This is a genomic window from Streptomyces sp. NPDC058751 (genome assembly GCF_042746485.1).
In the GTDB taxonomy this organism is placed as follows: domain Bacteria; phylum Actinomycetota; class Actinomycetes; order Streptomycetales; family Streptomycetaceae; genus Streptomyces.
The window spans coordinates 1-106731 of sequence record NZ_JBHYPZ010000027.1; the positions used below are offsets into that span (position 1 = coordinate 1).

The window sequence follows — 106731 nt, forward strand, 5'->3', positions numbered from 1 at the left end:
GTGCTTGTCCCCCGGCGAGCGGCCGGGGGACAAGCACCGCCCCACCACGCCGTCGCACCGGTCTCCGGGCGGTGGATCCGGCGGCCGTGTCACGCGACGTGGTGTCATGCGGCCTTCCCGGGGCATCCGGATCCCATCGCCCGACGACCGGATCTTCACGAGGAGTCCTCATGCTCGGCATCGCCGCCGCCGTACTGCTGTTCATCGCGTTCCTGATCAACGCCGGTGACGTCTCGACCAATCACGTGTTCACGTCCACCAACGTCATGCTCATCGGGCTCGCGCTGCTCGCCCTCCACCTCTCGGGTGTCGGCGGGGGCTGGGCGACGCGCAGCCGCCGTCGCTGACGCGGTCCTTTTCGTGTCACTTCGCCCGGGTGACTTGCCGTGACGCCGTCCGCCACGAGATGGTTGCCGGACGGAAACAGTCTGTCGTCCGGAAAGGTGGTGGGCCCGCGGAGCGGGCCCTTGCTCGTGGACACTTCCCAGCAACCCCCCGCCCGCCCGCGCGGCGCCGGTACGGCCGCCACGTGGGGCTTCGCCCCCTACCCCGTGGTGGTCGCCGACCGGTCGGGGGGCGTGGTCGGCACGAACGCCGCCGCCGCCACGCTCTTCCCCCGGGCGATCGCCGGGGCATGGCTGCGCGACGTGGTCCCGGCGTGGATCGCCGACGCCCACACACGGCTGCGGGGCGGCTTTCCCGGTCCCCGGAACCCCGGTCCCGGAGCGTTCGCGCACGGCCCGGTCGGCGACCGGACCTTCGAGGCGCACCCCACCGGAACGGACGACGGCGACATCGTCTGGTGGCTGGTCGACGACACCGACCGGCGCCTGGCCGAGGACGCCCTCAGGACCGAACGGGAGCGCGCCGCCTTCCTGGCCGGAGCCTCCAGCGCGCTGCTGTCCTCGCTGAACGTCGAACGGTGCATGGAGGTGACGGCGGAGCTCGCCGCCGAGCACCTCGCCGACGCCGCCGTGATCGTCGCCCCTCCACGCGGACGCAAGGTCCAGCTCACGTTCTGCGGGGCCGACGGCGCCGTGGTGCACCGGACGGTGCGCGACGACGTACAGGAGCTGCCCGGGCTCGGCGAGGCCCTGCGCGGATTCCCGCCCGTACCGTCCCGCTGGATCGACCCGGCCGCCGTTCCCGCGTGGGCCGTACCGGAGGGGTTCACCGGACCGGTCGGCTCGGCGGCCGTGACACCGCTGCCCGGCCACGGCGTGCCCGCGGGCGCCCTGATCCTGCTCCGGTCGAGTCACCACGCCGCCTTCACGGAGAGCGAGGAGATCTTCGCCCGGCTCTTCGCCGCACGTGCCGGAGCCGCCATGTCCGCGGCCCGCATGTACGCCGAACAGGCCGCCATCACGGCGACGTTGATGCGCGAGCTGCTGCCGCCCCGGTTGCACGCGGTGCGCGGGATCGAGTTCGCCGGCCGGTACCGCCCCGCGGACCACGCCGAACGCGTCGGCGGCGACTTCTACGACGTCCACCCCGCGTCGGACGAGGGACAGGAATCCCTCGTCGTCCTCGGGGACGTCTGCGGCAAGGGGCTCGAGGCCGCCGTCCTGACCGGCAAGATCCGCAACACGGTGCAGGCGCTCCTGCCGCTCGCCGACGACCACCAGCGGCTGCTGGGACTGCTCAACGGCGCCCTGATGAACTCCCACCACACCCGCTTCGCCACGCTCGCGATGGCCTCCGTGGTACGCCGCGCGGGCATCGTCCACCTGCGGATCACCAGCGCGGGACACCCCCCTCCGCTGATCGTGCGGGCCGACGGCGCGGTCGAGCAGGCCAGGACGCGCGGGACCCTCATCGGCGCGTTCCGGGACGTCAGCTCCACCACGGTCCGGGTCGAACTGGCGCCGGGCGAGACCTGCCTCCTCTTCACGGACGGCATCACCGAGGCCAGGGGAGGACCGCTGGGGGACGAGTTCTTCGGCCTCCGACGGCTGGAGACGGCATTCGCGCAGTGCGCCGGCATGCCCGCCGAGGCCGTGGTGGAACACGTCCAGATGCTCGCCGCGCAATGGGTCGGACGCGGCGGCCACGACGACATGGCGACGGTCGCCGTCACCGCACCCCACCACGCGCATCTGAGCGCGGTGAACGGCCACACCCGGGGCAGGTACACAGGATGACACCGTCCCGACCGCACCACCCCGGAGCCGTGCCGCTCGACGACGCGCGTGACCTGCTGTGGTCGGCGGTCCACCAGGGCGACGAACACCGGGCCGCGGCCGTCGTCCTCGACGCGCTGGAGTCGTCCGGCGACGCCGAGACCGTCCTGCTCGACCTGATCGCCCCGGTGCAGGCGAGGGTCGGCACGGAATGGGCGGCGAACCGGCTCACCGTGGCCCAGGAACACACCGCCACCGCCATCCACGAGCGGGTCATCGCCGTCCTCGCCCACCGCCCCGACCGCCGGGACGGGACCCCGAACGGCCCCCGGATCACCGTGGCCTGCGTCGACGGGGAGTGGCACGCCCTGCCGGCCAGGCTCCTCGCGGAGGTGCTGCGGCTGCGCGGATGGCGGGTGGACTTCCTCGGCGCGCACGTGCCCACCCCCCATCTCATCGCGCACCTGCACCGGACGGGACCCCGGGCGGTGGCGCTCTCCTCCTCCGTCCCCACCCATCTGCCCACCGCGCACATGGCCGTCACGGCATGTCAGGCGGCGGGCGTGCCCGTCATCGCGGGCGGCGCCGCCTTCGGACCCGACGGCCGCCACGCCCGTGCCCTGGGGGCCGACGGATGGGCCCCCGACGCCCGTGGCGCGGCGGCGGTCCTCGAACGGGGCCTCGACCGCCCCGGCCCCCCTGCCGTCCACCAGACCGTGGACGACCTGCCGCACCTGGCCGACCAGGAGTACACGATCGTCGCCGCGACGACGCACCAGCTCGTCAAGCAGACGCTGGCGGACCTGGAGGACCGGTTCGAGCCGCTGCGCGGCTACACCGAACGGCAGCGGCGGCACACCGCCGAGGACCTCGCGCACATCGTCGAGTACCTGGCCACGTCCCTGTACGTCGCCGACGTCGAGCTGTTCACGGGATTCGTCCTCTGGACCGCGGACATCCTCACCGCCCGCGGTGTCCCCGCGCGGAGCCTGGACCCCGCGCTGGACCTGCTGGCCCTGCAACTCAAGGACTTCCCACGCGCCTGCCGCACGCTGGCCGACGCGCGGGAGGCGCTCGGAAACCGAACGCCGCCACCCGAGACCCCCGGCCCCGGAAAGCCCGTATGACCACTTCGCATCCCCCCGCATTCACGCTGACCGTCGACGTCCAGCCCGCCGCACTCGTGATCCACGTCGCCGGAGACCTCGACCACGAGACGTGCGACGAGCTGACGAGGGCCGTCGACCGGTACCTCGTCGCCCCCGGGGACCCCGGGGGACGGTTCCCGGACCTGCACGTCGACTTCGCCGGTCTCGGCAGCATCGACTCCATGGGCCTGGCCGCCCTGCTGATGATCCGTCGCCGCACCGACGCCGCTGGGGTGCGCCTGCATCTCGACCAGCGGCCCCGCGGCCTGGACCGGCTCCTGGAGATCACGGGAACGCTGGAGCACCTCACCGCGCCCCGCGACGAGAGCGGCGGGGAGCGAAGTCCCGGGGCCGGCTGACCCGGCGCACTCCTGCGTCACGCCGGGGTGAACGGCGCCGGGCCCGCGGTGCGCCGCGAGATCGCGTCGAATGTCCGCCGGACGGCAATGTCCGCCGGACAGCGGGGTATTGGCAGCCCTGAGCGACCCCGCGAGCTGACGGAGGAAGACATGACGATCGACGGAATCTGGTCGTACGCACCGGAGTTCGACCACCCCGAGGCGCACGAACTGGCCGGCTACAGCGTCGAGGCGACGGACGGGACCATAGGCCACGTCGACCGGCAGTCCGACGACTCGGGGATGCGGCACCTGGTCGTCGACACCGGCGTCTGGGTGTTCGGCAAGAGCGTGCTGGTGCCCGTGGGCGTCGTCGCCGGCATAGACACGGAGTCCCGGAAGGTCACCGTCGCCTGCACCCGCGAGGAGATCAAGTCGGCGCCCGTGTTCAGGACCGACCGCGAGACCTCGGACCCCGCGTACCTGTCCAGCGTCGGGACCTACTACCGGAGCCTCCCGCCGAGGCGGCCCGCGTGAACCGTCGCGCGCCCGCGGACGGCGGCGCACGCGCGGCGGCCGGCCGCCGCGCCCCGAAGACCTCGCTCCCCCACGGGAGCGGACGAGAAAGAGTGTGCACATGTCCGACGGGGCGGAAGCCACCGTGACGCACGGAGCGGCCCAGGACGCCTTCGTCGTGCGTGTCGGCGGCGACATCGACCACGAGAGCGCGTTCCGGCTGGAGGAGGCCCTGAGCCTGGCGCACCGGGCGGGCCCGGAACGCACGGTGGTCGACCTGTCGGGGACGGGATTCGCCGACTCCTCGATCCTGCACGTCCTCCTGGAGGCGCAGCGCGCGCACCGGGCCCGCGGCACGCTCATGGTGGTCTGCGGGCCCTTCGGCGACATCGTCCGGAGGCTGTTCGACGTGACGGGGACCGGGGGCTTCTTCGTCCTCGCGGACAGTGTCGGGGCGGCACTGGAACTCCCGGACCCGGCGACCGGGCGGTGAACCCGGTCAACCGCCCCCCGAAGGCCGGTACGGGGCCGGGAGCGGGCGTCGCGGTCACGAGCGCCGCGGGCGCGCGCGACCACGTCCGGGCGCTGCTGCGCGAGCACGGCCGGACGGGCGGGGCGAACCCGGACGCGGTCGTCGACCTGCTGCTGGTGGTCTCGGAACTGGTCACCAACGCGATCCGGCACGGCGGCGGGCTCGCCGGCTTCGACGCGGCGCTGACCGGCGGGGGCGTACGGCTCGCCGTGCGCGACAACAGCGACGTCGTCCCCGCCCAGGCCCGTGGCACCGGCGAGATCCCGCGGACGCACCGGACGAACGGATACGGCTGGCCCCTGATCATCCGCCTGTCCGCCGCCGTCACCGTCGAGCCGTGCCCCGGAAGCGGCAAGACGATCCGCGTGTTCGTCCCGCTGGCCCCGGAGAGGTGAGGGATGAACGGTGCCGGTGAGACGGTCCGCCCGGCACGGCTCCGGCGGTACGGGCCCCGGCCGCCCGCCCACTGGTGGCCGGCCCTGCGCCGCACCCCGGTCTCGATGTGGAACGACGACGTGTCCGACTGGGCCGCCGCGCTGACGTACTACGCGATCCTCACGGTGCTCCCGGCCCTGCTGGTCATGGTCATCGCCTTCGGTCTGATCGGCCCGGACACCGCCGAGCAGTTCATCGCGCACGTCACGGCGTACGCTCCCGCCCAGTCCGGGACCGAACTGCACCGGGCGCTGGGGGAGATGCTGCGGCAGCGGTCCGCCGCCTGGACGCTGCTGGTCACCGGCGCGGCGAGCGCGCTGTGGTCGGCGTCGAGCTACCTCGCGGTGTTCCGGCGGGCCCTGCACCGCATGCACGACGCGGCGGACCACCGTTCGGTCTGGCGCACCGCGCACCGGCTGGTGCTGACCGCGCTGGCGCTTCTCGGGCTGCTCGTCGTGAGCGCGCTCGTCCTGCTGCTGACCGGCCCCGTGGCCGAGGCCGCCGGCCGGGCCGTCGGGGTCGACGGCCCGGTGGCCCTGGCCTGGAACCTGCTCCGCTGGCCCCTGTTGACCTGCCTGGCCGCCCTGTTGGTCCTCGTCGTGTTCCACACCGGGCCGCCGCCCGCCCGCCGTCGCGGGCACAGCCTTCCCGGCGGTGTCCTGGCCGCCGTCCTGTGGCTCGCGGTCTCGGCCGGATTCGCCCTGTACGCCTCCGTCCTCGGCGCCTACAGCAGGCTCTACGGATCCCTCGCGGGCCTGGTCGTCTTCCTCGTGTGGCTGTGGCTGTCCAACCTCGCGCTGCTGGCCGGCGCGCAGTTCACGGCCGAACTGGACAAGGCCGCGGCGGCGGGGAACCGTACGACGGGGTGAGACTCGCAGGTTTGTTCCGGCCAGGACGGCGCACACGGAGTGAGGAAGTCACATCCAGTGAGTCACATCCAGTACGGACGGACGGTGGAGGAACTGTGGGCATCATCGCTTGGATTCTGATCGGGTTGCTTGCCGGTGCCATCGCCAAGCTGCTCCTGCCGGGCAAGGACCCGGGCGGGATCATCATCACCATGCTGATCGGGGTGGCGGGCGGCCTGCTGGGCGGCTGGCTGGGCAAGGTCCTCTTCGACGTCGACTCGATCGACGGGTTCTTCGACCTGTCGACCTGGATCGCCGCCATCGTGGGATCGCTGATCCTCCTGGTCCTGTACCGGCTGCTGACGGGCAACAGCCGGTCGCACCGCCACGCGTGAACGGGCCCCGGCCCGTTCGGCGCGTCACACCGCACGGCCCGGGGCCGGCACCGGAGTTCACGGTCGCCGGCCCCGGGCCGTGCGGCGTGTCCCCGGACGCGCCCGGGCTCCGCGCCGCCTTCCCGGCCCGGCGGACCTCCTGCCATGATCACCGGAGAACGCGCGGTGCCGCCCGGCACGGGCCGCGACGCAGCCAGTGAGGAGCCCGAGTGACGTACGACGTAGGCGCGCTGCGTGCCGAGATCCCCTCCCTGCTCTCCGGTGTCGCGCACTTCGACGGACCGGGCGGCACACAGACCCCGGCCCGGGTGGCCCGGGCGATCGCGGACGCGCTCACCGGACCGCTGTCCATCCGGGGGAACCTGACGCCGGGAGAGGCGAACGCCGAGAACGCCGTCCGGGAGTTCCGGCGGGCGGTGGCCGACCTGGTGGGCGGTCATCCGTCCGGAGTCGTCTTCGGCCGCAGCGCCACCCAGCTCACGTACGACGTCGCCCGGACGCTCGCGAAGGACTGGGCGCCCGGCGACGAGGTCGTCGTCAGCCGGCTCGACCACGACGCGAACATCCGGCCCTGGATCCAGGCGGCCGAACGGGCCGGTGCCCAGGTGCGCTGGGCGGACTTCGACCCGGTGACGGGTGAACTCCCGCCCCGCGCGGTGGAGGCCCTGCTGACCGGGCGCACCCGGCTGGTCGCGGTCACCGCCGCCTCGAACCTGACGGGTACCGTGCCCGACGTCGCGGAGATCTCCCGCCTGGTCCACCGGCACCCGCGGGCGCTGCTCCACGTGGACGGGGTGCACTACGCGGCGCACGCCTTCGTGGACCTCGCACGGCTCGGCGCCGACTTCTTCGTGTGCTCGCCCTACAAGTTCCTCGGCCCGCACCACGGTGTCCTGGCCGCCTCCCCGGAGCTGCTGGAGCGGCTGCGCCCGGACAAACTGCTGCCGTCCACCGACACGGTGCCCGAGCGGTTCGAACTGGGAACGCTGCCTTACGAGTTGCTGGTCGGCACCACCGCCGCGATCGACGTCCTCGCCGGACTCTCGGGCAAGGCGGCGGGCGGCCGCAGGGACCGGCTGCGTACGGCCTTCGCGGCGATCGGGCGACACGAGGGAGCGCTGCGCGGGCGGCTGGAGGCGGGCCTGGCCGGACTCCCGGGCGTCACCGTCCGTTCCAGGGCGGCCGAGCGCACGCCCACCCTGCTGCTGACGTTCGACGGCCGGGCGGCGGCCGACGCCTCCGTGTTCCTGGCGGGCCGCGGTGTGCACGCGCCCGCCGGATCGTTCTACGCGCTGGAGGCGTCCCGGCACCTCGGCCTCGGGGACACCGGGGGCCTGCGTGTCGGGCTCTCGCCGTACAACGACGAGGACGACGTCGACCGGCTGCTGGAGGGTCTGGCGGCGTTCCTGCGGTCGTAGGGGCGGGGCGGTTTCCGGCGTGCCGCGGGGCCGGGCCGGGGGACCTGTCCGCCGGCCGGTGCGGTGTCACCCGGTCAGGAGCCCGCCGGCGCCGCCGGGTCCGGGTCCGGGCCGTCCGGGGCGGTGATCAGCCGGAGTGCCTCGGCGAGGTGACGTGGACGCAGGAGTCCGGGTCCGGGACGGGTGCCCCAGCCGGGACCGCCCAGCAGGACGCGGCCGCGGGTCCGTCCTCCCCCTGCCTCCCCGCATGTGGTGGCGATGTGCCGGGCGAGCGGCAGGTTCGCCGTGGGCCACGACTGGGACCACAGGACGACCGACCGGGGACCGACGCGCCGCACCGCGGCCGTGAGCGCCTCGGACGGGACGGCGCCGCCGAGGCTCACGGCGGGCACGTGCCGTTCCGCGAGGGCCGCGTTGAGCGCCTCCAGGGGGAGGGCGTGCTGTTCGCCCGGGACGCAGGCCAGCAGGACGGGCGACACCGCGGCGGGCGGCGCGTGCCCGGCCGCGGACACGTAGGCGTGCCGCAGGGTGGCGGAGACGTGCCAGGTCAGCAGGTGCTCGACCTCGACGTAACGGTCCCCCGAGGACTCCCACCTGCGGCCCACCGCCCGCAGGGCGGGCACCATCACGTCCTCCCAGGCCCCGGCCGGACCGTGCGTACGGACCGCCGCCGCCAGCCGCTCCTGGACGGCGGGGGCGTCCAGCCGGACGGCGGCACGCGCGAGGTCCCGGGCCTCCCGGGCCGCGTCTTTCGACGGCGGTCCCGGTGCCCCCGTCTCCTCGTGGGTGCTCAGTTCCACGGCGCGGCTCCCGGGAGAACGGTGGACGGCGTTCCGGCGGGAGTGCCCCGCCCGGTGACGGAGGGGCCCGTCGTGCGGTGGCGGCAGGTCATGACGGGCCTCGCCTCGATTCCGGAGCCGTCCGGGGACCCGGCCGGTCCGCCGGGTTCACCCCTGCTTCGGCGCGGGGCGGCCCTCCGGATGCGGCGAACCGGCCCGCCGTACCGCCCGGGGCGTCCCGGAGATCCCCGCGGAGTCCGCCGCGTCCTCCCTCACGCGACTCCCCGTACCGTTCGCGCGCGCTGCGGTGCCATCGCCCAGCGCACGGCCGAGGTGAAAGCGCTGCCGAGCGGACGTACGCAGACGCTGTCCACCAACGGCAGCCTGAGCAGCCGGAGTTCGGCGGCGGCCCAGGCGGGCAGCAGGGACACCGCGTTCGCGGCGAGCACCCCGTAGGGCAGCCGGGCCACCAGGGGCACCGGCGGGTTCAGCAGGAGGAAGCGGGCGGCGTCCCGCGCCTGCGGTGTCGCCCGTACCTCGCCGCGGTAGGCGGCCAGCCGGTCCGCGAGCCCGGCGACGGTCGTGGGCGGGTCCAGGACGCCCAGCGCGGCGGCGACGCGGGCGGTGTCCGCCACGTAGCCGTCGCAGCCGGCCCGGGACAGCGGCCGCGAGCCGTACCGCTGGTGCGCGCGCAGGAAGCTGTCGACCTCGGCGACGTGGACCCAGGCGAGGAGGTGGGGATCGGCCGCGTGGTACGGCGTTCCGTCCGGGGTCGTACCGCGCACCCGCTCATGGACCGCCCGTACCCGGTCGCAGGCGTCCTGGGCACTCTCGGCCGTCCCGTACGTCGTCACGGCGAGGAAGGTGCTGGTGCGCTGGAGCCTTCCCCACGGGTCCCCGCGGAAGCCCGAGTGCGCGGAGACGGCGGCCATGGCGAGCGGGTGCAGCGACTGGAGCAGCAGCGCGGAGAGGCCGCCGATGAACATCGACGCGTCCCCGTGCACCGTGCGGATGGGGCGGTCGGGGCCGAACCAGCGGGGTCCGGGCGTGCCGTGGATGCGAGCGCGGTTCTCCGGTCCCTCCGGGCCCGCGACGCGGGCGAACAGAGCGCTGCCCAGCCGCTCCCGTACGCCGCCGTCCGCTCCGGTCAGTCTCATGGGCACCGGCCTCCTCCGCGTCGTGCTCCGTCGGGCCCGCGTCCTGTCCCGGCCCGGGCCGTCCGGGACCGCGCGGACCGGCGGGAACGCCCTCCAGACCCCTCAGCATGGCCGAACCGGGGGAGGAAAGTCCACGGGCCCGCGGCGGTCACCGGGCCGTGCCGACGCGTCCCGGCGGGACCGGCGCCGGCGGCCGGGACCCACGGGTTCCCGCCTCACAGGGCGACGCGGGTGCCCCGTGCCTCCGCGCGGGCGACGGCGTGGGCGACGTGGGCGGCCGCGACGTCCAGCGCGGCGTGGCCGGTCGACTTGAACACGGTGAGTTCGCCGTCCTCGCGCCGGCCGGGGTGGTCGCCGCCGAGGACCGCGCCGAGGAGCGTCACGTGCCGCTCGGGCGGGAGGTCCTGCAGTTCGTGGGCGCCGGAGGGGGGCCGGGTCGTGGCGGCGCCGTGCCACTCGGCGAAGAGGGTGGCGTTCCGGACGGTGTCGGCGTCCAGCTCCGGTCCGTGGGAGCCGCCCACCGAGCTGACGTGCGTGCCGGGGGCGAGCCAGGCGCGACGGATCACCGGGCGGACGGCACCGGTGCAGCAGAACACCGTGCCGGCCCCTCGTACCGCCTCCTCGATGCTCTCCGCGGCCCGGGCCGCGGGGTGGAGCGCGGCGGCGCTCCCGGCACGCCCGGGATCGCGGCCCGCCACGGAGACGGGGGTCCCGGGGTCCACGGCCGCGAGCAGCGCGATCTGGGCGCGCGCCTGGGCGCCCGTTCCGATGACGGCGACCCGGGCGGCGTCCCGGCGGGCCAGCGCGCAGGCGCTCAGGGTGGCGGCCGCCGCGGTGCGGATCCCGGTGAGCGGCTCCGCGTCCATCAGGGCCAGCGGGCGGCCGTCGGTCTCGTCGAAGAGCGCGACGATCCCCCGGTGACTGCTGCGGCCGGGGCGCCCCGGGTCGGCGAACACGGAGACCAGCTTGGCCGCGAGCCCGAGACCGGGAACGTGGCCGGGCATCGCGCCGAGCAGGCCGTGCGGGGTGTGCGCGGCGATCCGCGGCGGGACGGAGACCTCGTCACGGGCGACGGCGACGAGGGCCGTGGCCACGGCGTCCAGGACGCGGTGGGGGTCGAGCGCGGCGCGCGTCTGCGCCCCGTCGAGGAAGAGGATCTCGCTCATGCCGGGCCTTCGGTGGACGGGGAGGGGGCGGAGCCGGAGAGGATCCGTGCCAGTTCGCCGGTCGCCTCGCGCAGCCGCTCCCGCAGGGCGGGCAGAAGGGCCTCGCCGAAGTCCGGGCCCAGTCCGACCACGGTGAGGGCGCAGACCGGCTCGCCGGGACGGGTGACCACGGCGCGGGCGAGCGAGGCGACCGGCTGTTCGTTGCGCCCGTACTCGACGGCGAATCCGGTGCGTTCGGCCTCCTCGATGTCGGCCAGCAGCCCGTCGGGTCCGTCCAGCGGGTGGCCGGCCTCCTCCGCGGCGCGCAGATAGGGGGCCCGGTCGTCCGGGGCGAGGGCCGCGACGAGGGCGAGCGGTCCGGCGAACCGGTGCACGGGCAGGGCCTGGCCGTTCAGGCTGCTGATCATCGCCAGCCGGTCGGGGCGTACGACGTCGATCACGCGGGACCGGTCGGCCTCGGGCACCTGGAGGTTGACCATCAGGCCGGTGTGCCCGGACAGCGCCGCGAGAACCGGCCGGGCGAGGGCGCCGAGCGAGTTGCGGGCCGCCGAGGACGACAGCCGCAGCACCGCCGTGCCCGGCAGGTAGCGGTCGCCCGCGCGCAGCACCCAGCCACGTCTGACCAGGTCGAGGAGCACGCGGTAGGCGGTCGCGCGGTGCAGTCCGACCTCCTCGGCGAGGTCGGTGAGACGCGGGGGCCGGGACGCACGGGCCACGGCCTCGACCAGGTCCAGGGCCTTGTCCACCGCGCCGCGGGGTGCCTCGGGCAATTCGGGCCCCTCCTTGTGACGTCGTGAGATGCGAGCGTACGGTAACGCGTGTTGCGAGAGACGATACGTCTGTTACGTAGAGCGTAACAAGATCCATCAAGCGGCCAACCGGTCCGGACGGCGGTGACCACCGGCGGCCGGACAGAGCGACTACCGAGGTGAAGATGACGGACGAGACTCCGGGCGCACCGGTCCCGCACGCGCCCGCGGCGGAGGGAACCGTCGTGGTGTACCGCGGCGCGACGCTGTTCGACGGAACCGGCGCCCCGGCCCGCGGTTCGACCTCGATCGTGATCGACGGCCCGGTCATCCGCGCCGTCGGCGACGACGCCGTGATCGCCGGGACCCTGCCCGCCGGCGCCCGGGTCTTCGACCTCGACGGACGTTTCGTCGTCCCCGGCCTCATCGACGCCCACCAGCACATCGCGACGCCGCCCGACCGGCCCGTCGCCGAGGCGGTGCTGAGCCGGCTCGTCCACAGCGGTGTCACGGCCATCCGTGACATGGCCGACGACCTGCGCCAGGTGGGAGACCTCGCGCGGGCGACGCTCGTCGGCGAGATCCCCGGTCCCGACATCCGCTACGCCGCGCTGATGGCGGGCCCCGGCTTCTTCGACGACCCGCGCACCCACCAGGTGTCCCGGGGCGGGACGCCCGGCGCCGTTCCGTGGATGCAGGCGATCACGAAGGACACCGACCTGCGGACCGCCGTCGCCCTGGCCCGCGGGACCCACGCCTCCGCGATCAAGGTGTACGCGGATCTCGACCGCGACACCGTCGCCGCCGTCATCGCGGAGGCGCACCGCCAGGGCATCCCGGTCTGGGCCCACGCCACCGTCTTCCCGGCCTCGCCCGGGGAGGTCGTCGAAGCCGGCGCGGACAGCGTCTCGCACGTCACCCTGCTCGCCTTCGAGGGCACGGACGAGCCGCTGACCAGCTACAAGACCAAGCCGAAGGTCGACCACGAGCGGTTCGCCGCCGGGGACGACCCCCGCATCGAGGAACTCTTCGCCCTGATGCGGCGGCGGGGCACGGTCCTCGACGCGACCGCGGGCATGTGGGCGAGCGGGGCACTCGCGGGCGAGGGTCCCGAGGACGCGGCGCGGGCGGCGGCCGACACCGGACTCGCCGCCGTGCTCACCGCCCAGGCCCACCGCGCCGGTGTGGAGATCGCGACTGGCACGGACTACGAGACCGGCCCCGAGGACCCGTTCCCGGCCCTCCACGAGGAACTGGCGTTCCTCGTACGGCGCTGCGGGATGTCGCCCGCGCAGGCGCTGCGCTCGGCCACGCTCATCGGCGCCCGGAGCGCCGGGGCCGAGGACGTCATGGGCACCGTCGAGCCGGGCAAGCTCGCCAACTTCGTCGTCCTGGAGGACGACCCGCTGCGGGACATCGGGCACCTGCGCAGCGTCACGCTGACCGTCAAGCGCGGCCGGCGCTTCGAGCGCCGGGACTACGACCGCACCCTCCGCCCCGCCGAAGTGCCTCACCCCGTCGAAGCGGCCCGCTCCGCCGAGGAGACCCACCCCGCCGAGGAGACCCGATGACCGGCCTTCCCATGATCATCAACGCGCTCGGGCAGCTCGACAACCCGAACGCCCCGCGGTCGGCCGAGGCCGCCGCGCAGCTCAACCCCTCCAGCGAGCAGATGACCGTCGACGCCCGCACGCTGGCCGACGCCCACGCTTCCGGCCTCACCGCCGTCAACATCACCCTCGGCTACACGATGGGCGACCTGCCGCCCTACGAGCACACGCTGCACGAGATCGCCGTCTGGGACGGGATCGTCCGGGACAACGCGGCCGACCTCCTCAAGGTCCGCACGGTCGCGGACATCCACCGGGCCAGGGAGGAACGCCGGATCGGCGTCGTCTACGGCTTCCAGAACGCCGTCGCGGTCGGCGACGACGTCGGGCGCGTCGCCACCTTCGCCGATCTCGGCGTCCGGGTCGTCCAGCTCACGTACAACCAGGCCAACCACATCGGCGACGGCTCCATGGCGCCGGAGAACCGGGGACTGACCGACTTCGGCCGCACCGTCGTCGAGGCGCTCGACGAGCACCGCCTCATGGTCGACCTCTCCCACAGCGGCGAGCGCACCTGCCTGGAGGCCGCCAAGGCCGCGCGGCGCCCCGTGTCGATCAACCACACCGGCTGCCGCGCCCTCGCCGACCTGCCCCGCAACAAGACGGACGAGGAGCTGCGCCTGGTCGCCTCGCGCGGCGGCTTCGTGGGCATCTACTTCATGCCCTTCCTGAACGTGTCGGGTCACGCGACCGCCGCCGACGTCGTGGAGCACATCGCGCACGCGGTCGACGTGTGCGGCGAGGACCACGTCGGCATCGGCACCGACGGGACCGTGACGTCCATCGACGACCTCGACACCTACCGGGCGCACCTGGCCGAGCACGTGGCCCTGCGGCGCCGGGCCGGTGTCGGCGCGGCGGGGGAGCGCGACGACACGTTCCCCTTCGTGCTCGACCTGCGCGGGGTGGACCAGTTCCGGGAACTCGTCCGCCTCCTGGAGCGGCGCGGCTACACCTCGGAGCGGATCGAGAAGATCCTCGGCAGGAACTTCCTGGACTACGCCGACCGGGTGTGGGCCCCGGAGGTCTCCGGGTAGCCGGTTCCGGCACCGGGGCCGGGCCGTCCGCGTCGGTCGGTGCCGGGCGTCGCGGACGGGTGGACGCCGCCTGCCGCGGTACTACCGCGCCCCGCTCCGCGCGGGCTTCCTGCCGGGCGTGGAGATCCGCACCCCCAGCGGGCGGGCCAGGCCGATCACCCCTTCGTCCAGCCGCTGCAGATGCCGCAGGACCCGGCCCGTGACGCGGTCGTGGCGGGGCGAGTCCGGCGTCTGCGGCTCCAGCATGGCGGCGAGGCTCGCCCCGGTCTCCGCGACACCGTCCCTGGCGTCTGCCGCCACCCTGGCCACGAGCACGTCGATGTTCTGGCCGATCCGGCGGCCCGCCAGTTTCAGCCGGGGATCCGCGGCGACCGACCTGCTGTAGGGGAGGAGTTCGGCCGTCGCCGCGAGGGAGCGCGCGTGGTACGCGCACGTCTCCAGCAGCGCGACGATGTAGCGGGCGGTCTGACGGCGGGCCCGCCACGGGGTGATCGGGTGCGTCAGCGGTTTGGTGGAGGCCCGCAGACCGTCCAGCGCCGTGTCCAGGTCACGCGCCTTGTCCAGCAGGTCGAGTGCGACACCGCCGCTGAGCTGCTCCACCGCCGCACCGCTGACGTCCCCGAGCCGGACGAGCACGGCGGCGAGCAGTTCGTCCGTACGGCGGTCGGTGCGCACCGGAAGGACCACGACGGCCGCGAACACCCCGCAGACGGCGCCGAGCGCCGTCTCCTCGATCCGCAGGACGAGCACCGCCGGACTGTAGGTGTTGAGCACCGTGTACAGCATGCCCAGCATCGCCGTCACGAAGAACGACATCAGGACGTACGACACCGGGGCGGTGAAGTACATGGCGAAGACAAACAGCAGAACCAGCGCGAACGCGGTCCAGGTGTGACCGCCCACCACACCCGCCAGGAAGACACCCGCGATCACGCCGAGGAACGTCCCCAGCAGCCGGCGGTAGCCCTTGACCAGGATCTCCCCGGTCGAGGAGGTGTTCAGGAAGACCACCCAGCAGGTCAGCACCGCCCAGTACCAGCGTTGCGGGGCGATCAGTTCCCCGCCGATGATGGCCAGGGTCGACCCCACCGAGACCTGTACCGCCGCCCGGGTCGTGGGCCGGTCCAGCCCCCTGGGGTGCGGCTCCTCCTGTGCCTCCTCCTCGGCGGCGATGGAGGCGTCCTCGGCGTCCAGCTCCTCGCGGGACCGTTGCGTCTCGGGGGAGTCGTCGGTCTCGTCCTGGGGGCCGTCGAGCGCCAGCCGCAGTCCGAGGGCCGCGCGGGCCGCCTCGCCGATGCCGCGGAACACGTCCTGCACGTCCGCCGGGGCGTGCGGCAGGTTCTCCTCGTCCCGGTAGCCGAGCAGCCGGTTGCGCAGCTGGGCCACCCCGACGCCGCCGTCGTCCGAGACCGGGCCCGTGACCAGTACCTGCAGCGCCTCGAGGTCTCGGTGCAGCGTCGCCACGGTCTCGTCGTGCCTGTGCAGCTCGTCTCCCGCCGCCGGCAGCGGCGCGTGCGGCAGGTGCAGGGCGAGCGTGTCGGCCTGTTCGGCGCTGCGCGCCGTGAGGATGAGGATGCCGAGCCGTTCGGCGGCGATCTCGGCTTCGGCGACCCGCCGCTGGAGCAGCGAGGCGCTCGTGCCGTCGGCGGTCCTCTCGTCCAGGCGGTCCTGGATCATCATCGCGCTCTCGTGCAGGCGCGCGGTGTGCAGCCGTACGTCGTCCAGGGCCTGCTCGACGTCGTCGGGACCGGCGTCGAGCAGGCCGATCTGGACGGAGACCAGCCGGTCCACGCGGGCCCGGAACGCCTTGCGCAGCCGTTTCAGGATCCGTTCGGTCGACTCGGCGATCAGGGCGAAGCGCACCACGGCGCTGCAGGCGAAGGCGATGGCCAGCGTCGTCCACAGCTCGGGAAGGGAGGAGGAGGCGGCTCCGCCGAACAGGGACAGGAAGTAGATCTGGAAGGCGATCAGCCCCAGCGCCGTACTGCGGTCGCCGTAGCGGCGGCAGTAGACCGCGGCGAAGATCAGCGCGATGAAGCACACGTCGCTCGCGATCGTGTACGGGCCGAGCAGCGCGCCCAGCGACATCGCCACGATCGCCACGAGCAGACCGAGCGCCAGGGTGACTGCCTGCTCGCCGCGGTGCTTCTCCTTGATGGAGAAGGTGGCGACCATGGCGGACATGGCGCCGTTCACCATGTCGTTCGAACCGGCTCCGAGCAGGCCGAGGACGACGAGGGTGAGGGCGATCGCGCCGACGGTCCGCAGTCCGGCCATGAGCCGCAGCAGGCCCGGGTCGGACGCCACGAACCGGTTCCAGAGCGTCGCTCGGTTCGGCCGAGTCACTGTCCTCACGCTGCCGTCGTTCCCTGCTCACAGCCCATGATCCGGTACTTCAGCATGGCACCATGCGGCGCCGCGTGCCGGACGGCGCCCGGCCGTCCTGGTGCGGCGGGCGCTCCCCGACCCCTTGTGGGAGCGCTCCCAAGGAGACAGGATGCGGCACATGAACCCAGTGCCGACACCGGTCATCCGCCCCTACCGGCCCGCCGACCGCGCCGCCGTCGCCGACGTGTGCGTCAGCACCGCGGACCTCGGAGGGGACTCGCGCGCCCTGTATCCCGACGAGGAGCTGATGCCTACGCTCTTCGCCGCGCCCTACTGCCACCTGGAGCCCGGGCTGGCCTTCGTCCTCGACGACGGGAGCGGCCGGGCCGTCGGCTACGTGGTCGGCACCGGGGACACCGCGGAGTTCGTCGAGCGGTTCCGCGAGACGTGGATCCCGCGCGTCGCGCACCGCTATCCGGCCCCCACGACACCGCCTCGTACGCCCAGCGAGGAGATGGTCGACCTGTTGCACGCCCCCGAGCGGATGATCCTGCCCGAGCTCGACGGCTATCCGGCCCACCTGCACATCGACCTGCTGCCGGGCTTCCAGCGGCGCGGCCACGGGAGGGCGCTGATGAACACCTTCCTGGCCGCCCTGCACGACCGCGGGGTGCGGGCGGTCCACCTGGGCATGGTCACCGCGAACACGCCCGCCCGGGCGTTCTACGACCGTCTCGGCTTCCACGAGATCCCCGTCGAGGACCCGGGACCGCTCACCTACCTGGGCAGGCCGACGACGCCGAGCGACGCCGGACGGCCGTCGACGGCTTCGGTGAAGTAGCCGTTTCCCCGTACGCCGTACCGGTCCGCTGGGGTGATCTTGTTGCAACTTCCGGGGTGGAAGCTGCCGGGCGGTCGACCAGGGGACGGAAAACCCGTGAATTCACGAACCGTGAGTGTGGTCGCGTCCGCGGTGGGCGCTCTTGCGCTCACCGCCGCGCCTGCCAGTGCCTGTCCGGTCGATCATGGTGGAGGATCCCGACGGTGCTTGACGGGTGCCTGGGGCCGACCTTCCGCATCGGCAACGAGTCGATTCTCGTGGCCGCGGCGCGACTGAGGCTCAACGGAGTGGATGACCTGTACGGCGACACCACGTTCTACGTTCCGTAGAAGGCCGCGCGAGCCCGAATCCCGAGTCGGCCCCGGCCTGCACCGCAGGACGGGGCCGTCGGAACCGGCGCGGGTGGATCTCAGCGCGTGGCCGTGGCCGTCTCCGGTGCGGCCGTGGGGCCGGTCCGGTCGTCTCCTGCGGTGGCGCGGACGGCCGGGATCACGGCGGCGACGGCCGCGGCCACCAGGGCGACGCAGCCGCCGACGACGAGGCCGGTGCGGAAGCCGCTCTCGGAGGTGAAGGTGTAGCCCGCCACGCTGGTCGTCATCTGGGCGAGGACGACGCCGATGACGGCGGCGCCGACCGAGGTGCCCAGCGAGCGCATGAGCGTGTTGAAGCCGTTCGCGGCGGCGGTCTCGGCGAGCGGGACCGAGCTCATGACCAGGGCCGGCATCGAACCGTAGGCGAGGCCGACGCCGCTGTTGATGACCATGCCGGTCAGCATGAGGCCCCAGGCCGAGCCCATGAGGACCAGCGACAGGCCGTAGCCGAGGGCGATGACGAGGACACCGCAGATCAGCGTGAACTTCGGGCCCCGGGCGTCCGTCAGCTTCCCGCCGAGCGGGGAGACGACCATCATCATGATGCCGCCGGGCGCCATCCACAGACCCGCCGCGAGCATCGACTGGCCCAGACCGTAGCCGGTGGCCTCCGGGAACTGGAGGAGCTGCGGGATGATCAGCATGCTGGCGTACATGCCGAAGCCGACGAAGATCGAGGCGACGTTGGTGAGCAGGACCCGGGGGCGGACGGTGGTGCGCAGGTCGACCAGCGGGTCCTGGGTGCGCATCTCCCAGGCGCTCCAGGCGATCAGGACCACGACGGCGGCGGCGAACAGCCCGAGCGTCGTCGCGGAACCCCAGCCCCAGTCGGCTCCCTTGGAGACGCCGAGGAGCAGACAGACCAGTCCGGCGCCGAGTCCGAGCGCGCCGAGGACGTCGAAGCGCTGACCCTTGGCGCCGGCCGGCACGTCCGGGACGAGGAACCAGATCAGGGTTCCGATCGCCGCGGCCAGCACGGCGGAGCCCCAGAAGAGGACGCGCCAGTCCGCGTACTGGGCGACCGCGGCGGAGATGGGCAGCCCGAGGCCGCCGCCGATGCCCATCGAGGCGCTGACCAGCGCGATGGAGGAGCTCAGCTTCTCCGCCGGCACCACGTCACGCAGCAGGGCGATGCCCAGCGGCACCATGCCCATGCCCATTCCCTGTAGTCCGCGTCCGACGATCATCGGGACGACGGACGAGGAGAGCGCGCACACGACCGAGCCCACCACGAGCGGGACGGAGCAGGCGAGCAGCATCCGCCGCTTGCCCAGCAGGTCGCCCAGCCTGCCGGAGACCGGGACGCAGACGGCCGCGACCAGCAGGGTGACGGTGATGACCCAGGCGGAGTTCGCGGGGGTGGTGTGCAGGATCCGGGGCAGCTCCGCGATGAGCGGAGTGACCAGGGTCTGCATGATCGCCGCCACGGTGCCGGCGAAGGCGAGGGTGGCGACCACGCCACCCGCTCGGGCGGAGGGCTGGGGGGCGTCCATGAGGGACTCCTCGGGTTCTGTCTGAGGGGGAGGGCGAATGGATGTGCATCGTACATGTCCTGTGTATCGCGCATGCGATATGGGCCATGCATGCAATGTGGTACATGCATGGAATGTGGCTCGTGCATGGGGGTGTGGGAGCATGGAGCCGGGCCGCACCGATGTGCGCGGGACGCGCGGCCCGGGTGACAGCGGGAGGCGGCAGGCGGATGGTCAGGCCCACACACGAGGTCGAGTACGAGCAGATGCTCCTCAGCCGCCACGGATGGATGAACCACCGGGGCGGCCGCACCAAGGACGGGGTCCTGGAGCGCAGCGCCTACATCCTGCTCAGTCGCATCCGGATCCAGGGGCCCATGTCGATCGGTGAGCTGAGCGACGCCTTCGGGCTCGACGCCTCCACCCTCAACCGGCAGACCGCCGCGGCGATGCGCGCCGGGCTCGTCGAGCGCATCCCCGACCCCGACGGCGGTATGGCCCGCAAGTTCCGCATCACCGACGAAGGGGCGCGCCTCCTCGACCAGGAGCGGCAGGGGCTCGTCGACTCCCTGGACCTCGTCATGGCCGACTGGCCGGAGGAGGACATCGCCGCGTTCGCCTCCTACCTGCGGCGTTTCAACACGGACATCGAGCGCATCGGCGGCCGTCCCTGGCCGCGCCCGTGACCGTGGCCCGAGGCCGACCGCCGCTCCGAGCCGTGTGACGGGCCGGTGGGGCGGGCCGGTGGGGCGGGGCGGTGGGGCGGGCCGGTGGGGCGGGGCGGAAAACCCGGTGACGTGGTGGTGTGCCGCCTTCTACGCTCGCCCGCATGAACGGTACCGGGGGACTGCTGAACGTCGTCGATGTCGAGGCGACCTGCTGGGAGGGGCGGCCTCCGTCCGGGGCGGTGAGCGAGATCATCGAGATCGGTCTGACGGTCGTCGACCTGGACCGGGGCGTCCGGGTGGAGAAGCACCGCCTTCTGGTCAGGCCGGCGCGGTCGGCCGTCAGCGCCTTCTGCACCGAACTCACCGGTCTGACACAGGACGAGGTCGAGCGGGGGCTCCCCTTCGCCGACGCCTGCCGCGAGTTGGCCGCGTCGCACCGTGCGGGGGAGCGGCCGTGGGCGAGCTGGGGGGACTACGACCGTCATCAGTTCACCCGTCAGTGTGCCGACACGGCGACCCCGTACCCCTTCGGTCGTCGGCACACCAACGCCAAGGCCGTCTTCACCACGGCCCGCGGGCTGCGGAAACGGCCCGGAATGGCGCAGGCCCTGCGCCTCGCCGAACTGCCCCTGGAGGGCAGGCACCACCGGGGCGAGGACGACGCGTGGAACATCGCGGCACTCGTCCTCGACCTGGCGGGGCGCGGGGCCTGGCCGGGCGCCTGAGGACCCCGCCGTCCTGAAAGCCGCCCTGAGGGTCGCCCCGGAAGCAGGCCCGCGGATCGGGCCGAGGGGATTCGGCGGTCGCGTGGCCCGGCGGCCGTCCCGGCGGATCCGGCCCGGCGTCAGCCGTCCTTGGAGGCGTCCCGGGCCGCCTGCTCCAACCGTGCCCGGTAGTCCTCCCACCACGACGAGTCGCCCGGCATCATGCTGTCGTTGTTCTCGTTCATCCCGACGGCGCCGTCCATGAGTTCACGGATGATGTCGGCGTGCCCGGCGTGCCGGTGCGTATCGGCGATCACGCGGACGACCGCGTGGTGCAGCGTCAGTTCGTCCTTCCCGGCGGGCCACCACGGCACCCTGCCGGTCGTGTCCAGCGGCAGCGCGTCGATGGTCGCGTCCGCGTGTGCCCATGCCCGGTGGTAGAGCCCCACGACGAACTCGCGTGTCTCGTCGGCGGTGGCCCACATGTCACCGTTCGTCTCGGAGACGTGCTCCAGCCAGGGCAGCGGTTCGTCGGAGGGCCGTCCGAAGGTGTCGCCGAGGTAGCCGAGTTCCACGGTGGCCACGTGTTTGACGAGACCGAGGAGGTTGGTCCCGGTCGGGGTGAACGGGCGGCGGACGTCGTACTCCGAGAGACCGTCGAGCTTCCAGAGCAGGGCGTCGCGGGCCGACTGCAGGTAGTGGTGGAGGTCGGCCTTGGGATCCGGTGAGGTCATGGCGTTCAGTCTGCCGTTCCCGGCGGCGCTGTCGTCGGCGGTCGGATCAAGCGCCGTCACCGGTGTGAACACCGGACCGGCGCGAGCCGGAGTGCGACCGGTTCACCCCGATGGGTTGTTTTGTGGCGGGTTGCGGTGAACGGGGCGTGGGTGTCGGGTTCCTGGGGAGAAACCGGACGTACGCGAAACGCCGTCATCGAGGAGTGCCGCGTGTCCGATGTCGTCTTCACTGCGGATTTCGCCTCGACTCGTCAATGGGTCGCGGGCCGTTCCTGGGCTTATCCCGACGGTGGTCCGGTCAACCCGGACGACGGCAAACTCGACCATCTCGTGACCGACCCCGCCTACTCCCGGACGGGCCGCTTCCGGGCCACCCGGCGCCCGGACGGCGACTGGGACGCGGGCCTCCTCACCACCGAGGACAGCGCGGAAGGGTTCATGGTCCGCACGGGGGACGTGCTGGAGACGCGGGTCAGGCTGCCGACGGTCGTCGGGGCCTGGCCGGCCGTCTGGACGTGGCGGGACGGCGGCCAGGAGATCGACGTCTTCGAGTACCACCCCGACAACCCGGACCTGCTGGAACTGTCCAATCACGTGCGCAACACCCATCGCTACTACCGGAACAGCGCCGTTCGGCCGGGTGCCTGGGTCGATCTCACGGTCGAGTTCGGTGCCCAGCGGGTCGTGTGGTGGGTCAACGGGATCCGGGCCTTCGACGACCGGCGCGGAGTGGGCCGGTCCTGGCACGCCTATCTCATCGTCAACCTGTCCGTGTGCGCCGGCCGTTACCACCCGCCTCCTCCTCCCGAGGCTCGCGAGATGGACTTCGAGGTGGCCCGGCTGACGGTCCGCAGGCCCCGGATCGGCAGGCCCCTCCCCGCCGTGGAGGAGTACGAGACCGGTCTCCTCGACTGACACCGGAGCGGGTTCCCGGCGGGTCGCCGAAGGCCGGCGTCGCGGCGGACGGCACCCGCGCGCCGCGGTCGGGATCCGGGCCGCGGCAGGTGCATCCGCCGAACCCCTCGGCGCGGAAGTACGGCACGAGAAGCGACGCCGCGCCGGGGCGCGTCGCGCCGACGGGTGCCGAGGACCATGCCGAATCCGCAACCGGGGCGGGACGCCCCCGAGACCGCCTACGTCAGTCACGTCGGCGACTGCCGTACGTGCCGACGGGAGTCGGGACGCTGCCCGCAGGCGGCACGCCTCTGGCGTCTGTACCAGGAGTGGCGCAACGGCTACCGTGAGCGGCCCGAGAACGCGGACTGACGGAGCGGACGGAGCACATGGCGTTGTCCAAGGCGACAGGTGCCCTCGTCGCGCTGCGGCCAGGTCGCGTCGTCCGTCCCGCAGCAGGTCCGGCGCGTGCCGCCGTGCTGGTCCTGCACGGTGGCACCGCCGACAGCAGGGCCCCGTTGCGGCCGTGGAACATGGCACGCGCCCGGATGCTGCCGTTCGTGCGCTCCGTGGCGCGAGCCCTGCCGGAGGGGGGCACGTTCGTCGGGCAGGTGCGTTACCGCTACCGGGGGTGGAACGGCGTGGACGCCGACCCCGTCGCCGACGTCCTGCGGGCGCTGGACGAACTCGCCGCGCTGGTGGGGGAGGTGCCGGTCGTGCTCGTGGGCCACTCGATGGGCGGCCGTGCGGCCCTGCGCGCCGCGGCCGCGCCTCAGGTCAGGGCCGTGGTGGCGCTGGCGCCCTGGTGCCCGGAGGGCGAGCCGGTGGCCCACCTCCGGGACAAACGCGTGATCGTGCTGCACGGCGACCGGGACCGGATCACCGACCCCGCGGAGTCGTTCGCCCTCGTCCGCCGGGCCCTGGAGGCGGGTGCCTCCGCGAGCGCCGTGCGGGTCGAGGGCGGTGACCACGCGATGCTCCGCCGCGCGCGGACCTGGCACCGGGTCACCGGCGCCACGGTCGCGGATCTGGTGACCCGGATCGGCGACGGGCTCGACCCGCTCCCCGCCGGCCGGCCGGGCGGCGAACCGGACGTTCTCTAGCGCCTGGTGCGGCGAGTGGGGGTCCCCCCTGCTCGAAGAGCTCGGGGGAGCGTGCATGGCGTCGCGGGACAGACGGGAATTTGACGACAGGCCCTAGGACCCGTCCGGCAGGCGGGAAGGGACGGACAGGTCCTGGCGGCCGGACGGCAGGGGGGTGGGTGCGTCGAGCCGGTCGTCCGGGTCGGGGGCCGCGGACAGGGGGCGGCGGGCGCCGGACGCCGGCCGTGCGGCGGACGAGGGGAGCGGGGCGCCGGTCGACGGATCCCAGCTCAGGATCCACTCGAAGTCGCGTTGCAGCCGCCGGGCCTCGCTTCGTACGAGCCTCGGTATGTCGCCGCGTTCGGAGATCAGTTGGGCATAGATCGGCGCATCGTGCACGTGGGGTCCTCGGCTCGCTCTCGTGGTCTGACGTGCCACGACGGTACGGGCGGCACGCGGCGACAGCGGTGATCCGGCCGGTTCGGCCAGAACCGGTCAAGGTGTGACCGGCAGGCGCCGTCGATGTCGAACGAGGTGCCGGGGAAAGTCGGTTCTCTGCACACTTTCGACACGTCCGAGGCGGCCGGGTGCGCGACCGGCGGGCCGGGGCGGGGTGTGCCCGTCCGTCCGGGAAGGAACCGGTACGCAACGGGGCGGGCCGGACGGGCGGGAATCGGGGCCGGGGCCGGGTCGGGAAGCGGGTCCGGTCGCCTCAACGGCCGTGCTCAGCGGCCGTTTCGAGCACGGCCCGTGTCCTCTCCGTCGCACTGCGGTGCGATGCGATGAAGGTCACGAAAACGTATCGGACATCTGGGGCGTGGATCTTCACATCGGGTGCACAACATGGCTAAGTTGGCCACCTGGCCGCCCGATTCCCTCCGGCGGAGCTCGCCGGGCGGCGCGGCCTCCGCCGAGTCCTGCCTGTCCTCGTGGCAGCGGGAGCCGGGGACCCACCGAACTTGGGGTGAATCGGCCAACTGCCTTTCGGGGCAGGGGTCGTAGGGCATACCTTCCGGAATCGTCCGCCCGAACCCGACAGCTAACCCGGTAGGCGGACGACGGAAGGAGCACCACTCCATGGCGCCGGAAAGCACCCCGCCCAGCAGCGAAGAAGTCGCCCGACGGCTCTCGTCCCTCTACGACCAGGCGGAGTTCGCCACCGGCAAGTTCAACGGGACCCGCGCCTCGTCGAACTCCGCCCGCAGGCCGGGCCGAGGGGGCGCCGGTCAAGGGAGCGGGGTCTCCGACGCGGACCGGGACAACCTGATGCAGCAGTGGTTCGACGGGGCGCGCTCCCGGGTCGGACCCGTGGCGCCGGCCACGCTCCCGGCCGACAGGCAGCCGGGGCGTGGCGGTGGCGGTGGCGGTGCCCGTCCCAAGGGAGGCGGGAAGGGGTCCAAGGGGTCCTCGTCCGACCTTCCGACGGTGTACGAGCTGGAACAGATCATGCGGCCCGCCGCCGAGTTGACGGCCGCTCCGATGCTGGAGCTGACCGCCGGTCCGGCTTCGGAACCGGCCGGGCGCCCCGCGCTGGAACTGACCGCGGGTCCGGCGGCCGGGTCCCCCGCGGTACCGGGACCCGGAACGGGGTTCCGTGCGGCGCTTCCCGCGGTGCCCGCTCAGGCCGCCGCGCCGCAGAAGCCCTCCCCGCAGGTCAAGAAGCAGAATGCCCGGCGCAAGCTCGCCGCCGCCCAGGAGTTGATGTCGCGGCACGTGTCACGGCAGAACATGCCCGTCGCGCAGGCGCCGGCGATCGAGTACCGGCCGACGGAGCAGCCCCGCCTCCCGTCGGCCCCGCAGACCGGTACGTTCCCGTCGGTCGGTCAGACCGGTACGTTCCCCTCGGTCCCGCAGGGTGTGGGGCTCCCGTCCGCCGCTCAGACCGGTACGTTCCCGTCGGTCGGTCAGACCGGTACGTTCCCCTCGGTCCCGCAGGGTGTGGCGTTCCCGTCGGCCCCGCAGACCGGTACGTTTCCGTCGGTCGGTCAGACCGGTACGTTCCCCTCGGTCCCGCAGTCGCCCGCCTTCCAACCGGCGCCCCAGCCCGCCGCGTTCCAGGCGGCGCCCCCGCCCCAGGTCTTCGAGACGGGCTCCGTACCCCGGGCGTACGAGCCGGCGCCGGCGACCGCCGAGGTGAAGTCGGTGCTCCTGCCCCTCGGGTACGAGCCGCCGCCCCCGGCCTCCGAGGTGAAGTCGGTGCTCCTGCCTCTCTCGTACGAGACTCCGGCCCGTCCCAGTGGGTACCAGCCCCCTCCGGCACCTCCGGTGAGCGAGCCGGTGCCCCAGCCGCCGGTGCCCCAGTCGCCGGTGTACGAGTCCACGCCGCCTCCGGCCGCGTACCCGTCGGCGCCCATGCCTCCGGTGGCCCCGTCGGCCCCCATGCCCCCGGCGGCCCCCTCGGCGCCGATGCCTCCCGCCGCCCCGCCGGTCGACGACGCCTGGCGGCAGTCGCTGCGGACGAGCGGCGGCGGGCAGGCGTGGCCCGCCGCTCCCGGGGCCACCGACGCGAACCCGGGGTTCGACATCGACAGGCTCGTCGCCGGTGCGGCCGCACCGCCGGCCACCGGCCAGGACAGCAGGGCCGCCGAGGCGGTCGCCTTCGCCCGGGCCCAGATCGGCAGCCCGTGCGTGTGGGGAGCGTCCGGACCCGGTTCGTACGACCCCTCCGGTCTCACCCAGGCGGCCTGGAAGAGCGCCGGGGTCATGCTCCCCCGCACGACGCAGGACCAGGCACAGGCCGGCCCGACGGTCGACCTCGGCGCCGTGCAGCCGGGCGACCTGGTCTTCTTCCACGCCAACGTGAGCCACGTGGGTCTCTACGTGGGTGACGGCATGATGGTCCACGCGCCGAGTCCCGGAGCGCGGATCAGCGAGGAGCCGGTCGAATACGTCGGCCGGGAGGCCATCCACAGCGTCGTACGTCCGGTCTGAACCCCGTCACGGCCGCCGACGGCGCACGGCGGTGCGGAACGTACCGCCGTCCGGGGCGTCCCGGACGGCCCTGGCGTGCCGTCGTCCGCGAGGGCGGCGCGGCGGCCCGGCGTCAGAATTCGCTGTCGATCCCCGTGACGGCGGCGGGTCCCAGCGGGGCGTCGTCCGCGGACAGGCCGCTGTCCAGGATCGCGCCGGAGACGAGCCGTACGGCCTCGGCCTCGGCGCTCCTGCGGTCCGGCGCCTCGACCTCCAGCCGGACGGAGAACCTGTTGTCCTCGTCGACGGTCAGCAGGCTCAGCTCCTCGCTCTCGCCCAGGTCCGTGTTCTGCGGGTCCTGGGGGCGAAGTCTGCGTTCCACCTCGGCGCGGGAGGCGTCCGGGAGGCCGTGGACGAACGTCCCGGGAACGGTGATGACGTAGGTGGTCACAGGAACTCCTAGTGCGGCCGGCGCGGGGGCCTGAAGTGCGGTCGGTCGTGTGATCGCCCGTATACCCCGCATTGTGCCGGGCACCCGGATCTTCTTCGCGTCGGGCGGGGCCCGCCGTGCCCGGCGGCACCTGCCGCCGGGTGATCGCGTGCCGGTACGGTCGCCCCATGGCTGACGCCAGGTTGACCACCGCCTCGTACCGCGTCCTCGGCATCATCGACAAGCTGGGCGAGGCCAGCGCGTACGACGTGAAGGTGGAGGCGGCGCGGACGGTCGCCCCCTTCTGGTCGGTGCCGCACGCGCAGGTGTACGCGCAGTGCGACCGTCTGCTCGACGCCGGGCTCCTGTCCCAGGTACGGCAGGAGAGCGGCCGCAACCGCAGGGTGCTGACGCTGACGGACGAGGGCAGGGCGGCCCTGCGGGGCTGGCTGACGGCCCTACCGTCTCGATAGTCCAAGCGAGACTATCGGTGGCCGGGTCGCGGCCACGGGCAGGGAGTCGTCGTGCGTCGTCCGACCGGCACCACCTGGCGCCGTCTTGCCGTCATCGCCGTGTCGGCCGTGTGCGTGGGCTACGCGCCGATCGCGATGACCGAGCTGTGGCCGTACGCGCCCCCGCGTTCGGTGAGTGGATCCTGGCCCCCGTGGTCTCACCGCGGTACGTGGCCGACGCGCTGGCCACCCGGATCGGGCCGTACCGCCACAGCCTCGTCCCGATGGTGGCGCCTGCACCGGGCGGCCCTGTGCCTGGCGCCGGTGCTGTCGGCCGGGGCCGCACCGCTCTTCGAACGGTCGCCGGGGCTCGACGGGCTCACGGCGTCGGCCGCGGGGGCAACGCCCGCCCCCGGTCGTCCGGCCGCCCACCTCGCGGAACCGGTCTCGTGACCCCCGCTCGGCGCGCCGCAGCCGTCGACCGGTCCTCGGGTGCCGCCCTCTGCCTCGTCCTCAAGGTGGCCGGGCTTCGCTGCCGACCCCCGGAAACGTCGTCCACGTCATCGGTTCCGGACGGAGGCAGGGCCGCGGGCCACGCCCGGACGGCAGGATGCGGGGAGTCGACCGACGAGGAACGTTGCCGGGGGTGATACGGGTATGCGCCGGTGGAGTCGTCCTTCGCCCGTACAGGAACAGGACCTGACGGCGTACCTGCGGAGCGCGGTGTGGGGGCCCGCCGAGTTCATCGGACGGCCGCCGCCCCGCCTGGTGGGGGAGGGGATCCTCGTCGGGGCGCTCGGGGCCGGATCGATCGTCGGCGCCGGGGCCGCGGGAGACCGGACCGGCCTGTCCGTACTGGTCAGTGGTGAGGCGGGGCTCGTGTGTGCCGGGATCCTCGTCCTGTACCTGGTCCTCCTGCGGGCGGGGCGGGCGCTGGTCGGCATCGTCGCGGTCCTCGGCGTCTGTCTCGCCCTCCAGGCCCCGCAGGTTGTGGCGGACGTGGTGTCGGCGGGCGGGGAACGAGTGGTGCCCAGGGCCGTCACGTCCGGCGAGGGCGAGGGGAAAGAGGGCGCGGGCGGTGTCCGCCGCCCCTGCCCGGCGGTCGCGCGGGGCGGCGCGCCGATCGAGGTCCGCGTCCGGCGGGACTGCGGGCGGACCACCCGGCCGGGGGACGCGCTCGCCGTGGTCCACGGTCCCGAGGGGCGGATGCCGCCACGCGCCCCGGCCGGGGGGCCGCTGCGGGCCCTGGCGGCCCTGGCCGCGGCCCTCCTCGCCGGATGCGTGCTCGCCGTGGTCCGCTCCCACCGCCTCGCCCCGGCGGACGCCACCGTGTGACACCGTCCGGCGGCCGGCTCACAGCGGGAGGATCACCAGCGCCGTGTCGTCGGTGACGCCGTCGGGCGGGAGCAGGTCCGAGAGCAGCGCGTCGGCGAGGTCCTCGGGCCCGGCCCCACGGTGGCCGGTCAGCGCGGCGGCCAGGCGGCCGAGGCCCACGTCGATGTCCTCGGTGCGGCGCTCGACCAGACCGTCGGTGTACAGGACCAGGGTGTCGCCCGCGGTGAAGCCCGTCGCTGCCTCGGGGCGCTCCACGTGCTCCGGCCGGGCCCCGAGCGGCGGGTCGGTCGCCCCGTCCAGGAACTCGATGTCCCCGTCGCCGCGCAGGAGGGCCGGCGGAGGATGTCCGGCGCTGCTGTAGGTGATGGTGTGGGTCCCCCAGTCGATCCAGGCCGTCACCGCCGTGGTGGACTCGGCGCCCTCGACGGATCGGGCGTACAGCCCGAGGACCTCGAGGGCCCGCGCGGGACCGTCGGAGGCGCGGGACGCGGCGCTGAGGGCACTGCGCAACTGGCCCATGACACAGGCGGCGGACAGTCCGTGGCCCACGACGTCTCCCACCGCGACCGCCATCCGCCCGCCGCTCAGCGCCACCAGGTCGTACCAGTCCCCGCACACGTTCAGCGAACTCGTGGCCGGCCGGTAGCGCACGGCGGCATGGTGCGGCCCCGCCTCGTCCGGTGAGGGCAGCAGGGCGTCCTGGAGGGCGACGGCGATCTCCCGTTCGCGGGCGTGGGCGTGCCGCAGACGCTCGTTGAGCTCCTGGAGTTCGCGGGCCCGCGTGAACAACTCGGCCTGCAGCACCGGGCTCCGGCCGCTCTCCTCGAGCCCGCCGCGCGCACGGATGAACTCGGTGACCTCCTCCACCCGGTGGACCACCAGCGCCACGGTGCCGTCCTCCCGGAGGACAGGGGCGTTGACCGGGCTCCAGTAGCGCTCCTCCCAGACACCCGGCCGCTCCAGGGACTCCACGTCGTAACGCTGCAGGGCCATGGAGTCGCGCCTCCCGGCCTGCACCACCCGGCGCAAGGACGCCTCCAGGTCCCGCGTCCCGGTGGCGGCGAGGTCGCCCGGCCGGTCGGGGAAGACGTCGAAGAGGTACCGGCCGACCAGTTGTTCCCGGGTGTGTCCGGAGGTGGTGAGGTAGTCGTCGTTGGCGTCCACGAAGACCAACTCGGGGGTGAGCAGGGCGACCATGCCGGGCAGGGCGTGGAAGACAGCGCGGAAGTCGATCTCCGCTCCCGTCATCGGTTCACCCGCCTCACGCCGCCGTCCTCGCCGTGCCCACGGCGGAAGCGGCGAGCGCCCTGCCCCGTCCGACCGCCCGGGGCGTGACCGGGGCCACGCCCAGGGCGTACCCATGGTGCAGTTCCCATCAGGCCACCGGTCCGCGCCCGGCGCAACAGCACTGCTCCGTACGGGATCGCTGTGAATTTCTGAGACTGCTGAACACAATGCGACGCGTGTGCGTATAGGGCCGGGGGGATTTCCATGTCGAGCCGACCACGACGCGTAGGAGCACCACCTTGGGACGCAACAAGCGCAGACGCCCAACGGGCGCACGCCGCGCGACCTCTGCAGCTTTCGCACTGATACTGGGCGGAGGCGGACTCGTAGGAGTCAACGTCTACGCATCGGCGAGCGAGACCGGCGCGACGGACGCGCAGGTCCTGGCCGCCGGCTCCGCCACCATCGACTGCCCTGACGTAGGGGAGCAGTTGAAGACGGTTCCCGACGCCGCGAAGGAGGGCGTCGACAAAGAACTCGCGGCTCTGGACCAGCAGGTCGCCGAGGCCTACCGGCAACTCCAGGCCCAGGCCGACCAGATGCAGCAGAACGGCGACAGCGGCGCCGACGCTGTCATGAATCCGCTGAAGGAGAAGCGGGCCGGGTCGATCGGCCGCATCGTGGCCGCCATCGACGCCGCGGGCGACCCGCCGAGCGGACTCGACGGTTTCGAGGCCTGCACGCTGCGGCCCTCCGGCAACCAGCCCGGCACCGGGGCGGACACCGGTCAGAGTGCCGCGCCGCAGGACCAGGGCGGCGCGTCGCAGAGCGCGAGCGCTCCGCCGCAGGACCAGGGCGGTCAGCAGAACGGCCAGCAGGGCGGTGCCGCCCCGGCCGGCAACGGCCCCGTGGCGGCCGACTACGCGGACATCAAGTCCGTCCAGCCCAACGTGCAGAACCCGCAGCCCCAGGCGGACGCCTCCCGGGGCGAGTTCGCCTCCAGCTGCGGGGTGAACGCCAACGGCCTGTTCAACTCGGACAACGTGATCGTGGCTCCCGGTGTCACCAACGGCGCCCACCACTTCCACGACTACGTCGGCAACCAGTCCAACTCCGCGTTCGCCACCGACGAGGACCTGTCCAAGGCCGACACCTCCTGCCAGGACAAGGGCGACAAGTCCTCGTACTTCTGGCCCGTGGTGCGCCTGCAGGACGGAACCCAGGAACGCGACGCCGGTGCCCCCGGCGGCGGGACCGAGGGCAACTCCGGAAAGATCGTCACGCCCAAGCAGGTCACGCTGAACTTCGTCGGCAACCCGCGCAGCAAGGTCACGGCCATGCCCCGGCTGCTGCGCATCATCACCGGCGACGCCAAGGCGTTCGTCAACGGCCCCGCGAACGCCAACGCCTCCTGGAGCTGCACCGGTTTCGAGGACCGGCAGCTGAAGGACAAGTACCCGCTCTGCCCGCAGGGCAGCGACGTCGTGCGCACCTTCAAGTTCCAGAGCTGCTGGGACGGCGCGAACATCGACAGCGCCAACCACCGTACCCACGTGGCCTTCGCGGACGCCCAGGGCAACTGCCCGGGCAACTTCAAGGCCATTCCGCAGCTGGTGCAGCGCATCGTCTACGACATCGACGCGCCGAGCCTCCAGGACGGCGGCCGCACGTCGCCGCTGTTCGCGGTGGACTCCTTCCCCGAGAACCTCCACAAGCCGATCACGGACCACGGTGACTTCATCAACGTCTTCGACGACGGCCTGATGAAGGACGTGGTCGACTGCATCAACGGCGGCAAGAAGTGCGGCGTGGGCGCCGGCGGCGGTGACAACGGCGGTAACGACGGCGGCGACAACGGCGGCGACAACGGCGACGGCGGCGGTCAGCAGGAGGACCCGCCGGCCACCGACGAGCCGTCGCAGACCGCCGAGCCGGACCCGAACCCCTCCGAGGCCGACCCGAACCCCTCCGAGAACCCTTCCGAGGAACCGGCCCCCACCGCGGACGACCCGTCCGACGGCAAGGGCGGGGACGACTCCGGTGACAACGGCGGCGGCCAGACCGCCGAGCCCTCGGAGGAGGCGCCGGGCACCGGACCGGCGGGAGACGACACGCCTCCCGCCACCGTGGAGCCCAAGTCCGACGTGACGGCGTCGGCCGGAGCGCAGGAGACCCCGGGCGGCGACCAGGGCGGCGAGGTGGGGACACCCGCGCAGCCGTCCGCGGCCGGGTCCTACCCGCCGGCCACCTCGGGCATCGAGCCGCAGGCGGTCGGGAACGCCGGGCTCGCCGAGACCGGCGCGAACCTGTGGCCGGGCGTGATCGGCGGGATCTGCGTGCTCGCCGGCGCCTTCGTGCTCTACCGGATCCGGCGCACCTACGCGTGACACGGACCACCCGGTGCGGGCGACCCCCGACGGATGAGCGCTGACGGGCGAAACCCGCCGGACCAATCCTGACGGACGAGTCCCGGACGACGATTTCGAGGGGGCTCCCGGCCTGTTCCCACAGGCCGGGAGCCCCCTCGGCCGTGCTCCGGACGGCCCTCTCGACCGGCGGCGCGCGCCGATTCCCAGCATGCTGGTGTGAGACGCGATCATGTCGTCCACATTGGGGAAGGCGAAGCTCCATGGACGCATCAGAGCAGGCACCGGATGACCGGCCCCTCGACCTGTACCTCGAAATGCTCCGCCTGCGCATGGCTCCGGCGGACTACGCGCTCTTGCTGCGCATGGTCGAGCCCGTACTCGAAGCGATCAGGGAGGAGAGGGTGGGAGCGATCGAACTGTGTCTCGACGGCGCGGAACCGGAGAGCGTCCCGCAGGAGGTCCGTGACGAGGCGTCGCTCGTGGTCGCCGTGGCCGTCACGGGACGCCTGGACAACCGGATCGTCGAGCTGGAGACCGAGGAGATCGGTGTCGTCCGGGTCGTCACGGACTCGGGCACGGCGGACGATCCCGAGCGGTGCAAGGAGATCGCCGACTTCATCGGAGAGCGGCACCGCCAGGACGAGGAACTGCGGGGCATCGCCGAAGTGAGCGGTCTGCCCACCGACGTGTGACCCTCGCGGTCCGCCCACCGGCGCGTGACTCTCGGCGGGGCGCCCCCGGCCGTCCGGAATCGTGGGTCGTCGGAACATATGAGTGTGCGCATTCGGCCCGGGCGGAGCGTTCCGTGCCGACACAATCGCCTCATGACAAAGATCCAGACAGTCGCGGAGCGCGTCGTGGCCGCCGCCCGCGCCCGCGCCGGCCGAGGACCGGTGCTGATCGCGGTCGACGGCATGGGCGGGTCGGGCAAGTCGACCCTGGCGTCGGCCGCGGCCCGGCTCGGTGACGGCGTGGTCGTGCACGGGGACGACTTCTACCGTCCGATGGAACCGGACGAACGCGCCGCACTGACCCCCGCCCAGGGCTACGACCGCTACTTCGACTGGGAGCGGCTGCGCGACGAGGTCCTCACCCCGCTCGCCACCGGCCACGACGCGCACTACCGGCGTTACGACTGGCCGACCGGCTCCCTGACGACGGACCGGGCGTGCTCGGTCCCCTGTGACGGCATCGTCCTCGTCGAGGGCGTCTACACCGCCCGGCCCGAACTCGCCGACCACTACGACCTCGTCGTCTACGTCGACACCCCGCCCGAGGAGTCCATGCGGCGGCTGCGGGCCCGCGGTGACGACCACGGCCCCCTCGACTGGGAGGCCCGCTGGCGCCTGGCCGAGGAGCACTACCTGAACACGACCCGCCCCCGGGAGAGGGCGGATCTCGTGGTCCCCGGACACTGAACACCCGCTGCGGGAACACGAAGGAAACCGCCTCCGGCCGCAGGACCGGAGGCGGTGCGCGGGACGGTCACACCGCGTACAGGCCGTGCGAGGCGAAGACGGAGCGGGCCTCGGCGATCTGGGCGGCGGTCGGGACGGGGGTGGAGGCGAGGGTGAACTCCATGCCCAGTCCCGCCCATTTGTCGGAGCCGAGCTTGTGGAAGGGCAGGATGTCGACACGGGTGACGTTGCCCAGGGACGCCGTGAAGGAGGCGACTCCCGCCACGTTCTCCGGGGGGTCGGTCAGCCCCGGGATCAGGACGAAGCGGACCCAGACCTCCTTGCCGAGCTCGGCCAGACGCCGGGCGAAGACCAGGGTCGGCTCCAGCTGACGGCTGGTGAGGCGTACGTAGAGCTCGCGGTCCCAGGACTTGATGTCCAGGAGCACCAGGTCGACGCTCTCCAGGAAGGCGTCGGTGGCGCGGGCGCCGAGGAAGCCGGAGGTGTCCAGGGCGGTGTGCAGGCCCAGGTCGTCGTGGCAGCGGCGGAGGATCTCGCCGACGAAGTCCGGCTGGAGCATCGGTTCGCCCCCGCTGACGGTGAAGCCGCCGCCCGCGGCGCGGATGAACGGGACGTACTTGGTCACCTCCGCGACGACCTCGTCGGTCGTGGCCCGCTTGCCGTTGCTCATCCGCAGGGTGTCGGGGTTGTGGCAGTACAGGCAGGCCAGCGGGCAGCCGGCGACGAAGACGACGAAACGGGTGCCGGGCCCGTCGACACCGGTGGACAGGTCCCAGGAGTGCACCGACCCGGTGACCGGCCCGGTGCCACGCTGCGGGAGGGCCTCCTCGACCGGCCTGTCGGGGCCGCCGGAGAGGATGGGCGGGAGAGCGGGCCCCGGCTGGATCAGGCTCATGAGGAAACCTCCTGACGGCGTGGCGGCTCCCGGGGAGTGCGGTCCACGCTCCCCGGGAGACCGGCGGCTACAGCGACCCGTGGAAGGTGCGGCCCAGCACGTCGAGCTGCTGCTCGCGCGTCAGCCGTACGAAGTTGACCGCGTAACCGCTGACTCGGACGGTGAGCTGCGGGTACTTCTCCGGATGCTCCATCGCGTCCATCAGCGTGTCCCGGTTGAGCACGTTGACGTTCATGTGGAAGCCCTGGGAGGTGACGAAGCCGTCCAGGACTCCCGCGAGGTTGCGGATCCGGTCCTCGGGGGTGCGGCCCAGCGCGTCGGGGGTGATCGTGTTCGTGAGCGATACCCCGTCCTCCGCCTGCTCGTACGGCAGCTTGGCCACCGACAGCGCGCTGGCGACGTAACCGTGGGTGTCACGGCCGTTCATCGGGTTGGCGCCCGGTGAGAACGGCTCGCCCGCCCGGCGGCCGTCGGGGGTGTTGCCGGTCTTCTTCCCGTACACCACGTTCGAGGTGATGGTGAGCACCGACTGGGTGTGCTCGGCGCCCCGGTAGGTGGGGTGCTTGCGCACCTTGCGCATGAACTCCTCGACCAGCCACACCGCGATCGCGTCCGGCCGCTCGTCGTTGTTGCCGTACGCCGGGTACTCGCCCTCGATCCGGAAGTCCACGGCCAGACCCGTCTTGTCCCGCACCGGGGTGACCTTGGCGTACTTGATCGCCGACAGGGAGTCCGCGGCGACCGAGAGCCCGGCGATGCCGCACGCCATGGTGCGCCGGATGGAACGGTCGTGGAGTGCCATCTCCAGCCGCTCATAGGCGTACTTGTCGTGCATGTAGTGGATGACGTTGAGCGCGTGGACGTACGTCTCGGCCAGCCACTCCATCTGCAGGTCGAGCCGGCCCAGCACCTCGTCGTAGTCCAGCGTCTCGCCGGTGACCGCCCCGGTGGCCGGGCCGACCTGGGCGCCGGACAGCTCGTCCCGGCCGCCGTTGATGGCGTACAGCAGTGTCTTGGCGAGGTTGACCCGGGCGCCGAAGAACTGCATCTGCTTGCCGACCTCCATCGCCGAGACACAGCAGGCGATGGCGGTGTCGTCGCCGAAGCGCGGGCGCATCAGTTCGTCCGACTCGTACTGCAGGCTGGAGGTGTCGATCGAGACCTGCGCGCAGAACTCCTTGAAGCCCTGCGGGAGCGCCGGTGACCAGAACACCGTCATGTTCGGCTCGGGCGCGGGACCCAGGTTGTACAGGGTCTGCAGGTAACGGAAGGAGGTCCGGGTGACCAGGGTGCGGCCGTCCGAACCGATCCCGCCGATGGACTCCGTGACCCAGGTCGGGTCGCCGGAGAACAGCTCGTCGTACTCCGGGGTGCGCAGGAACCGCACGATCCGCAGCTTGATGATGAAGTCGTCGACGAGCTCCTGCGCGGCGCTCTCGTCGAGGATCCCGGCCTCGACGTCCCGCTGGAGGAAGGCGTCGATGAACGTGGAGGTGCGGCCGAGCGACATCGCCGCGCCGTTCTGCTCCTTCACCGCCGCGAGGTAGGCGAAGTACAGCCACTGCAGGGCCTCGCGGCCGCTGCTCGCCGGACCCGAGACGTCGTACCCGTAGGAGGCGGCCATCTCCTTCAGCTCGCCGAGCGACCTGATCTGCTCGGAGATCTCCTCGCGCTCGCGGATCACCTCCTCCAGGCGCGAGGCGTCGCGGGGCATGGCGTCCAGGCCGGCCTTCTCCTCCTGTTTGGCCTGGATCAGCCGGTCCACGCCGTACAGCGGGACCCGGCGGTAGTCGCCGATGATGCGGCCCCGGCCGTAGGCGTCGGGCAGACCGGTGACGATGCCGGCCTTCCGCGCGGCCCGGATGTCCGGGGTGTAGGCGTCGAACACCCCGGCGTTGTGGGTCTTGCGGTACTGGCTGAACACCTTCTCCAGCTCGGGCGAGACCGGGTAGCCGTAGGTCTCCAGCGCCCCGGCCACCATCCGCCAGCCGCCGTAGGGCATGATCGCCCGCTTGAGCGGGGCGTCGGTCTGGAGGCCGACGATCAGCTCCCGGTCCTGGTCGATGTAGCCCGGCGGGTGGGCTGTGATGGTGGACGGGACGTCGTACGACACGTCCAGGACGCCCTTGGCGCGCTCCTCGGGGAACAGATCGGTGATCTTCTTCCACACGGCCGTGGTGCGCTCGGTGGGACCGGCCAGGAAGGAGCTGTCACCTTCGTACGGGGTGTAGTTCTGCTGGATGAAGTCCCGTACGTTGATCTCGTCCCGCCACAGACCTCCCCGGAAGCCCTCCCAGGCGCTGCGGACGGGGCGCTGCTGCTGCGTGGTCATCGGTGTACGACTCCTTCTCGGTCGATCGGGGTCTCGTCGTTCCCGCGGGAACTCATACGGGGTTGCCGTAGTAGGCGCGGCGCATCAGTTCCTGCATGTCCTCCAGCATCGGCAGCCTCGGGTTGGCGGGCGCGCACTGGTCCTCGTAGGCGTTCATCGCCTGCTCGGGCAGGGCCTCCAGGAACGCCGCCTCGTCGACCCCGACGTCCTTGAAGGACCGCGGGATGCCGACCTTCTCGCGCAGTTCCTCCAGCGCCTGGGCGAGGGACTCCACACCCTCCTCGGGAGTGCCGGCCGGCAGGCCGAGCATCCGGGCGATCTCCTGGTAGCGCTCGGGGGCGATGTAGTTGTGGTACTTCGGCCAGCTCGTGACCTTCGTGGGCGCCGACCCGTTGTAGCGGACCACGTGCGGCAGCAGCAGCGCGTTGGTGCGGCCGTGGGCCACGTGGAAGGTCGCGCCCAGGGTGTGCGCCATGGCGTGCACCACGCCGAGGAACGCCGAGCCGAAGGCCATGCCGGCGATCGTGCCGGCGTTGTGCATGCGTTCCCGGGCCACGGGGTCGTTCGGCCCGTTCACCACGGCCTTCTCGAGGTTGTCGAAGATCAGCCGGATGCCCTGCAGGGCCAGCCCGTCGGTGAAGTCGTTGGCGTACACCGAGACGTAGGTCTCCAGACAGTGCGTGAGCGCGTCGAAGCCGGAGTCCGCGGTGACGGCCTTGGGCAGGTTGAGCGTGAGTGCCGGGTCGCAGATGGCGACGCTCGGGGTCAGCGCGTAGTCGGCCAGCGGGTACTTCTGCCCGGTGGCGGTGTCGGTGATGACGGCGAACGGGGTGACCTCGCTGCCGGTGCCCGAGGTGGTCGGGATGCACACCAGCTTGGCCTTCTCCCCCAGGTCGGGGAAGGTGAAGGCGCGCTTGCGGATGTCGAAGAACTTCTCCTTCAGATCGGCGAACTCCAGCTCCGGGTGCTCGTACATCAGCCACATCACCTTGGCGGCGTCCATCGGCGAGCCGCCGCCGAGCGCGATGATGGTGTCCGGCTCGAAGTGGCGCATCATCTCGGCGCCCTTCTGCACGGTGTCCAGGCTCGGGTTGGGCTCGACGTTGTCGATCACCCGGATCTCGGGGATCTCGTCGCGGCGGCTCAGGATGTTGCGGATCCGCTCCAGGTGCCCGATCTCCACCATCGTCTTGTCGGTGACGACGACGAACTTGCGGGAGCCGCGCACGTCGGCCAGGTACTTGATGGAATCACGCTCGAAGTAGATCTTCGGCGGTATCTTGAACCACTGCATGTTGTTGTTCCGCCGCCCGATCCGCTTGATGTTGATCAGATTGAGCGCGGTGACGTTGCCGGAGACCGAGTTGCCGCCGTACGAGCCGCAGCCCAGCGTCAGGGACGGCATGAACGCGTTGTAGACGTCACCGATCCCGCCCTGCGAGGTGGGCGCGTTCCAGATCACCCGGCAGGCCTTGACGGCGTGCCCGAACTCCTCGGCGAAGGCCGGGTCCTCGGTGTGCACGGCGGCGGAGTGGCCCAGACCGTTGAACTCCACCATCTGCGTGGCCAGCCGCACGCCCTCTGTCCTGCCGTCCACCGTCAGCACGGCCAGCACGGGGCACAGCTTCTCGCGGGTCAGCGGCTCCTCGACCCCGACCTCGCCGGCCTCGACCAGGATCACCGAGGTCTCCTTGGGCACCTCGAAGCCGGCGCCCTTGGCGATGGCCACGGCGGTCTGCCCGACGATGTCGGCGTTCAACTGGGCGCCCGCGCAGTTGCGCCCGCCCTGCTGTTCGGCGCCGACACCGAACAGGTACGACTCCAGCAGGGCCTTCTCGTGCTCGTTGACCATGTACGCCTTGAGCTTGCGGAACTCCGCGATCGCCTCGTCACGGATCTCCCGGTCGAGGATCACGGCCTGTTCCGAGGCGCACACCATGCCGCAGTCGAACGTCTTGGACAGGACCACGTCGTTGACCGCACGCCGTATCTGGGCGCTCTTCTCGATGTAGGCGGGCACGTTGCCGGCCCCGACGCCCAGCGCGGGCTTGCCGCAGCTGTAGGCGGCCCGGACCATCGCGTTGCCGCCCGTGGCCAGGATCGACGCCACTCCGGGGTGGTTCATCAGCGCGCTGGTGGCCTCCTTGGAAGGCCGGTCGATCCACTGCACGCAGTGGGCCGGGGCGCCCGCCTTCACGGCCGCGTCCCGGACGATCCGGGCGGCCTCGGCGGAGCAGCTCTGCGCGGCCGGGTGGAAGCCGAAGATGATCGGGTTGCGGGTCTTCAGCGCCATCAGGGACTTGAAGATGGTGGTGGACGTGGGGTTGGTGACCGGGGTGACGCCCGCGACCACTCCGACGGGTTCGGCTATCTCCACGATCCCGTCGATGTCGTCGCGGCGGATCACGCCGACGGTCTTCACGCCCTTCATCGAGTGGGTGATGTTCTCGCAGGCGAAGATGTTCTTGACGGCCTTGTCCTCGAAGACACCGCGCTTGGTCTCCTCGACCGCCATCTTGGCGAGCCGGGTGTGCTCGGCCAGCGCGGCCAGACTGGCCTTCTTCACTATGTAGTCGATCTGCTCCTGGGTGTAAGCGGCGTACTCGCCCAATGCCTCCAGACCCCGGGTCACCAGCACGTCCACGTTCTGCTCGACCCCGTCCGACTGGGGGCGGGAGGCGGGTGCGGCGGCTGTGCCGGTGTCGGAGGTCTGCTGGCCGTCCTTCTTTCGGCTGGTCATCGGACTCACCCTTCGGTCGCGGTGTACCGAAACAGCCAGGCTGCAGCGGCTCCGGATTACCTCCAGCCTGGCACCGCGCGTCCGATCGTGCAGCCGGGCGGGCGGCCGCTCCCGGCCGTGCGCCGGACGTGACGGACGGTGTCGGCGCGCGGACCTGCGCGTGTGCGGCGGGGAGTCGGCGACGCGGGCGGGCGATCAAGGGCGAGGGGCGGGGAGTCGGCGGCCGGGGGTGGGGAGTCGGAGGGGCGGGGCGGGGAGTTGGGGCGAGGCGGGGGAGCCGGGGATGCGGGGCGGGGGAGCCGGGGAGCGCCCGTTTCGATCAAGGTCCCCAACTCCGCCCGGTGGTGCTTGCGGTGGCGGCGGGCGGCGCGGCAGGGTGCGGGGTGTGCCTACTCTGCTGATCGTGCATCACACGCCCTCGCCCAACTGCCAGGCCATGTTCGAAGCCGTGCTCTCCGGAGCGACGGCGCCGGAGATCGAGGGCGTCAGGGTGGTGAGACGGGCGGCACTGGAGGCGACCGCCTCGGACGTGCTGGCCGCAGACGGCTACGTGCTCGGCACCCCGGCCAACCTCGGCTACATGTCGGGCGCGCTGAAGCATTTCTTCGACCAGGTCTACTACCCGTGCCTGGACACGACGGCCGCGCGCCCCTTCGGCTACTACGTGCACGGCGGGAGTGACGTCACGGGGGCGGTGCGCGGCATCGAGTCCGTGACGACGGGCCTCGGCTGGCGCCGTGCCGCCGAGGCGGTGCGGGTGACCGGTGAGCCGGGCAAGGCCGACATCGAGGCGTGCTGGGAGCTCGGCGCGACCCTGGCGGCCCAACTGATGGAATGATCCGGCCCGTTGAGGCCGAACGGGACGGGGCGCCGTTACCGGGCGCCGGAGCCGGCCGGGCTGAAGACGCGGGCCAGGTGCGCCGTCAGCTCCGCCGCCGTCGGCGGCGAGAGACGGGCGCCGACGTATCCGTCCGGGCGGACCAGGAACGCGGTCGTGGCCCCGGAGCCGGTGACACCGTAGAGCCGGGCGAACTCCCCGAGCGTGTCGACGTACGCCGGCGGGCCGGAGGTGTCCGCGACGGTCCCGGCGGGCCGGATCACATGGGTGCAGACCCGCCCGCCGGAGAACTCCTCGGCCGCCTCGGCGAGTTCTCCGGCCGTCCCGCCGTCCCCGTACACCAGCAGGACGTGCCCGCGATCGCGCAGGAGGTCGTACAGGCGCAGCGGGAAGGCGGCGATGCGTGCCGTGAGGCCGGTGCAGTCGGGTGCCCGGTCGCCCGGGCGGGGGCCGGGGCCCTCAGGGGCCACGCCCACGATCGGGCTGCCGCGGTAGCCGACGAGGAGCTGTGCCTCGCGCAGCAGCACGGTCCCCGGGTCGGCAGGGTCGGCCTGGACGCCCCGGGCCGCGTGCCGGACCGTGCGTTCGACGACCTCCTCCCCGACGGGCCGCCGCTCGGCGTCGTAACTCGCCGCCAGGTCCGGGTTCGCGCCGCCCTCGACGGCCAGGGCGAGTTTCCAGGCCAGGTTCCAGGCGTCCTGGATCCCCGTGTTCATGCCCTGGGCGCCGGTCGGGGGGTGGATGTGCGCCGCGTCGCCCGCGACGAAGACACGGCCGTCGCCGTAGCGGTCGACGATCCGGTGGCTGATGCGGAAGACCGAGGACCAGCGCAGGCGGGAGGCGGTCGTGGGCCGGGGGGACAGCCGGTCCAGCACGGCCTGGATGTCGGAGAGCGCGGGCCCGTGTCCCCCGTCCAGGCCGTGCACGACGCCGTCGGCCGGGCCGGCCGGTCCGTCGTTCCGCCGCGCGGCGGAGAGCTCGGGCGGGACCCTCATCGACATCCGGTACCGGCCCCGGCCGGGCAGCGGGATGCACACCAGGATGTCGTCCGCCCCACCGTCGCCGTCGCGGTGCACGGACCGGACGCCGTAGCCCGGCGGCAGGTCCCAGTCCACCTCCACGTCGCCGAGCATGTACTCCTCGGGGAACGCGCTCCCCTCGAAGGTGAGCCCCAGCTTCTTGCGCACGGTGCTGTGCGCGCCGTCGCAGCCCACCAGATAGCGCGCCCTGACCTCTTCCTCGGCGCCGGACACGGACCGCAGGGCGACCGTCACCCCCTCGGCGTCCTGGGTGAAGGAGACCAGCTCCGTTCCCCTTTCCACCCCGGTACCGAACCGTGCGAGACACCCGTCGAGGATGCGCTCGGTCTCGTACTGCGGCAGGGCCGCGAAGCCGTACGGAACCTCGGGTGGCAGGACGAGGTCGATCCGGGCCTGTTCGGCGCCGTCGACGTAGGACAGCTGCCCGTACATCGGTACCGCGGCCTCCAGGACCGTGCGCGTCAGGCCCATGTGGTCCCAGATCTCCAGCGTGCGCGGCTGGATGCCCACCGCCTTCGCGTACGGGAGCCGCGCCGGGAGCGGGTCGACGACACGGCAGCGGACCCCGCGCCTGCGCAGCTCCGCGGCCGCGGTGAGGCCCACCGGGCCCGCACCCGCCACCACGACGTCGGTTCCGAAGGTGTGGGGCACGGGAGCCTCCCTGGACGAGCCCCCTGGGTCGAGTCGATCTCCCTCCATCGTGGCCCGGGTGCGGCCGCCCTCGCTACTTGTGCACGTACGGTCACTCGTGCGCCCACGGCTGCGCGGGAGGCGGTGGTCCGTCGGCGGGAAGCCGGGGACGGCCGTCCCCGGAGCGGTGGGGGAGGCGGAGGTGGTGTGCGGGAGCGCGTTCGACGACCAGGAAGGCGGCGTCGTCCCCGGGCTGGTCACCGATGTGCCGGACGAGGTCGTCGTGGATCTGGCGCAGCAGGTCGTCGGGGCTGGAGGCGGTGAAGCCGGTGACCCGGTCGGACAGGGGGTAGAAGGCGCCCTCCGGGGAGCGGGCCTCGATCACGCCGTCGGTGTACAGCAGCAGGAAGTCGCCGGGCTCGAAGGCGAACGTATCGGTGTGGTGGCTGGAGGCGGGCAGCTCGCACATGCCCAGCGGGGGTACGGGGTGCTGTGCGTGCAGGACGTCGATCTTGCCGTCACGCAGGAGCAGGGGCGGCGGATGGCCGCAGTTGATCATGTCGACCCGTGTGCCGTCGTCGGGGATGTCGAGGACGAGTGCCGTGACGAAGTGCTCGCCCGGGTCGTGCTCGGTGTCGGCCACCTCGTCCAGGTCCCGGCACACGCTCACCTCGAGGGCCGCCGTCAGTTCGGGCAGCGTGGCGTACCGGTGGGCGCCCTCGCGGAAGGCGCCCAGCACCACCGAGGCCTCGCCGATGGCGGCCAGTCCCTTGCCCCGGACGTCCCCGATGATGACGCGGGTGGACGCGCCGGCGGCCCGGGCGACCGCGAACAGGTCGCCGCCGATCTGCGTGTCGTCCTCGGCGGCCAGATACAGCCAGGCCACGCGCAGCGGACCGATCCGGCGCGGTGGAGGCCGCAGCAGCACGCGCTGCGCGATCTCGGCGACCGAGCGCGCCCGCACCAGCTCCCGGGCGCGCCGCTCCCTCAGATGACACACGAACACGACCAGGGCGGAGAGCACCACGAGGGCGATGAGCTGCGCGATGTGATTGGTGGTGCCGAGTCCGCCGTGCAGGACGGCGATGACCACCTGGGCGGCGATGGCCAGGACGCCGACCAGGGCCGTCAGCACGGGGCCCGCCAGCGAGGCCGTGAGGGTCGGCGCGATGACCAGCAGGGGGCCGAGGTGGACGTCGGTGGGGGAGTGGACGTCCACCACGGTGATCACGACGATCAGCGCGAGCGGGACCGCCACCAGACCGCGACCCGACGGTTGTGCGACGAGACGGTCCACTGACATGCGCCGGATACCCACGTGCCCCATTTTGTACCTGTTTCTGTGGCTGCGGGGTTCCGTACGGTGTCCGGCGTCGGCGAGTCCGACGCGAGTGTCGGTCGCCGGGGCGACCCCTTGGGGCGGCCTCGGGCGGGGCCGTCAGCGCGCGATGCCGGGTCCGTGCGGGACCGGCGTCAGTTCCACAGCGGGTAGCTGACCTTCTGCGCGTATCCGTCGGGGTGGTCGTGGGTGTAGACCAGCGTCATCCGCGTGTAGTGCTGCAGTTGCGGCTTCTTCTTCCACGGCTGGGGGTGGTCCAGCCGCACGACGACCGGGTACGAGTGGAATTTGCCCGCCGCGCAGTACGGCTTGCAGTCGTTCACCATGTTCACGCCGCGGGCGACCGCGGACTTCTGGTTCCAGTGCGACCAGTGGAGCGAGACGAGGCGGCTGTTGCCGTCGCCGCAGGCCAGGACGAACTCGGCGGGGCGCACGTCCGGGTGCCAGAAGCAGTCCACCAGTACGGGGGGCGCCTGCCGCGGCCGTGCGGCGTGCGGGGCCGCGGGCGCGGCGGAAGCGGTACCCATCACCGCTGCGAGCGACGCGGCCGCGCCGACGGTGAACGCGGTCCGGATCGAGTTTGTGCGCATATCAGCTCCGTGCGGGACGCTCTGTCGTGTGGCCGCCGGCGGGCCGGCTCTGCCCCGACGCTACGGTCTCGATGTGTGATGTACCACTCATACGGATTAACGATGCCATTTCGTGAGAAGAGGCTGACATCGGTACACCGGGTGACGCATCGGAACACGCCGTGCCGCCGCTCACCGCCGCCGTGGAGCCCGCCGGCGCCGTGGAACCCGTAGCCCTCGTAGAGTTCGTCCGTGACGGATGAACCCGCCTCGCGGCGCGGACGCAGGCCGGGAGGCCCGGACACCCGGGCCGCGATCCTGGACGTGGCCAGGCGCCGCTTCCTGGAGGACGGCTATCACACGGTGACCCTCCGGTCCGTCGCCGGTGAGGCCGGGGTCGATCTCGCTCTGATCAGCTACTACTTCGGCTCCAAGAAGGGCCTGTTCGGCGCCGCCCTGGCGCTGGGCGCGAACCCGGCCGAACTCCTCGCGCGGGTCGTGGAGGAAGGGGACCTCACCACCGTCCCCGAACGGGTCGTCCGCCAGGTCGTCGCCGTCTGGGACGATCCCGTGACGGGCCCGCCCCTGATCGCGATGCTGAAGACCGCGATCGAGGACGACTCCTTCGGCGCCCTGGTGAAGGAGGCGGTCGAGCGCGAGATCGTCGACCGGATCGCGGGCCTGGTGCCGGGCCGGGACGCCCGGCAGCGCGCCGCCGCGTTCACCACCGTGGTCGCGGGGCTGATCACCACCCGCTATCTGCTGCGCCTGGAGCCGGTCGTCTCCATGACGGCGGACGAACTGGTCCGTTTCGTGAGCCCGCAACTGCGGCAGGCCCTGCGCGGCCCCGGCCACCCCGCGGGGCGGGCACGGCGACCGGCACCGCGCCCCTGATCCGCCACCGTCGCGTTCCGGCTCCGTCGTCAGAGGTACGAGGGCTGCTCCCGCGCGCCGGCGGTGTCCGGCACCCCGGGTTCCTCGGCGGACCCCTCCGGCCGCGGGGCGGAGCGCAGCAGGACCGCGACGGCGACGGTGGCGAGCACGGCGGTCCCGGTGGCGCCGAGGAGCGCCAGGTGCATGCCGTCGACGAAGGCGGTCGTCGCCCGGTCCGAGACCGGGCCGCCGATGGCGTGGGCGGCGGCCGGTGAGGAGCGTACGGTGTCCGCGACCTGCCGCGGCACACCGGTCAGGTCCAGGTGGTCGCGGTAGGCGGCGCCGAGCAGGCTGCCGAGGACGGCGATCCCCAGGGCGCCGCCGAGCTCGCGCGCCAGGTCGTTCACGGCCGAGCCGACGTTCTGCAGCGAGCGCGGCAGGGCGTCCGTGATGGAGGTCGTGGCCGGTGTCATGGCCAGGCCCATTCCCGCGCCCAGCGGTACGAGTCCGGTGGCGACGAGCCAGTACGGGCTGGACGCGTCGACCCGGGAGAGGATCCCCATGCCCGTCGCGACACCGGCGAGACCGGCCACCCAGGGGCCCCGGAACCCGAACCGGCCGGCCAGCACCGGGGCGGCGCGGGAGACCGGCACCATGGTCACGGCCATGGGCAGCATGGCGGTCGCCGCCATCAGGGCGCTGTAGCCCCGCACCAGCTGCAGGTACTGCATCATCACGAAGACGAACCCGAAGAACACGAAGAACTGGAGCATGATCGACAGCGAGCCCGCGGCGAAGTGGCGGTCGCGGAACAGCCGGGGGTCGAGCAGCGGGTTCTCACGGCGCAGCTCGAAGAGGACGAATCCCGTCAGCACGGCCAGTCCCAGCCCGGTCCCGGCGAGCGTGACCGGGTCGGTCCACCCGCGGGCCGGCGCCTCGATGACCGAGTAGACCAGCGTGACCAGGCCCGCCACGGCGAGGAGGGCACCGCCGACGTCGAGCCGCGGCTGCCGCGGTTCCGCGGACTCGGGCACGAACAGCAGCGTTCCGACGAGGGCGACCAGGGCCAGGGCGACGTTCAGCAGGAACACCGAGCGCCATGACCAGCCTTCCAGCAGGGCCCCGGAGGCGAACAGGCCCACCAGGGCACTGGCTCCGGCGACCGCGGCCCAGACGCTCACCGCCCTGGCCCGCTGGGCACGCGGGAACGTGCTGGTGATGGTCGACAGCGTGGCCGGCATGACCAGCGCCGCACCGACACCGAGGACGCCCCTCAGCGCGATGAGCGCCGACGGCTCGGTCGTCAGCGCGGCGGCGGCGGACCCGGCACCGAAGACGGCCAGTCCCGCGAGCAGGGCCCGCCTGCGGCCGAAACGGTCGCCCAGGGCGCCGGCCGGCAGCAGCAGCGACGCGAAGACCAGGCCGTAGGAGTCGATGATCCAGGACAACTGCGTCTGCGTGGCGTGCGTTCCACGGGCGACATCGGGCAGCGCCACATTGAGCGAGGCCATGGCGGCGACCACCGTGCCGAGGGCGACACAGGTGACCACCAGGACCAGGTCGTGCCGTACGGCCGGTGCGGAACCGGCGGCGGGAATGCGGGTGGAGGGCATGGGCTCCGTCCTTCGTCCGAGCGGTCCGGGGGTTCCCGGCGCCTGGACCCAGAGTCGGGAGTCCGCCATGCGATTTCCACGTTGATGAATTAGGGGCGCGGCCCCTCGGCCGGCACCGAGGGGCCGCGTACGGGCGCGGTCCATCGGCGCCGAGCCGGACGAAAGCGCCGTTCAGCGGGCCGGACGGCCCGGGGCGGCGGTCCACCGGGGACGAGTGCGCCGACGCCCCCGTCCCCGGACCGGCACGACGGGCCCGTGCCTGTTGAATTTCCCGTCCCCCGTCGTCGAGGCCCCAGGGAGCACGCGTCGGTCCCCGTCCTTCCGTCGAGGGGCGAACTCCCTTGGAGGAGGCCGAACTTCCGGGGCGGGGGTCGGAGGGGGAGTCCCTAGCGTTCCGCGGGGCGTGCCAGGAGGCCGGTCACCTGGCGGCCGACGAGCTCCCACGCCGGGGCCGGAAGGCGGCCGAGGGAACCGTTCCGCAGCGTGCGCAGGACGTCTTCGGCGTCGCCGCCGGACAGGGCGCTCCCGCTGAACACCTCGTCCTCGGAGCGCACCGCGACGCGGAGCAGGGTCCCCTCGGCGGCGGAGTGCAGGGCGGCGGCGACGACGAGGGGCGACGGCCCGCCCGGCTCGGCCGCGGCCTTGACGTAGTTGCTGGTGAGCGGTGTGCGCCAGCGCAGGCTCAGGAGCAGATGACGCTTGGCGAGCACCTCGGCCAGATCCGTCTCGGTGACGCCTTCCGGCTCCAGGATCACCGCCCTGGCGTCCAGGACGAGGGCCGCGGGCAGCAGACAGCGCAGCGTGCTGCCGACGATGTTGCCGCCCACCGTGGCCGTCCGGCGCACCGCGCCGGTCCCCACGGTGGAGGCCGCCAGGCGCAGCACCTCCGGCACGCGGTCGTCTATGCGGTTCAGCACGACGGCCGCGCCCAGGGCCTCGCGCTCGATCGTGTTGGCCTCCGGGAGGTCGCGCAGCGACATGGCGTGATCGGGGAACCCGTCCCGCTGCCATGTGGCCCATATCAGTGTGGCGCCACCTATGGGCACCGCCCCTTCGGCCATGTACTCCTGTGCTTCGGACACGGATGTGGGCAGACGCAACAGCACGACAGCCGACCTGCTTTCCTGGTGACTTGGCGGCGGGGTACTAGGTGTCTTGGCGAACGGACCGTCGACAGGCGCATTTTCGCCGTGCGGACAGGGGCGCGTACAGGGCACACTCCCTCGACCGGTGCGCCCCGCGGTGCGATCGAGTCCACGTCGGGGGACTTCGCGGGGGCGGGGCCGCGCAGGTCGTCCGCACTCCTCGGGCGGCCGATGGCGCCCGTCACTTTCCTTTCCCGCGCCGCGAGTTGCTTCGTACCGCTGTGAACTACCCTGGTGGGAGCCGGAATAGGCCATCCATCGACCACTGTTTTGGATCATGGTGGTCCGTCCGCCGGAGCGGCCGGTCGTCCGGGAACCGGTCGGGGCGTCCTCGACGGGCCCCTGTGCGAGGGCGTGCCCCCCCGCGCGGGAGCGGGGTGCGGCCCCGGCCGCCGGGGGGCGGCTCCCCCGGACGGCGGGCGGCCGCCGCGGTGGCCGGTTCCGGACGGCACCCACGGTGTCCCGAGGACCACCACTGGACTCCGTGACACGGGCGGGCGCTTCGACCGGGTGCGGACCCCGGCACGGCCCGAAGGGGCGGACCGGCGTACGGACACCCGGGACGGCGTCTGCCCCATCGGGCAACGGCGGCTGCACTCCCGGGGACGGCCGCGCGCCTGTACCCGGCGCACGCGCTGAGGCAGTGTCAGGGTGAGAGAGGTCTGCCGCCAGCCGTCCCGGGGAGTGAGAATGCCCGATCACGTACACGACCACGACCATGACGACCACGACCACCGGCAAGCCGGCCACGGGCAGTCCCGGACCGATGAATCGAGGCTGTTCAAGGCGGCGGCCGCGGGCCGCCCCGACGTCCTGGGCCCGTCCGGCATGGGCACGCTCCAGCGGGCCGTGGGCAACGGCGCGGTGGGCGCCATGCTGCAGCGGGAGCAGGACGAGGAGACCCCCTCGGCCCGGCGCTCGCCCGTGCACGACGTCGTCGAATCCGGCTCCGGGCAGTCCCTCGGTGCCGATGTCCGCTCCGACATGGAGGCGAGGCTCGGGGCGGACTTCTCCGACGTACGGGTGCACACGGGCGACGCGGCGCACGAGTCCGCGAAGTCCGTCGGAGCGCATGCCTACACCGTCGGCAGCAACGTCGTCTTCCAGCGGGACGCCTACGATCCCTCGTCCCACGCCGGGCGCACGACGCTCGCCCATGAACTGACCCATGTGATCCAGCAGCGCAGCGGCCCGGTCGACGGGGCCGAGGCACCCGGCGGGATCCGGGTCAGCGATCCCTCGGACCGGTACGAGCGGGAGGCCAGCGCGAACGCCGAACGCGTCATGTCCGCCCCGGCCCCGGCCGCACACGCCCCGGAGGGGGCGACGGCCGTCGCCGGGCCGTCCGCGGCGGTCCAGCGGGAGTCCGAGCAGGAGGACGAGCAACCCGCCGACGTACAGGGGCTGTTCGTGCAACGGGCCGAGGAGGAGCAGCAGGACGAGCCGGGTGACGAGTGACCGGAACGGCCCCGGCCCGGGGCCCGGCGCACCCGCGCCGGGCCCGGGGCCGTTCCGGACCGCCGTCCCAGGTGGTCCGGCCCCGCTCGTCGGGATGCCGGACCGGCCGGTGGTCCCGGCCGGTCCGGTCGGCTCAGGCCGCGGAGGGGGAGGCGCTGGGCACCGACCGCAGCGTCCCGCCGACCAGCACCGACTCCTCGCACTGGGCCGGTTTCGGGCCGCCCACCGGCTGTCCCACCTTGGTGCAGGTCACCGTCATGGTGATCCGTCCCCCGGCGGGCACCGCGATCGGGGTGACGAAGTGGTAGTCCTGGTCACGGAAGTTCTGAAGGGCGAGCCGCAGCAGGGTCCGGTCCTCGGAGGCGATGACGACGGTGCCGGAGTCGCCCTGCGGGTTCTGCACCACGAGGTCCGTCAGGTCCAGCACCTGCTCCTTCGGGACACGGAACACCGTGCCGGCCGTGGGATCGCCGCCCGCCGAGTCCTTGACCTCGACCTGAGCGCTGCGCGTGTCCCCCGCGGTCACGCCGCCACCTCCTCCCGTACCTCCGCCGCCCGTTCCGCCCGTGCCCCCGCCGGTGCTTCCGGCCGTCGATCCGGCCTCGGCGCCGGGGCTCGGTGAACCACCGCCTGCCCCGTCCTGTCCCTTTCCGTCTCCACCGGCGCCCGCCGACGCGCCGGACGAGCCCCCGCCGCCCGAGGCGCCGGACGCACCGGGACTCGGTGACAGCGCGGCCTCCACCTGCTTCTTGGACTCCTCCCGCGCCGCCGACATCACCACCGGACGCAGCATGGCGAACCACAGGACGGCCAGGGCCACCGCCGCGGCCGCCGCCACCATCAGGGCGCGCGGCAGCCAGCGCGGCAGTATCGCGTTCTGCTGGTAGGTGCCGTCCAGGGACACCGCCTCGTGCGGGAGGTCGCCCGCGGGCGTCACCACCACCTGGAAGGGATGCACGACGGGGGTGCCGCGCCACAGCCGTCGTGCCGGACGCAGGGTGAGCCGCGACAGCTCGGCCGCGCCCGGCAGCAGCTCGACGGTCTCCCGGGAGAGGCCCAGCCGCACCCGGGAGCTGTCCCCCTGGGCCGCCAGCTGCACGGTGATCGGGGTGTTGCCGTGGTTGTCGATGGCCACGTCCGTACGGCCGCGCCAGGCGCCGTCGAACCCGCGGGGCACCAGCTCCCCGGTGATCGAGGCGAACGGCAGTACCGTGACGACGCCCTCGGGGACCACCGCGGTGTCGGGGGCGCTGGTGGGCACCACCCGTACCCCGAACGGGATTTCCCCGGCCGGTACCTCCGAGCTCCGGGGCGGGCTCAGCGCGAGGACCGCGGTGCCGGTGCTGTCCGGGAACAGCGAAAGGCTCGTCGGCTCGACGGTCGCCCAGGCTGCTGCCGGGCCCACGACCTCGAAGCGGTACTCCTCCACCGTGCTGCCGGAGTTGCGTATCTGGAGGGGCACTTCCGTCCGCCCACCAGGCTCGGCCGTCACAGCGGTCGTGTCCAGGCTCGCCGCAGTTGTCATGAGCGGCACGGTAAGGCCGGTGACGGCGGCCTACACGGGCCGCTCAGGAAGACTTTCGGGAAGCTGATGTGCCCATTGATGCCTTGTTGACTTTGTGTGGAGTCGCCTGCCGCATACTGCTCGACGCGCCGCGATGCGCTCGACCTGGGGGGAGACCGTTGTGGACCGGATAGTTGTGTGCCTGCGCGCGGATGACCCGATCTCCAGAGCGGGGGTCGCCTCACAGCTGCGGCCCCGGCCGGAGATCCGGCTGCAGGAAGAGGGGGAGGAGACGGCCGCCGCCGTGGTGGTGGTCGTCGTGGAGACCATAGACGAGGAGTCGCTGCGGATCCTCCGGCACATCCGGCGGACGACGGCGGCACGGATGGCGCTGATCGCCACCCGCATCGACGACCAGCAGCTGGTCGGTGCCGCCGAGTGCGGAGTGGCGGGCATCCTGCGCCGGTCCGAGGCGACGCCGGAGCGGCTGGTGCAGGTGATCAACGCGGTGGCCAGGGGAGAGGGGAGCGTTCCCGCCGATCTGCTGGGCCGTCTGCTGGAGCAGGTCGGCCAGTTGCAGAGCCAGGTCCTGGCGCCGCGCGGCCTGAACTTCAGCGGACTCACCGACCGGGAGATCGAGGTCGTCCGGCTCGTCGCCGAGGGGTACGACACCGGGGACATCGCCTCGAAACTCGCGTACTCCGAACGCACCATCAAGAACATCCTGCACGAGCTCGTCACCCGGCTGCACCTGCGCAACCGCTCGCACGTCGTCGCCTACGCGCTCCGGCAGGGGCTGATCTGAAGGAGCCGGCCCGCTGATCCGGAGGGGCGGCCCGCCGATCCGGAGGGGGCGGCCCGCCGGGTCTTCCGACGGACCGGCGCGGCGTCGCGGCGGGAGGGCCCCGGGGGAGGGGCGGATTGCCCGGAGGGGCAGAGCGCGCTTCCCCGGGGGGTGTCCCGAGCGCCGCTCCGCCGGAGGGCGGTGCCGGGGACGGTGGGGCGGACGCCGATCTGGGAGGGGATGTCGTGCGGTTGTTCCGTCTGCGGGCGGGCCTGATGGCCGTGGTACTCGGGCTCGGCGCGGTGGGAGCCGGCATCACCGACCCGGCGCCGCGGGTCCCGACGACGGCTCCGTCCCTCTCGCCCTCGCCGTCCTCCTCGGCCTCGCCGTCCGTGTCTTCCGCGGTGTCCCCGGCGCCCCCGGTCACACCGTCGCTGGTGGAACGGCCGCTGGACCCCGGTGCCTCGATCACCGTGGACAAGCAGGTGCGGACCCCGGCGGTGCCGCCCAAGCCGGATGTCGTGCTGCTGGTGGACACCACCGGGAGCATGGGCGGTGCCATCGGCAATGTGAAGGAAAACCTGTCCTCGATCGTCGACCAGGTCCGCGCCGTGCAGCCCGACTCCCGGTTCGCCGTCGCCGGCTACGGCGACCAGGCCGACAGCGCTCGGCTCTTCGCCCTGCACCAGGCGTTCACCACCGATCGTGACGCCATCCAGCACGGGGTGGACGCCCTGGTCGCCGGAGGCGGCGGCGACACCCCGGAGGACTGGGGGAACGCCCTCCACGAGGTGGCGACCGGCGTCGGCGGCCGGAACACGTTCCGGGACGGCGCCAGCCCCATCGTGGTGCTGGTCGGAGACGCCCCCACCCACGACCCCAGCAACGGGCACAGGTTCACCGACGTCGTCGGGGAGCTCCAGGACCGTGGTGTGAAGGTGCTCGCCGTCTCCGTGAGCGGCAACGGACTCGACAGCCAGAACGGCCAGGCCACCCTCGTCACCCGCGCCACCGGCGGTACGTACCGCCAGGGCATCAACGCGAACGACGTGTCGGAGGCCATCGTCCAGGGCCTGACGAACCTCCTCGTCTCCGTCGGCCACCAGCTCGTCGACTGCGACCGCTGGCTGAGCGTCTCCCTGTCTCCGGCGAACGTCCAGGTGACCAGCGGTCAGACCGCCTCCTTCAGCGAGCGGATCACGGTGTCACCGGACGCGCCGCAGGGCACCACGCTGTCCTGCACGGTCCAGTTCTCCCTCGGCCCGGCGGCCGATCCGGACTTCCGGGAGGAGATCCGCATCACCGTCAACGACGTGACCGCTCCCTCGGTGACCGTCGACGACCGTACGGTGGAGGCCACCGGCCCGGACGGCGCGCTCGTCGACTATCCGGTCACCGCGTACGACAACGTCGACGGCGACGTACCGGTGAGGTGCGAGCCGCCCCCCGGGACGCGCTTCCCCATCGGGAAGACCACCGTCACCTGCACGGCGACCGACAGGGCGGGCAACACCGGCCGCGACACGGCCGTGATCACGGTGACCGACACGACCGGCCCCGTCGTCACCGTCGAGGACCGCACCGCACAGGCGACCGGCCCTGACGGAGCGGTCGTGGAGTACCCCGCGTCGGCGGAGGACAAGGTCGACGGGAGGGTGCCGGTCACCTGCGTCCCGCCGTCGGGCTCGGTGTTCCCGCTCGGGGAGACCAAGGTGACCTGCACGGCGACGGACTCCCACGGGAACACCGGTACGGGCGGTGCCGTCGTCACCGTCGTCGACACGACCGCGCCCATCGTGACCGTCGACGACCGGACCGCGGAGGCGACCGGCCCTGACGGAGCGGTCGTGGAGTACCCCGCGTCGGCGGAGGACAAGGTCGACGGGAGCGTTCCGGTCACCTGCGTCCCGCCGTCGGGCTCGGTGTTCCCGCTCGGCCCGACCACGGTGACCTGCACGGCGACCGACAAGGCGGGCAACACCGGCACCGACACCGCCGTGATCACGGTGGTCGACACGACCGCGCCCGTGGTCACCGTGGAGGACCGCACCGAGCCGGCCACCGGACCCGACGGCGCCGTGATCGAGTACACCGCCACGGCCCGGGACCTCGTCGACGGAGCCGTGTCCGTCACCTGCACGCCCCCGTCCGGCTACACCTTCCCGGTCGGGAGGACCACGGTCACCTGCACGGCGACCGACAAGGCGGGCAACACCGGCACCGACACCGCCGTCTTCACCGTCGTCGACGACGGCGAGCCCGTCGTCCGGGTGGACGACCGGACCGTGCGGACCATCAACCCGAACGGTGCCCCCGTCCGCTACACCTCCACCGCCCAGGACCTCGTCGACGGCACCCTTCCCACCAAGTGCACCCCGCCCTCCGGTTCCACCTTCCCGATCGGGAGGACCACGGTCACCTGCACGGCGACCGACAAGGCGGGCAACACCGGCACCGACACCGCCGTCGTGACCGTCACCCTGCTGCTGCCCGGCCCCGTCCCGCCCGCCGCCGACCTCGCCGTGACCGCCGCCGTCGACCCGCAGCCCGCCTTCACCGGCGGCACCGTCACGACGACGTTCACCCTCACCAACGCCGGACCGGACAACGCGGCGGACGTCGTCCTGACCTCCGCACCCCCCGGGACCGCCACCGTGGTGGGTCCCCAGGACCGCTGCACCACCGCCGACCCCTGCACCCTGAAGGCCGGCGGCCGGATCGAGGTCACCACCCGGCTGTCGTACGACAAGGCCACCAGCGGCACCCTGACGGCCCGGGTCGCCGGCACACCGACCGACCCGGCCCCCGCCAACAACACCGACACGGTCCGGCTCCGCGTCCTGCAGCCCGTGCTGACCGTCGAACCCCTCGTGGCCCGGCTCGGCGACGTCGTCCTCGCCGAGGGCCGCGACTTCCCGGCCGGGACCGTCGTGGGACTGAAGTGGAGCGCGGGCATCACCGCCGCGACGGTTCCGGTGCGGGTGGACGCCGACGGGACGTTCCGCACCCAGGTCCTCGTCCTGCGCAAGGACCGGACCGGATCACGGCTGCTGCGCGCGACGGGGCCCGGGTACGACCCGGTCAGCACGGAGAAGGTCCTCGTCGTGCCCCGCAGCCTCCAGCCCCCCGACTTCAGCGGCCGCGGATGACCACGACGGAGGTGGAACCGTGATCCACGAGGTGGACGACGCACTGCGCGCCCTCGTCCGCAACGACGCCCTGGGCGGCACACAGGTCAGCGTCGTGTTCGACGCGCCCACCCGCGAGTGGGCGGCCAAGGTCAACGCGCCCACCGTCAACCTGTACCTCTACGACATCCGGGAGGACATGCGCCGCCGCTCCCGCGGCCTGTCCAACGAGTACGACGAGCGCGGCACCGTCGTAGCCCGGCACCGCCCGCCCCGGTACTTCAAGCTGTCCTACCTGATCACCGCCTGGACCCGGCGCCCCGAGGACGAACACCGCCTGCTGTCGTCCCTCCTGCTGTGCCTGCTGGGCAGCGACGCCATGCCCACCGAGCACCTGACCGGCTCACTGGCCGCGCTTCCGCTGCCGGTGCCGATGACGATCGCGCTGCCGCCTCCCGAGGACCGGTCGTTCGCGGACGTGTGGAGCGCGCTCGGCGGTGAGCTGAAGCCCTCCCTCGACCTCGTGGTCAGCGTCCCCCTCGTCGGTACGGGGACCGTTCCGGTGGGGCCGCCGGTCACCGAGGAGGGCGGCCTGCGGCTCGGAGTGGAGAACACGGGGCGCACCGGACCCGCCGGGCAGGGCCCCGCGGGAGCACGGGAGGCCGGCGGTGCGGACGGGCCGACGGCACCGCGCGGCCCGCGGCCGGCGCTGTCCCGGCGCGTCCGTGAATGAGCGGGGGCTGCCGGGTGCTCCGGTCTCCGGGCCCCGCGCCGTGTCCTGCCGTGCCCTGCCGCGCCCTGGCGCGCCCTGGCGCGGAGACGCCGCGGACGAGTCGGCGCCGCGTCGTCCGCGGCCGGCGCCGGTGCCGTCCCGGTTCGCCCGGGGCCGGTGGCGGCACCGGGACCCGACGCGGGCCCGCCCGTGCCGCACTCGCCGTGCCGGGCCGGGCCGGGCTGTGCCGGGTCGTGCCGGGCCCGGCACCGTGCCCCGTGAGCGGCCCGGGTGACCGCGCGGCCGGCCACCTACGACCCGCGCCACCCCAGCCGCGCACACCGAGCGGAGCGAGGAGCCTCCCATCGCCGAGAACCCCAGCCTTCGCCACCTGCTGGACCGGGTGGTCCTCGTCGAGGAACGGGTACGCCGTGCCGTCGCCGCCCGCAGGCAGACCGACCCCAACCCCGACGACGCCTTCCGGGGGCTCTACCTCACCGACGAGGCCGTCGGCCGCCTCCTCGACACGCCGCCCCGTCCCGCGGCCCCCGACCGCACGGACGCCGCCCGGCACGCCGAGGCCGAGACGCGGGCCGGCGCCGCCGACCCGCCCACCAGCCTGCGCCGCCTCACGTCCGGCCTGGACCTGACCGACCTCGACGTAGAGATCCTGCTCATCGCCCTCCTGCCCGATCTGGACGCCCGGTTCGAGTCCTTCTACGGCTATCTCAACGACGACGTCACCCGGCGCCGGCCCTCCGTCGGCCTGGCCCTGGAGCTGTGCGGACTCTCCCCGGCGGACGCCTCCGCCCGTGCCCGCCTCGGCGCCGGCGCGCCGCTGCTCTCCGGCGGCCTGCTGATCGTCGAGGATCCGGACCGTCCGTTCCTCGGGCGCGCCCTGCGCGTACCGGACCGGGTCACCGCCCACCTGCTCGGCGACGACACCCCCGACCCCCGGGTCGCCGACCTGCTGACCCCGGCGTCGCCCGTGCCCGGCGCGGGCGACGCCGCCCCGCTGGCCCGGGCCCTCGCCGCCGGGATCCCGCTGGTCTATCTGCGGGAGGAGCAGGGCGGCGCGGGCCCCGCCCTCGCCGCCACCGCCCTCGCCGAAGCCGGGCACCCCGCGCTCACCCTGGACCTGGCCCGCCTCGCCCGTGACCCGGTCCCCGCCGACGCCGTACGCGCCGCCGTCCGCGAGGCCCGGCTGACCGGCGCGGGCCTGGTCTGCGTCCCGGTCGACGCCCTGGACCGGGACCGCGAACGGGCCGCCCTGTCGAGGCAGTTGACGGAAGCCCCGGTCCCCGTCGTCCTCGTCGGCCGGATCCCGTGGGACGCCGCCTGGTCCACCCGCCCCCCGTTGCTGCTGCACGCGCCGCGCGTCGAGCCGACCGCGCGAGCCGCTCTGTGGCAGACCACGTACGGGCAGCCGCTTCCCGACGGTGTGGACCTCGTGAACCTCCTGTCCCCCTTCCTCCTCAACCCCGAACAGATCACCCGCGCCGCCCGGAGCGCCGCCCAGAACGCCGTACTGGACGGCACCGAGCTGCGCCCCGAGCACGTGCGCCGCGGTGCCCGGGCCCAGAACTCCGCCGGACTCGACCTGCTCGCCCGCCGCATCGAACCCGCCGTCGGCTGGGACGACCTCGTCCTGCCCCCCGACCCGCTGACCCAGCTCCGCGAGCTCACGGCCCGCGCCCGCCACCGCGACGTCGTGCTCGGCGAATGGGGCATGCGCCCCGGCGGCGCCCGCGGCCGGGGCGTCGTCGCCCTGTTCGCGGGGGACTCCGGTACCGGCAAGACCATGTCCGCCGAGGTCATCGCCGCCGACCTCGGCCTGGACCTCTACACCGTCGACCTGTCCACCGTCATCGACAAGTACGTCGGCGAGACGGAGAAGAACCTCGAGCGCATCTTCTCCGAGGCTGCGGGGGTCAACGGAGTCCTCCTCTTCGACGAGGCCGACGCCATCTTCGGCAAGCGCTCCGAGGTCAAGGACGCCCACGACCGCTACGCGAACGTCGAGAGCGCCTACCTCCTCCAGCGCATGGAGTCCTTCGACGGCCTCGCCATCCTCGCCACCAACCTGCGGGCCAACCTCGACGACGCCTTCACCCGACGCCTCGACCTGGTCATCGACTTCCCCGTCCCCGACGCCGACCGGCGCCTCGCCCTCTGGCGGCGCTGCCTGGCCCCCCTCATGCCGGGCGCCGACGACCTGGACCTCCCCTTCTGCGCCGGCTCCTTCGAACTCGCCGGCGGCAACATCCGCTCCATCGCCGTCACCGCCGCCTACCTCACCGCCGACGCGGGCTCGCCCCTGACCATGCGGCAGCTGATCCACGCCATCCAGCGCGAGTACCAGAAACTCGGCCGGCTCACGCTGGCCAGCGAGTTCGGCCCTTACGTCGACCTGCTCGTCCCGTGATCGAAACGACCGACCGACCGATCGGAGGAGGACCGCTGTGCGCGCCCATGACGAACGGTTCGCGGAACAGGCCCCGGAGCGGACGCGCCGCACGGTGGGTGCCGTGCGCGCGGGCGAAGCGCACGCCTCGCCGCTCGCGGCCCTGTCCGACTTGCAGCAGACGGCCGGCAACGCGGCGGTGGTGCAGTTGCTGACCGCCCAGCGGATGGTCGGTCCGCAACGGCCCAAACGCAAGGCGGTCGCCCAATCCCCGTACAGCGGCAGACCGCAGTCCGCCCGGCAGCAGGCCGCGCAGGGCTTCGACCCCGACATGCCCCGGGCCCCGGAACTCCCGAGCCGGGCCCCCGGGGACGCGGCCATCTGGAGCGGCACCCGGGACGACATCGATTTCACCGCCGCGACGACGACCGCCGTGCTGGGTGCGGCGAATCCCCAGGTCGCGAACGGGCGGACCGAGTACGAGTGCGCGATGTGCGGCACGCACATCCCCCAGCTGAGGGACGCGACACCGGCGGACGGCAACCGCCACGTCACCATCGACCACATCACGGAGATCATCGCCTACGTCCAGGCCAACGCGCAGTCGGTGAACTGGCAGGTCGACGGCCGCAACGTCAGCGCGATCACCCGCGCGGAAGCGAAACGCTGGGCCAACGACGTCACCAACCTGCGCGTCCTGTGCGCCCAGCCCTGCAACGGCGGCGACCGAGCCGCCCACAGCGCCAGCCGCAACTACGACACGAACAAGGCGGTGTGGTGGACGGGGTAGGAGCACCTGTCGGCCAGACCCTGAGATGACGACCCGCGCTCTCAGGACCTGGATCGACGATCACCTGCGCGACGCTCCAGCGGGCCGTCGGTCCAGTTCGACACCTGGCGCTTCTGCCGGGCTAGTTTGCCGCCGCGACGACGTCGCCATCCGGCAACCGCACTTCTACGATGTGCCCGAGCAGGTCCGCGTACGAGGCGAAGACCGGGGTCAGTGATTCCCGGAGGGGACGCTCCTCGGCCTCGTCGTCGTACAGGTCTTCCATCGCGAACTCGAAGATCCGCCGGTCTTCCGTGGCTTCGAGGTCGATGGCCAGGCAGGACCGGTCGGTGCCGAACCACTGCCCGATCAGATAGATGTGCGCCTGGTCGAAGAGGAGCTCCCGGATCTCCTCGTTGATGTATCCAGGGCTGATCTCGTAGTACTCCTGGCCCGGCGTCTCGCGCGGCGAGCCGTCGAACCGGAAGGTGTTGATCCGTAGGCGAGAGTAGGGCTCGACGGCGGCGAGGGTCGATCGCGACGCACGGAACCATGCCGGAAGCTTGACCTGGTCGACCTCCTCGTAGTGGTCCAGTGCGGTGTCTTCCTCCCGGGTGAACCGCAAGGACGGGAACCGGCCGACGAACTGCCTTAGCGCGTCCTTGTCCTCGTCGGGCAGGCCGGAGTTCTCGATCCAGGAAGTGGCGGTGGCGGCGTCACCTGTGATGCGGTATTGGCTCTCGCCCAAATCGGTCACCCTATTGTCCCGTCAGATGTATTTGGCGAACAGTCTGTGGATCGCAGCTATGTGTGCCTGTTGGCCGGCGGCAGTCACCGGGTTGTGGTTCTTGTCCTTGCAGTTCGGATGGATGTCGGGCGATATGGGTGAGGTGCCGTCCCAGACCCATTCCAGCGCGACGTTGTAAGCGGCCTGAGCGGCCTCCTCGGGCGTGGTCGAACTCTTGAAGGCGTCTCCCAGGGCTCGATGAAACCTGCCTCTGCCTACCACCTGCTGACTACTGCTGTCGACGGTCGGGTAGTAGACCGCTCCGACGTGTCCCTGCGGCACCGAGTACTGGCGTGACGAACCGTCCGGTTGCCTCTCGGTCACCCTCCTGGGCGGGATCTTGCCGGGGTCGTATACGACCTGCTGGGTGGGGCTGCGCATGCCGTTCTGGAGGTCGATCCATTTCTGCCCGTTCTGTGCGAGGTTCGCGGCCGCCTGACGATGAATGATCGCGATGATGTGTTCGCACGGCAGCCACTCGTGGGTTCCGTCCAGAACGCCTCGGAACCTCTCCTTGACCCAGTTTCGGGTCGGCGCGTCGTTCCAGGCCCGCTCGAAGGCACTGAGGTCGACCGTGTAAGCGGCGCCGTCCTTCTTGTACGACAAGGGGCTGCCGGACGCCATTCCCTCGAGGAACTTGATGATCGTGTGCTGGCTGATCGCTGCCCGCACCGCCTCCTCATCGGTCGGCGGCGCGGTCGTTCCGCCGACCGGCGTCGCGGGGTTGATGCCGCCGACGAACTCGACCGTGCCGCCTTTCCTGTGCACCTCCACCTTGGAGACACCGGTGGCGGCGGCGACCTGCGCGCCCAGGTCGGACAGTGAGGACGGTGCCCCCACGGTCGCCTTGGGGAGCTTCAGGGTGCCGCTGGGCTTGTCGTAGTGGGCGTCGGAGTGCGCGGCCAGCAGGGACTTGGTCACCTGCTTGGGATCGCCGCCGGTCTGATGGATCACCTGGCCGGAGCGTGCTTGGGTGAGTTCGGTGTTGAACTCCGGGCTGGTCCCGGTCAGGTGGAACATGCCGCCGGACACCAGGCGCTTGGGGGTCTCCACGGCGGTGCGATCGCCGGGCTTGTCCTCTTTCCCCTTGTCCTTGCCGGATCTCCCCTTCAGCTTCGCCCACAGCCTCTTCGCCGTCTTCGCGATGAAGTCCACGATCTTGTCGATCGCCTTGTTGACCGGGCGGGCGACCGCGGTGAAGACCTGGCGGACCTTGCCCGCGAGGTTGCCTATGCCCAGCAGGGCGGCCAGGAAGCCGATCAGGACCGGGATGGAGGTGGCCAGGGCGCCCTCGATGAGGGTGGGGACGCCGCCTCCGCCGCCGCCCGCGATGGCGACGACCGCGTCCAGTACCGAGTTGACGAGCTGGGCGATCTGGCTGCCCTGGGTCACCACGAACGTGACGATGTCGATGATGCCCTTGACCGCGCGGACGAAGGCCGAGGCCGGGGTGAGCAGAGAGGTGATCCAGGTGATGCCGGCGACGATGACGGTGGGGATCAGGTAGGCGGTGAGTTTCTGGAGGATCGTCGACTTGAGGTCGCCCGTGGACGCCTTGATGTGCTCGACGGCACCGGCCGGCCCCTCGCGCTGGAGCGCCTGGGCGACGGGCACGGACTGTTCGGCGGCGCTGACCGCCTGGTCGGGGACGCCCTTGCGGGTGATGCGGGCGCGGATGTTGGACCAGGTCAGCCCCAGCAGCCCGGAGACGAGCTGGATGATGCCCTTGAGGTCGAACTTGGCCGGCAGGGCGAGGCCGGCACCGGCGGCCGCGCCCAGCAGCCAGGAGACCAGCCCCTTCTTCAGGTGTTCGGTGATGTTGCCGACGAACCGCTGGAAGCCGGCGCTGACGGCGGTGACCAGGTTGCGGAGGAACCCGATGGGGTCCTTGATGATCTGCATCACCGCGGTGGCGGCCTTCGCCAGGACACCGAGCAGCATGTTCTTCAGCTCGATGATGGTCTGGATCGCGCCGACGACGGCGTCCCTGGCCTTGGCGACCAGGCCCTTGTTCTCCTCCTGGAGCTTCTTGATCTCGTCGTCGACCGTGTTCAGCGCCTGGGTGTACTTCTGGGCGAGGTCCTGGACCAGCTGGTCCGACTTCGCGTTGACGTCGGCTTCCAGCCCGTCGAACTTCTCCGTGAAGTCCCTGGCGGCGTCCTGGCCGAACTTCCTCAGGTCCGCGGGCAGCCGGTCGACCTCGGCCTTGAGCTCGGCACGGCCCTTGGCGACGCGGTCCTTGGCCCTGCCGAGTTCGGTGCCGATGACGTCGGCGATGGAGGAGATGACCTGCTGCATCCGCGCGACGTAGAGCTTGCGCGATTCCTGGAAGAGCTGGTTGGCCTCCTCCGGCATGCCCGCGAACTTGTCCTTGACCCACCTGAGTTTGCCGGTGAAGCCGGAGTAGCGCTTGTCCTTGTAGGCGTCCATCCGGCGTTTGTGGTCCGCCGTGAACGCGTCCCGCGCGGCCTTCTCACCCGCGGTGAACTTCTCGTCGACCAGCTTGTCCAGGCCCGACAGGGTCTTCTCCACGTCGGTCTTGGTGGCGTCGAAGACCTTCTGCAGACGGGCGGTGACCTCGGCGCGCTTGCGTTCGTCGGCGGACTTGGTGGCGCCCTTGCCGCCGTCGACCTGCTTGCCGGTCGCGGTCCGGGAGGCGGCGAGGCCGGCCATGGCCCGGGCGCCGGCGGCCGCCGCGCCCTGCTTGGCGGCGGCCAGTTGCCCGGCCTCGGCGCCACGGGCCCGCCCCGGCGCCGTCGCGGAGTGCTGCTCGCCCTCCTTCTTGGCGCCGAGGGCATCGGTGAACTGCGGCTCGTTGCTCTTGGCGAGCTGCTCCTCGGTGACCTCGGCGTCGGCCATCTGCTGGTCGATCTGCCGCGGGCCGCCGGAGAAGTCGGTGACCGCGTCCGGCTGTCTGGCCGGGACCGCGCCCGCCGGGTCCGGGGTGCCGGGGACGGGCGGGGGAGCGTCGGGAGCGAGCGGTGTGACCGGCTTGTCCTTGGCCTTGGACAGGTCGGGGGCCGCCTTGGTGGCGGTGTCGATCTCCTTGGCGGAGGCGGCCTTCCCCTGGCTGACCTGGCCGCTGACCTGCCCCTTGACGGCCTCGGCCTTGCCGGACCCGGAGTAGTCGGCGGCCTCGGCGAGGTTCTTCGGGGCCTGCGCGGCGATGGCCTGGTTGACCGCGGCGATGAACCCGGCCTTGTCGAACACACCGGGCTTGGCGGCGTTCATCTTCTCGGCCTGCGCGGCCTTGCCCTGGGCCTGCTTGTCGTCCGGCGGGGCGACGGCGGCGTCCTGCGCGGCCTTCGACTCCGCCGCGGCGGGAGCGTGCCGGGAGGCCGCGGTCTTCTTCGCCCGCACCTCGGACTTCAGGTCCTGGAACGCGGGCGACGCGGACGGCGGCGGCTTGACCGGCGGAGCCGGGGCCTCCGCGGAGGACGGGGCAGGGGCGGCCGTGGACGGCGGAGCGGCGGTCTGGCGCTGTGCGACCAGCCGGGCCACCGCAGCGTTCCCCGCCCGTGCCTGAAGCAGACGCAACTGCTGCGGGGCGAGACCGGCGGGAGCGGAGTTCTCCGGGCCGGCCACCGTGGTGGACGATCCGGACCCCTCGACCGCGGGCCGTTCCTGGGCCTGGGCAGGGGCGGTCGGGCGGGCCGGCGCCGCGCCGGTCCTCGCGCTGGTCTTTTTGTCCGGCACCGCCTTCATGGCCGCAAGTGTTCGTGTTCGTGGCCACGTCGTACACGAGAACGGCGGCTACGGCCGGGGGAAGGGCGACCTGCCTCATCGGGCAGCGGGCTGTGCACCGCGGCGCGGCCCGACGACGCGTTCCAGGTGATCGGGACCGGAGTCAGAATCGGCTTCGGCCGCTGGTCAAGGAGGAGTGGGTATGCCGTCGTATCTGTCCCCGGGCGTCTACGTCGAAGAAGTGGAGGCCGGGGCACGACCGATCGAGGGAGTGGGCACCTCGGTCGCCGCGTTTCTCGGCTTCGCCCCGCAAGGGCCCCTGAACGAGCCGACGCTCGTCACCAACTGGAGCCAGTACGTGGGTGTCTTCGGCGACTTCGTCGAGGGTTCCTATCTGGCGTCCGCCGTGTACGGGTACTTCGCCAACGGGGGCGGGAACTGCTACGTCGTCCGGATCGGCGGCAGCGGTGACGGCGTCGCGGGGGCGCTGCCTGCCGGGGCCGCCGGAGGGACGGCGGGCGGTGGGTCCGCGGCCGAGGCGCTGCTCGGCGGGTTCCGGGTCCGGGCACTGCCGGGCGTCACCGGTGAGGTCACGGTCGAGGTCGGCGCCGCCGACGGCGAGGCCCCGCCGAACGAGGCGTTCAAGCTGGTGATCAAGGTGGACGGGGAGGAGAAGGAGACCTACCCCTCGGTGTCCGCCCGTCGCGGCAAGGACAACGTCGTCACCAAGGTCAAGGAGAAGTCGCAGGTCATCGTCCTGGAGGAGGTCAGCCGGGCCGCCGCGTCGACGAAGCCCGAGACCGGCACGGTCGTCCTCGCCGCCGGGTCTCCCGCGGCCCCCGTCCCGGCCGCCTCCGGCGCGGTCGAGCTGTCGGCCGACGACTACATCGGTGACGCGGACCAGCGGACGGGCTTCGGCGGTCTCGAGGCCATCGACGAGATCACGATGGTGTCCGTGCCCGACCTGATGAGCGCCCATCAGCGCGGCGTCCTCGACGCCGAGACCGTCATCGCGGTGCAGCAGGCCCTGATCGCCCACTGCGAGCTGATGGGCGACCGGGTCGCCATCCTGGACGTTCCCCCCGGCCTGTCGCCGCAGCAGATCAAGAACTGGCGGATGGACACGGCCGGCTTCGACTCGAAGTTCGCGACGCTCTACTACCCGTGGATCAAGGTCTTCGACCCGTCGGTGGGCCGCAACACCTTCGTTCCGCCGAGCGGACACGTCGCCGGAGTGTGGGCCCGCAACGACGCCTCGCGCGGTGTGCACAAGGCGCCGGCGAACGAGGTCCTGCGGGGCGCGGTCGGTCTCCAGACGCAGATCACCAAGGGCGAGCACGACCTGCTGAACCCGATCGGCGTCAACTGCGTCCGTTCCTTCCCGGGCCGCGGGATCCGGGTGTGGGGCGCCCGCACCCTCTCCTCCGACCCGGCCTGGCGCTACCTGAACGTACGCCGGCTCTTCAACTACGTCGAGGAGTCGATCCTGACGGGCACCCAGTGGGTCGTCTTCGAACCGAACGACGACGCCCTGTGGGCACGTATCCGGCGCACCATCTCGGCGTTCCTGGTCAACGAGTGGCGCAAGGGCGCGCTGTTCGGGCTGACCCCGGACGAGGCCTTCTACGTCAAGTGCGACCGGGAGACCAACCCCGCCGAGAGCATCGATTCCGGCCAGGTCGTCTGCGAGGTCGGGATCGCTCCGGTCAAGCCCGCTGAGTTCGTGGTGTTCCGGCTGGCACAGCTGTCGGGCGGCACGGGATCGGTCGACGAGTAGCGCAATGACAGGCGGGTCACGGCCCCACGGCAGTGGGGCGCCCGCCGACCGGTCCCGGGGCGGCGGAGAACCGCCGCTCCCCACACCAGATGAGCCATGGAGGCTGGGATGCCACTTCCCGAACTTGACAGTTCTGTCGGCCACTCCTTCGGGCTGGAGTTCGACGGTGTGGTGATCAAGCAGATCACCGAGGTCAGCGGCCTGAAGATGGAACAGGACGTCATCGAGCTCAAGCAGAACACCGCCGACGGCAAGTACGCCGTCAAGAAGCTGCCGGGCCGCCCGAAGGCCGGCGAGGTCACCGTCACCCGCGGTCTGACCGAGGACAACAGCTTCGAGACATGGATCAAGTCGTCCCGGTTCGGGAAGATGAGCGACGCCCGCAAGAACGGCGCGATCATCGTCTACGACTACGAGGGCCAGGCCATCAAGCGTTACCAGTTGGTCAACGCCTGGCCGAAGTCGCTGGAGATCGGCACCCTCAAGGCGGGCGACACCTCCGTCCTCACCGAGAAGCTCTCGATCACGTACGAGAGCATGGAAGTTGAGTGATGCGCAGGACGATGCCCGCCCAGACGCGGCAGGCGCCACAGCAGTTCCCGGACGCGCCGGGGCAGGACCACACCCAGGGACCGGGCGAGAGCGCGAGCGGTGCGGGGCGTGACACGCTCCGCACCGAGTTCGCCTTCGAACTGCCCCGGGGGTACGTGGACGAGTCCGGCACCGTGCACCGGCACGGTGTGATGAGGCTGGCCACCGCCCGGGACGAGCTCATCCCGCTGCGGGACGACCGGGTGCGGGAGAACTCCGCGTACCTCTCGGTGGTGCTGATCGCCCGGGTGATCACCCGGCTCGGCACCATCGAGGACGTCCACGCGGGCATCGTGGAAGACCTGTTCGCCTCGGACCTCGCCTTCCTCCAGGACTTCTACCGGCGGATCAACGCGGAGGGCCACACCCGCGCCGCGGTCACCTGCCCCTCCTGCCAGGAACACTTCGCCGTGGACCTCGCCGGGGGCCGCCTGGGGGAATCGTGACGTACGCGGTCGAACGCCTCTACGAGGAGATCGCGTACCTGGCCTACCACTTCCACTGGCCACTGGACGAGCTGCTCGATCTGGAACACCCCGAACGGCAGCGGTACGTCGAGCAGATCGCCCGTCTCAACGGGCGGTGAGAGGACACCGAGATGGGACTGCTGTCCTGGCTGACGAGGAGCGGCGGAGGCTCGCGGGGCGCCACGGAGCCCACGGCGCGAGCGGACGTCGACGCCGGGACGACTCCTGCCGGGCCGGACGCGGCGACGTACGTGCCGGCCACGGCCGGCTGGCGGTTCACACCTCCCGTGCATCGGACGCTGAGCGCGCCCATGGGGCTGGTCACCGACCCCGGCGGGTTCGGCGGACGGCTGGGTACCTGGCAGGACCCGACGGTCACCGGACCGCTCGGCCATCTCGTCAGCGCGCAGGCGCCGGCCGGTGTCGGCCACGGGCTGGCGCAGCCCACGCCGTCGGTGCAGCGTACGGGCGTACGGCCCCAGGCACACGCCCTCGACGTACCGCGGGGCTCGCAGGACCCGGTGCCGGCGCGGTCGGGCGGGTCCGGCGCCGCTCCGGCCGTCGCCTCCGGGACCGGTGAACGCCAGGGCGGTCACGGAGGGTCCGCGGACCGGCCGGGTGACCCGCACGGCACGGGTGACCCGGTCGTCCTCCGGTCGGTGTCCCCGGCCGGGGACACGACGCGGAACCCGGGCCACGCGCAGAGCCCGGCCCCGGCCTCGATCCCGGCCCCTTCCGGACCGGCGCCGCTTCCTCTCGTACCGCTCCAGCGGGCGGCCGTCGCTCCGGCCGGCCCGGTGTCACCCGCTCCGGTGATGGTCATGCGGGTGCCGTCCGCCCCGGCAGCGCCCCTCCCCGCCCGCCCCCTGGTCGTCGCGGAACCGCCGGACGTACCGGCGCGGGAACTCGCGGCCCTCGCTCCGGCCGCGCCGGACGAACGTCCCGGTCCCCTGGCCCCGGACGCACCGGCCGAGCCCGTCGCCGATCTGCTCGCCACGCCCGGCACGCCCACGGGGCGGGACGGGGAGGACGACGTCGTCCAGCGGACCGGGGCGACGGGCACCGCCCGGCCGCCGACGCCGGAGGGCACCGCCCCGCTCCCGCTCGCCGTGCCGCGCGCCGGCACGGTCGCCGACCGGGGACCGGACACCGCTCCGCTCATAGGAAGAGCGGACGGCACCGGGCCCGCCGTCCAGCCCGTCGTGCAGCGTGAGGTCACGACCCCGCCGCGTCCGCGTCACCGGGGTCTCGGCGAACCGCTCTCCGCGCTGCCGCCCACCGCCCTGCCGCTTCCGGGCCGGTCGGTGCCTCCGGCCGGGCCTGCCGCGTCTCCTTCCACCCCTTCTGCCCCTTCCACACCTTCCGCCCCGTTCGTGCCGTACGTCTCCCGGACAGTGGAGGAGCCGGGGGTGCCGCAGATCCCGGAGACCCCGCAGAACCTGGGCGTCCCGCGGACACCGGAGGTGCCGGACGTCGCGGCGGGTCCGGCCGAGCCCGGGGCGTCGTCGCCCGGGGACGAGGGCACCGCGCCGTTGCTCGGCGACACACCCCCGTTGACCACGGACCCGACGGACCTCGGGACGGCGCTGCCGCCCGGGACGGTGACCGGCGCCGAAGCCGGGGAGGCCGGTTCGCCGGCCGGCCCCCGTCCGGACCTCGGCCCCCGTCCGGACCTCGGCCCCCGTCCGGACCTCGGCCCCCGTCCGGACCTCGGCCCCCGTCCGGACCTTGGCCCCCGTCCGGACCTCGGCCCCGGTCCGGGACCGGACGCCGCCCTCGGCCCGTTCACCGGTACGGGTGACTCCGCGCCGTCGGGGCCGGTCGCGCTCCAGCGGCTGGACGTTCCCGCGAGCCCGTCCCGCACGGCCCCGTCGGCCGACGTGACGCCCGTACCCGCGGAGGGCGACCGGGCACCGCTGCTCGGGGACGCCGGCCCGCTCGCGGTGAGCGACCCGTTGGTGCCCGAGGCGCCCGGTCCGGGAGAAATGGTGACGGCCTCGGCTCCCATGCCGCTGCGGCGGCTGGACGCCGTGGACGAGGCCGCCCTCTCCGGCCCGATGTCCGGGACCGAGGGCGGCGCCGGGGCGGTGGCCCGGGGCAGCGGTCCGGTGTTCCCGCTGGTGGCACAGCGGTCGCTGCCCCTCTACACGGTGCCGCCACCGTCCGCCGGGACGCCGGCCGCCGACGGGCCCCCGGCCGTGGTCCCGGTCCGGTGGGAGCCGGCCGGGGGCGGGGCGTCCGCTTCGGGTACCGGCGGTTCCGGAGACCGTGCCCGGTCCGCCGACGCCGCATCGGGCCGCCCGGGCGGCTCCGACGACCACGGCGGTCACGGCGGCCCCGGCGGTGGGCACACCGCGACCGGCGGCGGCAGCGCGTACCTCGACGCGGCCCCCGGCGGTACGGGCGGCGTCGTACAGCGGTCCACGGGCCCCGGCGCACAGGCCCTCGCCCATGGAGTCCTGCCCGCCCGGAACCATCGGGACGCCGTTCCCGGGCTCTCCGGCCGTCCCGGGTTCCCCGGACCCGTGGAGTTCCCCGGCGTCCCGGGCGCCGGTGCCCTTTTCCCCGACAGTGCCCTCCAGCCGTCCGCCCCGTCCCGGGGCCTGGAGGCCCTCGGCCCCGCGGTCCCGCTGCAACGGCTCGCGACGGTGCCCGGTGCCGTTCCGCCTCCCGTGCATCGTTCCGCCCCGCCGATGCCCCCGTCCCCGCCCCTCCAGGGACAGGAGCCCTCGTTCTCCCCTCCGCCCGGCGTCAGCGCGGGGGCCGCGGCGGTCGCCGCCGGGGTGGCCCGGTGGATGCCGGACGGATCCGTGGAGTTCACCGCGCCCGCCGTGCAACGCGCCGAGGAGGGCGTGCCGGTCACCGAGCCGCCCACCGACCCGCCGGCGCAGCCCGAGCCGACCGGTCCACCGGTGGCGCAGCCGCCGCCGGGGACGACGGCCCCGGGCGCCGCTCCGGGGGAGACCGGCGGGGCCGGCGCCCCCAAGGTCACGGACGAACTGGTCCGGGCCCTGGTGGCCCCGCTCAGCAGACTGCTCAGGGTCGAGCTGCGCATCGAACGTGAACGTACCGGGTCCCTGATGAACATCCGGCACTGACAGAGCACCCGGCACCGACAGAAAGGCAGGGCATCGGATGTCCATCACCCAGGACCCGGCGGTCTCGGTCTGCTTCGTCGTCACGATCGACGGGATCGAGCTGGGGTCGTTCAACAGCTGCGAGGGGCTGGGCTGCGAGGTGGTGCTCGAACCCCGCGAGGAGGGCGGGAACAACGGCCACGTATGGCAGTTGCCGACACGCCTGAAGTACTCCAACGTCAAGCTCTCCCGGCCGCTGACTCGGGACACCCAGAAGGTGGCCAAGTGGTTCGCCAGCATGACCACCGGGTTCGCCCGCAAGACCGCGCACATCGAGGCGCGCACCGGCGACGGCGTGATGGTCGCCCGCTGGGGGCTGCTGGAGGTGGTGCCGGTGCGCTGGACCGGGCCGACGTTCAACCCCGAGTCGCCCAAGGTCGCCACGGAGACCATCGAGATCGCGCACCACGGCTACATGATGGAGCCCGGGGCATGAGCGGGCCCGTGGCGTTCAGCGCGGCGGGCGGCGGCGCGAAGTCCGCGTCGGCCGCGGGCGGCAACGCGCGGCCCAAGCTGGAGCACGCCTACCTCGAACTGCGCACCCCGCCCTCGGGCGGCAGCCTCACCCCCGGCGGCCCCTGCGGCCGGATCGACTTCCAGTTCAACCCCAAGGAACTCAGCCTGGGCAAGTCGGCGTCCTGGAAACGCACCCCCGCCAAGGGCGCCAAGAGCGCGGGCCCGCCGGAGTACCAGGGGCCGCAGCCCAGCAAGCTCACCGTCGAGATGTTCTTCGACGCCAGCGACACCCAGGACACCAGCGTCGTCAAGGCGGTGGAGAGCCTGTTCGCCTGCTGCGTACCGACCAACGAGACCCGGCAGGCGCAGCGGTCGTCGCCGCCCTGGGTGGTCTTCCACTGGGGCGGCATCACCGGCTTCCCCGGCTACGTCAGTCAGGTACAGGTCAAGTACACGCTGTTCACCACGTCCGGGGTGCCGATCCGCGCGGTGTGCCAGGTGACGATGGAGGAGATCAGCGGAGAGACGGCCGGCCAGAACCCGACCTCCGGGGCGCTGACCGCCCGCCGTGTCCACCGGCTCCGCGCGGGCGACACGCTGCAGGGTCTCGCCTGGGCCGAGTACGGCGACGCGGGGGCCTGGCGGGCCATCGCCGAGGCCAACGGCATCGACGACCCGATGCGGCTGGCCGAGGGCCGGGAACTGCTGCTCCCCGCGGCCGACGAACTGGACGCGGTACCGGGCGGAGCGCCGGAGCCCCTCGCGCACGGGTCCGGGGCGTCCGGCGGCCGGAGGGACGTCTGATGGCCCACGACACCGTCGCCAAGAGCCTGGTCGTGGAGATCGGCGGGACCCGGCTCCCCGCCGACCTCGCCAACACCCTGGTGGACGGCTACGTCGACGACAGCCGGATGCTGCCCGACACGTTCTGCCTGCGGTTCCGCGACCCCAGCCGGATGCTGATCGACAAGACCGGCCTCAAGATCGGTTCCGAGGCGCGGCTGCTGGCCTCGTCCGGAGCGGGCGGATCGCCGAAACCACTGCTCAAGGGCGAGGTGACCGCGCTGGAGCTGGACTTCGACGAGACCGGCACGTTCACCGTGGTCCGCGGCATGGACAAGGCGCACCGGCTCTTCCGGGGCCGCCGGGTCGCCGCCTACCAGAACATGACCGTCGCCGACATCTGCCGCCGCGTCGCCCAGCGCGCCGGGCTCTCGACGGGGAAGATCGACGTCTCCGGACCGGTCCTCGAACACGTCGCCCAGGCGAACCTCTCCGACTGGGAGTTCCTCCGCGGCCTGGCCGAGGACGCCGGAGCGCAGGTGTACGTGATCGACGGCGCCCTGCACGTCACCGGCCCCACCGCGGCGTCCGGCGCGCCCGGCTCCTCGGCCCGCGCCGACCGCGACCCGCTGGTGCTGGAACTCGGGAAGAACCTGCTGCGCTGCCGTGCCGGGGTGACCGCGGCCGACCAGGTCTCCCAGGTCCAGGTGCGCGGCTGGGACACCAGGACCAAGCAGGCCCTGGTCGCCACGGCGGACGCGGGCCGGGCGGACACCTTCCAGCTGGGTGCCTCCCCGGCGGACGCGACGAGCCCCTTCGGCAAGGCCGACTTCCTCGTCACCGACAACACCTACGGCGCCCAGGCCCGGGTCGAGCAGGTCGCCAAGGCGCTGGCGCAGCGGATCGCCGGGTCGTTCGCCGAGATGGAGGCGGCCATCCAGGGCAACCCCGAGGTCCGGGCAGGCGGCGCGGTCGCGCTGTCCGGGGTCGGCGCCCCGTTCGAGGGCCGGTACACCGTCACCTCCTCCCGGCACGTCTTCGACGCGCACCGCGGCTACGAGACCTGGGTGACCGTCTCGGGCCAGCAGGAACGCTCCCTGTCGGCGCTGGCCGGCGGCGCCGCCGCGGGCCGGGCGGGCCGGCTCCCCGAGATGGACGGCGTCGTCATCGGTGTCGTCTCCGACACCAAGGACCCGGACAAGGTCAGCCGCGTCAAGGTGAAGTTCCCCTGGCTGTCCGAGGACTACGTCAGCGACTGGGCCCGTTGCGCGCAGACCTCCGGAGGAGGCGGCAAGAACGGCAAGGGGACCTCCGCGTTCGTCCCGGAGGTGGGCGACGAGGTGCTGGTCGGGTTCGAACAGGGCCGGCTCGACCGCCCGTACGTGCTCGGCTGCCTCTTCAACGGGCAGGACAAGCCGTCCACGGCGAGCGGCGAGCTGATCGACGGGACCAGTGGCGCCGTCAACCGGCGGACGTTCTCCTCCCGCAGCGGCAACCAGCTCGAACTGCTCGACAACGCCTCCGGTCCGCAGGGCGTACGGATGGTCACCGGCGACGGCAAGCTCACCATCGACCTCGACCGCAAGGGCACCAAGATCGTCGTGCACAGCGACGGCACGGTGGAGATCGACGCCAAGGACAAGGTCACCGTCAAGGCGGGCAACGGCGCGCTGATGGACGCGGGCAACGGCACCCTCGAACTGACCGGCAAGTCGGTGAAGGTGACCGCGCAGACCGGCGTGCAGGTGGACGGCGGCAGTGGCCAGGTCGGGCTCGCGACCAGCGGGAGAGTGGAGGTGAAGGGCGGCCAGGTCGCGGTGAACGGCACCGCGCGCACGGAGATCAAGGGCGGGGCGACCTGCACGATCAACGCGGGCCTGGTCCGGATCAACTGACGGGGCGGCACGTGGCGGGCACGGCACCCGGCACGACGGCGACCGGCCCCACGACTTCCCACCCACGACTCGACCCCACCCCGCGACCGGTCCCGGTCACGACGAACAGCCGACGAAAAGGAGCCTTCTCCATGCCACCCGCCGCTCGCGTCGGCGATCCCACCGGCCACCCGGGGACGGTGGGCCCGCCCGGCGCGCCCACCGTCCTCATCGGCGGCATGCCCGCCGCCACCGTGGGCACCACCCACGTCTGCGCCTTCCCGCCGCCCGCCGTGCACCCGCCGTCCGTGATCATTCCGCCGGGGTGCCCCACCGTTCTGATCAACGGCAAGCCCGCAGCCCGCATGGGCGACACCGCCGCCTGCGGGGCTCCGATCGTCGCGGGCTGCCCGACCGTCCTGATCGGCGGGTGACCGGCTGATGGGACAGCAGTTCGTCGGCGCGGGCTGGGCGTTCCCGCCGCGCACCGACGCCACCGGGAGCATCGCCCTGGTGCGCGGCGAGCGGGAGATCGAGGAGTCGATCCGGCTCGTGCTCGCCACCTCCCCCGGGGAGCGCCCCATGCGGCCGGAGTTCGGCTGCGCCATCCACGACTACGTGTTCGCCCCCGCCGACGCCGGCACCGCGGGCCAGGTCGCCTACGAGATCCGGCTCGCCCTGGACCGGTGGGAGCCGCGGATCGAGGTCGTGGGCATCGACGTCCGGTTCGACGCGGTGGAGGACGGCGTGCTGTACATCGACATCAGCTACACCGTGCGGGGCACGAACGACCCCCGCAACCTCGTGTTCCCGTTCTATGTGATTCCCGCGCACGAGGAAGGTACGGGCCCGTGACGCTGCCCAGCCCCAATCTCGACGACCGGCGGTTCCAGGGGCTCGTCGACGACGCCAAGCGATTCGTCCAGCAGCGTTGTCCCGAGTGGTCCGACCACAACGTCTCCGATCCGGGCGTGACCCTGATCGAGGCCTTCGCCACGATGGTCGACCAGCTCCTCTACCGCCTCAACCGCGTACCGGAGAAGAACTACCTGGCCTTCCTCGACCTGATCGGCGTCCGGCTGCACCCGCCCACCGCCGCGCGTACGGACGTCACGTTCTGGCTGTCCGCGCCGCAGCCCGAGGCCGTCCGGGTCAAGGCCGGCACCGAGGTCGCCACCGTGCGCACCGAGACCGAGGAGGCGGTGGTGTTCACCACCGTCCGCGACCTGCCGGTCGTGCCGTGCGAGCTGGCCCGGCTGGCCACCTGTCCCGCCGGAGGCGGAGCCGACGACCGTACGCAGGAACTCGCCCTCGGCCGTGACGTGCCCTGCTTCGACGAGGAGCCGGTCCCCGGCGACGCCCTGTACGTCGGCCTCACCAACCCCGTTCCGGCCGGGGTCGTCGTGCTGCGCCTGGACTGCCGGGTCGACGGCGTCGGCGTCGACCCGAGGCGCCCGCCGCTGCGCTGGGAGGCGTGGAACGGCACGGCCTGGGCGCGCTGCGACGTGGAGGAGGACAGCACCGGCGGCTTCAACCGCCCCGGCCAGGTGGTCCTGCACCTGCCGGGCGACCACGCGGAGTCCACGATCGCGCGCCAGACCGCGGGCTGGGTGCGCTGTCGGCTGGTCCCCGCAGAGCCGGACCAGCCCACCTACCTGCAGTCGCCGACCATCCGCGAGGCCGAGGCCTTCACCATCGGCGCCACGGTCGAGGCCGTGCACGCGGAAACGGTGACGGACGAGGTCCTGGGTCTGTCCGAGGGAGTGCCCGGCCAGTCCTTCCAGATCGCCCGGCCCCCCGTCGTCCCGGGCGACGAACCGTTCGTCGTGGAGGTGGCGGACGGCTCCGACTGGTCGCGGTGGCAGCGTGTCGACGACTTCGCCCACTCGGGCCCCGGCGACCGGCACCTGACGCTGGACCCGAACTCCGGCAGGGTCGACTTCGGCCCGGCCGTCCGCGAGCCGGACGGGACGGTCCGCCACTACGGTGCCGTGCCCGCCAAGGGCACCCCGGTGCGGATCCGCTCCTACCGGACCGGCGGCGGCAGCCGGGGCAACGTCGCCAAGGGGACGCTGCGGATGCTGCGCACCTCGCTGCCGTTCGTCGCGCGGGCCGAGAACCGGCGGGCCGCCGTCGGCGGGGTCGACGGGGAGAGCGTGGAGAGCGCCAAGGTCCGCGGCCCCATGACACTGAGCACCCTGCACCGGGCGGTCGTCCCGCGCGACTACGAGGTGCTGGCGCGGGAGGTCGCCCCGGACGCGGCGCGGGTCGCCTGCGTACCCGCGGGGGAGGGCGAGGAGGGCGGCGTACGGCTGCTGCTCGTGCCCGCCGTGCAGGGCGACGCACAGGGACGGCTGCGCTTCGACGACCTGGTGCCGCCCCGGGAGACGCTGCGCAGCCTCGCCGACTACCTGGACCAGCGCCGTCCCATCGGCACCCGGCTGGTGGTCGAGCCGCCCTACTACCAGGGCGTCACCGTCGTGGCGTCCGTGCTGGCGGCCCGCGGCGCGGCGGCGGAACCGGTCCGCACCGCGGCGCTGGCCGCCCTGTACGGGTATTTCAACCCGGTCACCGGAGGCCCGAGCGGACAGGGCTGGCCGTTCGGGCGGCCGGTCCACGCCGGTGAGGTGTACGCCGTCCTGCAACGGGTGCCGGGCGTCGACCTCGTCGAGGACGTCAGGCTCTTCCCGGCCGACCCGCTGACCGGGCAGCGCGCCGAACCGGTCACCAGGCTCGTGCTCGACCCGCACGCCCTCGTCTTCTCCTACGAGCACCAACTCCGAATGCGGGAGGCCTGAATGCGCGGAACAGTCGAGGGACTGCCCACGCCCCACCCACTCATCTACCAGCTCCCCGCCGTGTACCTGGGGGAGGACTTCGTCCAGCGGTTCCTCGGGGCGCTGGACGACGTGCTCGCGCCGGTGCTGCTGACCATCGACAACCTCCCCGCCCATCTGGACCCGCGAACCGCCCCGGAGGACTTCCTGGAGTGGACGGGCGCGTGGGTGGCCGTGGATCCGGCCCCCGGTCGGTCGGCCGGACAGCGCAGGGCCGCGGTCCTCGGGGCGATGCGACGGCACCGCAGGCGGGGAACGATGGGCGGACTCGCCGAAGCCGTACGGCTGGAGTTCGGCACGGAGGCGGAGATCGAGGAGACGGGCGGGACGTCGTGGTCCGAGACGGCGCACAGCCCCCTGCCCGGGGAGACCGGTGCCGCGCCCCGGGTCACCGTACGGGTGCGGGTCGCCGACCCGGACGCGGCGGGCGCGGAACGGCTGCGGCGGCTGGTGGCCGGTGAGGTGCCGGCGCACGTCGGGTACGACACGGAACTGCTGCCCCTGAAGGAGGCGTCATGAGCGGTCCCGCCGGACCGGCCTGCCCGGACTGCGGCCACCACAACGCGCCGGGCGCGGCGTTCTGCGCGTCCTGCAACGCCTTCCTCGAGTGGGAGCAGGGCGGCGCCGGCTCCGCCGAGGGCGGCCAGGCTCCGGCGACGGCGCCCGTCGCGGCCGTCGCGGAGCCCGCGGTCGCCGGACCGACGGGGCCGGCTCCGGTGGCACCGGGCCCCGTGACACCGGACGCGAACGGTTCCGTGCCGTCCGTCCGGACGGCGGCGGCCGGCCGTCCCGCGCCGGAGCCGACGGCCACCCGGACCGATCCCGCCCCGTCCCGGCCGGAGACCCCGGTACCCGTTCCCCCGCGGCCCAGGACACCACCGCCCGGTTCCGCACCGGAGCAGGCCGCCCCGGGTCCGGCGGTCCCGTCCGTCCCCGCGGGACCGGCCGAACCGGTCCGGCCCCGGACACCCACGGAACGCGGGGCCTCCGGCACCGTACGGCGGCCCGGTGAGCGGCCGGCGGACCCGGACGACCTGCCCGCGTCACCGGACGAGCGGGACACCACCGCGCCCGCGCCCCCGGCCCACGACCTGATCTGTCCGGTCTGCGCCCAGGCCAACCCGCGCACCCGCACCCTGTGCGTTCGCTGCGGCGCCGTTCTCGACGCGGCCGTGGCGGAGGAGGAACGGCTCTCGTGGTGGGCGCGACTGCTGCGGCGGCTGCGCCGCCGCCCGCCGCGCCCGCTCGCGGCCGGGCAGCGTCCCCGGGTCCGGGCATGGCGCCGGCCGAGCCTCGCGATCCCGCTCACGCTGGCCCTCCTGCTCGGCGGTGGCTACTTCGCCCGGCCCCACGTGAGCGGTCTCATCGACGGCCTCCGGAACCGGACGGCCAAACCCACCCCCGTCAACCCGAAGTTCGCGGAGGCGTCCAGCCACCTGAAGAACCACGGGCCGAACCTCGCCTTCGACGGGGCGAACAACACCTACTGGGCGCCCGCGCCGGCCGGCGCGGGCGCGGGGGAGGAGCTGGAGGCACGCTTCGAGGAGCCCGTCACGCTCACGCAGCTCATCATCCACACCGGGGTGTCGGTCAACAAGGACGAGTTCCTCAAACAGGCCAGGCCCTCCGTCCTCGAGGTCGAACTGGGCGGCCCGGACGGTGATGTGGAGAAGAGGCGGCTCGAACTGGAGGACAAGCCCGGGCCGCAGACGCTGGACCTCGAGGGGAAGAACGTCAGCTCGGTGCGGTTCGTCGTCCGGTCCGGTTACGGAACCGAGGCGAAGAACCGGCACACGGCGATCCTGGAGGTCGAGTTCTTCGGACTGCGATGACATCGGTACGGGACGCCCGTCACCAGGGCGTCCCCTCGTGACGGCGTCAGGCCCGCGACGCGCGGCGGCGCAGGGGTCCGGCGGCCGCGCGCCCCTGCGCCGGCCGCTACGTCGGATGGGGGAGCACTCCGGACGGCGGGATGCCCAGGGAGGCCAGCATCGCCGAGTAGCCGTTGCGGGCCCGCGCGCTGTCGGCCGCGAGCCCGGCGGTGTCGCACGCCTGGATCAGCACCCGCCACGCGGCGTCGCGGTGCCCGTCGATCTCCAGGCAGCGTTCGGCCGCGTCCGCCGCCTCCACGGGCCGGTTCTGGCCGAGGCGTATCTCGGCCAGGGACACGGCCGCGCCGGCCGCTTCCCGGCGCAGCCGTTCCCGGTCGGCGACCACCCACTCGGCCTGTCCGTCCCCGGGCAGCAGCTCACCCGCGTAGTGGTCCAGAGCGGTGCGGAACGCGTCGGCCGCCTCCTCCGGCCGTCTCTGCGCCCGGGATCTTCGGCCGTCGCGCACCGCACGCTCGAACGCCGCGACATCGCTCACGTCACCGGGCACCAGCACCAGCCGGTAGGAGTCGCCCTGGCGCGCGATGAGCCGCGAACCGCCCCTGGGGCGTTCCGGTTCCAGGAAGGAACGCAGACTGGAAACCGTCACCTGGAGGTTGTGCAGGGTGGACGGGGTCGTCACCCCGTCCCAGAACGCGAGCAGCAGATGGTCACGGTGGACCGCCTGCCCGGCGCGCACGGCGAGGAGCCGCAGCAGCGCCTGTGCCCTGGGGCGCAGCTTGGCCCAGTCGTGCGCGCGCCCGGCCAGGGCGAACTCGAAGCCGCCGAGGCAGCGCACCGTCAGACCCGGCACCGACGGCGCCTCGTGGGCGCGCGGTGGCGCGGTGGTGTGCTGCCCGCCGACCCTGGTTCTTCCGGCCGTCACCGCGCCGTCCCCGGCCTGGCCGGCGGGGGACGCGAGGGCGGTGAGCCAGGAGCGCAGCCCGGACACCGGCAGCCGCGCGGACCGGGCCGTCGACCAGGCGGCCTCCTGCAACTCGGCCCGGTCCGCCGCGTCGGGCGTCGCCATGGCCATCGCGCCGATGGCCAGCGCACGGGCGCCGGGTACACCCGCCGACCGGGCGAACGCTTCCGCCTGGGCGGCGCGCTGTTCCGCGTCCGGCAGGTCGTGCGCGGCCTCCACGACGGCGAGGGCGGCCCGGCCCCACGCCTCCAGCGTGCCCCAGCCCAGTGCCCGGAACCGCCGCACGGCCTCCTCCAGCTCGCCGATGGCGGGGCGCCCCCGCCACACCGAGCGCAGGCACACGGCCGACGCGGCGAGCGCCGCCCCTTCGGCGTCGCCGAGACGGGTGCACTCGTCCAGCACGACGGCCGGCTGCCCGGCGTCCTCGGGGTGGGGCCCCAGGCCCAGCAGGCACCGGGCGGCACGGCTCAGCCACAGCAGGTCCAGCCGCTCGGCGTCGTACGCGATCCGCTGGAGCTCCGGGTAGGGGACCGTCCCGGCCGGGCCTTCGGCCAGCACGGCCAGCACCGCCCGTACCAACTGCCCGGACAGGACGACCAGGGCGTCTTCCGTCGCCTCGGCCAAGGCCCGGCGCACGGTGTCACCGGCCGTCCCGTCACCGGACAGGGCGGCGGCGACGCCCTGGACGAGGAGGGCGGCGGAGCCGCCGGAGCCGGCCCCGGTGACGTGCCCGCCGGAGCGGCCGGGGAACACGTCCGGGGAGCCCGCGACGACGGCGCGCAGCGGGTCGGCCCAGTCGACGGTCCCGGGACGACGGCGCACCGCCGGGGGCGGCGGGTCCTGCTGACCGCCGGCATCGGCCCGGCCGCGCAGCCGCGTGAGTTCGACGTCGGTCAGCGCCTGGGTGAGCCGCGCGCGTAGACATGCGCGGAGCAGGGGTTCGGCGACGTACGTCCGTCCGTCCGGGGCGGCGCGCAGGACCCCGTGCTCGTGGGCCAGGGAGTACAGCATCTCGGCGCTGTCGGTCCGGCCGGTCAGCGCGTGGCAGGCTTCGGCGGTGAGCCGGTTCAGCAGACAGGTCTCCGCCAGGAAACGTCCGAGACGGCCGGGGAGCGGGGCGAGCACCTCCCGCTCCAGGTATTCGCGGCCGAACGACCCGTCGGCCAGGATCTGCTCCTGACCCGCGTCGGGGTCGGCCGCCACGGCTCTGCCGAACAGTCTCAGCATCGCGGCCCGGCCGCCGGTGGCCCGGACCAGTGGCACCGCGATTCCAGGGCGCAGAGCCGTGCCGTAGAGGCGCGGGAACAGATGCTCGACCTCCCAGGAGCGGAAACGCAGCGCGTCGGCGTTCACCACCGTCGCGCTCGACGCCTCCATCGAGGCCACCGGTGACCCGGCCGCGGGGCGCGTTCCGATCAGGACCAGTGGGTGCGGCAGTGCCAGCTGGCCGAGCCGGACCGCGAGCGCCTGCGCGGCCGACGAGAGCAGGTGCATGTCATCGATGACGATCAGCCGTCCGGCCGCTCCGCCGTCCCCGGTGTCCCGGCGCCGCGGCGCCTGCCGGATCGCGCCGGACGCGCCGACGAGCTCCGCCGGCGTGTCCGGCGGGTACCCGAGTGCGGTCAGCAACTCCCGCCGGCCGGCGCCGGGCCGGGCCTGGTACCACGTCACCGGGCCCGGATGGGCCCTGGCCGCCTGCGCCAGCAGCGCGGTCTTGCCGAAGCCGGGCGGGGCGACCACCAGACCCGACGGGCAATGGGTGAACTGCTCGGTCAGACGGCCCCGGGGCATGGTCTCGGAGGCCGGTATACGGAACGTGGTCCACTGCTGCGCCGGTAAAAGACTCGTCATATGTCTTGATCTCCGTGTACCGGGCGCTCTGACGCGAGTGTCCCGTTTCGGCTATTTCTTCTTTTGTGCTGTTTTTGATATTTCAATACCGCCAGGTTACGCGGTGTGGGGCTTGTGTGTTCGTGGGGTGTCATTTTCGTGCTTTCCCTCATTCGGCGTGCCCGGAAACGGCGGACGGCAAAGAGAATCCCGTATCCAGGACCGGGGGAACGGCCGATTCGACAGCGCCACGGACGGCCGCCGGTTTCAGGGCCGCGGCCAGCGCCGGAGGAACGTCCGGGCCGAGCGGTCCTGAGGGGCGTCCGGGGTCAGCGGACCAGCCAGGTCAGCATCGCCGTCACCAGGTACAGGACGACCGCCGAAACCCAGACGACGAGGCGCGTCGGCCGCGAAGACCCGGCCGGAGCCCCTTCCCGTCCTTCCTGTGACAGCAGCGCGTCCGCGAACGCCCGCGCGGTTCGCGGACGGTCCTCGGGGTCCATGGACAGCGCGGCGCGAAGGAGCGCGTCGATGCCCTCCGGAACCCCCGGCTCCCTGGGGACCGCCGGCAGCGAAGACACCGACGCCCGCTTCTCCGCGGGGGCCAGTCGACCGCCCGAGCCGAACGGCTTTCGCCCGGTGAGCAGTTCGAACGTCACGACGCCGAGGGCGTACACGTCGGCCCGGCCGTCGAACCCGCCGGTCTGGAAGGCCTGTTCGGGCGCCATGTACGCGGGAGTGCCGGTGGTCACGGTCAGCCCCGACGCGTCGGCGAGCCGTTTCGCGCTGCCGAGGTCCGCGACGAGAACGGCAGCGGGCGTGCGGCCGGTGTCGAGCAGGAGGTTCGACGGCTTGACGTCGCGGTGGACGACGCCCGCGTCATGAAGCGCCTGAACGGCGTATCCGGCCTCGGCCGCCAGACGGAGCGCCTCGGTGGGCCGGCAGTGCCCGATCCGCTCGGCCAGCGTGCCGCCCCGGACGTGGTCCATGACGAAGTAGGGCCGGTCGTCCTGGACACCGACGTCGTGGACCCGTACGACACGTGGGCTGGAGATCCTTCGGAGCAGCCTCGCCTCCGCCAGGAACCGTTCTCGCACATCCGCGTTCGACGCCCAGTTGTCGGCCAGCACCTTGACCGCGACGTCCGTGTCGAACTCGGGGTCGTACGCCCTCCAGACGGTGGCGAACGAACCGGCTCCCAGCCTGTCCTCGAGGAGGTAACGACCCAGCTTCTGCATGTGGCACCATTCTGCCCGAGGTGCCGGGGGGCTCTGAACTCCGGTGCGGCCGCATGGGACTTGAAGCCGGCACGGAACGGAAACGGAAGACGGCAGGGTGATCGAAGAAGACGAGCTGGCAGAGCTCGTGACGTCCGCGCGGGCGGGTGACCGGGCGTCCATGGACCGCCTCCTCGTCAGGCTCCGGCCCAGGGTCATGCGCCGTTGCTCCCGGCTTCTTCCGCACCACGCCGACGCCGAAGAGGCCGCCCAGGACGCCCTGCTCTCCATCAGCACACATCTGCACGAGTACAGCGGGCGGGGCTCGTTCCTCGGGTGGGTGACGGTGATCGCCTCGAACGCCGCCAGGTCCACGTACCGCTCGATGCGCCGGCGCGCGGAGGACAGTCATGCCGTCGTTCCCGACGGTGTCGACCCTCGGACGACGAGCGTCATCGCGGGGACCCGCCTGGACCTCATGGAGTCGCTGGCCGCGCTCGAGGAGCGACATCCGGCCCTGGTGGAATCCTTCGTGCTCCGCGATCTCGGCGACCTGACCTATCTTCAGGTCGCCGAGATCACCGGCGCTCCCCTGGGCACGGTCAAGGACCGCATCCATCAGGCCCGCCGCTTCATGCGGGACCGCCTCGACGCCGGTTCCTGACACACCCCAACTTTCCACCCCCAACCCGCATCGGCCCCGCAGGAGCCGGGAGGTGCAGTCGTGCGAGCCCGGACGATCGTCGTCATCCTGGCGGTGGCCGCCGGGCTCGGTCTGCTGACCGGCCGTTTCGTCCTGCCCGCCCGCTCGGCTCCGGCGGCGGCGCACGGCGCCGCGCCGTCCTCGCCGGTGAGCGGTTCTCCCGCGCCGAAGCCCGCCGACGGGCCCGTGACCGACCGGCATCTGCTGGCGGCGGCCGAGTTCGAGGAGGTCGGGGTCACCCGGCGCATCCGCGTGCGCGACCGTGTCGGGGACGGCCACTACGCCAACGCGGCCTGCGCCGGGGAGAAGACCCTCGAGCAGACCCTGGGAGAGCAGGACGCGCACTTCCGCGGTCTGGTGACGACCGGGAGAACGGACGACAGCGATCCCACGCTGGCGGTCGACGCCGAGGACCAGGTCGCGCGCGAGGTCGCCGCTGAGGCCAGAACCCCCGCCCTGGCCCAGAACTACGCCCAGCGCCTCCTGCTGGAGCAGGTGCCGTGCCAGGAGGCGACGCCCTCTCACTGGGTCTACGGGCCGACACACACGATCGACGTCGCCGCGGGCATCACCGCGAGCTGGCTGGGTTCTTACGACGGCGACCTGAACACCACGGGAACCGCACCACGGGGCGAGGAGCCGTGCGGAGGCATCGCCATCCTCCGCAACGGCTCGCACTACGGCGTTCTGGAGGTCGACGCCTGCCTGGACACGGCCGCGATGACGCGCATCGTCCGTGCGGCGGTGACACGGCTGTGAGACGGTCCCGGCCCCGTCGGCAGAGGTGACGTGGCTCACGTCGATCGAGGCGGGCAGCCATCCAACTTCCGCCGTACGCGCTGCATCTCATGGGTGTACGAGGACGCGAACCGCGTCGTGATCACACAGGGGATGAAATGTTCGACAACCAGGCAACCGGCAAGAAGCTCTCGTGTCGCGGTCGTACCGCGGCAGTCGCAACCTCCGTCGGTGCCGCTCTGCTCGCCGTCGGCATCGGTATGACTCCCGCCGCCGCGGACACGAGCTCGCCGAGCCGGGTGGCAACGGCCCCGACCGCCAGGAGCGCTGCGCCCGGCCTCGGATCCGACAACCTGATCCAGAGCGACGACTTCTTCCAGCAGGGCCTGATGCCGGTCGGCGCGAGCGTGGACCTGACCGGCAAGCAGGCTCTCTCGGCGTGTTCCGGGGAGACGACGATGCGCACGCTCACCAAGGGGAGCGCGAGCGCCTACGCCGGTGTGACCTGGGCCTTCGACAGCAGCGGCTCCTCCCTCACCGAATCCGTCGCGGACGGTTCCACCGACGCGTCGGCGGTCTCCTACGAGAACCAGCTGAACAAGGTGGTGCGCGGTTGCCAGAACGAGCCGGCCGGTCACTGGTACTACGGTCAGGGGCACGCGATCACCGTCCCGGCCGGCGGGGGCACGTGGTATCCGGCCTTCGACGGCGACGGCAAGGTCGCCGGTGGCGTCGCGGTGATCCGTAGCGGTCACAGGTTCGGCATCGTCGAACTCACCGGTCAGCCCAGCGACGACCCCGGATACATGAAGGGCATGGCCGCCGTCGCGATCAACCGGCTGGCCGACTGATCCCTGCGCCACGGCGGACTTCCCGCGGTGTCCCGCAGGCGCCGCCGCGCCCTTTCCGACCCGCTGTGCCGCGGGTCGGAAAGGGGCGCGGCGGCATCCGTCCGTCACATGTTGATCATGTGGCCGGCCAGTCCGTGGACGGCCTCCTTGACCGCCTCTCCGAGCGTCGGGTGCCCGTGCACGTTGCGCGCGACCTCGTGGACCGTCAGGTCCCACTGCTGAGCGAGCGTCAGTTCCGGCAGCAGTTCGGTGACTTCGGGGCCGATCAGATGGGCGCCGAGGAGTTCGCCGTGGCGCGCGTCACTGAGGATCTTGACGAATCCCGCCGTCTCGCCCAGGCCGTGGGACTTCCCGTTCGCCGTGAACGGGAACTTCGCCACCTTGACGTCGAAGCCCCTCTCGCGCGCCTGTGCCTCGGTCCAGCCGAAGCTGGCGATCTGCGGCTGGCAGTAGGTCGCCCGCGGGATCATGACGTAGTCGAGTTCCATCGTCTCCGCGTCGGCGATCGTCTCGGCCGCCACGATGCCCATCGACTCGGCCGCGTGGGCGAGCATCAGCTTCGCCGTCACGTCGCCGATGGCGTAGATGTGCGGCACGCTCGTACGGCAGCGGGCGTCGATGTCGATCGCGCCGCGGTCGGTGAGCTTCACACCGGTGTTCTCCAGCCCGTAGCCCTGCACGCGCGGCTGGAAGCCGATCGCCTGGAGCACCTTGCCGGCCTCCAGCGTCTGCCGCTGCCCGCCCGTGGTCACCATGACCTTGACCGCGTCCCCGGAGTCGTCGATCGCCTCGACGCGCGTCGACGTGAGCACGTTGACGCCGAGCCGCTTGTAACGGCGGGCCAGTTCGGCGGAGACCTCCTCGTCCTCCAACGGGACGATCCGGTCGAGGAATTCGACGAGGGTGACCTGGACGCCGTAGTTGTGGAGCACGTAGGCGAACTCCACGCCGATGGCGCCGGCGCCCGCGATGACGATGCTGTCCGGGAGGGTGTCCGACAGGATCTGCTCCTCGTACGTCACCACGCGCTCGCTCAGTGAGGTTCCGGGGAGCAGCTTGGTGGTGGCGCCGGCGGCGATGATGCAGTTGCCGAAGGTGACCGTCTCGGAGCCGCCGTCGGTCAGGGCGACGTCCAGTGTGCGCTCGTCGCGGAAGGTGCCCCGGCCGGTGTACTGCGTGATCTTGTTCTTCTTCATCAGGTAGTGGACGCCCTTGACACGTCCGTCCGCCACCTTGCGACTGCGCGTGAAGGCCGCGCCGTAGTCGAAGCTCACCTCACCGTTCACCTGGATGCCGAAGGTCTTGGCCTCCTGGGTGAAGATGTGCGCTAGCTCGGCGTTGCGCAGCAGAGCCTTGGACGGGATGCACCCCACGTTGAGGCACACACCGCCCCAGTACTTCTCCTCGATGATCGCCGTGCTGAGTCCGAGCTGGGCCGCCCGGATCGCCGCGACATATCCTCCCGGGCCGGCGCCCAGGACCACCACGTCAAAGTGTGCGCTCATGACCTTCAGCCTAGAACGCCCCCGCCCCGGTGACGTGGCGAGCGCGGCCGTGAGGGCTCCGGGAACGCGTACGGGCCGGCCCCCGAGAGGGGGCCGGCCCGTACGTCAGGCGACGTCGGACGGTGTCAGGCGACGTCGGACGGCGTCGGACCTCACACGAGGTCGAACCGGTCCAGGTTCATGACCTTGTCCCAGGCGGCGACGAAGTCCTTCACGAACTTCTCCTTCGCGTCGTCGCTCGCGTAGACCTCGGCGAGCGCGCGCAGCTCGGAGTTCGAGCCGAAGACCAGGTCGGCACGGGTGCCGGTCCACTTGGCCTCGCCCGTGGCGGCGTCGCGGCCCACGAAGGTGTGCTGGTCCTCGGAGGTGGACTTCCAGGTCGTGCCCAGGTCGAGCAGGTTGACGAAGAAGTCGTTGGTCAGCACGCCCGGGGTGGCGGTGAACACGCCGTGGGCGGACTGGCCGGTGTTGGCGCCGAGCACCCGCAGGCCGCCGACGAGGGCGGTGGTCTCGGGAGCGCTCAGGGTGAGCAGGTTCGCCTTGTCGAGCAGCAGGTACTCGGCCGGCAGGCGGGTGCCCTTGCCGACGTAGTTGCGGAAGCCGTCCCAGGCCGGCTCCAGCGCGGCGAACGACTCGGCGTCCGTGTGCTCCTCGGTCGCGTCCACCCGGCCCGGGGTGAAGGGGACCTCCACGTCGAAGCCCGCGTCCTTGGCGGCCTTCTCGACCGCGGCGGCACCGCCGAGGACGATCAGGTCGGCCAGGGAGACCTTCTTGGCGCCGGAGTTGAACTCCGCCTGGACGCCCTCGAGGACGCTCAGGACGTGACGCAGCTGGTCGGGGTCGTTGGCCTCCCAGCCGCGCTGCGGCTCCAGGCGGATGCGGGCGCCGTTGGCGCCGCCGCGCTTGTCGCTGCCGCGGAAGGTGGACGCGGACGCCCACGCGGTGGACACGAGCTGGGAGACGGACAGGCCGGACTCCAGCAGCTTGGCCTTGAGCGCCGTGACGTCGGCGGCGTCGACGCCCTCGCCCTCCGCCTGCGGCAGCGGGTCCTGCCAGAGCAGGGTCTCCGCCGGGACCTCCGGGCCGAGGTACAGCGACTTCGGGCCCATGTCACGGTGGGTCAGCTTGTACCAGGCGCGGGCGAAGGCGTCCGCGAACTCGGCCGGGTTCTCGTGGAAGCGGCGCGAGATCTCGCCGTAGACCGGGTCGAAGCGCAGCGACAGGTCGGTGGTGAGCATCGTGGGGAGGCGCTTCTTCGAGGGGTCGTGCGCGTCCGGGATGATCGCCTCGGCGTCCTTGGCCACCCACTGCTTGGCGCCGGCCGGGGACTCGGACGGCTCCCACTCGTAGCCGAAGAGGATGTCGAAGAAGTCGTTGCTCCACTGGGTGGGCTTGGTGGTCCAGGTGACCTCCAGGCCCGAGGTGATGGCGTCCCCGCCCTTGCCGGTGCCGAAGCTGTTCTTCCAGCCCAGGCCCTGCTCCTCCATGGTGGCGGCCTCGGGGTCGGCGCCGACGCTCTCCGCCGGGCCCGCGCCGTGGGTCTTGCCGAAGGTGTGGCCACCGGCGATGAGGGCGACGGTCTCCTCGTCGTTCATCGCCATGCGGCGGAACGTCTCACGGATGTCGCGGGCCGCGGCGATCGGGTCCGGGTTGCCGTTCGGGCCCTCGGGGTTGACGTAGATGAGGCCCATCTGGACGGCGCCGAGCGGGTTCTCCAGCTCGCGGTCGCCGGTGTAGCGCTGGTCGTCGAGCCAGACGCTCTCGGGACCCCAGTACACGTCCTCGTCGGCCTCCCAGACGTCGGCGCGGCCGCCGCCGAAGCCGAAGGTCTCGAAGCCCATCTGCTCCAGCGCGACGTTGCCCGTGAGGATCATGAGGTCGGCCCAGGAGATGGACTGGCCGTACTTCTTCTTGACCGGCCACAGCAGACGGCGGGCCTTGTCGAGGTTGCCGTTGTCCGGCCAGCTGTTCAGCGGCGCGAAGCGCTGCTGCCCGCGGCCGCCACCGCCGCGGCCGTCGCTGATGCGGTAGGTGCCGGCGCTGTGCCAGGCCATACGGACCATCAGCGGGCCGTAGTTGCCGAAGTCCGCGGGCCACCAGTCCTGCGAGGTGGTCAGCACCTCGGCGATGTCCTGCTTCACGGCCGCGAGGTCGAGGTTGCCGAACGCCTCGGCGTAGTCGAAGTCCGCGCCGAGCGGGTTCGCCACCACGGGGTCCTTGGCGAGGATCTTCAGGTTGAGACGGTCCGGCCACCACTGGCGGTTTCCGCCGCCCTGGGTGGGGTGCGGAGCGCGGTCGTGCGCGACCGGGCAGCCGCCTGCGGCCTCCGTTTTCGCGTCGGTGACGATCGCGTCGTGGTTCTCAGACATGGGAATCCTTCCGGATGGGCCGGTCTCGGTGCTCAGCGACTACTGGTGGGGGGAACAGCCGGGGCGGGGCCCCGGCGGCCGGCCCCGGAACCGCCGACGTGGTCGACGGGGAGGCCGTTGTTTTCGGACGATAACGAGCAAAGGGGACGGTTCGTCGCGCGTCCGGAGGCGGGGATGTCGTACGCGGCTCGCACCGGACCGGCTGGACCGGTCCGACACGGGGTACGCATCCCGCCACGGCGAGCGGACGGAGGGCTGGGTGCGACGTGCGGGGAGGTGTGGCGCAGGGCTGCCCGTCACGGCGGCGGTCGCGCCGCCGCCGGGGCCGCCCCGGGCTCCGGGAGCCTCCCGGGCCGCGTGTCACGGCGGCCGTCACGCGCAGGCCGGCGCCGCGTGGTTCCACGGCGGTGGTCCCGACATCTGTGTCTCTCCTGCTCGTGCCGAAGTGTTCTTGTCCCTTGGCCAGTGCCGAAACAGATCCTACAATGGACAGAGTCCAAGTCAAGATGAACACCAGGCCCATATTCGATCGGACCCAGGATGCGCCCCGATAAACTGCGGGTCCCACTGATCCCGAAAAGGTGAACCGACATGAGTGACCTGCTGGAGCGACTGCGAGGACGCGGCTGGCGCATGACTTCCCAGCGGCGTGTCGTTGCGGAGGTCCTCGACGGCGACCACGTGCACCTCACGGCCGACGAGGTGCACGCCCGCGCGGCCGAGCGGCTGCCCGAGATCTCCCGGGCGACCGTCTACAACGCCCTGGGCGAGCTGGTCCTGCTCGGCGAGGTCATCGAGGTCTCCACCGACGGCCGCGCCAAGCGCTACGACCCCAACGCGCACCGCCCGCACCAGCATCTGGTGTGCTCCGCCTGCGGCACCGTCCGCGACGTCCACCCGACCGGCGACCCGCTGGCCGACCTCCCGGCGACGGAACGGTTCGGTTTCACGGTGGCCGCCGTCGAGGTCACGTACCGGGGGCTGTGCCCTTCGTGCGCCTAGCGCCTGCCCGGCACCGGGGCCTTGTGTCCGGGGCCTGCCGCGGCGCCAGGACCTGGCCTAGGCTTCGGACATGATCAAGAGCGAGCGGGACCTCTCACCGGCGATACGGATCCGGCCGGGCGGCCCCGCCGACGAGCCGGTCATCCTGGACATGCTCGACAGAGCGGTGATCTGGATGAACGCCCGGGGCAACACCGAGCAGTGGGGCACGACCCCGTACTCGAGGACGGCGGGCGGGGCCGAGCGCGTGCGGCGGTACCTGACCGAGAACGCGCCCTTCGTCGCGGAGGCCGGCGGAACACCCGTGGGAGCCATGGTCCTCGACACCGGGCCCAGTCCGCAGATGCCGATCGAGGCCGCCGGAGAACCCGAGCGGTACGTCCGGCTGCTGGTGTCCGACCGCCGGTACGCCGGGCACGGCATCGGGGCGGCGCTGCTGGCCCACGCCGCCGAGGAGACGCGGCGGGCCGGCGTCGGACTGCTCAGGGTCGACTGCTGGGCGGGCGGCGGGGGTGAGCTGGTCGCGTTCTACGAGCGCCAGGGATTCACCCCCGCCGAACGGTTCCTGTCCGGAACCTGGCCGGGCCGGGTGCTGACCCGGCGGATCGACGCACCGCCACGTGATCCGAACGACAGGCTCTAGCGGTCAGACGAGGTAGTCGGCGACGAGTTCGGCGAACTCCTCGGGTGCCGCGAGCCTGACCCCGAGCGTCTCGGCCTTGGCGCGCTTGGACCCGGCGCCCTCACCGGCGACGACCAGCGTCGTCCTCTTCGACACGCTGGAGGAGGAACGGCCCCCGGCGCGCTCGATCAGCTCGTTCATCTGGTTGCGGCTGAGCGCCTCCAGGGCCCCCGTCATCGCGCCGGTGACCACCACCGTCATCCCGGCCAGCGGCCCGCCCGCCGTCTCGTCCTCCTCCGCGTCCGGACCGTCCTCGCCGGGCGCGGCGGGCGGAGTCGCCCCGGGCTCGGTCATGTTGACCCCGGCGGCGACGAGCCTGTCGATGAGCGGGGCGAGTTCGGCCAGCTCCGCGACGATCGAGGGAGCCTTCTCCGTGCCGATGCCCTCGACCTGCTGCATCGTTTCCGCATCCGCCGCGCGTATGGCGTCCATGGTGGCGAAGTACCGCGCGATGCGCCGGGACATGGAGCGGCCGGTACCGCGGACACCGAGCGCGCACAGCACCCGGGACAGAGGTCTGCCCTTGGCCGTCCCGATCGCCGCGAGGAGGTTGTCCGTACTGGTCTCGCCCATCCGTTCCAGGCCGAGGAGCTGCTCGCGGGTCAGGTCGAACAGACCGGCGAGATCGGCGACCAGACCGGCCTCGACGAGCTGGACGACCCGTGTGTGTCCGAGGCCCTCGATGTCGAGCTGGTCGCGGCCCGCCGCGTACGAGAGCGCGGCGACAAGACGGCAGTTGCGGCCCTGCTCGCAGCGCCAGCGCTGTTCGCTGGTGTCGATGGCGGATCCGCAGTTCGGGCACGCCTCGGGGAAGAGGATGGGCTGTTCCTCGCCGGTGCGCAGATGGGCGACGGGCGCTTCGACGCGGGGGATGACGTCGCCGGCGCGGTGGACCATCACATGGTCGCCGAGACGCAGATCGCGACGCGTGATGTCCGCCGGGTTGTGCAGGGTGGCGTACGTGATGGTGGAGCCGTCGATCTCGACCGGTTCCAGCACCGCGCGCGGGGCGACGATGCCGGTGCGGCCCACGTTCCACTCGACCGCCAGCAGCCGGGTGATCTTCTCGACGGCCGGGAGCTTGTACGCGATCGCCCAGCGCGGCGCGCGTGAACCGGACCCCGCGGCCCGCTGGTCGGCCGCGAGGTCCGCCTTGACGACGATCCCGTCGATGCCGAACGGCAGCTCGGCGCGCAGCGCCCCGATCTCCTGGACGCGGGTCAGGACCTGCTCGGTGGTCGCCGCCGTGATGCCGGGGACGGCCGTGCTCGCGGTGGTGTTCACGCCCAGCTCGGCGGCGCGCGCCATGAGTTCGCTGTGCGCGAGCTCGTCCAGCCGGGCGGCCGTACCGGTGTCGGTGCCGGGCGTCGGCAGCAGTCCGTAGCCGAAGAAGGTCATCGGAACGGTGTAGGCGCGCTCCTTGGCGCGCAGCGTGCCCGCCGCGGCGTTGCGGGGGTTGGCGAAGGGCTGTCCGCCGTGCTCGGTGCGCACCTCGTTGGCGTGCTCGAACTGCGCCGTCGTCATGAGGACTTCGCCGCGGACCTCCAGGGTGAGCGGCTCGGTGAGCTCACGGGGCAGGCCCTCGATCGTCCCTATGGCGTGCGAGACGTCCTCACCGGCCGTGCCGTCCCCGCGGGTGATCAGCCGGGTGAGCCGGCCCTGGCGGTAGCGCGCGGCGACGGCCAGGCCGTCGAGCTTCGGCTCGACGCTGTAACGCTCCACCTCATGCCCGGTCCGGCGGGCCAGCGACGCCGTCCAGGCGGTGAACTCCTCGGACGAGAAGACGTTGTCCAGGCTCAGCATCGGCACCGTGTGCGGGACGTCGCCCTCGACGGCGCCGCCCGCGACCTTCCCGCTCGGCGAGTCGGGCAGCACCTGATCGGGATGCTCGGCCTCCCACGCGGCGATGCCCCGTACCAGCCGGTCGTACGCGTCGTCGTCCAGCGCGGACGTGCCGCCCCCGTAGTAGGCGGCCGACGCCTTCACCGCGTCCTCGACCGCCTGCGCGTAGGCGACGGCATCCACGATCACTGCAACAGGTGTTGTCATACCCGCCATCCTGCCTGCCACCACTGACAACGCCCTCCGGCAGGAGTCTGCGGGGCACGAGGTGCGGTCGATGACGGTGCCCGAGCAGAGCGTCGTGTCGCGCGACGACAACACCGCCGAGAGCCGTATCCGGCTCGGCCGGCACGCGGCGCGCAAGGGCTGGGCCTGACGGACCGTCGGGGGGCGTCCTGGACGTCTGGAGTCAGTGTCCGCGGACCGCGGGAGAGGGCCGCGGGGACCGGGTGACGACGAGGTCGGGCTCGTGCGGACCGGGAGGCAGGCCCGTGTTGACGTCCGCCTGGCGCAGTTCGGCGAGCAACTCGGTCTGCCCGGCCAGCAGTTCGGTGAGGATGCGGCGGGCGGCGCGCAGCAGTTCGGCGACGTCGCCGCCCGCCAGCGCGTAACTGACGGTCGAACCCTCGCGGATGGACACCACGATGCCCGAGCGGCGCAGCACGGCCAGCTGCTGCGAGAGGTTGGACGGTTCGACCTCGATCTCGCTGAGCAGGTCGCGCACCGAGACGGGGCCGCTCTGCAGCAGTTCCAGGACCCGGATGCGTACGGGGTGTCCGAGCATGCGGAAGAACTCGGCCTTGGCCTGGTAGAGGGGGACCTGCCTGGTCAAATCGTTCGCTCCCTGCCGCCTGGGGACGGGCTGTTTCTCCGGCTGGTGCGGTGGCTGTCCGCGTGCCCGCCGCGAACCGTGCCTGAAGACCGATCCTGGCGGCTCCGCCTCCGCACGCCCACGCGATTGACTCCATCTGGATGTACCTAATTGAAGAAGTCTTCAAGTCGTGGGCATGCGGAGGCGTGGGGAACGTGGTTGTCTACACCTCTAGTTCGGCTTCGATGCGTGCGAGCTGGTGGCGGGCCATGGCCAGGTTGGACGTCGTCTTGTTGAGCACGAGGTACAGGAACAGCCCGTTGCCGTCGCGGCCCGTGAGCGGCCGGATCAGGTGGTACTGACTCGAGAGCGTGATGAGTACGTCCTCGATCTTGCTCTTGAGCCCGAGGTGTTCCATGGTGCGCACCTTGGCCCGGACCACGTCGGTGTTGCCGGCCGCGGCGACGTTCAGGTCGAGGTCCTTGCCGCCCCCCAGCGTGCCCAGCGCCATGCCGCTCGTGTAGTCGACGAGGGCGACGCCGAGCGCGCCCTCGATCGACGTCATCGTCTCCTTGAGGGAGATCTCCACATTTGCCATACCGATGTCTCCTTCGGGTCACCGCGCGGACGGAGGAGTTCCCGACCGGCCGGTGTCCCGGACACTACGGACCGTCCGCCGTGGGCGGCCGGGTTGTTTCGGGACTGGCGGAAGGAGCGCCGAAAGGCGTACGGCGTGACAGGTAATTGATCGCCGCTGGCCCGTCATTGATCACGAATGGCGTCCGGCGTCCGCCGCGCGGGTGGCGGCGAACTCCGCGAACCACGCCAGCATCTCCGGGTGGGTGATGGAGCCCGCGCTGCTGACCTCGCCGGGGCGGGCGCCCTGGAGGACGCGCTTGACCGGGACCTCGAGCTTCTTGCCGGTGAGGGTGCGCGGGACGGCGGGGACCGGCACGATCGCGTCGGGCACGTGGCGCGGCGACAGCCGGCCCCTGATGGCCGTGGCGATGCGGCGGCGCAGGCCGTCGTCGAGCGTGGTGCCCTCGGCGGGCACGACGAACAGCGGCATGAAGTAGGCGCCGTCGGGCTCCTCGACACCGATGACGAGACTGTCGGCGATCTCGGGCAGCTGGTCGACCACGGCGTAGATGTCGGCCGATCCCATGCGGACCCCGGAGCGGTTCAGGGTGGAGTCGGAGCGTCCCGCGACGACGACCGACAGGTCGGCGTCGATGGTGACCCAGTCGCCGTGCCGCCAGACCCCGGGGTAGGTGTCGAAGTAACTGGCCCGGTAGCGGGTGCCGTCCGGGTCGCCGACGAAGCGGAGCGGCATGGACGGCAGCGGCGCCGTCACCACCATCTCGCCCTGCCCGCCCGTCAGCGGACGCCCCTCGAGGTCCCAGGAGGCCAGGGCCACGCCGAGGGCGGGCGCCTGGATGCGGCCGACGCGGACGGGCAGCAGCGGGGTGCTTCCCGCGAGGACCGAGCAGACGTCGGTGCCGCCGCAGATGGACTGGAGCCGCGCTCCGGGCAGCCGGTCGTGGACCCACCGCCAGGTGCCGGGCGGCAGGGTCGACCCGGTCTGCAGGACGGTCCGCAGCCGGCCGAGCCCGAAGGCGTCCGCGGGACGCGTGTCCGCCTTCTCGGCCGCGGTGAGATAGGCGGCACCCAGACCGAGCACGGTCGCCCCGGTCCGCTCGGCGATCTCCCAGACGCCGTCGACGCCGGGGTACGTGGGGCTGCCGTCGTACAGGACGACGGTGCTGCCGTGCAGCAGTCCGCCGACCAGGAAGTTCCACACCATCCAGCTCGTGGAGGTGACGAAGAGGTAGCGGTCGTCCGCGCGCAGGTCGACGCCCAGGCCGAGCGCCTTGAGCAGTTCGACGACGATCCCGCCGTGGCCCTGCACGATCCCCTTCGGTATCCCCGTGGTTCCCGACGACCACAGGATCCACAGCGGGTGGTCGAAGGGCACGTCGGCGAACTCCGGCGGGCCGTCCGCCGCGGGCAGCGCCGACCAGGTGTGCTGGTGGACGTCAGGCCGCCCGGACCACGGTTCGGCCGGGGCGGGGAAGAGGCTGTCGACGGCGAGGACGTGGCGGACGGTGGGCAGCCCGTCCACGAGTTCGGCGACCTCCGGGCGCCTGTCGTAGCTCTTGCCGCCGTAGCGGTACCCGTCCGCCGCGACCAGGACCACCGGCCGCGCCTGGCGGAGCCGGGCGAGCACGGAGGGCGTGCCGAAGTCCGGCGAACAGGCGGTCCACACGGCGCCGACGGCGGCCGTGGCGAGCAGCGCCACCACGGTCTGGCGGAGGTTGGGGAGGTATCCGGCCACGCAGTCGCCGGGCTCCACGCCCATGCGGCGCAGCGCCGCCGAGACGTCGGCCACCTGTCGGCGCAGTTCGTGCCAGGAGGTCTCCTCGGGCGCCCCGTCCTCGGTCAGGCAGACGAGGGCGGGGCGGGCGTCGGTCGCCCGGGCGAGGCAGCGTTCGGCGAAGTTCAGCCGGGCGCCGGGGAACCACGTGGCACCTGGCATCGAGGCGTCGCCCAGCACCGCGTCGTAACCGCTGACCGCGTCCAGCCCGTAGAACTCCCACACCGCCGACCAGAACGCCGCGAGATCGGTGGAGCTCCACCGCCACAGCTCGGCGTAGCCGGAGAACCGCAGTCCCCGTACGTCGCTCAGCCAGTCCATGAAGCCGGCGACGCCGGACCCCTCCAACTCGGCGCGACCGGGGGACCACAGCAGGTCGGTGTCGGTGTTCATCGGATGCCTTCCTGGGCTGGACGCGGTGTCTCAGACGGTTTCCGCGTCGTGGAGCAGTTCTTCCGCGCGCGGCCACGGGCCGTGGCCGGACGCGGGGTTGAGATGGCCGACCTCGCCGAGTTCCACCAGGGCGCCGCCCCAGTCGCCGGCCAGTGCGGCGATCCGCTCGGCCGCGCCGAGGGGGTCGTTCGCGCTGGCCGCGACGATGCTCGGGAAGGGCAGCGGGGTCCGGGGCACCGGTGTCCAGCCGTTCTCGCGGAGCACCTCCGGGGTCGGGTAACCCTCGGGGAGCGGGGTGTCGAAGTCCGGCGGTGTCGCGAGCAGCGCTCCGCGCACCTGGGCCGTGTGCTCCTGGGCCCAGTGGACCGTGGTGATCACGCCGGCGCTGTGCGCGACGAGGACGACGGGGCCCCCGGCCTCCGAGACCACCTTGTCGAGCGCCGCCACACGGGCCTCGCGGCTCAGGGCGTCCTCGGTGAGCGGCGGGACGGTGAGCACGGTGCGCCCGGCCTCGGCCAGCCGGTCCGCCAGCAGGGTCTGCCAGTGGTCGGCGACGTGGTCGCGCAGCCCCGGGACGATCACGACCACCGGGCCGGTGGTCCCGGTGACCGGAGCGGAGGCCCCGGTCACCGGGTCGGTTCCGGCGCTCACGCGGTCACCACCGTCTCCGCCGGTTCCGCCGCGGGGGCGGGGCCGTCCGTCAGACGTCGCAGGTCACGCTCGTAGAAGTGGCGTCCGACCAGGAACGCCGCGGTGGCGGCGAGCGCCGCGAGCGGGACGATCCGCAGGGCGCCGAGCAGCCCCATGCCGTCGGCGAGCGCGCCCGTCACGGCGGGCCCGGGAGCCAGCCCGAGCAGGCTGTTGGCGAGGGTCAGGGTGGCGAAGGCCGTCGCGGAGATGGCCGCGGGGGTCAGGTTGGCCACCATGGCGGTCGCGGGACCGGCCGTGCCGGCCGACAGCAGGGCTCCGGCCGCCAGCACCGCCAGCTGGAGGGGGCCGGTCGGCAGCTGGAAGGCGGCCATGAGCAGGACGAGCGAGCCGAGGCTGCACCCGATGGCGACCGCCCACTTGCGGATGGGGAACGCCCGGCAGATGCGGTCGGAGACGATGCCGCCGCCGATCATGCCGACGCCGATGACGAGGATGAAGATCCCGGCGGTCGCGCCCGCCTTGGCGGTGGGCATGTCGTAGTAGCGGTTGAAGTAGCTGGGCAGCCAGGCCATCAGGGACGCGGCGATGAACAGCTGGAGACCGCTGCCCACGTAGGCGCTGATCACCGACACGGAGGAGAACAGCCGGGGCAGCAGCGTACGCAGCCGTCCCTGGAGTCCGGGACCGGACTCGGCGTCGGCGGGAGCGTCCTTCGGCCGCAGCCTCTTCTCGGTGACGACGAGGCCGTAGACCGCGGCCAGCACCAGGCCGAAGACGCCCATGACGCCGAACGCCCAGCGCCAGCCGAAGTGTTCGGCGACGGCGCCGCCGACCGACACACCGAGGACCGAGCCGAAGGCGCCGCCCGCGATGAAGGCACCGGAGAGGGTGGCGCGCAGGCCCAGGGGGAAGATGCTCAGGACGACGGCGATGCCGACGCTTCCGTACGCCGCCTCGCCGATGCCGACGAAGAGCCGGCCGACGAACATCTGGTCGTAGTTCGCGGAGAGCGCGCAGCCGAGGGTCGCCACGCTCCACATCACCGCGGCGAGCAGCAGGCTCTTGACCCGTCCCCAGCGGTCGGCGATCAGGGACATGGGGAAGGTGAGCAGCCCGACCATGAGGGCGACGATGCTGCTGAGCGTGCCGAGCCTGGCGTCCGAGAGCAGCCATTCGCTCTTGAGGTCAGGGAAGACGGCGTTGAGGACCTGCCGGGACATGTAGTCGGACAGCAGCAGGCCGAAACTGAGGGCGAAGACCACCCAGGCGTAGCGTCGGGACACGGGCCATCCGGACGAGGCGGTCGTGTCCGCCCCGGGGACGGGGCCGGCAGTGGTGTGCAACTCCATTGTCATCACCTCACGCGCTGTTGGAAAAGAGAGGTCAGAACGGTCTGTCGCCGACGATTCCCGCGCGCTCCATGCGGCGGACGGCGGGCCAGTAGTCCTGTACGGCGTAGTGCTGGGTGGAGCGGTTGTCCCAGATGGCGACGCTGTTCGGGGTCCAGCGCCAGCGCACCTGGTACTCCGGGATCGAGGCCTGGGCGATCAGGTGGTTGAGCAGGAGGCTCGCGCCGGGGGCGAAGTCGTGCCCGAACCGCACGTTCCCGGGCGTGTGGTAGTTGACGAAGTGGGTGGTGAACGCGTTGACGAAGAGGATCTCCTCCCCGGTCTCCGGGTGGACGCGCACCACCGGGTGCTCCGCGTCCGGGAACTGCGCCTTGAGGGCGTGCCGCTTCTCCTCGGGCATCACGGCGCCGAAGGTGGCCTCGATGCTGTGCCGGGCCCGCAGCCCCCGGATCTTGGTACGGACGTCCTCGGGCAGCCGGCGGTACGCCTCGGCCATGTTGACCCAGATGGTGTCCCCGCCGACGGGCGGCCCCTCGATACAGCGCAGCACCGCGCCCATCGCCGGGTTCTCGCGCCAGGTGCCGTCGGTGTGCAGGGCGTTCTCGTAGTGCTCGGCCGGGCTGTCGAGGTCCTTGTAGATCCGCACCAGGCCGGGGTGCTCGGGGTCGCTGCCGGCCACCGGGTGGTCCTCCAGCTCGCCGAAACGCCGGGCGAAGGCGACGTGTTCGGCACGGGTGAAGTCCTGGTCGCGCAGGAACAGCACCTTGTACTGGAGCAGCAGGGACTTGATCTCGGCGAAGAGGTCGTCGTCGCGTGCGGCGTCGGCGAGGTCCACACCGGACAGTTCCGCGCCGATCGTGCAGGTCAGCGGTTCGACCCGGATCGAGCCGCGGTGATGGGCGCGGACCTGCGCGCCCTCGGGGGGAGCGAGCGTGTGTTCCATGGTGCTTCCTCCTGGAGGCAGTTGAGTTGACCGAGGGGAAGTGCTGGGAAACGCGCGGGAGTCGCCCGCACGCGGGTTCCGGCGGTCGAAGGACCGACCGCGGGAAGTGCCGGGAACCGAAGGGGAGTCGAGCGCGGGAGGCGCCGGGGTCAGAGGACGAAGACGGACGATCCGGTGGTCCGGCCCGCTTCCAGTTCGCGGTGCGCCTGGGCGGCGTCCTCCAGGGCGAAGCGCTGGTTGACCTGGATGTCGATGCGGCCGGAGACGACGTGGTCGAAGAGCTCGCCGGCGAGCTCCGCCCGTTCCGCGGGGTCAGCGATGTAGTCGGCGAGCGCGGGCCGCGTGACGAACAGGGAGCCCTGGACGGCGAGTTGCATCGCGTCGATGGGCGGTACCGGTCCGGAGGCGGTGCCGAAGCAGACGAGCAGGCCGCGGCGGCGCAGCGAGGCGAGCGAGGAGGCGTACGTGGTCTTGCCGACGCTGTCGAAGACGACCGGGACCCCGGCCCCGTCGGTGAGTTCGCGCACCCGCTCGGCCACGTTCTCCCGCTGGTAGTGGATGACGTGGTCGCAGCCGTGCGCCCGGGCCAGTTCGGCCTTCTCCTCGGTGGAGACGGTGCCGATGACGTTCAGTCCGAGGAGCTTGGCCCACTGGCAGACGATGAGGCCGACGCCGCCCGCCGCCGCGGTCAGCAGGATCGTGTCGCCCTCCTCGAGGGGGTGGATCCTGCGGAGCAGGTACGAGGAGGTCAGGCCGCGCATGGTCATCGCCGCGGCGGTCTCGAAGGCGATGCCGTCCGGCAGCTTGATCAGGGAGCCGACGGGCATGACGCGCTCGGTGCTGTAGGCGCCGAGCGGGCTTCCGGTGTACGTGACCCGGTCGCCCTCGGCGAACCCGGTGACGCCCGCGCCGACCGCCTCGACCACGCCCGCCGCCTCGACGCCGAGTCCGGCGGGCAGCGGCGCCGGGTAGAGCCCGGTACGGAAGTAGGTGTCGGCGAAGTTGAGTCCGACGGCGTGGTGGCGGATCCGGACCTCACCGGGGCCGGGGTCGCCGACGACGACCTCCTCCCAGCGCAGGACCTCGGGACCGCCGGTCTCCTTGAATCGAATGGCGTGGGCCACGGGGGCGCTCCGTTGTTCGTGTCGGGTGGATGGGGCAGAGGAAGGGGCCGCCGGAACCGGGGGGTCTGGCCCCGGCGGCCCCGTGGCGTGGCGAACCGGCCGGTGCGGGAGCCGGACGGGCGGTCCCGGGGCCCGTCCCGCAGGCGGGCGGGCCCACGGACGGACCGGGGCCGGAGGCACGGACCTGTCCGGACGTATGGACCTGTCCGGAGGCATGGACCTGCCCGGAGGCGCGGACCGGCGCGGATGTACGGACCGGCGCGGCGGGGAGCCGAGGGATCAGGCGTCGCGGAGCATGAAGCCGCGCTGTCCGGGACGGCGGTTGGGCACCATGCCGAGCTGGGCGAGCGTCTCGTCGGTGCTCGAGTAGGTCTCGCCGATCTTGTAGATCTTCCTGGCCTCCGCGCCGGTCGCGATGTCACGGCCGAGCGCCTGGGAGATCTGCACCATCTGCTCGACCTGCTCGACACTGGACATGCGCTCGCCCTTGCGACGCCACAGGTTGTCCTCGTTGCCCACCCGGACGTGCACTCCGAGCGCGATGCCGATCGCGTTCATGGGCGCCACGGCACGCATGGAGCTCTCGATGGTGAGGACGGCGCCGTCGGGGACGCGACGGACGAACTCGATCAGGTCCGCGGGGTGGCGGCCCGCGAAACCGCCGCCGATCGCGACGTAGTTGAGGACCAGCGGGCCCGTGTAGACACCGGACCGGATGAGCCGCTCCACAGTTTCGAGCTGGGCCAGGGTGGCGAGCTGGAAGTGCGGCTGGATACCGCTCTCGCCGAGGCGCTTGAGGTGCTCCAGGTAGAAGTCGGGGCCGGCCTCCAGGTACATGTCCCGGTACGCCTTGTAGTAGTCGGGCTTGGCGATCGAGGTGCCCTCCAGGTCGTCGTCGGTCATGATCTCGACGATGTTCATCTGGCTGGTGTTGATCGCGATCGTCACCTGGTCCGGCTTCGGGTCCAGGTCGGCGAGCATGTGACGGCTGTCGAAGTCGAGCCACTTGGCTTCCGAGCCCTCGCCCTCCGGGGCGAAGGAGATCGACCCGCCGATCTGCAGGACCATGTCCGGCACGGCCTCGCGCAGTCGTCCGATCAGCTCGTTGAACATGGACAGGCGCTTGGAGCCCTTGCCGTCCAGCTCACGGACGTGGATGTGGAGAACGGTGGCACCGGCGTTGTAACAGTCGACGGCCGCCTGTACGTGCTCGTCCATCGTCAGGGGAAGGTCGTCGGCGTCGCCGGGAAGCCATTCGGGCCCGTAGGGAGCGGCCTGGATGACGAGTTTTTCCTGGTTCTCGGGGAAGAGCGAGTCGTCGTGGAAATGCACGGTCCGTCTCCTTCGTCGGATCGGTGATCACTCGCCGGGGGCATCGCCGCTCACTGCGCGGCCTCGGACGTCCGGCGGGGATCGATGCGGGTCACCGGTGAAAGCGGGCGTGGGGCGGCCCGCTGCGGTCGGCCGGTCCGGAGGGAGCCCGGGGGAGTGGTTCGGCTCCCTCCGACGGCAGACCGCGTTCTGCTGTGCGGTGGTGCAAAGGTAGGGCCGAGTCCGGGGACGCGCTTGCCTTCAGGGGACGGATGATTTGTCATTTGGGGACATCGGTGCGGCGGAGAGCCGGGCGGGGAGGCGCACGGCCGGAGAACGGACCCCGCCCACCACTCCAGTCGCACAAGGGGAGTTGCTACGAGGGCCTGCTCCCGCGCCACGCCCTCGGGCTGCATCCGAACTGCTCGCGGAACCACCGCGAGAACCCGCTCGGCGACGAGAAGCCCAGCAGTTCGGAGATCTCCGTGAGCGATCGCCGGGGGTTCGCCACGAACTGCTCCGCCAGATGGCGCCGGGTGACGTTGAGGAGCGAGGAGAACGTCTCGCCCGACTCGGCCAGGTGGCGGTGGACCGTGCGCCGGTCGACCCCGAGGCTGCGGGCGACCTGCTCGACCGAGCAGCGCCCGGTCGGCAGCAGCACCTCGATGAGTTCACGCACCCGGTCCGCGGCGGTGGTGTCCTTCGGTACGGCGATCGCGTCGAAGTACTGACGGGCGTACTCGCGCATCAACGGGTCCGCCATGGCGTTGGGCGCGTCGAGGTCGTCGGCGTAGAAGACGATCCCGTCGATCTCGCGGCCGAACTCCACGATGGGCCCGAACGCGTGCAGGTGCGTCGAGGCGTCCGCCGGCGCGGGGTGCCGGAACCACACGGACAGCGGCTGCCAGCGGGCGTGCAGGAAGTCGCTGAGGATGCGGTGGAAGGCGGCGACGGCCAGCTCCGTCGCCTGCCGGGACTGCATGGCCTCGCCGAGCCGCAGGTCCACCTTCAGCGTGGCCAGTCCGTCGCCCTCGGACAGCCGGGTGTGCAACACCTCGTTGTACATGTACTGGTGACGGATCAGCAGTTCCAGCGCGCTGCGCACGTCCGGTTCCTCGCGGACCACGAGACTGATCGGACCGAGCGTGGAGAACCGGCGGAACTCCGCGAGCAGTATCCCGAAGTCCTCGCGGCCCGACTCGGCCGCCGACAGCTCCAGCACCTGGACGGCGGCCGTGCCGGAGATCCACCGGTCCTGGACCGTGAGGGCGGCGGTGTCCAGGCCCACCCGTTTCAGCAGCGCCTGCGGATCGATGTCCATGGAGCGGCACAGCTCGACGTAGCCGCTCAGGGCGGCGGTGCGGACCAGAGGTCTCATGGGGCACGCTCCAGGGATGTCCCGAAAAGCCAAATCTCCTGTCCCGCCATGACAAGCGTGGCGGTGGTCGAGGAACCTAGCATGACGCCGTTCACCTGCCGGGCCGCTCATGGGGGGCCGCTCACCGGCAGGTGAACGCGCAATGGATTGGAGGCGAACATGACAGGACTGACGGACCCGGACCGGGTGACGTCCCCGCCCACGTCCCACCCGGTCCCGGACCGGGCCGCGGCGCCGGCCCGCCCGGACCAGGCCCCGCCCACGCCCTGCTCGGGCCCCTCGGTGTGGACGGGCCCGGAGCTCGCCCGCCCCGAGCAGTGGCGGACGCACCTGTCGGACACCGAGCTCGCGGAGATCGACTCCGCCCTGCGCGAGACCCGCAGACGGGACCTCACCCTGCTGAGGCTGACGGCCGCCGACTTCCCGCTCCCCGGCCTCGCCGCCTGCCTGGCCCGCCTCTCCGACGACCTCGAACACGGACGGGGCTTCGCGGTCGTCCGGGGCGTCCCCGTCGAGCGGCTCGGCGAGACGGCCGCGAGCACGGTGTTCTGGGGGATCGGCAGGCATCTGGGCCACCCGGTGCCGCAGAACGCCGACGGGCTCGTCCTCGGCCACGTCAGGGACACCGGACGCAGCCTGAGCGACCCCGCCGCACGCGGCTACGAGACCCGGGAGGCCCTGCCCTTCCACACCGACCCCACCGATCTCCTGGCCCTGCTGACGCTGCGCACGGCCGGCGCCGGCGGACGCGTCTCCCTGGCCAGCGCGGCCGCCGTCCACAACGCGGTGCTGGAGCTGCGCCCCGACCTCGCCGGGCGCCTGTACGGCACGTACCACTTCGACCGCAGGGGCGACCACGCCCCCGGAGAGCCGCCCTGCGCGGCGGCCCCGCTGGTCTCCCGCCCCGACGGTCTGGCCGGCGCGCCGAACATGCGGTACAACCGGCGCTACATCGAATCCGCCCAGCGCTTCCCCGAGGTGCCCCGCCTGGAACCGGCGGACCGGGAACTCTTCGATCTCGTCGACTCCCTGGCCGCCTCCCCGGAGTACCGGCTCGACCTCGACCTGCGGGCCGGGGACCTGCTCCTGCTCAACACGCACCGGGTGATGCACGCCCGTACGGCGTTCGAGGATCATGGACCGTCCGGACACGAACGCCACCTCCTGCGCCTCTGGCTGGCCTTCCCGCAGGGACCCGGCGGCCAGGACGCACCCCCCTGGGTCACGCTTCGCGATGTGATCCGACCACGCGGCACCGCCGCGCCCCGCGCGACGAATGCAAGGAGAAACCCGGCATGACCAATCTCGTCACCCTTCTGGCCGCCACCTGCCTGGCGCACGGCGAGCGCGTCGCCGTCCGCCACGACGACGACACGCTCACCTACGCCGAACTCGACGACGCCAGCGCACGGGTGGCCGCGCTGCTGCGGGACCGCGGCGTCCTGCCCGGCGACCGCGTGGCGCTGACCATGCCCAACGTCCCGACGTTCCCGGTCCTCTACTACGGCATCCTGCGGGCCGGCGCCGTCGTCGTCCCGATGAACCCGCTGCTCAAGGCCCGCGAGGTCGCCTTCACCCTGCGCGACTGCGGAGCGCGCGTCGCGCTGGTGCACCCCCTGTTCGCCGACGAGGTCACGAAGGCCGCCGCGGAGACGGGCACCGACTGCCTGGTGACCGGCTCCGAGGGCTTCGACGCCCTGCTGCGCGGCCACGAACCCCTGCGCGACACCCCGGACCGGGCCGACGACGACGCCGCCCTCATCCTCTACACCTCCGGCACCACCGGAACGCCCAAGGGCGCCGAACTGTCCCACCGGAACCTGGCGAGCAACACCCTCACCACGGCCGAGACCCTCCTCCAGGTCGGACCGGAGGACGTGCTCTTCGGCGGTCTGCCGCTCTTCCACGCCTTCGGCCAGACCTGCGCGCTCAACACGGCCGTCGCGGCCGGCGCCACCCTGACCCTGCTGCCCCGCTTCGACCCGCGAAGCGCCCTGGAGATCATCGCCCGGGACGGGGTCACCGTCTTCCTCGGCGTGCCGACCATGTACGCGGCGCTGTTGCACGCCGAGCTTCCCGACGGCTTCGACGCCGGCCGGCTGCGCCTGGCCGTCTCGGGCGGGGCCGCGCTCCCGGTCGAGGTCCTGCACGGTTTCGAGCGGCGCTTCGGCGCGGCCGTGCTGGAGGGCTACGGGCTGTCCGAGACGTCACCGGTCGCCGCGTTCAACCACCCGGACCGTCCGCGCAAGGCGGGCTCGATCGGCGTTCCCATCCGCGGGGTCGAGATGCGGCTCGTCGCCGAGGACGGCGGCACGGTCGCACCCGGAGAGGTGGGCGAGATCGCCATCCGCGGCGAGAACATCATGACCGGGTACTGGAACCGCCCGGACGCCACCGCGGAGGCGGTCCGCGACGGATGGTTCCACAGCGGCGACCTGGCCCGCGTGGACGAGGACGGCTTCTACTTCATCGTCGACCGCAAGAAGGACATGATCATTCGCGGCGGCTACAACGTCTACCCGCGCGAGATCGAGGAGGTGCTGTACGAGCACCCCGCCGTCGCCGAGGCTGCCGTCGTGGGGGTGCCGCACCCCCTGCACGGCGAGGAGGTCGCGGCCGTGGTCACGCTCAGGCCGGGCGCCGAGGCCACGGCCGAGGAGATCCGCGAGCACGCCAAGGAGCGGGTCGCGGCGTACAAGTACCCCCGCCTCGTCACGATCGCGGCGGAACTGCCGAAGGGGCCCACGGGCAAGATCCTCAAGCGCGAGATCGTGGTCGACGGCTCGTGAACCGGTGAGGCGACCCGGTGAGGGCGGCGGTCCCGCCGCCCTCACCGGTCCCTCGGCCGAGGTCCCGCGAGGATCAGGCTCTCGACGCTCTCGTACACCCCGCGTTCCCGGTCCGCCGCGCGGCGTCCGGACAGCACGCTGCCGAGCCAGCCGAACGCGAAGCCCAGCGGGATGGACACCAGCCCCGTGGTGGTGAACGGGAACCAGTTGAAGTCGGCGGCGGGAAAGGCGGACGTCGGGGAGCCGGACACCAGTGTGGTGCCCGGCATCAGGACCAGGACCGCGAGGGTGCCGCCGATGAGCGTGCTCAGCAGGCCGGCGCGGGTGTAGCGGCGCCAGAAGAGGCTGTAGACCAGGGCCGGTGCGATCGCCGAGGCGCCCACGCAGAAGGACATGGTGGCGAGCGGCTGCAGGCTCCGGTCCTGGACGAGGACCGCGAGGGCGATCACGGGCGCGCCGACGACCAGGGCCGAGCCGCGGGCGAAGGCCGTCTCGCGCTGGGAGGACATGGTGGTGTCACGGCCCGCGAAGACGTCGTGGGCCAGTGAGTTGGCGCAGGCGAGGGTCATGCCGGCGACCGAGGCGAGCAGGGTGAGGAAGAGCGCCGTCGTGACCGTGGTGAACACGAGGGTCTCCGCCCGGGACACCACGGGGCCGAACGCGGCGCGCGAGCCCAGGAGATAGGCGGTGTGTCCGCGCGGGTCGGCGGCGGTGACGCCCGCCCGGCCGAGCATCGCCATGGCGCCGACGGCGACGACACCCGCCACGAGCATGAACAGCGCCACGGAGGACACCGCCCAGGACATCGAACGCCGTACCTGGCGCGCGCTGTTCGCGGTGAACATCCGCATCGTCACGTGCGGCAGACAGGCACCGCCGAACACGATGGCGAACTGTGTACTGATCATGTCGATCCGGGGGTGCGGGCCACCGGCGAACTGGAGCCCGCCGTGCAGGAACCCGTCCGACGCCCCACTGCGCCGCGCGGCCGTGGTGAACAGCTCACCCGGGTTCCAGTGGAACCGGCCGAGGACCAGCAGCGAGACGGCGATCCCGGAACCGAGGAGCACGACCATCTTCAGGAGCTGGATCAACGCGGTGCCCCGCATGCCGCCGATGGCCGCGTACGTGATCATCAAGGCGCCGACCCCCACGATGCAGCCCGTCTTCATGGAGCCGTCCGTGAAGCCGAGGATGAACGCCAGCAGCTGCCCGGTACTGGCGAGTTGGACGAGCATCATCGGCACGAGGGCGGCGATCGTGACGACGCAGCCCGTGATCCGGACGGAGCGTCCGGGCATCCTGCGGGCCAGCACGTCGCCCATGGTGAACTTGCCGGTGTTCCGCAGGGGTTCGGCCAGCAGGAACATCAGCACCAGCAGCGAGAGCAGGGTGCTGAGCGCGAGGACGACCCCGTCGAAACCGCACAGGGCGATCACGCCGCCGATGGTCAGCACGGTGGCGGCGGAGATGTAGTCACCGGCGATGGCGAGCCCGTTGCGCAGCGGGGAGAGCGAGCGGTATCCGGTGTAGAACTCGGCGAGGTCGTCACTGTCGGGGCCGGTCAGCACGCACAGCAGCAGGGTGACCGTGACGGCGATGGAGAAGGCGACGAGGGACCAGGACTGCGTGGAGCCGGCGAAGGTGTTCATCGCTTCCGTTCCTGCTCGGCGCCGGTCCACGGGACGCTCCGGTTCACACGGCGTGCGAGGGGGTCGACGAAGCGCCGGGCCGTGCTTTCGTAGACGAGCACGGCGAGCCAGGTGGCGGGGATCTGGGCGAGGGCGACGACCAGGCCCACCGGGAGACCGCCGGCGACGGGACGGTTCATCAGGGCGGGGTGGCCGGCGCAGAGGCCGAGGAAGAGGGTGAAGCAGCCGAGCACCGCGAAGGTGGTCACGCGCCGCTGACGGCGGTAGGCGCGCCGCAGGATGCGCAGATCGCGGTGGTGCCCGGTCCAGGCGCGGGGTGATGCCCCGCCCCGTAAGGGTTCCGCCGCGGCCGGGTCGGGGACGTGCGGGGCGAAGGAGCTGTTGTGTCCCCGAGGCGGTCGCGCGGGCCGCGGGGTGGAACCGTCGTACGACATGCCGGTCTCCTGGTGGGGTGCGGGCCCGGCGTGCACGGACCGCGGGACGGTGGGGGAACGGGTCGGGTCCTCGCACGCTATGCGGCGCGTCGGCCCGTGCGAAGGGCTTTCCTCCAACTACCTGGTCGGAGCACGTCCAGGCCGCTGACCTCGGTTGTTGTCGGAGAAACCGCTGTTGCGCCCGGGCTCGGAGTGGGGACTGTGGTGGGGGTGGTGCGGCCGTCGGAACGGTCCGGCCGAGGGTCCGGTCGGAGGTCGGTCGGTGGTCCGAAAGGGGTCCGGAGCGGCTTCGGGAAGGGGCGGACGGGAGTCGGGCGGAGGGCCGGTCCGGTGTTCCGGCAGGGGATCCACGGGCGGGCGGGCGCCGGGTCCGTACGGGCTCAGGAGGAGTCGTCCAGTTCGTTCAGCGGGGTTCCGTGGGCCCAGCGCCGCAGGCACGGGCCGTCGATCAGACGGACACCGCCCTGGCGTCGTGCCCACTGGACGTCACGCCGGGTGAAGGCCCCGCGGTGCACCACGAGACGGAGCGGCGGGGCGGGGCCGCCCGGACGTCCCGAGCGCGAAGGAGCGTCCTCGTCGGGCAGGGGTTCGGCCACGGGCCGGAAGGCGACCTCCAGACGCTGCCCGCCGCCGTTGCGCGCGCGGACCCGGATGCGGGCCTCGCTCCTGCGCTGCGGGAGCACGCGCCAGCCGTCGCGGCGCAGCATGCGGGAGACGGCCAGGGCCAGTCCCTGGGTGTCCAGCTCCGCGAGTTCCTCGGGCGTGTAGAAGCCGAGGCGCCGACGGGCCAGCGGCCGGTGCCGCCGCACCGCGGCGGGGGCGACGAGGGCCAGGACGGCCAGGGCGCCGACGGGTACGCCGATACCGGCCACGCGATAGCCGAGGGCGAGGCCGGCGACGACCGCGCACAGGATGACGACGACCGCCGCGAGAGCGGGCAGCACGTCACGGAACACGGGCCCGTAGGCCCCTTCCGCGCGCAGCCGGCGGACGGCTCGGCGCCGCTGTGCGCGTGCTGACAGGCGTTTTTCCGGTGTCCGCCCCCTCCGACTCACTCGGGCCAGCTCCCCCCAACCCTCGCGCGCTTCGGCGTGTCCGGGGAGGGCTACCCCTGGCGGGCGGGCCGGTCCCCTGGAGCACGGGATCCGGCCATGAATCCGGCCGAACTCTTTCGGGGCGCCGCGACGCGTGGGGCGTGATCGGCTGCGGGGGCCGGGGAGTCCTGTGCGGCGGACCGCCCGGCGGGGGCGGCGGGTGCGTCACCCGCCGGCCCCCCGCGGGGGTGGGGGGGGGTCGGTCCCGGGGCGGGTGGCCGGGCGGGTGCCGGTCCGGTCGGTAGGT

General features: G+C 72.6%; 92 protein-coding genes and 1 riboswitch. Of the genes, 54 read left to right on the forward strand and 38 right to left on the reverse strand.

Translation table 11 applies throughout. The features are described from left to right. The first annotated feature begins 170 nt into the window (after positions 1 to 170). The 10 genes from ACFW6B_RS24165 to ACFW6B_RS24210 all read left to right on the forward strand — a co-directional run bounded on the left by ACFW6B_RS24165 (position 171) and on the right by ACFW6B_RS24210 (position 7750). Positions 171 to 347, forward strand: coding sequence for a hypothetical protein (locus ACFW6B_RS24165; protein ID WP_261705424.1), 177 nt, complete (start codon positions 171 to 173; stop codon positions 345 to 347). Positions 348 to 473: 126 nt separating this feature from the next. Further along, positions 474 to 2141 carry a PP2C family protein-serine/threonine phosphatase gene (locus ACFW6B_RS24170; protein WP_386598814.1) on the forward strand — a complete coding sequence of 556 codons (1668 nt, stop codon included), beginning with the start codon at positions 474 to 476 and terminating at the stop codon, positions 2139 to 2141. Beyond that, complete coding sequence (locus ACFW6B_RS24175) at positions 2138 to 3247, forward strand: B12-binding domain-containing protein (protein ID WP_386598634.1); 1110 nt, start codon at positions 2138 to 2140, stop codon at positions 3245 to 3247. The genes ACFW6B_RS24170 and ACFW6B_RS24175 overlap by 4 nt, the downstream gene beginning before the upstream one ends. Then, entirely contained in the window at positions 3244 to 3627 is a 384-nt protein-coding gene (locus ACFW6B_RS24180) for an STAS domain-containing protein (RefSeq protein ID WP_386598635.1), read from the forward strand. Before ACFW6B_RS24175 ends, ACFW6B_RS24180 begins: the two co-directional genes overlap by 4 nt. Before the next feature lie 150 nt (positions 3628 to 3777). Next, positions 3778 to 4143, forward strand: coding sequence for a PRC-barrel domain-containing protein (locus ACFW6B_RS24185; protein WP_386598636.1), 366 nt, complete (start codon positions 3778 to 3780; stop codon positions 4141 to 4143). A 100-nt stretch (positions 4144 to 4243) separates the two neighbouring features. Beyond that, positions 4244 to 4615, forward strand: coding sequence for an STAS domain-containing protein (locus ACFW6B_RS24190; protein WP_386598637.1), 372 nt, complete (start codon positions 4244 to 4246; stop codon positions 4613 to 4615). Continuing rightward, positions 4612 to 5049: an ATP-binding protein gene (locus ACFW6B_RS24195; RefSeq protein WP_386598638.1), complete on the forward strand. Its 438-nt coding sequence runs from the start codon at positions 4612 to 4614 to the stop codon at positions 5047 to 5049. Before ACFW6B_RS24190 ends, ACFW6B_RS24195 begins: the two co-directional genes overlap by 4 nt. Positions 5050 to 5052: 3 nt before the next feature. Continuing rightward, the gene (locus ACFW6B_RS24200) at positions 5053 to 5958 is read left to right on the forward strand and encodes a YihY/virulence factor BrkB family protein (RefSeq protein ID WP_386598639.1); all 906 of its coding nucleotides are present in this window, start codon (positions 5053 to 5055) and stop codon (positions 5956 to 5958) included. 95 nt (positions 5959 to 6053) lie between these two features. Next, complete coding sequence (locus ACFW6B_RS24205; RefSeq protein WP_386598640.1) at positions 6054 to 6332, forward strand: GlsB/YeaQ/YmgE family stress response membrane protein; 279 nt, start codon at positions 6054 to 6056, stop codon at positions 6330 to 6332. 209 nt (positions 6333 to 6541) lie between these two features. Then, positions 6542 to 7750, forward strand: a complete 1209-nt coding sequence (locus tag ACFW6B_RS24210; RefSeq protein WP_386598641.1) for a cysteine desulfurase-like protein — start codon at positions 6542 to 6544, stop codon at positions 7748 to 7750. A gap of 74 nt (positions 7751 to 7824) precedes the next feature. Here the strand turns inward: ACFW6B_RS24210 and ACFW6B_RS24215 are convergent, their stop codons facing one another. From ACFW6B_RS24215 to ACFW6B_RS24230, 4 genes are all read right to left on the reverse strand, one after another. Beyond that, positions 7825 to 8550 carry a B12-binding domain-containing protein gene (locus ACFW6B_RS24215; protein ID WP_386598642.1) on the reverse strand — a complete coding sequence of 242 codons (726 nt, stop codon included), beginning with the start codon at positions 8548 to 8550 and terminating at the stop codon, positions 7825 to 7827. 251 nt (positions 8551 to 8801) lie between these two features. Beyond that, positions 8802 to 9686 (reverse strand): oxygenase MpaB family protein, encoded by an 885-nt coding sequence (locus tag ACFW6B_RS24220; RefSeq protein ID WP_386598643.1) that lies wholly within the window; start codon positions 9684 to 9686, stop codon positions 8802 to 8804. A gap of 215 nt (positions 9687 to 9901) precedes the next feature. Then, complete coding sequence (locus ACFW6B_RS24225) at positions 9902 to 10852, reverse strand: ornithine cyclodeaminase family protein (RefSeq protein ID WP_386598645.1); 951 nt, start codon at positions 10850 to 10852, stop codon at positions 9902 to 9904. Then, positions 10849 to 11622, reverse strand: coding sequence for an IclR family transcriptional regulator (locus ACFW6B_RS24230; RefSeq protein ID WP_386598646.1), 774 nt, complete (start codon positions 11620 to 11622; stop codon positions 10849 to 10851). Before ACFW6B_RS24230 ends, ACFW6B_RS24225 begins: the two co-directional genes overlap by 4 nt. Before the next feature lie 164 nt (positions 11623 to 11786). Here ACFW6B_RS24230 and ACFW6B_RS24235 point away from each other — a divergent pair, with 164 nt between their 5' ends. Continuing rightward, positions 11787 to 13172, forward strand: a complete 1386-nt coding sequence (locus ACFW6B_RS24235; RefSeq protein WP_386598647.1) for an amidohydrolase family protein — start codon at positions 11787 to 11789, stop codon at positions 13170 to 13172. After that, entirely contained in the window at positions 13169 to 14248 is a 1080-nt protein-coding gene (locus tag ACFW6B_RS24240; RefSeq protein ID WP_386598648.1) for a dipeptidase, read from the forward strand. The genes ACFW6B_RS24235 and ACFW6B_RS24240 overlap by 4 nt, the downstream gene beginning before the upstream one ends. An 81-nt stretch (positions 14249 to 14329) precedes the next feature. Here ACFW6B_RS24240 and ACFW6B_RS24245 read toward each other — a convergent pair whose 3' ends face one another. Continuing rightward, positions 14330 to 16525 (reverse strand): FUSC family protein, encoded by a 2196-nt coding sequence (locus ACFW6B_RS24245; protein ID WP_386598816.1) that lies wholly within the window; start codon positions 16523 to 16525, stop codon positions 14330 to 14332. Between the two features lie 229 nt (positions 16526 to 16754). Here ACFW6B_RS24245 and ACFW6B_RS24250 point away from each other — a divergent pair, with 229 nt between their 5' ends. Together ACFW6B_RS24250 and ACFW6B_RS24255 are read left to right on the forward strand one after the other, a co-directional pair. Further along, positions 16755 to 17417: a GNAT family N-acetyltransferase gene (locus ACFW6B_RS24250; protein ID WP_386598650.1), complete on the forward strand. Its 663-nt coding sequence runs from the start codon at positions 16755 to 16757 to the stop codon at positions 17415 to 17417. Between the two features lie 203 nt (positions 17418 to 17620). Continuing rightward, on the forward strand, positions 17621 to 17746 hold the full coding sequence (locus tag ACFW6B_RS24255; protein ID WP_386598651.1) for a hypothetical protein: 126 nt from the start codon (positions 17621 to 17623) through the stop codon (positions 17744 to 17746). A gap of 80 nt (positions 17747 to 17826) precedes the next feature. Here the strand turns inward: ACFW6B_RS24255 and ACFW6B_RS24260 are convergent, their stop codons facing one another. Then, entirely contained in the window at positions 17827 to 19281 is a 1455-nt protein-coding gene (locus ACFW6B_RS24260; RefSeq protein WP_386598652.1) for an MFS transporter, read from the reverse strand. Between the two features lie 209 nt (positions 19282 to 19490). Between ACFW6B_RS24260 and ACFW6B_RS24265 the strand changes: the two genes are divergently transcribed. Both ACFW6B_RS24265 and ACFW6B_RS24270 read left to right on the forward strand, forming a co-directional pair. Next, entirely contained in the window at positions 19491 to 19946 is a 456-nt protein-coding gene (locus ACFW6B_RS24265) for a MarR family winged helix-turn-helix transcriptional regulator (protein WP_386598654.1), read from the forward strand. Positions 19947 to 20089: 143 nt separating this feature from the next. Beyond that, the gene (locus tag ACFW6B_RS24270; protein WP_386598656.1) at positions 20090 to 20653 is read left to right on the forward strand and encodes an exonuclease domain-containing protein; all 564 of its coding nucleotides are present in this window, start codon (positions 20090 to 20092) and stop codon (positions 20651 to 20653) included. 119 nt (positions 20654 to 20772) lie between these two features. Here ACFW6B_RS24270 and ACFW6B_RS24275 read toward each other — a convergent pair whose 3' ends face one another. Then, entirely contained in the window at positions 20773 to 21366 is a 594-nt protein-coding gene (locus tag ACFW6B_RS24275; protein ID WP_386598658.1) for a DinB family protein, read from the reverse strand. A gap of 210 nt (positions 21367 to 21576) precedes the next feature. Here ACFW6B_RS24275 and ACFW6B_RS24280 point away from each other — a divergent pair, with 210 nt between their 5' ends. From ACFW6B_RS24280 to ACFW6B_RS24290, 3 genes are all read left to right on the forward strand, one after another. Continuing rightward, positions 21577 to 22281 (forward strand): beta-glucanase, encoded by a 705-nt coding sequence (locus ACFW6B_RS24280; protein ID WP_386598660.1) that lies wholly within the window; start codon positions 21577 to 21579, stop codon positions 22279 to 22281. A 177-nt stretch (positions 22282 to 22458) separates the two neighbouring features. After that, a complete protein-coding gene (locus ACFW6B_RS24285) occupies positions 22459 to 22632 on the forward strand; it encodes a hypothetical protein (RefSeq protein ID WP_386598662.1) in 174 nt (57 codons plus the stop codon). Between the two features lie 17 nt (positions 22633 to 22649). Continuing rightward, complete coding sequence (locus ACFW6B_RS24290) at positions 22650 to 23363, forward strand: alpha/beta fold hydrolase (protein WP_386598663.1); 714 nt, start codon at positions 22650 to 22652, stop codon at positions 23361 to 23363. A gap of 93 nt (positions 23364 to 23456) precedes the next feature. Here the strand turns inward: ACFW6B_RS24290 and ACFW6B_RS24295 are convergent, their stop codons facing one another. After that, positions 23457 to 23741 carry a hypothetical protein gene (locus ACFW6B_RS24295; RefSeq protein ID WP_386598666.1) on the reverse strand — a complete coding sequence of 95 codons (285 nt, stop codon included), beginning with the start codon at positions 23739 to 23741 and terminating at the stop codon, positions 23457 to 23459. 499 nt (positions 23742 to 24240) lie between these two features. Further along, a riboswitch (cyclic di-AMP (ydaO/yuaA leader) is annotated at positions 24241 to 24412 on the forward strand. Positions 24413 to 24419: 7 nt separating this feature from the next. Here ACFW6B_RS24295 and ACFW6B_RS24300 point away from each other — a divergent pair. After that, positions 24420 to 26273 carry a C40 family peptidase gene (locus ACFW6B_RS24300; protein WP_386598668.1) on the forward strand — a complete coding sequence of 618 codons (1854 nt, stop codon included), beginning with the start codon at positions 24420 to 24422 and terminating at the stop codon, positions 26271 to 26273. Between the two features lie 112 nt (positions 26274 to 26385). Here ACFW6B_RS24300 and ACFW6B_RS24305 read toward each other — a convergent pair whose 3' ends face one another. Continuing rightward, positions 26386 to 26703 carry a hypothetical protein gene (locus tag ACFW6B_RS24305; protein WP_386598671.1) on the reverse strand — a complete coding sequence of 106 codons (318 nt, stop codon included), beginning with the start codon at positions 26701 to 26703 and terminating at the stop codon, positions 26386 to 26388. A gap of 167 nt (positions 26704 to 26870) precedes the next feature. On the opposite strand from ACFW6B_RS24305, the gene ACFW6B_RS24310 reads away from it, so the two are divergent. The 3 genes from ACFW6B_RS24310 (at position 26871) to ACFW6B_RS24320 (ending at position 28469) form a co-directional block, all read left to right on the forward strand. Next, positions 26871 to 27155, forward strand: coding sequence for a PadR family transcriptional regulator (locus ACFW6B_RS24310; RefSeq protein ID WP_386598673.1), 285 nt, complete (start codon positions 26871 to 26873; stop codon positions 27153 to 27155). 51 nt (positions 27156 to 27206) lie between these two features. Beyond that, complete coding sequence (locus ACFW6B_RS24315) at positions 27207 to 27587, forward strand: hypothetical protein (RefSeq protein WP_386598674.1); 381 nt, start codon at positions 27207 to 27209, stop codon at positions 27585 to 27587. Positions 27588 to 27791: 204 nt separating this feature from the next. Further along, positions 27792 to 28469: a hypothetical protein gene (locus ACFW6B_RS24320; RefSeq protein WP_386598676.1), complete on the forward strand. Its 678-nt coding sequence runs from the start codon at positions 27792 to 27794 to the stop codon at positions 28467 to 28469. Between the two features lie 18 nt (positions 28470 to 28487). On the opposite strand, the gene ACFW6B_RS24325 is transcribed toward ACFW6B_RS24320, so the two are convergent. Then, positions 28488 to 29717: a PP2C family protein-serine/threonine phosphatase gene (locus ACFW6B_RS24325; protein ID WP_386598678.1), complete on the reverse strand. Its 1230-nt coding sequence runs from the start codon at positions 29715 to 29717 to the stop codon at positions 28488 to 28490. A gap of 278 nt (positions 29718 to 29995) precedes the next feature. Here ACFW6B_RS24325 and ACFW6B_RS24330 point away from each other — a divergent pair, with 278 nt between their 5' ends. From ACFW6B_RS24330 to ACFW6B_RS24340, 3 genes are all read left to right on the forward strand, one after another. Beyond that, positions 29996 to 32083: a DUF1996 domain-containing protein gene (locus ACFW6B_RS24330; protein ID WP_386598680.1), complete on the forward strand. Its 2088-nt coding sequence runs from the start codon at positions 29996 to 29998 to the stop codon at positions 32081 to 32083. Between the two features lie 242 nt (positions 32084 to 32325). Further along, positions 32326 to 32757, forward strand: coding sequence for a hypothetical protein (locus ACFW6B_RS24335; RefSeq protein ID WP_326789845.1), 432 nt, complete (start codon positions 32326 to 32328; stop codon positions 32755 to 32757). Positions 32758 to 32889: 132 nt separating this feature from the next. After that, complete coding sequence (locus ACFW6B_RS24340; RefSeq protein ID WP_386598683.1) at positions 32890 to 33483, forward strand: uridine kinase; 594 nt, start codon at positions 32890 to 32892, stop codon at positions 33481 to 33483. A 67-nt stretch (positions 33484 to 33550) separates the two neighbouring features. On the opposite strand, the gene pflA is transcribed toward ACFW6B_RS24340, so the two are convergent. The 3 genes from pflA to adhE form a co-directional block, all read right to left on the reverse strand. Beyond that, positions 33551 to 34378: a pyruvate formate-lyase-activating protein gene (pflA, locus tag ACFW6B_RS24345; protein WP_386598685.1), complete on the reverse strand. Its 828-nt coding sequence runs from the start codon at positions 34376 to 34378 to the stop codon at positions 33551 to 33553. Between the two features lie 67 nt (positions 34379 to 34445). Further along, complete coding sequence (pflB, locus tag ACFW6B_RS24350; RefSeq protein ID WP_386598687.1) at positions 34446 to 36710, reverse strand: formate C-acetyltransferase; 2265 nt, start codon at positions 36708 to 36710, stop codon at positions 34446 to 34448. Positions 36711 to 36762: 52 nt separating this feature from the next. Further along, on the reverse strand, positions 36763 to 39450 hold the full coding sequence (gene adhE, locus ACFW6B_RS24355) for a bifunctional acetaldehyde-CoA/alcohol dehydrogenase (RefSeq protein WP_386598689.1): 2688 nt from the start codon (positions 39448 to 39450) through the stop codon (positions 36763 to 36765). 385 nt (positions 39451 to 39835) lie between these two features. Between adhE and ACFW6B_RS24360 the strand changes: the two genes are divergently transcribed. Further along, positions 39836 to 40288, forward strand: coding sequence for a flavodoxin family protein (locus tag ACFW6B_RS24360; RefSeq protein WP_386598691.1), 453 nt, complete (start codon positions 39836 to 39838; stop codon positions 40286 to 40288). A 35-nt stretch (positions 40289 to 40323) separates the two neighbouring features. On the opposite strand, the gene ACFW6B_RS24365 is transcribed toward ACFW6B_RS24360, so the two are convergent. The 3 genes from ACFW6B_RS24365 to ACFW6B_RS24375 form a co-directional block, all read right to left on the reverse strand. Next, a complete protein-coding gene (locus tag ACFW6B_RS24365) occupies positions 40324 to 41979 on the reverse strand; it encodes an FAD-dependent monooxygenase (protein WP_386598693.1) in 1656 nt (551 codons plus the stop codon). A 91-nt stretch (positions 41980 to 42070) separates the two neighbouring features. Then, the gene (locus tag ACFW6B_RS24370) at positions 42071 to 43261 is read right to left on the reverse strand and encodes a PP2C family protein-serine/threonine phosphatase (protein ID WP_386598694.1); all 1191 of its coding nucleotides are present in this window, start codon (positions 43259 to 43261) and stop codon (positions 42071 to 42073) included. Positions 43262 to 43431: 170 nt separating this feature from the next. Continuing rightward, the gene (locus ACFW6B_RS24375) at positions 43432 to 43887 is read right to left on the reverse strand and encodes a hypothetical protein (RefSeq protein WP_386598696.1); all 456 of its coding nucleotides are present in this window, start codon (positions 43885 to 43887) and stop codon (positions 43432 to 43434) included. 231 nt (positions 43888 to 44118) lie between these two features. On the opposite strand from ACFW6B_RS24375, the gene ACFW6B_RS24380 reads away from it, so the two are divergent. After that, positions 44119 to 44760, forward strand: coding sequence for a TetR family transcriptional regulator (locus tag ACFW6B_RS24380; protein ID WP_386598698.1), 642 nt, complete (start codon positions 44119 to 44121; stop codon positions 44758 to 44760). Positions 44761 to 44789: 29 nt separating this feature from the next. On the opposite strand, the gene ACFW6B_RS24385 is transcribed toward ACFW6B_RS24380, so the two are convergent. After that, positions 44790 to 46352 carry an MFS transporter gene (locus ACFW6B_RS24385; protein ID WP_386598700.1) on the reverse strand — a complete coding sequence of 521 codons (1563 nt, stop codon included), beginning with the start codon at positions 46350 to 46352 and terminating at the stop codon, positions 44790 to 44792. Positions 46353 to 46738: 386 nt separating this feature from the next. Then, entirely contained in the window at positions 46739 to 47458 is a 720-nt protein-coding gene (locus ACFW6B_RS24390; protein WP_386598702.1) for an FAD binding domain-containing protein, read from the reverse strand. A gap of 729 nt (positions 47459 to 48187) precedes the next feature. On the opposite strand from ACFW6B_RS24390, the gene ACFW6B_RS24395 reads away from it, so the two are divergent. Next, positions 48188 to 48955 (forward strand): DUF4157 domain-containing protein, encoded by a 768-nt coding sequence (locus ACFW6B_RS24395; RefSeq protein WP_386598704.1) that lies wholly within the window; start codon positions 48188 to 48190, stop codon positions 48953 to 48955. Positions 48956 to 49088: 133 nt separating this feature from the next. Here the strand turns inward: ACFW6B_RS24395 and ACFW6B_RS24400 are convergent, their stop codons facing one another. Then, positions 49089 to 50480, reverse strand: coding sequence for a hypothetical protein (locus ACFW6B_RS24400; protein ID WP_386598706.1), 1392 nt, complete (start codon positions 50478 to 50480; stop codon positions 49089 to 49091). Positions 50481 to 50640: 160 nt separating this feature from the next. On the opposite strand from ACFW6B_RS24400, the gene ACFW6B_RS24405 reads away from it, so the two are divergent. The 5 genes from ACFW6B_RS24405 to ACFW6B_RS24425 all read left to right on the forward strand — a co-directional run bounded on the left by ACFW6B_RS24405 (position 50641) and on the right by ACFW6B_RS24425 (position 58277). Beyond that, positions 50641 to 51264, forward strand: a complete 624-nt coding sequence (locus ACFW6B_RS24405) for a response regulator transcription factor (protein WP_386598708.1) — start codon at positions 50641 to 50643, stop codon at positions 51262 to 51264. A gap of 224 nt (positions 51265 to 51488) precedes the next feature. After that, complete coding sequence (locus tag ACFW6B_RS24410; RefSeq protein ID WP_386598710.1) at positions 51489 to 54392, forward strand: HYR domain-containing protein; 2904 nt, start codon at positions 51489 to 51491, stop codon at positions 54390 to 54392. Between the two features lie 19 nt (positions 54393 to 54411). Next, positions 54412 to 55104 (forward strand): DUF4255 domain-containing protein, encoded by a 693-nt coding sequence (locus ACFW6B_RS24415; RefSeq protein ID WP_386598712.1) that lies wholly within the window; start codon positions 54412 to 54414, stop codon positions 55102 to 55104. A 343-nt stretch (positions 55105 to 55447) separates the two neighbouring features. Beyond that, the gene (locus ACFW6B_RS24420) at positions 55448 to 57508 is read left to right on the forward strand and encodes an ATP-binding protein (RefSeq protein ID WP_386598818.1); all 2061 of its coding nucleotides are present in this window, start codon (positions 55448 to 55450) and stop codon (positions 57506 to 57508) included. 37 nt (positions 57509 to 57545) lie between these two features. After that, positions 57546 to 58277, forward strand: coding sequence for a hypothetical protein (locus tag ACFW6B_RS24425; RefSeq protein WP_386598714.1), 732 nt, complete (start codon positions 57546 to 57548; stop codon positions 58275 to 58277). Between the two features lie 121 nt (positions 58278 to 58398). On the opposite strand, the gene ACFW6B_RS24430 is transcribed toward ACFW6B_RS24425, so the two are convergent. Continuing rightward, positions 58399 to 59004, reverse strand: coding sequence for a hypothetical protein (locus ACFW6B_RS24430; protein ID WP_386598716.1), 606 nt, complete (start codon positions 59002 to 59004; stop codon positions 58399 to 58401). 21 nt (positions 59005 to 59025) lie between these two features. After that, positions 59026 to 62748: a hypothetical protein gene (locus ACFW6B_RS24435; protein ID WP_386598717.1), complete on the reverse strand. Its 3723-nt coding sequence runs from the start codon at positions 62746 to 62748 to the stop codon at positions 59026 to 59028. 181 nt (positions 62749 to 62929) lie between these two features. On the opposite strand from ACFW6B_RS24435, the gene ACFW6B_RS24440 reads away from it, so the two are divergent. The 13 genes from ACFW6B_RS24440 (at position 62930) to ACFW6B_RS24500 (ending at position 76481) form a co-directional block, all read left to right on the forward strand. Further along, complete coding sequence (locus tag ACFW6B_RS24440; RefSeq protein WP_386598719.1) at positions 62930 to 64504, forward strand: phage tail sheath family protein; 1575 nt, start codon at positions 62930 to 62932, stop codon at positions 64502 to 64504. A gap of 108 nt (positions 64505 to 64612) precedes the next feature. After that, a complete protein-coding gene (locus ACFW6B_RS24445) occupies positions 64613 to 65056 on the forward strand; it encodes a phage tail protein (protein WP_103554128.1) in 444 nt (147 codons plus the stop codon). Continuing rightward, positions 65056 to 65541 carry a hypothetical protein gene (locus ACFW6B_RS24450; RefSeq protein ID WP_386598722.1) on the forward strand — a complete coding sequence of 162 codons (486 nt, stop codon included), beginning with the start codon at positions 65056 to 65058 and terminating at the stop codon, positions 65539 to 65541. The genes ACFW6B_RS24445 and ACFW6B_RS24450 overlap by 1 nt, the downstream gene beginning before the upstream one ends. Continuing rightward, positions 65538 to 65681 carry a DUF6760 family protein gene (locus tag ACFW6B_RS24455; RefSeq protein WP_167455655.1) on the forward strand — a complete coding sequence of 48 codons (144 nt, stop codon included), beginning with the start codon at positions 65538 to 65540 and terminating at the stop codon, positions 65679 to 65681. Before ACFW6B_RS24450 ends, ACFW6B_RS24455 begins: the two co-directional genes overlap by 4 nt. 12 nt (positions 65682 to 65693) lie before the next feature. Beyond that, positions 65694 to 68660, forward strand: coding sequence for a hypothetical protein (locus ACFW6B_RS24460; protein ID WP_386598724.1), 2967 nt, complete (start codon positions 65694 to 65696; stop codon positions 68658 to 68660). A 37-nt stretch (positions 68661 to 68697) separates the two neighbouring features. Next, positions 68698 to 69135 (forward strand): phage tail protein, encoded by a 438-nt coding sequence (locus ACFW6B_RS24465; protein ID WP_151473331.1) that lies wholly within the window; start codon positions 68698 to 68700, stop codon positions 69133 to 69135. Further along, positions 69132 to 69959, forward strand: a complete 828-nt coding sequence (locus tag ACFW6B_RS24470; RefSeq protein ID WP_386598727.1) for a peptidase M23 — start codon at positions 69132 to 69134, stop codon at positions 69957 to 69959. The genes ACFW6B_RS24465 and ACFW6B_RS24470 overlap by 4 nt, the downstream gene beginning before the upstream one ends. After that, positions 69959 to 71833, forward strand: coding sequence for a VgrG-related protein (locus ACFW6B_RS24475; RefSeq protein WP_386598728.1), 1875 nt, complete (start codon positions 69959 to 69961; stop codon positions 71831 to 71833). Before ACFW6B_RS24470 ends, ACFW6B_RS24475 begins: the two co-directional genes overlap by 1 nt. Positions 71834 to 71964: 131 nt before the next feature. Next, on the forward strand, positions 71965 to 72246 hold the full coding sequence (locus ACFW6B_RS24480; RefSeq protein WP_103553587.1) for a PAAR domain-containing protein: 282 nt from the start codon (positions 71965 to 71967) through the stop codon (positions 72244 to 72246). Positions 72247 to 72253: 7 nt separating this feature from the next. After that, entirely contained in the window at positions 72254 to 72667 is a 414-nt protein-coding gene (locus ACFW6B_RS24485) for a GPW/gp25 family protein (RefSeq protein WP_103553588.1), read from the forward strand. Beyond that, on the forward strand, positions 72664 to 74610 hold the full coding sequence (locus ACFW6B_RS24490; protein WP_386598730.1) for a putative baseplate assembly protein: 1947 nt from the start codon (positions 72664 to 72666) through the stop codon (positions 74608 to 74610). The genes ACFW6B_RS24485 and ACFW6B_RS24490 overlap by 4 nt, the downstream gene beginning before the upstream one ends. Then, positions 74611 to 75168, forward strand: a complete 558-nt coding sequence (locus ACFW6B_RS24495) for a phage tail protein (RefSeq protein ID WP_386598732.1) — start codon at positions 74611 to 74613, stop codon at positions 75166 to 75168. It begins immediately after the preceding gene. Further along, positions 75165 to 76481 carry an NADase-type glycan-binding domain-containing protein gene (locus ACFW6B_RS24500; RefSeq protein ID WP_386598733.1) on the forward strand — a complete coding sequence of 439 codons (1317 nt, stop codon included), beginning with the start codon at positions 75165 to 75167 and terminating at the stop codon, positions 76479 to 76481. Before ACFW6B_RS24495 ends, ACFW6B_RS24500 begins: the two co-directional genes overlap by 4 nt. A 106-nt stretch (positions 76482 to 76587) precedes the next feature. On the opposite strand, the gene ACFW6B_RS24505 is transcribed toward ACFW6B_RS24500, so the two are convergent. Together ACFW6B_RS24505 and ACFW6B_RS24510 are read right to left on the reverse strand one after the other, a co-directional pair. Next, the gene (locus tag ACFW6B_RS24505) at positions 76588 to 79293 is read right to left on the reverse strand and encodes a BTAD domain-containing putative transcriptional regulator (protein WP_386598735.1); all 2706 of its coding nucleotides are present in this window, start codon (positions 79291 to 79293) and stop codon (positions 76588 to 76590) included. 308 nt (positions 79294 to 79601) lie between these two features. Further along, complete coding sequence (locus ACFW6B_RS24510; protein WP_386598738.1) at positions 79602 to 80510, reverse strand: serine/threonine-protein kinase; 909 nt, start codon at positions 80508 to 80510, stop codon at positions 79602 to 79604. Positions 80511 to 80607: 97 nt separating this feature from the next. Between ACFW6B_RS24510 and ACFW6B_RS24515 the strand changes: the two genes are divergently transcribed. The 3 genes from ACFW6B_RS24515 to ACFW6B_RS24525 all read left to right on the forward strand — a co-directional run bounded on the left by ACFW6B_RS24515 (position 80608) and on the right by ACFW6B_RS24525 (position 82781). After that, positions 80608 to 81153, forward strand: a complete 546-nt coding sequence (locus ACFW6B_RS24515) for an RNA polymerase sigma factor (RefSeq protein WP_386598740.1) — start codon at positions 80608 to 80610, stop codon at positions 81151 to 81153. Between the two features lie 60 nt (positions 81154 to 81213). Next, complete coding sequence (locus ACFW6B_RS24520; RefSeq protein WP_386598742.1) at positions 81214 to 81951, forward strand: hypothetical protein; 738 nt, start codon at positions 81214 to 81216, stop codon at positions 81949 to 81951. A 137-nt stretch (positions 81952 to 82088) separates the two neighbouring features. Then, entirely contained in the window at positions 82089 to 82781 is a 693-nt protein-coding gene (locus ACFW6B_RS24525; RefSeq protein ID WP_386598743.1) for a hypothetical protein, read from the forward strand. Between the two features lie 104 nt (positions 82782 to 82885). Here the strand turns inward: ACFW6B_RS24525 and lpdA are convergent, their stop codons facing one another. Beyond that, the gene (gene lpdA / locus ACFW6B_RS24530) at positions 82886 to 84286 is read right to left on the reverse strand and encodes a dihydrolipoyl dehydrogenase (protein WP_386598745.1); all 1401 of its coding nucleotides are present in this window, start codon (positions 84284 to 84286) and stop codon (positions 82886 to 82888) included. A 152-nt stretch (positions 84287 to 84438) separates the two neighbouring features. Then, on the reverse strand, positions 84439 to 86655 hold the full coding sequence (katG, locus tag ACFW6B_RS24535) for a catalase/peroxidase HPI (protein WP_386598747.1): 2217 nt from the start codon (positions 86653 to 86655) through the stop codon (positions 84439 to 84441). Positions 86656 to 87246: 591 nt separating this feature from the next. On the opposite strand from katG, the gene ACFW6B_RS24540 reads away from it, so the two are divergent. Beyond that, positions 87247 to 87657: a Fur family transcriptional regulator gene (locus tag ACFW6B_RS24540; protein ID WP_386598750.1), complete on the forward strand. Its 411-nt coding sequence runs from the start codon at positions 87247 to 87249 to the stop codon at positions 87655 to 87657. A gap of 70 nt (positions 87658 to 87727) precedes the next feature. Then, complete coding sequence (locus ACFW6B_RS24545; protein WP_386598752.1) at positions 87728 to 88300, forward strand: GNAT family N-acetyltransferase; 573 nt, start codon at positions 87728 to 87730, stop codon at positions 88298 to 88300. 3 nt (positions 88301 to 88303) lie between these two features. Here ACFW6B_RS24545 and ligA read toward each other — a convergent pair whose 3' ends face one another. The 10 genes from ligA to ACFW6B_RS24595 form a co-directional block, all read right to left on the reverse strand. Then, positions 88304 to 90397 carry an NAD-dependent DNA ligase LigA gene (gene ligA / locus ACFW6B_RS24550; RefSeq protein ID WP_386598754.1) on the reverse strand — a complete coding sequence of 698 codons (2094 nt, stop codon included), beginning with the start codon at positions 90395 to 90397 and terminating at the stop codon, positions 88304 to 88306. A 193-nt stretch (positions 90398 to 90590) separates the two neighbouring features. Then, on the reverse strand, positions 90591 to 90965 hold the full coding sequence (locus ACFW6B_RS24555; RefSeq protein WP_386598820.1) for an ArsR/SmtB family transcription factor: 375 nt from the start codon (positions 90963 to 90965) through the stop codon (positions 90591 to 90593). Positions 90966 to 91215: 250 nt separating this feature from the next. Continuing rightward, positions 91216 to 91590, reverse strand: a complete 375-nt coding sequence (locus ACFW6B_RS24560) for a hypothetical protein (RefSeq protein ID WP_151471867.1) — start codon at positions 91588 to 91590, stop codon at positions 91216 to 91218. A gap of 171 nt (positions 91591 to 91761) precedes the next feature. After that, positions 91762 to 93759: an acetoacetate--CoA ligase gene (locus tag ACFW6B_RS24565; protein WP_386598756.1), complete on the reverse strand. Its 1998-nt coding sequence runs from the start codon at positions 93757 to 93759 to the stop codon at positions 91762 to 91764. A gap of 30 nt (positions 93760 to 93789) precedes the next feature. Beyond that, positions 93790 to 94410 (reverse strand): RBBP9/YdeN family alpha/beta hydrolase, encoded by a 621-nt coding sequence (locus ACFW6B_RS24570; protein ID WP_386598758.1) that lies wholly within the window; start codon positions 94408 to 94410, stop codon positions 93790 to 93792. After that, positions 94407 to 95693, reverse strand: coding sequence for an MFS transporter (locus ACFW6B_RS24575; protein WP_386598760.1), 1287 nt, complete (start codon positions 95691 to 95693; stop codon positions 94407 to 94409). Before ACFW6B_RS24575 ends, ACFW6B_RS24570 begins: the two co-directional genes overlap by 4 nt. A gap of 100 nt (positions 95694 to 95793) precedes the next feature. Then, on the reverse strand, positions 95794 to 96702 hold the full coding sequence (locus ACFW6B_RS24580; protein WP_386598762.1) for a TauD/TfdA dioxygenase family protein: 909 nt from the start codon (positions 96700 to 96702) through the stop codon (positions 95794 to 95796). Positions 96703 to 96851: 149 nt separating this feature from the next. Beyond that, a complete protein-coding gene (locus tag ACFW6B_RS24585; RefSeq protein WP_386598763.1) occupies positions 96852 to 97826 on the reverse strand; it encodes a quinone oxidoreductase family protein in 975 nt (324 codons plus the stop codon). A gap of 279 nt (positions 97827 to 98105) precedes the next feature. Beyond that, positions 98106 to 99158: a 3-keto-5-aminohexanoate cleavage protein gene (locus tag ACFW6B_RS24590; protein WP_103549317.1), complete on the reverse strand. Its 1053-nt coding sequence runs from the start codon at positions 99156 to 99158 to the stop codon at positions 98106 to 98108. A 355-nt stretch (positions 99159 to 99513) separates the two neighbouring features. Then, the gene (locus tag ACFW6B_RS24595) at positions 99514 to 100515 is read right to left on the reverse strand and encodes an AraC family transcriptional regulator (RefSeq protein WP_386598766.1); all 1002 of its coding nucleotides are present in this window, start codon (positions 100513 to 100515) and stop codon (positions 99514 to 99516) included. A gap of 159 nt (positions 100516 to 100674) precedes the next feature. On the opposite strand from ACFW6B_RS24595, the gene ACFW6B_RS24600 reads away from it, so the two are divergent. Together ACFW6B_RS24600 and ACFW6B_RS24605 are read left to right on the forward strand one after the other, a co-directional pair. After that, on the forward strand, positions 100675 to 101814 hold the full coding sequence (locus ACFW6B_RS24600; protein WP_386598768.1) for a TauD/TfdA family dioxygenase: 1140 nt from the start codon (positions 100675 to 100677) through the stop codon (positions 101812 to 101814). Then, positions 101811 to 103304 carry a long-chain fatty acid--CoA ligase gene (locus ACFW6B_RS24605; RefSeq protein WP_386598770.1) on the forward strand — a complete coding sequence of 498 codons (1494 nt, stop codon included), beginning with the start codon at positions 101811 to 101813 and terminating at the stop codon, positions 103302 to 103304. The genes ACFW6B_RS24600 and ACFW6B_RS24605 overlap by 4 nt, the downstream gene beginning before the upstream one ends. Before the next feature lie 41 nt (positions 103305 to 103345). On the opposite strand, the gene ACFW6B_RS24610 is transcribed toward ACFW6B_RS24605, so the two are convergent. From ACFW6B_RS24610 to ACFW6B_RS24620, 3 genes are all read right to left on the reverse strand, one after another. After that, entirely contained in the window at positions 103346 to 104956 is a 1611-nt protein-coding gene (locus tag ACFW6B_RS24610) for a cation acetate symporter (protein WP_386598772.1), read from the reverse strand. Next, positions 104953 to 105390 carry a DUF485 domain-containing protein gene (locus tag ACFW6B_RS24615; protein WP_386598774.1) on the reverse strand — a complete coding sequence of 146 codons (438 nt, stop codon included), beginning with the start codon at positions 105388 to 105390 and terminating at the stop codon, positions 104953 to 104955. Before ACFW6B_RS24615 ends, ACFW6B_RS24610 begins: the two co-directional genes overlap by 4 nt. 380 nt (positions 105391 to 105770) lie before the next feature. After that, positions 105771 to 106346, reverse strand: a complete 576-nt coding sequence (locus ACFW6B_RS24620; protein ID WP_386598776.1) for a hypothetical protein — start codon at positions 106344 to 106346, stop codon at positions 105771 to 105773. Positions 106347 to 106731: the final 385 nt, after the last annotated feature.

What these genes read in the sequence shown, in the direction of transcription:
- ACFW6B_RS24600 (WP_386598768.1), top strand. Translation starts at nt 100,675, where the DNA reads ATGACAGGACTGACGGACCCGGACCGGGTGACGTCCCCGCCCACGTCC.
- ACFW6B_RS24260 (WP_386598652.1), bottom strand. Translation starts at nt 19,281, where the DNA reads ATGGACGCCCCCCAGCCCTCCGCCCGAGCGGGTGGCGTGGTCGCCACC.
- ACFW6B_RS24320 (WP_386598676.1), top strand. Translation starts at nt 27,792, where the DNA reads ATGCGCCGGTGGAGTCGTCCTTCGCCCGTACAGGAACAGGACCTGACG.
- ACFW6B_RS24275 (WP_386598658.1), bottom strand. Translation starts at nt 21,366, where the DNA reads ATGACCTCACCGGATCCCAAGGCCGACCTCCACCACTACCTGCAGTCG.
- ACFW6B_RS24475 (WP_386598728.1), top strand. Translation starts at nt 69,959, where the DNA reads ATGGCCCACGACACCGTCGCCAAGAGCCTGGTCGTGGAGATCGGCGGG.
- ligA (WP_386598754.1), bottom strand. Translation starts at nt 90,397, where the DNA reads ATGGCGGGTATGACAACACCTGTTGCAGTGATCGTGGATGCCGTCGCC.
- ACFW6B_RS24185 (WP_386598636.1), top strand. Translation starts at nt 3,778, where the DNA reads ATGACGATCGACGGAATCTGGTCGTACGCACCGGAGTTCGACCACCCC.
- adhE (WP_386598689.1), bottom strand. Translation starts at nt 39,450, where the DNA reads ATGACCAGCCGAAAGAAGGACGGCCAGCAGACCTCCGACACCGGCACA.
- ACFW6B_RS24310 (WP_386598673.1), top strand. Translation starts at nt 26,871, where the DNA reads ATGGCTGACGCCAGGTTGACCACCGCCTCGTACCGCGTCCTCGGCATC.
- ACFW6B_RS24565 (WP_386598756.1), bottom strand. Translation starts at nt 93,759, where the DNA reads ATGAACACCGACACCGACCTGCTGTGGTCCCCCGGTCGCGCCGAGTTG.
- ACFW6B_RS24610 (WP_386598772.1), bottom strand. Translation starts at nt 104,956, where the DNA reads ATGAACACCTTCGCCGGCTCCACGCAGTCCTGGTCCCTCGTCGCCTTC.
- ACFW6B_RS24285 (WP_386598662.1), top strand. Translation starts at nt 22,459, where the DNA reads ATGCCGAATCCGCAACCGGGGCGGGACGCCCCCGAGACCGCCTACGTC.
- ACFW6B_RS24250 (WP_386598650.1), top strand. Translation starts at nt 16,755, where the DNA reads ATGAACCCAGTGCCGACACCGGTCATCCGCCCCTACCGGCCCGCCGAC.
- ACFW6B_RS24525 (WP_386598743.1), top strand. Translation starts at nt 82,089, where the DNA reads ATGTTCGACAACCAGGCAACCGGCAAGAAGCTCTCGTGTCGCGGTCGT.
- ACFW6B_RS24540 (WP_386598750.1), top strand. Translation starts at nt 87,247, where the DNA reads ATGAGTGACCTGCTGGAGCGACTGCGAGGACGCGGCTGGCGCATGACT.
- ACFW6B_RS24325 (WP_386598678.1), bottom strand. Translation starts at nt 29,717, where the DNA reads ATGACGGGAGCGGAGATCGACTTCCGCGCTGTCTTCCACGCCCTGCCC.
- ACFW6B_RS24395 (WP_386598704.1), top strand. Translation starts at nt 48,188, where the DNA reads ATGCCCGATCACGTACACGACCACGACCATGACGACCACGACCACCGG.
- ACFW6B_RS24450 (WP_386598722.1), top strand. Translation starts at nt 65,056, where the DNA reads ATGCGCAGGACGATGCCCGCCCAGACGCGGCAGGCGCCACAGCAGTTC.
- ACFW6B_RS24465 (WP_151473331.1), top strand. Translation starts at nt 68,698, where the DNA reads ATGTCCATCACCCAGGACCCGGCGGTCTCGGTCTGCTTCGTCGTCACG.
- katG (WP_386598747.1), bottom strand. Translation starts at nt 86,655, where the DNA reads ATGTCTGAGAACCACGACGCGATCGTCACCGACGCGAAAACGGAGGCC.
- ACFW6B_RS24615 (WP_386598774.1), bottom strand. Translation starts at nt 105,390, where the DNA reads ATGTCGTACGACGGTTCCACCCCGCGGCCCGCGCGACCGCCTCGGGGA.
- lpdA (WP_386598745.1), bottom strand. Translation starts at nt 84,286, where the DNA reads ATGAGCGCACACTTTGACGTGGTGGTCCTGGGCGCCGGCCCGGGAGGA.
- ACFW6B_RS24165 (WP_261705424.1), top strand. Translation starts at nt 171, where the DNA reads ATGCTCGGCATCGCCGCCGCCGTACTGCTGTTCATCGCGTTCCTGATC.
- ACFW6B_RS24190 (WP_386598637.1), top strand. Translation starts at nt 4,244, where the DNA reads ATGTCCGACGGGGCGGAAGCCACCGTGACGCACGGAGCGGCCCAGGAC.
- ACFW6B_RS24200 (WP_386598639.1), top strand. Translation starts at nt 5,053, where the DNA reads ATGAACGGTGCCGGTGAGACGGTCCGCCCGGCACGGCTCCGGCGGTAC.
- ACFW6B_RS24175 (WP_386598634.1), top strand. Translation starts at nt 2,138, where the DNA reads ATGACACCGTCCCGACCGCACCACCCCGGAGCCGTGCCGCTCGACGAC.
- pflB (WP_386598687.1), bottom strand. Translation starts at nt 36,710, where the DNA reads ATGACCACGCAGCAGCAGCGCCCCGTCCGCAGCGCCTGGGAGGGCTTC.
- ACFW6B_RS24335 (WP_326789845.1), top strand. Translation starts at nt 32,326, where the DNA reads ATGGACGCATCAGAGCAGGCACCGGATGACCGGCCCCTCGACCTGTAC.
- ACFW6B_RS24500 (WP_386598733.1), top strand. Translation starts at nt 75,165, where the DNA reads ATGAGCGGTCCCGCCGGACCGGCCTGCCCGGACTGCGGCCACCACAAC.
- ACFW6B_RS24555 (WP_386598820.1), bottom strand. Translation starts at nt 90,965, where the DNA reads ATGCTCGGACACCCCGTACGCATCCGGGTCCTGGAACTGCTGCAGAGC.
- ACFW6B_RS24290 (WP_386598663.1), top strand. Translation starts at nt 22,650, where the DNA reads ATGGCGTTGTCCAAGGCGACAGGTGCCCTCGTCGCGCTGCGGCCAGGT.
- ACFW6B_RS24235 (WP_386598647.1), top strand. Translation starts at nt 11,787, where the DNA reads ATGACGGACGAGACTCCGGGCGCACCGGTCCCGCACGCGCCCGCGGCG.
- ACFW6B_RS24220 (WP_386598643.1), bottom strand. Translation starts at nt 9,686, where the DNA reads ATGAGACTGACCGGAGCGGACGGCGGCGTACGGGAGCGGCTGGGCAGC.
- ACFW6B_RS24300 (WP_386598668.1), top strand. Translation starts at nt 24,420, where the DNA reads ATGGCGCCGGAAAGCACCCCGCCCAGCAGCGAAGAAGTCGCCCGACGG.
- ACFW6B_RS24605 (WP_386598770.1), top strand. Translation starts at nt 101,811, where the DNA reads ATGACCAATCTCGTCACCCTTCTGGCCGCCACCTGCCTGGCGCACGGC.
- ACFW6B_RS24375 (WP_386598696.1), bottom strand. Translation starts at nt 43,887, where the DNA reads ATGCGCACAAACTCGATCCGGACCGCGTTCACCGTCGGCGCGGCCGCG.
- ACFW6B_RS24440 (WP_386598719.1), top strand. Translation starts at nt 62,930, where the DNA reads ATGCCGTCGTATCTGTCCCCGGGCGTCTACGTCGAAGAAGTGGAGGCC.
- ACFW6B_RS24245 (WP_386598816.1), bottom strand. Translation starts at nt 16,525, where the DNA reads ATGGCCGGACTGCGGACCGTCGGCGCGATCGCCCTCACCCTCGTCGTC.
- ACFW6B_RS24595 (WP_386598766.1), bottom strand. Translation starts at nt 100,515, where the DNA reads ATGAGACCTCTGGTCCGCACCGCCGCCCTGAGCGGCTACGTCGAGCTG.
- ACFW6B_RS24485 (WP_103553588.1), top strand. Translation starts at nt 72,254, where the DNA reads ATGGGACAGCAGTTCGTCGGCGCGGGCTGGGCGTTCCCGCCGCGCACC.
- ACFW6B_RS24435 (WP_386598717.1), bottom strand. Translation starts at nt 62,748, where the DNA reads ATGAAGGCGGTGCCGGACAAAAAGACCAGCGCGAGGACCGGCGCGGCG.
- ACFW6B_RS24480 (WP_103553587.1), top strand. Translation starts at nt 71,965, where the DNA reads ATGCCACCCGCCGCTCGCGTCGGCGATCCCACCGGCCACCCGGGGACG.
- ACFW6B_RS24270 (WP_386598656.1), top strand. Translation starts at nt 20,090, where the DNA reads ATGAACGGTACCGGGGGACTGCTGAACGTCGTCGATGTCGAGGCGACC.
- ACFW6B_RS24510 (WP_386598738.1), bottom strand. Translation starts at nt 80,510, where the DNA reads ATGCAGAAGCTGGGTCGTTACCTCCTCGAGGACAGGCTGGGAGCCGGT.
- ACFW6B_RS24385 (WP_386598700.1), bottom strand. Translation starts at nt 46,352, where the DNA reads ATGCCCTCCACCCGCATTCCCGCCGCCGGTTCCGCACCGGCCGTACGG.
- ACFW6B_RS24240 (WP_386598648.1), top strand. Translation starts at nt 13,169, where the DNA reads ATGACCGGCCTTCCCATGATCATCAACGCGCTCGGGCAGCTCGACAAC.
- pflA (WP_386598685.1), bottom strand. Translation starts at nt 34,378, where the DNA reads ATGAGCCTGATCCAGCCGGGGCCCGCTCTCCCGCCCATCCTCTCCGGC.
- ACFW6B_RS24505 (WP_386598735.1), bottom strand. Translation starts at nt 79,293, where the DNA reads ATGACGAGTCTTTTACCGGCGCAGCAGTGGACCACGTTCCGTATACCG.
- ACFW6B_RS24370 (WP_386598694.1), bottom strand. Translation starts at nt 43,261, where the DNA reads ATGTCAGTGGACCGTCTCGTCGCACAACCGTCGGGTCGCGGTCTGGTG.
- ACFW6B_RS24445 (WP_103554128.1), top strand. Translation starts at nt 64,613, where the DNA reads ATGCCACTTCCCGAACTTGACAGTTCTGTCGGCCACTCCTTCGGGCTG.
- ACFW6B_RS24545 (WP_386598752.1), top strand. Translation starts at nt 87,728, where the DNA reads ATGATCAAGAGCGAGCGGGACCTCTCACCGGCGATACGGATCCGGCCG.
- ACFW6B_RS24265 (WP_386598654.1), top strand. Translation starts at nt 19,491, where the DNA reads ATGGTCAGGCCCACACACGAGGTCGAGTACGAGCAGATGCTCCTCAGC.
- ACFW6B_RS24460 (WP_386598724.1), top strand. Translation starts at nt 65,694, where the DNA reads ATGGGACTGCTGTCCTGGCTGACGAGGAGCGGCGGAGGCTCGCGGGGC.
- ACFW6B_RS24180 (WP_386598635.1), top strand. Translation starts at nt 3,244, where the DNA reads ATGACCACTTCGCATCCCCCCGCATTCACGCTGACCGTCGACGTCCAG.
- ACFW6B_RS24400 (WP_386598706.1), bottom strand. Translation starts at nt 50,480, where the DNA reads ATGACAACTGCGGCGAGCCTGGACACGACCGCTGTGACGGCCGAGCCT.
- ACFW6B_RS24495 (WP_386598732.1), top strand. Translation starts at nt 74,611, where the DNA reads ATGCGCGGAACAGTCGAGGGACTGCCCACGCCCCACCCACTCATCTAC.
- ACFW6B_RS24225 (WP_386598645.1), bottom strand. Translation starts at nt 10,852, where the DNA reads ATGAGCGAGATCCTCTTCCTCGACGGGGCGCAGACGCGCGCCGCGCTC.
- ACFW6B_RS24470 (WP_386598727.1), top strand. Translation starts at nt 69,132, where the DNA reads ATGAGCGGGCCCGTGGCGTTCAGCGCGGCGGGCGGCGGCGCGAAGTCC.
- ACFW6B_RS24580 (WP_386598762.1), bottom strand. Translation starts at nt 96,702, where the DNA reads ATGGAACACACGCTCGCTCCCCCCGAGGGCGCGCAGGTCCGCGCCCAT.
- ACFW6B_RS24560 (WP_151471867.1), bottom strand. Translation starts at nt 91,590, where the DNA reads ATGGCAAATGTGGAGATCTCCCTCAAGGAGACGATGACGTCGATCGAG.
- ACFW6B_RS24340 (WP_386598683.1), top strand. Translation starts at nt 32,890, where the DNA reads ATGACAAAGATCCAGACAGTCGCGGAGCGCGTCGTGGCCGCCGCCCGC.